The sequence below is a fragment of the Pseudolysinimonas kribbensis genome (assembly GCF_039531715.1).
Classification (GTDB): domain Bacteria; phylum Actinomycetota; class Actinomycetes; order Actinomycetales; family Microbacteriaceae; genus Pseudolysinimonas; species Pseudolysinimonas kribbensis.
The window spans coordinates 344222-457036 of sequence record NZ_BAAAQO010000003.1; the positions used below are offsets into that span (position 1 = coordinate 344222).

Genomic DNA, 112815 nt, shown 5'->3' on the forward strand with positions numbered 1-112815 from the left:
GTGGCGATGACGGTGTTCGGCGATCTCGACGTCTCCACGATCCGCGAGCTGCCCGCGGGCCGCGCACCCATCGAGTCGTTCGTGGTGCCGTTGGCCGACCACCCGGGCTGGGAGGGGCGGATCTGGCAGCGGCTCTCGGAGGAGCTCGGCCAGGGGCGGCAGGGTTTCGTCGTCGTGCCGGCGATCGACGCGAAGGCCGTCGAGGAGGGTGACGAGGTCGCACCCGAGCCGGAGGGCGAGGCGCCTCGCCCTCCGGCGAACGTGACGTCCACGCTCGCGATGCTGCGCCGGCATCCGGAGCTCGAGGGTCGCCGCATCGAGCCGCTGCACGGCCGCATGAGCTCCGACGAGAAGGACGCCACCATGCGCGCCTTCGCCGCCGGCGACATCGACGTGCTGGTCGCGACCACGGTCATCGAGGTGGGCGTCGACGTCCCGAACGCCTCGACGATGGTCGTGCTGGATGCCGATCGTTTCGGCGTCGCGCAGCTGCACCAGCTGCGCGGGCGGGTCGGCCGCGGCGGGGTTCCCGGCCTCGCCCTGTTCGTCACCGACGCCGAGCCCGGCACCCCGGCCCGCGAGCGGGTCGACGCGGTCGCCGCCACCCTCGACGGGTTCGAGCTCGCGCAGACCGACCTCGAGCTGCGCCGCGAGGGCGACGTGCTGGGTCGCGCTCAATCGGGCGGGCGCTCGTCCCTGCAGCTGCTGCGGGTGGCGCGCGACGGCGACCTCATCGCCGATGCCCGGGATGCCGTCCAGGCGGTGCTCGAACGGGACCCCGACCTCACCGGGCACGTCGCACTGCGTGCGGCCCTCGCCCGTCGCCTCGACGAGGCCGAGCGGGCGTTCCTCGCGAAGGGGTGAGGCGCGGGCGCGAGTCGTCGCGTGTGCTGTATACGTATCCATTGGATACGTATACAGTGACGGCATGACCGTCGAGTACACGACCCTGAAGGACGCGAGCGGCAAGCTCGCCCCGAGCGACGACGAGGGGGTGCGCGACACCGTCCGCGGGATCATCGCCGACGTGCGCGAGCGCGGCGACGCGGCCGTGCGCGAGTACTCCGAGCGCTTCGACGGGTGGACGCCGGAGTCGTTCCGCCTGAGCGATGCGCGGATCGCCGAGATCGTGGCGAGCGTCCCGCAGCAGGTCGTCGACGACATCCGGTTCGTGCAGGCGCAGGTGCGCCGCTTCGCCGAGGCCCAGCGCGCGTCGCTCACCGACTTCGAGCTCGAGACGCTTCCGGGGGTGCGACTCGGGCAGAAGAGCATCCCGGTGCAGGCCGCCGGCGCCTACATCCCCGGGGGCCGGTATCCGCTCACGGCCTCGGCGCACATGACGATCGTGACCGCGAAGGTCGCCGGCGTGCCGCGCGTCGTCGCCTGCACGCCGCCGATCCGGGGCGAGATCCCCGCCGCGACGATCGCCGCGATGTCGCTCGCGGGCGCCGACGAGATCCACCTGGTCGGCGGGGTGCAGGCGGTGGCGTCGATGGCGCTCGGCACCGAGAGCATGGCGGCCGTCGACCTCATCGCGGGGCCCGGCAACGCCTACGTCGCCGAGGCGAAGAAGCAGCTCTACGGCACGGTCGGGATCGACCTGTTCGCCGGCCCGACCGAGATCCTGGTGCTCGCGGACCAGACGACGGACCCCTTCATCGCCGCCGTGGACCTGCTCTCGCAGGCCGAGCACGGTCCCGAGTCGCCGGCCGTGCTCATCTCGACCGACGAGGAGGTCGCGCGGCGAACGCTCCAGCTCGTCGAGGAGCTGCTGCCCGGGATGCCGACGCGCGACATGGCCGAACCCGCCTGGCGCGACTTCGGCCGGGTCCTCGTGGTGACGAGCCGCGACGACGCCTGGGTGCTCGCCGACGACCTCGCGTTCGAGCACGTCGAGGTGCTGATGAGCGACCCGCGTGAGGCGCTGCAGCGCATGCACCAGTACGGCGCGCTGTTCCTGGGGGAGGGCACGACCGTCTCGTACGGTGACAAGGTGATCGGCACCAATCACGTGCTCCCGACGCGCGGAGCCGCGCGCTACACGGGCGGGCTCTGGGTGGGCAAGTACCTGAAGACCGTGACCTACCAGGAGGTCACCGACCCGGAGTCGAGCGCCCTGCTCGGCGAGATCTGCGGCCGGGCGGCCCGCGTCGAGCTCTTCGAGGGACACGCCCGAGCGGGCGATGTGCGCACCGCCCGCGTGCGCGGCACGTCGCTGCGCTGGACCGACCACCAACCCGCACCGGTGCGCGCGTGAGCCCGCACCCCGTCACGAGCGTCGACGTCGCGCGCGCCACGGGGCTGTCGCAGGCCACCGTCTCGCGGGCGCTCAACGGGGGCGTCGTCTCGGCGGCCGCACGCGAGCGGGTGCTCGCGGCCTCCCGTGACCTCGGCTACCGGCCAAACGACGTCGCGCGAGGTCTCGTGACGCGCCGCACCGGGACGGTCGGAGTGGTGGTCTCCGACATCCTGAACCCCTTCTATCCCGAGTTCCTCGAGGCGCTCGGCGCCGCGCTCGGCGCGCGGGGCGGGCGGATGCTGCTGCAGAACGCGGCGAGCGGGGGCGCCGAGGGCGAGGCGACGGCGATCGAGTCGCTGCTGCGGCAGCGCGTCGACGGCATCATCGTCACCGCTGCGACGGACGACTCGTCGGCCGTGCGCGAGCTCGTGGCATCCGGGTTCCCGGTCGTGCTCGCCCATCGCACCCTGCCGATCGCGGTCGATACCGTGGAGAGCGACAACGCGGGGGGAGCCGCCCTCATGGCCGAGCTGCTGCATCGCCGCGGCCATCGCACCGTGGGTGTGCTCGAGGGGGATCCCGGCACGTCGACGGCGCGGCAGCGGGGCGAGGGGTTCGCGGCGCGGGCCCGGGAGCTCGGGCTCACCGTGCAGACCACCCCGGCCGGCTTCGCCGCGTCGACCGCGCGCGTCGCCGCGGACGCGATGCTGTCGCGCGGCGAGCGACCGACGGCGATCGTCGGGCACAACGACACGATCGCGCTCGCCGCGCTCAACGCCGCACGCGAGCTCGGCCTGCGGGTGCCCCGGGATGTCGCGGTCGCGGGATTCGACGACATCGCCGCCGCCGGGTGGGCCATCGTCGGGCTGACCACCGTGCGACAGCCCACCGCGCGGATGGCCCAGCGCGCGGTGGACCTGCTGGCGGGGCGCATCGAGGACCCGTCGCTGCCGCCGCGCCGCGAGGTCCTGCCGGTCGAACTGATCGAACGGACGAGCACCGGAGGCGCGGCATGAGCGGGGAACTCGACGGACGTCATGTGCTCGTGACCGGCGGGGGTCGCGGCATCGGGGCCGGCGTCGCCGAGGAGGCGGCCGCGCGGGGCGCGCTCGTCACACTGGTCGCACGCACCCGCGGCGAGCTCGACGGCGTCGCGGCGCGCATCGTCGACGCCGGAGGTCGTGCCCGGACCCATGCCGCGGATGCGACCGACGACGCGGCCATGGAGGAGGCGATCGCCCAGGCCGACGCGGCCGAGCCGCTGTGGGGGGCGGTGCTGTCGGCCGGGATGAACCGCCCGGCGCCGGCCGCCGGGTACCCGATGGACGACTTCGACGCCATCTTCGCGGTGAACGTGCGCGCCGCGTTCGTGGCATGCCGCGCACTGCATCCGGTGCTGACCGCGCACGGCGGCGGTCGCATCGTCGCGATGTCCTCGCAGCTCGGCTCGGTCGGCTTCCCGGATCGGGTGCCGTACGCCGCGAGCAAGCACGCGGTCAACGGGATGGTCCGCGGGCTCGCCGTCGAATGGGCGCCGGCGGGCATCACGGTCAACGCGGTCGCGCCCACCTTCGTCGAGACCGAATTCACCCGCGCGAACCTCGCGCGGCCGGAGTTCCGCGCCGAGGTGCTCTCGCGCATCCCCGGCGGGCGTCTGGCCACCGTCGAGGAGGTCGCGGCGGCCACCTGCTTCCTGCTCGCCCCGCGGAGCGGCTCGATCACCGGCCACGTGCTCGCGGTCGACGGAGGCTGGACGGCCTGGTGATCGCGCCGGATAGGCTCGGACCATGACGCGCATCGCGGTCGTGCCCGGCTCGTTCGACCCGGTCACGCTCGGCCACCTCGACGTCATCGCGCGTGCCGCACGGCTGTGGGACGAGATCCACGTGCTCGTCGTGCACAACCCGGGCAAGACGGCGCTGCTGCCGATCGCCAAGCGCGTGTCGCTCATCCAGGACGCGCTCGCGGAGGCGGAGGTGGCGGGTCAGATCATCGTCACCAGCTGGAGCGTCGGCCTGCTCGTGGACTACGCGACGGATGTCGGCGCGACCGCGCTCGTGAAGGGCATCCGGTCGCAGGTCGACGTCGCCTACGAGACGCCCATGGCGATCGTCAACCGCAACCTCGCGGGGGTCGAGACCGTCTTCATGCTGCCGGATCCCGCCCACGCCCACGTCTCGAGCTCGCTCGTGCGGCAGGTGGCCTCGCTCGGCGGCGACGTGGCGCCCTACGTGCCGCGTGCCGTCGCCGACTACCTCGCCTCGGCGCGCGACTGAGCCAGCAGCCCCCGCACCCCCGTGGCGAGAGCGGCGGCATCCGTGCCGACGATGACGTACCCGTAGCCCTGCGCGAGCAGGCGCGCACCGCGCTCGGGGGTGCCGCCGAACGCGGCGGCGACGATCCCGGCGCGCGTCGCGGCCGCGAGGATGCGCTGCACGGGAGCCTCCGGACGCGTGTCGGCGAGCATGGCATCCTGATCGAGGCCGAGCGACAGCGCGAGGTCGTTGGGGCCCACGAGCACCCCGCTCACGCCCGGCACCGCGAACAGCTCGTCGAGAGCGTCGAGGCCCTCGGCGGTCTCGATCATGATCCACAGCCGGCCCGCCGCGTTCGCGGCCGCCGGGTCGGGCGCCGGTCGGTCCCACACCGGTGTGAGCGGACCCCAGCTGCGCCGGCCGAGCGGCGGGTAGTAGGCGGCGGCCACGGCTCGGCGCACCTGCTCCACCGTCTCGACGAGGGGCACGATCACCCAGTCCGCGCCGGCGTCGAGCGCATACCCGATCTCCGCCGCATCGACGGCGGTCGTGCGGATCGCGACGGGCGCCCAGTCGTCGTCGCGCGCCGCGAGCGTCGCGGCGATCGCGGCGCGATCGAACAGCCCGTGCTGGGCGTCGAGGCAGACCCACGCGGCGCCCGAACGGGCGGCGATGCGCGTCGCGACGGCATCCCCGAGCTGGCACCAGATCCCGGGGCGGACATCGCGGGAGGGCAGGGGCGCGGCGGTGGTCATCGCCCCACGGTAGCGAGCGCAGAATGGGTGCGGAGGTGCGGATGGCCGCGAACCACGACGATGATCCGGATGCGCTCATCGAGCAGTCGACCCGGCGGGCGCCCGACGTCGAGCCGCCCCCCATGGCGCGACCCATCGTGTCGCCGCCCTACGGCGTGCCGATCCCCTTCGGCGCACCGCCGGCCGAGCCGATCCAGCTCGCGCCGGACGAGATCCCGTGGGAGCTGCGCGAGGACGAGGCGTGACCCCACGGGGCGGATGGCGCCTCGTGCGCGGCAGGATGGCGGGATGACCGCCTCCCGCGCCGCGTCGATCGGGTACGCCGCGATGCTGGAGCAGTTCCATCCGACCGAGGCGATCGAGCTCGCCCAGCACGCCGAGGCGCACGGATTCTCCGGCGTCATGGCGGCCGACCACTTCCAGCCCTGGACACCGCAGCAGGGGCAGGCGTCGTTCGTGTGGAACGTGCTCTCGGCGCTAGGGCAGGTGACCGCGGGAGACCTCGGGACCGGGGTCACCGCGCCCACGTTCCGATGGCATCCGGCCGTCGTCGCGCAGGCGTCGGCGACGCTCGCGGCCATGTACCCGGGCCGGCACTGGCTGGGCATCGGCAGCGGTGAGGCGCTCAACGAGCACGTGGTCGGGCAGTACTGGCCCGAGGCGCCCGAGCGGATCAACCGCATGTTCGAAGCCGTCGACGTCATCAAGAAGCTGTTCGCCGGCTCGCTCGCGGGCAAGGACGTCAAGCACGAGGGCGCGTTCTTCCGGCTCGAGGCGACCCGGCTCTGGACGATGCCCGAGCGTGCACCGGAGATCCTGATCGGCACGGCGGGGCCGGTTACCGCACGCCGGGCCGGGCGCACCGTCGACGGGATCGTGACGGAGGAGGCGCCGCGCGAACGGCTCGCGACCCTCCTGCAGCGCTTCGACGACGGGCGCCGGGATGCCGGCCGCAGCGGCGGCACGAAGGTGCTGCGGCTGCACCTGAGCTGGGCGGCGACTGACGAGGAGGCCGCCCGCAACGCGATGACGGAGTGGCCGCTCGCCGCGATGCCGTTCGGCAAGTCCGACGTGCGGTCGCCGTTCGAGTTCGAGCAGCTCGCGCGCATGGTGCGCCCGGAGGACTTCGCGGGCAAGCTCCTGATCTCGGCGGATCCCGACGCGCACCGCGCCCACATCCAGTCCTTCCTCGATCTCGGCTTCGATCGCGTCTACCTCCACAACGTCGGCCGGAATCAGCGCGAGTTCCTCGAGACCTTCGGCCGCGAGGTCGTCCCCGCGCTCACGGCCTAGCCCCGTAGCCAAAAACGCCCAGTGCGTGACCGCGCGCACTGGGCTTTTTTGGCTAATCGACGAGGGTGAGGCGGCCGGCGGCGTCGAGCGCGAGGGTCGCGTCGAGTCCGAGCCGGGACAGGAACGCGTCGTCGTGCGAGACGACGAGCACGGCGCCGCGGTAGCCGCGCAGGGCCGACACGAGCTGGTCGACGCTCGGCAGGTCGAGGTTGTTCGTCGGCTCGTCGAGCACGAGCAGCTGCGGCGGCGGATCGGCCAGCAGCAGCCGCGCGAGCGCGACCCGGAACCGCTCGCCGCCGGACAGTGTCGCGATCCGGCGCCCGACGGCATCCCCGCGCAGCAGGAAGCGCGCGAGCCGGTTGCGGATCTCGCCCGGCGGCACGCTCGGCGCGGCCGCCCGCACCGACTCGAGCACGGTCGCGCTCTCGTCGAGGCCGTCCAGCCGCTGCGCGAGGTAGGCGACGCGATCCGTGTGCAGGATGCCGCGGGCGCCCCCGACCGTGCGCTCGGCCCCGGCGATGCCCAGCATCCCCTCGAGCAGCGTGGTCTTGCCGATCCCGTTCGGCCCGATCAGCGCGACCCGCTCGGGACCCTGGATCACGTACGAGCGATCCGTGCCGACGAGCTCCGCGATCCGCCGTCCGCGCGCCACGCCGGGGTCGCGCAGGTCGACCCGGATGCCGTCGTCGTCGCGCACCCGCTCCTCGGCCGCGTCGAGCGCGAGCCGGGCGGCGTGCTCGATCGACTCCATCTCCCCGCGCAGGCGGCCGGCCGAGACCTGCGCCTGCATCCGCCGGCCGTGCGCGACGATCTTCGGCACCCGCTTCTCGCGCTCCGCCTTGTTCGCGGTCCGCTCGCGCTGGGCGAGCTTGAGCTGCGACTCGATCCGCTGGCGGCGCTCCACGCGGAAGGTCTGCTCCGCCGCGCGCACGGCCTGCGCCGCGGCCGCCTGCTCCTGGTCGAGCGCCGCGCGCCAGGCGCTGTACGGGCCGCCGAACGTCGTCAGCGCGTTGCGGTACAGCTCGGCGGTGTCGTCCATGAGCTCGAGCAGCGCGACGTCGTGACTCACGACGACGAGCGCACCCGACCAGCCGCGCACGAGGTCCGCGACCCGCGAGCGGGCGTCGCGGTCGAGGTTGTTGGTCGGCTCGTCGAGCAGGGTGATCGGCGCGCGACGCAGGCGCAGCCCTGCGATCGCCACGAGCATCGCCTCGCCGCCGGAGATCTCGGCGACGCGGCGCTCGAGTGCGGACGCGGGGAGGCCGACCTCGGTCAGCACGGCGCTCGCCCGTGCCTCGGCATCCCAGTCGTCGCCGATCGCCTCGAAGTGCCGCACGTCGACGTCGCCGGACTCGATGGCGCGCACGGCCGCGAGCTGCCGCGCGATGCCGAGCAGCTCGGCGACAGTCGTGCCGGTGCGCAGGGTGAGGGTCTGCGGCAGCGCCGCGACATCGCCGACGGTCGTGACGGCGCCGGAGGTCGGGGTCAGCTCGCCCGCGATGAGGCGCAGCAGGGTCGACTTGCCGGCCCCGTTCGCGCCGACCAGTCCGGTGCGGCCGGCGCCGAACGCCCCGGAGACGTCGTCGAGGGCGACCGTGCCGTCGGGCCAGGTGAGGCCGACGTGCGACAGGGTGATGACGGGCTGGATGGACGGCATGCGGTTCTCCCGGGTCTCGAAGCGGAACGCTGAGACGGGATGCCGCCTCCCGGAGGAGTGGCCAGGGTGAATCGGCTCAGCGCGAGGGCGAACCGGAGAACTTCACCTGTGCAGGCTACGCCAGACTGGACCCGTGCTCAACGTCATCGGCGTCGAAGGCCTGCCCGAGGTCGTGCCGGGCGACGATCTCGCGGCCCTCATCGCGGATGCCGTGGACGGCGCGCTCGAGGACGGCGACATCCTCGCCGTCACCAGCAAGGTCGTCAGCAAGGCCGAGGGCCGGCTCGTCGCGGCGCGGGATCGTGAGGACGCGATCACGAGCCAGACGGTGCGGGTCGTCGCCTCGCGCACGACGCCGGACGGCCGCATCACCCGCATCGTGGAGAACCCGCTCGGTCTCGTCATGGCGGCCGCCGGGGTCGACGGCAGCAACGTGCCCGACGGATACGTGCTGCTGCTGCCCGAGGACCCCGACGCCTCCGCGCAGGCGATCGCCGTGAGGGTCCGTGAGCGGACCGGGCTGCGGATCGGGGTGGTGATCAGCGACACGTTCGGCAGGCCCTGGCGCGACGGGCAGACCGACCTCGCGATCGGGGCGGCGGGCATCCACGTGCTCGACGACCTGCGCGGCGGTGTCGACGACAACGGCCGGGCTCTGCAGGTGACCGCGGCCGCGATCGCCGACGAGATCGCCTCGGCCGCCGACCTGGTCAAGGGCAAGACGAGCCGGATGCCGCTGGCGATCGTCCGCGGCCTCGCCCACCTGGTCGGCGGTCTCGACCTGCCCGGCGCCCGCGCGATCGTCCGGCTCGGCGCCGCGGACATGTTCCGCGTCGGCTCGGAGGAGGCGTGGCGCGAGGGCTACGAGGCCGGCGTCCGCGCCGCTCGTGACGAGCGCGGCGACTAGCGCCGGAGCGCCTTCGCGAGACCCCGGGCACGACGGACGCGAGGTCTGGAACACCCCCGTGGTGCCGTCATCCACCTGAACCGTCCGGTCCGCCGTTCCGTGTTCCTCTCATGATCCCAGCCGACCGGCGCGCGCCCGTGGCAGACTCCATGGGGATGGACGCTACGGAAGCCCCGGACCGCTCGGCGACGAAGCCGGAGGTCGAATCCCTGCCCGCCGCGGAGTTCCTCATGGACGCCCGCGCCGTCATGGCCGCGATCGAGACGGTGATCGACGGCAAGCGCGAGGCGATCGAGATCGCGACGACCGTGCTGCTCGCCGAGGGGCACCTGCTCGTCGAGGACGTGCCCGGCGTCGGCAAGACGATGCTGGCCAGGGCTCTGGCCCGCAGCGTCGACTGCACGGTCTCCCGCATCCAGTTCACCCCGGATCTGCTCCCGGCCGACATCACGGGCGTCAGCGTGTACAACCAGGCCGAGCGCGCCTTCGAGTTCAAGCCGGGCCCGGTGTTCGCCAACATCGTCATCGGCGACGAGATCAACCGCGCCTCGCCCAAGACCCAGTCCGCCCTCCTCGAGTCGATGGAGGAGCGCCAGGTCTCGGTCGACGGACGCAGTTACGACCTGCCCGACCCCTTCACGGTCATCGCGACGCAGAACCCGGTCGAGATGGAGGGCACGTACGCGCTCCCGGAGGCGCAGCGCGACCGCTTCATGGCCCGGATCTCGATGGGCTACCCGGATCCGGCGAACGAGGTCGCGATGCTGCGCACCCGCGAGAGCGGAAGCCCGATCGACCGCCTGCGCCCGGTCGTGACCAATGAGCGGCTGCGGCAGATGATGCAGACCGTGCGGCAGGTCTTCGTGAGCCCGGCGGTCGAGCAGTACGCCGTCGCCATCGCCGCGGCGACCCGGGCCGACCGCGAGCTGCGGCTCGGCGCCAGTCCGCGCGCGACCCTGCAGCTCGTGCGCGCCGCCAAGGCGCGCGCAGCCCTCGACGGCCGAGACTTCGTGCTGCCGGACGACATCGACGCCCTCGCGGTGGCGGTGCTCGCCCACCGGCTCATGCCGGCTCGCGCCACGGTCGGCGGGGGCGGATCCTTCGGTGCCGGAGCCACGCCCGACATCACCGCGCGCATCGTGGCCGCGACCCCGGTGCCGCTCGGAGCCGCCGGAACGGCCTAGTGCGGTGACCGACCTCGAGGACCGCGCTGCGGCCACCGTCTCGACCGAGGAGTGGCTGGCCCGTCGCCGTGCGGCGGAGAGCAGTGGCCCGGAGACCGAGCGGACGGCGCGCAACCTGCGTCGGAAGGCGCAGCTGCGCCCGACCGTACGCGGGGCGGTCACGCTCCTGATCGGGGTCGTCGCGCTCCTGCTGGCCTACTGGGGCGGCCGGCGGGAGCTGCTGGTCCTCGCCGGAGCGGCGTTCCTGCTGCCCGCGATCGGGCTCGTCGTCGTGCGCCTGCGCCGGCCCCGGCTCGACGTGCTCCGCACCTTCGCACCCCCCGTGGTCGCCGCCGGCGATCCGGTCGACGTGCGGATGCGGATCCGCAACACCGGGAGCGCACCGAGCCCGTCGGTGGTGTGGAACGACGCGATCCCGTGGCAGGAGGACGATCCGGCGCCCCGGCAGCTCGCCCCGATCCCGGCCGGAACCACGGAGCAGCGGGTGCGCATCGCGGACTACCGGCTGCACCCGGCGCGACGCGGGGTCTACGCGATCGGGCCGCTGGTCGTCGAGCAGCGCGACGCCTTCGGGATGGTGGCACGGGTCGCCGCGGTCGGCGAGCAGGACCGGCTGGTCGTGATCCCGACCGTGGACCGGCTGCCGGACGGCGGGCCGGCCCCCGCCGACGGGGAGGGCACCGCACGCCTGATCCAGCGCCGGGTGGCGGGCAACGACGACGACCTCACGACGCGCGAGTACCGTGCGGGCGACGCGCTGCGCCGGGTGCACTGGCGCGCGTCCGCCCGGCACGGCGAGCTCATGGTGCGTCAGGAGGAGCACCGCAGCCGCCCGGACGCGCACATCGTCGTCGACACCCGCATCGGCGGCTATCCGGACGGGCATCCGGATGCCGGTCGCGCCTGGACCGAGACCCTCGAGTCCGACGCCTTCGAGTGGGTCGTGCGCATGACGGCGTCGCTCGGCATCCACCTCGAGGAGGCCGGATTCCGCGTCGAGATCGAGGAGACGGCCAGGGCACAGCTCGAGCAGATCGGCGAGCGCTGGGAGGGCGGCCGGCGGATCGACGGCTTCCTGACGAGCCTCGCGGGCGTCCGGCTGCTCGCCCCGCCCCCGGGCGAGCTCTCCGCCCCGGGCGGACCGTCCGGCCCGTTGTTCGCGGTCATCGCGGACGCCGAGGACGTCACCGCCGACTGGCTCGTGCGACGTCGGCGCGGCGCCGACGTCGCGATCGCCTTCGCGGTCGGTCCCCGGCCGGAGCTCGCCGAGCGCCTGACGGAGGCCGGCTGGACCTGCGTGCCGGTCGCCGCGCACGACCGGCCGGCCGACATCTGGCGCGACCTCGCGGTGCAGGGGTTGTTCGCCTCAGCCGCCTTCCGGGGAGCGGTCGATGGCGCTCACTGACCTGCGCCGCCCGGCACCACCGGGGGCCGCCGCCTCGCCGGGCCGCCGACGGCCATCCGGCGGGCCGCGGCGTCCACGCGGCGAGGGTGTGTCGGCCGGGCTGACCGGTCTCGCGCTGCTGCTCGCGTACGCGGGGCTCCGCCCGACGTTGCAGGGACTCTCGTGGTACCTCGTCGGAGCACTGTTCATCGTGCTCGTGCTCGTCGCGGCGAACGTCACGCGGCGGCTCTCGCGCCGGCCGTGGCTGCCCACCGTCGTCGCGGCGCTCGCGAGTCTGCTCGCCCTCACCCTCGGGTACGCGGCCGACAAGGCGCTGCTCGGCGTCATCCCGACCCCCGATGTCCTCACGCGATTCAGCCGTCTCGGCGAGCAGGCCTGGCTCTCGATCGCGGAGCAGGCGCTGCCCGCCACCCCCGAGCTCGGGATCGTCTTCCTCCTCGCGCTGCTGACCTCCGGCTGCGCCCTGTTCGCCGACATCGTCGTGCGCCGGGCGCCCGCGCTGACGGCGGCGCCCCTGCTCGCGCTGCTCGGCGTGCCCGTCGCGATCCGCTCCGGCGTCGCGGAGCCGGTCTGGTTCGTGCTGACGGCGATCGTGTTCCTCGTGCTGCTGCGCCGCGGCCAGCGTCGTGCGACCCCCGCCGCGGTGCTCGTGACGGGCGCGATCGTCGTCGCGGGCTCGCTCCTGCTGCCCTTCGTGCTGCCGCCCGTCGCCGACGATCCGGGCACCGGCGGTCCCGGCATCGATGGAGCGGTCAATCCGCTCATCAACCTGGGCGACGACCTGCGCCAGGGCGGTGACGTGCCGGCCCTGACGTATACGACGAGCAGCACGCAGGGGGTCTACCTGCGCCTGGCGACGCTCGACAAGTTCGACGGCCGGCAGTGGGAGCCCGCCGACATCGATCCCGCACGCACGCACGACGTCGCCAAGTTCCCCGCGCCGACCGGGCTGACCTCCGCGGTCAAGCGCCGCACGCTGAAGGCGTCGGTGCAGGTGGACGACATCAGCGGACGCTGGCTGCCGGTGCCGTATCCGGCCTCCAGGATCACCGGGGTCGACGACGACTGGAAGTGGGTCGCGGGCGGGCTCACCGTGCGCAGCAGGTCGACGAGCGCGAGCGGGCAGCACTACACCGCCAGCTTCCTCGACCTGAAGCCGGACCTCGCGCAGCTGCGCGCCGCGACGCCCAGCCCCGTCGGCATGCCGCTCGACGTCTCGGTGCCGACCGGGATGCCGGCGATCATCGCGCAGACCGCGCTACGAGTGACCGCGAACGCGACCACCGAGTACGACAAGGCGGTGGCGCTGCAGGACTACTTCCAGAGCGACGGCGGGTTCACCTACTCGGAGACCGCGCCGGTCGACCAGCACTACGACGGCTCCGGTGCCGACATCATCGCCCAGTTCCTGCAGAAGAAGGCGGGGTACTGCGTGCACTTCTCGTCGGCGATGGCGATCATGGCGCGCACGCTCGGCATCCCCGCCAGGGTCGTCGTGGGATTCCAGCCCGGCACGCCGGCGTCGGTGAACGACAAGCGGGTGTTCCAGGTGAGCTCGCACGACCTGCACGCCTGGCCGGAGCTGTACTTCGCCGGCATCGGCTGGCTGCGGTTCGAGCCGACGCCGGGCCGGGGCGTGCTGCCCACCTACTCCGACCCGCAGGCCGTCGACGACGCCATCAATCAGGGCGGCGGCACCGCGTCACCGGGAGCGACGGCGAGCGCCGGCCCGTCGAGCTCGGCGTCGGACCCCGGCGGGGCGTCCGCGGCCCCGTCGGCCTCGGCCGGCGCCGCGACCGCGACCGACCGGGCCGACGCCACCCCGTGGATCGTGCTGATCGTGCTCCTCGTGGCCATCGCGCTGCTGTTCACCCCGGCCGCGATCCGGGCGGCGCAACGGGCGCGGCGGATGCGGGCGGTGGCGCGCGGACGGGATCCCGCCGGCAACGCGTGGGCCGAACTGCGCGACACGGCGCGCGACAACGGGTGGGCGGCGCCGGACACCCAGACGCCCCGGGAGTTCGCGGAGCGGCTCACGGTCACGCTCGCCTCGAGCGCCGCCCGGATCGACGGTCTCCGGCGCGGTGTGGAGACGACGGCGTACGCGCGCGCCCCGGGGCCCATCCGAGTCGAGGATCTGCGCAGCGTCGTCAAGGCCATCGGCGCGAGCACGAGCGGGCGCGACCGCGTCCGCGCGGTGCTGCTGCCGCCGTCGCTCGTCGCGCGCGTCCGCGGCGACGAGGAGTGACCCGAGGCGCGTCTCAGGCCGCGGGATGCCCCAGGGCGAGCATCGGTCGTCCCGTGACCGGGTTCTCGGTCCAGCTCGCGGTCACGCCGTAGACGTCGCGGATGAGCTCCGGGGTGAGGGTCGTGCGAGCCGGGCCGCTCGCGACGACGCGTCCATCGGCGATGACGACCACGGCATCCGCCTGATCGGCCGCGAGCGACAGGTCGTGCAGCGCCGTCACGATGGTCATGCCGCGCGAGGTATGTTCGCGCAGCAGCACGAGCAGCTCGAGCTGCGCCGCGACGTCGAGGTGGTTCGTCGGCTCGTCCAGCAGCAGCAGACGCGGCTCCTGCGCCAGCGCCCGCGCGAGCATCACGCGCTGCCGCTCGCCGCCGGAGAGCGAGGCGAACCGGCGCTCGGCGAACCCTTCCGCGCGGGCGGCGACCAGGGCGGCGTCGATCGCGGTGGGCGCGCCGAGGTCGCGCCCACCCCAACGCGGCTCGTACGGGGTGCGGCCGAGCGCGACGACGTCGCGCACATCGATGGGCAGGTCGGTCGCGACGTCCTGCTCGACGAACGCCACGCGCCGAGCGCGCTCCCGTCTCCGCAGGCCGAGCAGGTCCTCGCCGCCGAAGGCGAGCGCGCCGGCGGCGGGACTCTCGACCCCCGCGATGGCGCGCAGGATCGTCGACTTGCCGGCTCCGTTGGGTCCGAGAAGCGCCGTGATGGCGCCCGGGGGCGCGGTGAACGCGGCGCCGTGGACGAGCTCCTTGCGTCCGACGCGCACGATCAGGCCGCGGACGTCGAGTCCGGCGCCCCCGGACGCGTCGGCATCGCGCATCCAGCTCATGCGCCACCCCGGCGCCGGGCCAGCAGGAGGGCGAACACCGGAGCCCCGACGAGCGCCGTGACGATGCCGACCGGCAGTTCGCGCGGCGCGAGCAGCGTGCGCGCGGCGGTGTCGGCCCAGACGAGATAGATCGCGCCGACGAGCGCCACGAGCGGCAGCAGCCGGCCGTGCCGCGGCCCGGCGATGAGGCGCACCGCGTGCGGGAGCACGAGGCCGACGAAGCCGATCGACCCGCTCACGCTCACCAGAATCCCGGTGAGCACCGCCGATGCGCCGAGCAGCGTCCAGCGCACGGCCGTGACGTTCACCCCCAGGGAGGCCGCCATCCGGTCGCCGAACGCGAACGCGTCGAGCACCCGGCCGTTCGCGATGAGCGGGATGCCGAGCACGACGAAGCCGCCGACGGCGACCGCGACCTGCGGCCAGCGCGCCCCCGCGACCGAGCCGAGCAGCCAGTTGAGCACGTCCTGGTACGCGTCGCCGCGCGCGGTCCAGAAGATGACGAAACTCGTGAGCGCCGTGCCGAGCGCCGACACCGCGACGCCGGCGAGCACCGTGCGGCTCGGCGTGATGCGTCCGAGCGCGCCCGCGAGCGCGAGCGTGATGGCCAGCGCCGCGATCGCGCCGAGGAACGCGGCGAGCGGCAGCAGCAGCGAGACCCCGAGCAGCAGCACGCTCACCGCCCCGAGCGAGGCTCCGGAGGACAGGCCGAGCAGGTACGGATCGGCGAGCTGGTTGGCTGTGAGGGCCTGCATGATGGCGCCGACCAGGGCCAGGCCCGCTCCCACGGCCGCCGCGGTCAGCACGCGCGGCAGGCGCAGCTCCCACACGATGCCGTCGTCGATCGGGCCGAGCGGGTTCGTGCCGATGCCGAGGTGGGCGAGCACCGCGCGCGCGACGTCGCCGACCGCGAGCCCCGACGATCCGATCGCGGTGGCCGCGGCCAGCGACGCGAGCAGCAGGGCGCTCAGCACCACCGCCGCGACGACCGCCCGCGCGCTCACCCGACGTGCAGGTGCGCCAGCTGCGCCGCGACCGAGCGCGCCGCGTCGATGCTGCGCACGCCGGCCTCGCTCTCGGCGAAGGGGATGGTGATGAAGCGGTGGTTCTGCACCGCGCTCAGCCGTGCGGTCGCGGGGTCGCTCTCGAGCCGGTGGATCTTCGCGGCGGCGGTGTTCCAGTCGGCATCGATCAGGATGATCACGTCGGGGTCGTCCGCGACGATCGACTCCCAGCCGAGCGTCGTCCACGTCTGCGGCACGTCTCCCGCGATGTTCCTCAGCCCCGCGGTCTTCATCACGAGCTCGGGGGCGCCGGTGCCGGCGCCGACGTACGGCGAGGCGTCGCCGGAGGAGTACCAGAGCGCGGTGAGACCGCGGGGGTCGCGGTGGATGCCGGCGAGCTGCTCCTGCTGCGTCGCCACCACCTGCTTCGCGCGGGCTTCGACCCCGAAGATGCGCCCGGCCTGATCGATCTCGCGGAACACCTCGGCGAAGGTCAGCTTCGCGACCGGCGTCGAGCGGCATGCGGCCGGCTGCACGTAGCTCGCGACGCCGAGCGACGCGAGCTCGCCCCGGGTGCCGGCCTGGTCGGCCGAGAACGCCGACTCCCAGCCCGAATAGACCAGGTCGGGCTTCTTCGCGAGCACGGCCTCCTCGCTGGGCATGAAGTCCGACAGCGACGGCACGCCGCGCATGGTGGCCGCCCATCTCGCGGGCACCGGGCCGTCCTGGTAGGCGGTGCCGACGATCCGGTCGCCGACGCCGAGGGCGAGCATCATCTCGGTCGACGTCGACTTGATCGAGATCACCCGCTTCGGCGGGTGATCGAAGGTGACGCTCGTGTCGCAGTTCTGCACCGTGACGGCGGCGGCGGCCGACGAGGCGGTCGGCACCGGTGCGGCGGCGGCGCCCTGGGCGCAGCCGGAGAGGAGGGCGCCGCCGGCGAGGACGGCGACGAGGGCGAGGGGGCGCACGTGCATGGGGTCTCCGAAGGGATGCGGGCGAACGCGCAGAGGACCTGCGAGGAGCCGGGCCGGCCGAGATGCGGCCGGCGCATCCGGCGAGACCCGCCGGAGGACCATCGCCAGCTTAGCGAGTAGCGTCCCCCTTCATGTGGACCGTCATCGTGCCGGTGAAGCCCGCGTCCGTCGGCAAGTCGCGGCTCGGCGCCGATCCCGGCCTGGTGCGCGCGATCGCGCTCGACACGATCGACGCGGCGCTTGCCGCCCGCCGCGTGGACCGGGTGCTCGTCGTCACCTCCGATCTCTCGCTCGAGACGGCGGCGGATCTCGTGGCCGAGCCGGCGCCCGCGGGTCTCGCCGCCGCGATCGCGACCGGCCTGCGGGCCGCCGATCCGGACGCACCGCGCGCGGTGCTGCTCGGCGACCTGCCGTCGCTGCGCTCCGGGGACCTCGACGACGCCCTGCACCGCGCGGAGGCCGTGCCGACCGGCTTCGTCGCGGATCGCGAGCGCACCGGCACGACCCTCGTCACGGCGCGCGCCGGGGTCGAGCTGCGGCACGCCTTCGGGGCCGACTCCGCGCGACGCCATCGCGAGCTCGGGGTCGCCGAGATCGTCCCGGCCGCCGGCAGCACCCTGCCGCTCGACATCGACACCGCCGAGCACCTGGCCGCGACTCCCGGTCTGGGCCGCCGCACGTCCGCCGCCCTGGCGGGCCCGGGCGACCTCGTCGACGATGACGCCGGGATCGGTCGCTCACGCCGCTCCGGGCGCTGAGACACCGATCGCGAGGTCGTTCTCGACGCTTAGCGGCCGCCGAGCGCCAGCTCCATCGCGGCGTGGGCGATCGCCGCGGACGTCGCCTCGTCGCGCATCCGCAGCGGCAGCGCCCGGGTCGGGATGCCGTCGGCCGTGAGCGGTCCGACCGAGGCGGCGTCGGCGTCGTCCACGAGCCAGCCGTCCAGCAGCCCGCCCGCCCCCGCACCGTCCACGCGTCGCGCGCCGTAGTGCCGGGCGACGGCCGCGGCATCCGTCTCGACCCCGATCGCGGTCAGGCACGCGTCGGCCATGCCGCGCACGACGGCACCGCCGATGATCGGCGAGACGCCCACGACGGGCGCCCGGGTCGCGGCCACCGCGTCGCGGATGCCCGGGATGCCGAGGATCGTGCCGATCGACACGACCGGGTTCGAGGGCGCGAGCAGCACCACGTCCGCGGTGCCGATCGCCTCGAGCACGCCGGGCGCCGGGGACGCCGCCCCGACCCCCGTCTGCACGAACGCGCGCGCCGGCACGGCGGCCCGCAGCCGCGTCCACCACTCCTCGAAGTGCAGCTCGCCGTCGTCGGTGATGACGTGCGTCTCGACCTCCTCGTCGGTGGCCGGCAGCAGCTCGACCTCGACCGGGCCGGCGCCGAGCCCCCAGCGCGCCGTGATCCGCCGCGTCGCCTCGCTCAGCGGCAGGCCCTCGCGCAGGAACGCGGTGCGCGCGATGTGGGTGCCGAGGTCGAGGTCGCCGAGCGTGAACCACGGCCAGCCGACGCCGAACGCCGCCAGCTCGTCGGCGACCCGCGAGCTCTCGCCGACCCGGCCCCAGCCGCGCTCCTCGTCGTTCACGCCGGCCAGGGCGTAGGTGATCGTGTCGAGGTCCGGGGCGATGCGCAGGCCGGCCAGCCACATGTCGTCGCCGGTGTTCACGACGGCGGTGATGCGGGCATCCGGCACCCCGCGCAGCGCCCCGCGCACGCCGCGCAGGAAGCGCGATCCGCCGACTCCGCCCGCGAGCACCGTGATATTGGTCACTCGGGGCACCCTACTGGTCGTTCGATTCCGGCAATCGAGCGCGTGGGAAGGGACGCGGGTACCCTCGTCTGGTGCCCGCCCCGACCCCCTTCGACCTCGCCGTCCACGACCTCGTGCACCGGCCGGGGGAGATGCGCGAGCGCACTCTCGCCTTCCCCGCGCCCGAGCAGCTGGGCGAGGGCATCGCCCACGTGAGCGCCGGCACATCGGTCGAGATCGACGTGCGGCTCGAGGGTCTGCACGAGGGGATCCTCGTCACGGGCGAGGTCACCACGACCGCGAGCGGCGAGTGCGTGCGGTGCCTCGACGCCCTCACCCTGCCCGTCCAGGTCGAATTCCAGGAGCTTTTCGCGTATTCTCCAGACGAAGCCTTCGACTTCGCGGTTCGAGACGACCACGTGGATCTCGAACCCGTCGTGCGGGATGCGGTGGTGCTGTCGCTGCCGTTCCAGCCGGTCTGCCGGCCGGACTGCCCGGGTCTCGACCCCGTCACAGGGGAGAAGCGCTCGGGCCTGCCGGACGAGCAGCAGGGTGCGACGGACCCGCGCTGGGCCGCGCTCGAGGGCTTCCGCACGGACCGGTCCGGCGAGTAAACCGGACTTCAGAAGCAGAGAAGAGAGATCCATGGCCGTTCCCAAGCGCAAGCAGTCGCGCTCCAACACGCGCTCGCGCCGGTCGCAGTGGAAGGCCGAGGCGCCGAAGCTGGTCAAGACCGTCGAGAACGGCAAGACCGTCTACAGCCTCCCGCACCGCGCGAAGGTCGTGGAGGACTCGGCAGGCACCCCGCTGTACCTCGAGTACAAGGGCCGCAAGGTCGCCGACGTCTGAGCCGGGGTTCCCGGAGGCCAGCATCGACGACCTCCGACGAGAGCTGCAGATCGAGATCTCTCCCGACCTGCTCGAGCTGGCGCTCACGCACCGCTCGTTCGCGTACGAGCACGGGCGGGTCGCCCACAACGAGCGCCTCGAGTTCCTGGGCGACGCGATCCTCGGCCAGGCGGTGACGGTCAAGCTCTACCTCGACAATCCGGAGCTCGACGAGGGCGACCTCGCCAAGCGTCGCGCCTCGCTCGTCTCGAGCGTCGCGCTCGCCGACATCGCACGGCGGATCGGCCTCGGCGCCCACATCCGCCTCGGCCGCGGCGAGGAGATGACGGGCGGACGGCAGAAGGCGTCGATCCTCGCCGACGCGCTCGAAGCCGTCATCGGCGCCGCCTACCTCTCCGTCGGGGACGCCGCTGCGACCGACTTCGTGCTCCGGCTGGTCGAACCCCTGCTCCACGAGCCGGAGCGCTTCGGCGCCGCCATGGACCCCAAGACGAGCCTGCAGGAACTCGCCGCCCGGCTCGGCCGCGGACTCCCCGTGTACACCGTGACCGACTCCGGCCCGGACCACTCCAAGCGCTTCCGCGCCGAGGTCGCCCTCGGCACCGGCCCGGCCATCGCGTCCGGCGAGGGGACGAGCAAGAAGACCGCCGAGGTGCAGGCGGCGTTCGCGGCGTTCGAGTCGCTGCAGGCGCCCGCGCCCGAGCAGTCCTAGGGGCGACGCCGAGTGCCGGAGCTCCCCGAGGTCGAGGTCGTGCGCGCGGGCCTCGAGCCGGCGGTCACGGGCGCGACGGTGCGCCGTGTCGAGGTTCTCGACGAGCGGTCGCTGCGCCGGCATCCGGGGCCCGTCGAGGACTTCGTCGAACGCGCGACGGGCGCGCGACTGCGGGCGCCGCAGCGTCGCGGAAAGTTCCTCTGGGTCCCGCTGGAGGGCGCCCCGGAGGCTCTGACCATCCATCTCGGGATGTCGGGCCAGGTCCTCCTGCGCTCGCCCGACCACGAACGCGACCGTCTCACCCGCGTCGTGCTCGACCTGGACTCCCCGCTCGGGGAGGGCGCCGGGCATCCCGGAGCGCTCCGCGTGGACTTCGTCGACCAGCGGATCTTCGGGTCGATGGCGCTCGACGAGCTCGTGCCGGCCCGCGATCATCCGGAGCAGCTGGTGCCGTCGCACGTGCGGCACATCGCGCGCGACCCCCTCGACCCGCTGTTCGACGACCGGGCGTTCCTCGCGGCGCTCCGGCGCAAGCAGACGACGATCAAGCGCGCGCTGCTCGACCAGACGCTGATCAGCGGCATCGGCAATATCTACGCCGACGAGGCGCTCTGGGCGGCGCGTGTGCACTACGAGCAGCCGACGGCGACCCTCTCCCGGCCGCGCGCGACGACGCTGCTCGCCGAGGTGCGTCTCGTGCTCGGAAAGGCGCTCGCCGAGGGGGGCACGAGCTTCGACGCGCAATACGTCAACGTCAACGGCGCCTCGGGCTACTTCTCGCACTCGCTCAACGCGTACGGACGGCAGGGGCTGCCGTGCCCGCGCTGCGGCACGCCGATCGTGCGGGAGAGCTTCATGAACCGCGGATCGCACTTCTGCCCGCGGTGCCAGCGCGTTCGCGGACGTTAGCGCTTGCGAGCGGCGATCGTGAACGTGAGCGGCAACCGCTCCGGATGCTCGCGCAGCCGCCACTCGCCGCTCACCTCGTCCGGCTCCATGAGCTCGGACAGAGCGGGCCACGGCACGGTGCGGTGCTCCACGAGTGCCGTGAGCTCCATGCCGTGCTGGAGCAGCGCCGTGACCAGCTCGCCGATCCCGTGGTTCCACTGGTACGACACCGTCGCCTCCAGCGGGCGCTCGGTCGGAACGTAGCTGAGTTGCTCGTCCCACACGTCGGGTTGGGGGGTCTCGAAGTACGGCAGGCCGATCTCGAGGCGCTCGGGGTGCTCCTCGCCGATCGACAGGAGCACCGGATGCGCGTCCCGGAGCAGCAGCCGGCCTCCGGCGCGCAGCAGGCCCGCCACGGTCGCCGCCCAGCGATCGATCGACGGCAGCCAGCAGAGCGCGCCGATGCCGGTGTAGACGAGGTCGAACGAGCCGGTGCCGAGCACGTCGAGCGCGTCGTACACGTTCGACTCCAGGTACCGGATGTCGGCTCCCGCGTCCGCTGCGAGCCGCCGCGCGATCCCGAGAGAGGCCGGAGAGAGGTCGAGCCCCGTCATCCGGGCGCCGAGCCGTGCCAGCGAGAGCGTGTCGGTGCCGATGTGGCACTGCAGGTGCACGGCCTCGATCCCGGCGATCTCGCCGAGGAGGGGCCGGTCGAATTCCACGACCCCGGAGAGCAGCGTCGGGTCGTCGACGAAGCGCTGGAGGTCGTACCCGCCCGCCCAGTCATGCGCGCGGGCGCGGTCGTCCCAGTTGGCGCGGTTGACCTCGACGTAGTCGGCGCCGTCACGGCCGTCGTCGATCCTCACGGCAGGTCCTTCCGCCAGGCGCCGTCGTAGCCCATCGGCACGAAGCCGATGGCCTCGTTGACGCGCAGCATGTGGTGGTTCTCCTCCGCGTTCCACGTCACGACCGACGGGCGACCCGGAAACCGCTCGTCGAGCGCCTCCAGGTTGGCGACCTTCAGCAGCAACCCGAGGCGATGACCCCGGTCCTCTCCGCGGACGACGGTGGTGCCCTGCTGGCCGGCGCCCGCGCCGTGCGGCAGCCAGATCCGGGTCACGCCCGCCAGCCGTCCGGTCGCGATGTGCTCCGCCGCACTGACGAGGAGGGCGTGCTCCGCCGTCTGCCGCGTCTCGTACTCGAGCACGCGCTCCGCATCCCAGGTCTCCGGCGGCTCCTCGAGCCCCGCCGTCGGGATGTCGGTCGACATCCGCTCGTTGAGCTCGGCCATCGCCGCGCGAAGCGCCGCGGGGGTGACGCCCACCCAGGTCAGCACGCGGTAGCCGACGGCGTGCCGCTCGGCGTCCGCACGCAGCGCGCTCAGGCGATCACCGTCCGCGGGCAGCGGGAGCCGGCTGCCGCGCTCGACCTGCTCGAGCCGCCAGCCCCGCGCGAGCAGGAAGCGCGTGCCGCGGTCCTGCCGCGACACCGAACCCGCGCCCGTGGGCGCGACGAGTCGCCCGGCGTCCGGGCCCGGGGCGCTCGGGACATACGTGATGAGCTTGGCGAGCCCGAGCTCGGCGGCGAGCCCGTCGAGCCGGTCCGCGAGGGCGGTGCCGACGCCCCGGTGCTGTTTCCCGGGACGCACCTGGAGCTCCACGAAGCCGGCCTCGGGCGCCTCGTGGGTGCGGGTCACGGCGATCCGGCCGACGACCTCGTCGCCGTCCCGTGCCGCGATGAACAGCACCTCCTGCTCCGGGTCGCGGAACTGCGGCAGCCAGCGTTCGGCCGTGATCGCGACGTCGGCCGTGCCGTAGACCGCGACCTGGGTCGCGTTCTCGATCTCGGTGAACGCGACGAACTCGTCCCATCCCGGGGCGCCGGGGCCCTCGGGCACCGGCACGTCGACCAGTTCGACCATGGCGCGCATCCTCACGCCGCCCGGCGGGCAGCCCGCCAGACTACACAGGCGTCAGCCCAGCAGCCAGCCGTTCTCGGCCGCGATCCGCACGGCTTCCCCCGCGTTGCGCGCACCGGTCTTGCCGATCGCCGATGAGAGGTGGTTGCGCACGGTCCCCTCCGACAGGTGCAGGCGCCGGGCCACCGCTCCCGCGGTGCCGTCGTCGCGCAGCGCCAGCAGCACGTCGGTCTCGCGGCGGCTGAGCGGCGACGGCCCGGAGGCCAGCGACTCGGCGGCGAGCGCCGGGTCGACCACGCGGAACCCGGCCGCGACCCGGCGCACCGCGGCGGCGAGTGCGTCGGACGGGGTGTCCTTCACGACGAATCCGTACGCCCCCGCCTCGAGCGCGAGCCGCAGGTACCCGGGCCGGCCGAAGGTCGTCACGATGAGCGCGCGGCACGCCGGATAGGCCGCGACGAGAGCGCGCGCGGCGGCGATGCCGTCGAGGCCGGGCATCTCCACGTCGAGGAGGGCGACCTCGGCGCGATGGGCCCGCGCGGCATCCACCACCTCGTCGCCACGGCCCACTTCGGCGACCACCTCGATGTCGTCCTCGAGTGCGAGCAGCGAGGCGAGGGCCCCGCGCACCAGCGCCTGGTCGTCGGCGACCAGCACCCGGATGCTCACGCCGCCACCTCGAGCGCGTAACCCCCGTCGGGCGCCGGCCCGCTCATGAGCCTCGCCCCGGCAGCCTCGGCGCGTTCGCGCAGATTGCGCAGGCCGTTGCCCGGACCGGATGGCGGGACCGCGATGTCGCGGGGGGCGCCCGCGCCGTCGTCGCGCACCACGACCCTCCGTGCCGCGAGCTCGATCCAGCACGCCGTCGCCGCCGAGTGCCGGATGACGTTGGTCACCCCCTCGCGCACGACCCACCCGAAGAGCGCGCGCAGTTCGGGGCGCACGACGGCGGCGTCGTCGGGGAGGTGGGCCGTGATCCCCGCGGCGGCCAGCGCCGTGCGTGCCGAGGCCAGCTCGGCCTCGAGGTCGACGTCGCGGTAGCCGGCGACCGCGGCGCGCAGATCGGCGAGCCCCTCCCGGGCGAGCCGCTCGATGTCGGCGATCTCGGCCTCGGCACGGACCGGGTCGCGGCTCACCAGCTTGCGCGCGAGCTCCGACTTGACGGCGACAACGGTCAGCGAATGCCCCAGCGAGTCGTGCAGATCGCGCGCGAGCCGGGCCCGTTCCTCGCTCACGGCGAGGCGGGCGACCTCGTGCTGCGCCTGGCGCAGGAGGGCGTTGCGCTGGATCAGCTGCCCGAAGAAGATCATCACCACGCCCACCGAGAGCGTGATGTAGGGGGTGTAGAGCAGGCCGTTGATCCAGTCGACCGACCACCCCACGAGCAGCTGCGCGCCGACCACGGCCAGCAGCATCAGGAGTGAGCCGATCCGCGGGATCCACGTGAATCCGACCACGACGACGATGAGGGTCCAGGTCCAGATCGTGTACGGGCCGATGACCGGGAACAGCACGCACGTGAGCGCCCAGTACCCGACGACCGCCGCGATGCGCACCCTCGTCCGCTCCGGCCAGAGCAGCGGCGGCAGCACGAGATAGAGCGCGTAGACCACGAAGAGCAGGACGGTGGCGAGCGCGCGCATGCCGACGGAGCCGGACCCCGCGGTCCACACGGTCGTGACCTCGATGGCCTGGTAGAGCAGGCCGAAGCTCGCCCCGAAGTACCAGCGCCGGGCGCCAGGGGCCCGCAGACGCGCGACCGCCCCTGGCCGCGCGGCGGGCGCGGCGGGGGTGGTCGTCATGGTGCCCAAGGGTAGAGCGCTCCTACGCGCGGGCGGCGTCGCGGCGGTAGCGCCACACGATGAGGGCGCCGAGCGCGATCGTCCAGACCATCAGCACGACGGCCGGGGCGAGGGCGTCGCCGGAGCCGAGGGCGCCCATCTGGCCCAGGCGGTTGAGCCAGTAGGAGGGCACGATCTGGGCGACGTTCGACACCCAGTCCGGCATGATCGACAGCGGCACCCACAGGCCGCCGAAGATCGCGAGCCCGAAGAACGTGACCATGAACAGCGGCTGCGCGAACTCCGGCTTGGCGAACTGCCCGATCAGGATCGCGATGAGCGCGAACGGCACCACGCCCAGCCAGAGGCCGAGGCCCGCCATCAGCCAGCCGCCCACCCCCAGCGGCGTGTGGAACACGATGAGCGAGACGCCGAAGGTCAGCACGATCGACATCGCGGCGACCGCGAGCGAGGCGGCGACCTTGGTGGTGAGGTAGCCGGCGCCGCTCAGCGGCGTGATGCGCAGCTGACGGTTCCAGCCGAGCGAGCGCTCGTTCACGATGGTGAACGCCTGCGCGAGCGCCGACATCATGGCGCCGTAGCCGCCCATCTGGATCGTCGTGACGGCGAGCCACGGCAGGTGCGTGCTGTCGTCGACCTGACCGCCCGAGCCGTACACGCTGCCGAAGATCAGCAGCATCACGACGGGCAGGGCGAACGTGAAGACGAGGTTGCGGGTGTTCTTGAGCTGGCGCAGCACCTCGAGCGCCAGGTAGCGGATTCTCATCGGAGGGCCTCCTGCAGCGCCGGCTCGGCGGCATCGTGGGTCAGGGCGAGGAACGCGTCGTCCATCGTGCGCGAGATGACCTCGACGTCGTGGGCGGCGGGATAGTCGGCGAGCACGGCGCGCAGCGTCGCGTCGGAGTCGGCGGTCTGGATGCTGATCCGTTCGCCGCGGCGCTCGACGTCGCGCACGCCGGGGAGCGTCGCGAGCCGATCGTGCAGGCCGGCGGGGGCGGCATCCAGCGCGAAGCTGACGACGCGGCCGCTCACGACCGCCTTGACTTCGGCGGGGGTGCCGTCGGCGACCAGGCGACCGCGGTTCAGGATGACGATGCGGTCGGCGAAGGAGTCCGCCTCGTCGAGGTAATGGGTCGCGAACACGACCGTGCGACCCTCCTCGGTGAACGCGCGCATCGACTCCCAGAACACGTGCCGGGCCTCGACGTCCATCGCGGCGGTCGGCTCGTCGAGGATCAGCAGGTCGGGGTTCGACACGACGGCGACCGCGAACCGCGCCCGCTGCATCTGCCCACCCGAGAGCTTGGCGACCCGCTGCCGGGCGATGTCGGTGACCTTCGCCCGCTCCATCGCCTCGTCGACCGGCAGCGGGTGCCGGTGCGCGGCGGCGACGAGCTCGATGCTCTGCCGCACGGTGAGGGTCGGCAGCAGCGCCCCGCCCTGCAGCATGGCGCCCACGCGGCCGGCGACGATCGCCTGCCGCGGGGTGCCGCCGAAGAGCCGGGCGTCGCCCTCGTCGGGGTTCGACAGGCCGAGGGCGAGGTCGATCGTGGTGGACTTGCCGGCGCCGTTCGGCCCGAGAAGCGCCACGACCTCGCCGCGGCCGATCTCGAGCGTCACGCCGTCGACGGCGGTGAGCTGGCCGAAGCGCTTGCGCAACCCGTGCAGCGCGATGGCGGGGGAGTCGTTCATGACCTCAACGATCCCCGTCGCGGGCCTCCGGCCGGTAGGGCCGCCGTCACGATCCGGGCATGACGAATGTCACGGCGTCACTCGTTCCCGCGCACCACCTCGATGAGCAGCAGCCAGGCGTTGAGCATCGACACGGCGACCAGCAGGATGACGCCCCCGGCGACCGCGAACAGCCCGGTCGGGAGGTCGGCGAACAGCATCCCGCAGGCGATGAGGAACGGCGCGTACTGCACGACGCTGAGCGCGATGACCATCGCGAGGATCGGGCCCGTCATGCCGTCGCGACGGCGGTAGGCGCCCACGTCGATGGCGATGGCGCGCACGTAGAACGCGGCGGCGATCAGCGTCGAGACGAGCAGCTCGGTCGCGAGCGCGGCACGGCTCTGCTCCGGGATCAGCACGAGCAGCGACGCGACGACACCCTGCACGAGCGAGGCGATCGTGCCCGCGGCGCCGGCGACGAGCGGCTTGGAGGCCGCGATCCGCGTCACGTTGACCGAGATCGCGACGATCACGAGCCCCGCGAGCGCACCGGTCGCGCCGGCCGCGGCGACGGCGAACTCTCCCCACCCCTCCATGGCATCCACCGTATCCGGCTCGCCTCCACCGCCCGCGATTCGCGATGCCGGGCGGTTTACGCGGCCCGAACACGGGCCCGACGCGGTCGATACGCCGGTCGCGCAGCATGGCGGCATGAGAAAAGCACTCGTCCTCGCCGCCGCCTCGATCTCCACGGCCGCCGCGCTCGTGCTCGGCGGAGCCGCCGCTGCGAACGCCGCGACGCCCCCGCCCGCGCCGACGCCGACCTCGTCCGGGTCGTGCTCGTTCGCTCAGCACCTCGTGCACGACTGGTTGACGCTGCCGAAGGCGCTGCGCACCGACCTGAAGGCGGCCAAGGCGGCCGATTCGAAGGCCGAGAGGCTCAAGGACCTGAAGGCCATCCGCAGCCGCGCGCTCGCCGGCGACTACGGCAAGGCCGTCGAGTCCCGCGCCGAGCACCTGCGGGGCCTGCGCCCGCTCCCGGATGCCCTGAAGGCCGATCTGACGACGCTCCGGGGCGAATCGACCCGCGCCCAGAAGGTGCAGGAGGCGGGTGAGATCGCGTCGAAGGCGCTCGCCGGCGACTACGGCGACGCGATCCAGAGCCTCGCGAAGCACGTGCAGTCCTCTCCGCGCTGGCAGTCCTGCACTCCGAAGGGCTCCTAGAGCGGGTCCGGAGCCGCGGGGCGCGCCTGCTCGACCCGTGCGCGCGGGTACCCTGAGTCACCGACGACGGGAGCCGCGTGTACCTGAAGAGCCTGACCCTGAAGGGGTTCAAGTCCTTCGCGCAGCCCACCACGTTCGCGTTCGAGCCGGGCGTGACCTGCGTCGTCGGGCCGAACGGCTCCGGCAAGTCGAACGTCGTCGACGCCCTCGCCTGGGTCATGGGCGAGCAGGGGGCCAAGACCCTGCGCGGCGGCAAGATGGAGGACGTCATCTTCGCCGGCACCGCGACGCGCGGTCCGCTCGGCCGTGCCGAGGTGATCCTCACGATCGACAACGCCGACGGGGCGCTGCCGATCGAGTACAGCGAGGTCACGATCTCGCGCACGCTGTTCCGCAACGGAGGCAGCGAATACGCCATCAACGGCGAGCAGGTGCGCCTGCTCGACGTGCAGGAGCTCCTCTCCGACTCCGGCCTCGGGCGCGAGATGCACGTGATCGTCGGCCAGGGCCAGCTCGATCAGGTGCTGCACGCGACCCCCGAGGAGCGCCGGGGGTTCATCGAGGAGGCCGCCGGCATCCTGAAGCACCGCCGCCGCAAGGAGCGCACCCTGCGCAAGCTCGAGGCGATGCAGGCCAACCTCACGCGGCTCAGCGATCTCGCGGGGGAGATCCGGCGCCAGCTGAAGCCGCTCGGGCACCAGGCGGAGATCGCCCGCGAGGCGCAGACCATCGCGGCGATCGTGCGCGACGCCCGCGCGCGTCTGCTGGCCGATGAGGTCGTCGAGCTGCGGGCCGCGATCACCGATGTGAGCCGCAGCGAGTCGGAGCGCAAGACCGAGCGGCTCGTGCTGCAGGAGCAGCTCGACCAGTCGCGGCTGCGGCAGGAGCGCCTCGAGGCCTCCATGACGGGCGATGCCGTCGACGGCGCCCGGCGCGTCGCGTTCGGGCTCGAGCAGGTGCAGGATCACCTCCGATCGCTCTACACGCTCGCCCAGCAGCGACTCTCGCTGCTCGCGCAGCAGGCGGAGCTGCCCGGCATGTCGGCGACCGTCTCGCCCCGGATGATCGAGGACGCCCGGGAGGAGGCCGCGCGCCTGCAGGCCGGGGTCGCCGAGTCGGAGACCGCGCTCGGCACCGCGAGCGCCGCGACCGCGACCGTGCGGGCCGCGCTCGACGCCCTCGACGAGGAGATCAGCGCGCAGAGCGCGCTCGTCTCGCAGCACGACCTCGAGCAGGGGCGCCTGAAGGGCGCGGTCGACGCGGCGGAGTCGCGCGCCGCCGCCACCCGCGGCGAGCTCGACCGCCAGCGCGCGGCGCTCGAGGCGTCGGAGGCGCGACGCGAGCAGGCGCGGATCGAGCTCATGGAGGTCGAGGACGACGGCAGCGCGGTCGACCGCGACATCGACCTGAACGAGGCGGTGACGGCGGCGGAGTCCGCGGTGACCGCGCTGCAGGCGGACGTCGAGTCGCTGCGCGACGAGCTGCACACCGCCGAGCGCGAGCGGGACGCGCTCGCCGCCCGCACCGGCGCGCTCTCGCTCGCCCTCGACCAGAAGGACGGGTCGGCGTCGATCGCGGGCGCCACCGGCATCCGGGGTCTCGTGGCGGAGCACCTCACGATCCGGCCGGGGTACGAGGCGGCGATCGCTGCGGCGCTCGGCTCGCTCGCCGACGCCGTGCTCGCCGACTCGCTCGACGCGGGCGTCGCCGCGCTGCGGCAGGCGCGCTCCAGCGACGCCGGGCGGGTCGAGATCGTCATCGCGGATGCCCCGGATGCCGCGGCATCCGGCTCCCTCCCCGCGGGCGTCGAGGCCGCGGCCGACCTCGTGCAGGCGCCGAGCGGGATCCGCGGGCTGCTGGCCGGGATCGTCGTCGCGGACGATCTCGACGCGGCGCGCGCGGCGTGGCCGGCCCTGGCATCCGGATCGACGGTCATCACGCGCGAGGGCGACGTGCTCACCGAGCACGTGCTGCGCGGCGGCTCGGGCGCCGGGCGCAGCAAGGTCGAACTCGTCGCCGAACGGGATGCCGCCCAGGCCCGCCTCGTCGAGGTCACGACCTCGATCGAGCGGCAGCGATTCGCCCTGACCGGGAAGCGCGAGGCGCTCGACCTCGCGCAGATCGATCAGGCGCAGGCGGCGGCCGCGCTCAAGGAGTTCGACGTCCGGCTCGCGCAGCGCAGCGAGGCGCTCGGCCGTTCGCGCGTCGCGTTCGAGGCCGCGACGGCCGAGGGCGAGCGTCTGGCGCAGGCCGTGCGCGTGCTGGAGGAGGCGGTCGCCGAGGCCGATCAGGGCGTCGCGCACGCCGTGTCGGAGCGCGACGGGCACGCCGCGACGCCCCGCCCGATGCTCGACGTGAGCGCCCGCGACGGCATGCTCGCCGAGCTCGAGGCCGCCCGGTCGTCCGAGGTACAGGCTCGGGTCCAGCTCGAGACCGCGCGCGAGCGCGTGCGGGCACAGCTGGCGCAGGTCGAGGCGCTGCGTCGCCAGCTGGAGGCGGAGCGCGCCGCCGCCGAGGAGGCGGCCCGGCTCGCCGTGCTGCGCCAGCACCAGGTGGCGGCCGCCGAGGAGGTCGTCGCCGCGCTGCCGGCCGTGCTCGACGTCGCCGATCGCTCGCTCGCCCAGGCGCGGGTCGAGCTCGCCGTCGCCGAGGCCGATCGCGCGAAGCAGAACGAGGAGCTCGTGGAGCTGCGCCGTACCGAGGCCGGGTTGCGCGACCGGCTCGCCGCGCTCAACGACAACGTGCACGGGCTCGAGATGCAGGCCTACGAGAAGAAGCTGCACCTCTCGACCCTGCTGGAGCGCGCCGCCGAGGAGCTCGGCCTCGTCGAGGACGTCCTCGTCGCCGAGTACGGCCCCGAGGTCCCGGTCCCCGTCGACGCCCCCCGTGCCCCCGCGCCCTCCGCCCTCGCGCCTAGTGCCGCCGCCGCGTCCGCCGCCGACGCTGGCGCCAACGCCGCCGCCGCCGACGCCGCCGCCGACGCTTTTCCGTCAAAAGTCGAGGAGACCGTCGGCGATTCCGTCGCAGATGGCCCGGATGCCGGCGCGTCTCCTGAAGTTTCGTCCGCGGGGGAGGTCGAGCCCGACGCGGCCGACGTGCGCACGGAGCCGTTCGACCGGGCGCGGCAGCAGGCGCGGCTCGCGCGGGCCGAGCGCACGTACGCGCAGCTCGGCCGGGTCAACCCGCTCGCTCTGGAGGAGTTCGCGGCGCTCGAGCAGCGCCACAAGTTCCTCACGGAGCAGCTGGAGGACCTCTCGAAGACCCGCGCCGACCTGCTGACGATCATCGAGGAGATCGACGGCAAGATGCAGGACATCTTCGCGAGCGCCTTCGCCGACACGCGCGACGCGTTCGACCGGGTGTTCCCGATCCTGTTCCCCGGCGGCTCGGGCTCGCTCACGCTGACCGACTCCGAGAATCTGCTTGCGACGGGCATCGAGGTGAGCGTCAAGCCCGCCGGCAAGAAGATCGAACGGCTGTCGCTGCTGTCCGGCGGCGAGCGCTCGCTCGCGGCGGTGGCGCTGCTCATCGCGATCTTCGAGGCGCGGCCGAGCCCGTTCTATATCATGGACGAGGTCGAGGCGGCGCTCGACGACGCCAACCTCGGCCGGCTCCTGACCGTCATGGAGGAGCTCCGCGAGAGCTCGCAGCTCATTGTCATCACGCACCAGAAACGCACGATGGAGATCGCCGACGCGCTCTACGGCGTCTCGATGCGTCAGGACGGCGTGAGCGCCGTCGTCGGGCAGCGGGTCGCGAGCCGCGACGCCGAGCCCGCGAGCGCCTGACTCAGCCCGCCATCCCGGGCCAGTGCCGGCCCTCGTCGTCGGCCGCCTCGCACGGGTTGCCGTTGACGGTCAGCACCACCCAGCCGCCGTGGTCGTCGCGCTCGATGGTCGAGATGGTGCCGTTGCGGATCCCCTCGATCGGATGCCCCGCGAGCGACGCGAGCGTGTACCGGATCAGCGTGCCGTGCGCCACGATGACGACCTCGGCATCCCCGTAGTCGGCGTCGATCGCGTCGACCGCGCGCCGCCCGCGCCGGGCGACATCGTCGAGCGTCTCGGCGCCGGGGTAGTCGCGGTGCGGATGCTGCGCGACCGCGGCGCTCGAGGACGTGCCCTCGAGGGCGCCGTAATCGCGCTCGATGAGATCCGGATAGCTCGGGCCCAGCTCCACCCCGAGATCCGCGGCGATGATCCGGGCGGTCTCGCGCGCCCGCGACAGGGGTGAGCTGACGACCGCCGTCCACGGTCCCGACCCCGACGCACTCGATTCCGCGAGCACGCGTGCCGCCTCGTGCGCCTGGCCGCGCCCGGCCTCGTTCAAGGGGATGTCGCTCGAGCCCTGCAGCTTGTCGTCGCGATTCCAGTCGGTCTGGCCGTGGCGGATGAACGCATAGGTCACCCCCTCAGTCTGCCGGAGCGCGTCTGACGGAACGCGCCCGCGGGAGCTCCCGCGTCAGCCGAGCCGCAGCGACCCGGGCTCCAGCACGCGCAGCCAGCGGTGGCCGTACCCGTCGAGGGCGATCTCGACCCCGCCGTCGGCGCCGGCATCGATGACCCGGCCGTCGACGAGCAGGTCGACGAGCCGGCATCCGTCGCCGATGTCGTCGATCGTGAAGCGCACGGTCGCGGGCTCGTCGCTGAAGTTGTGGATGGCGATCATCCGTCCCTCCTCGTCGCGCAGCGAGTGCACCATGACGCTGCGGGTCCGATGCCGAATCAGCTCGAACCGGCCCCAGCCCATCTCGGGCGAGGAGCGGTAACGCGCGATGAGCAGCCGCACGAACTGCAGTAGCGACTCGGGGTCGTGCCGTTGCGCGGAGGCGTTGACGTGCTCCGGCGCGAAGCCCCCGCGCACGACGCGGGCGACGAGGTCGCCGGCGGGGGCGGACGAGAACCCGCCGTTCTCCCCCTCGGTCCACTGCATCGGCGTGCGCACCGCGGCCCGCCCGCCGGCGGCCAGGTCCTCGCCCATCCCGATCTCCTCGCCGTAGAACAGCACCGGGGTGCCGGGCAGCGAGAACAGCAGGCTGTACACCATCCGGATGCGACGCGGATCGCCCAGCAGCATCGACGGCAGCCGGCGGATGATGCCGCGGCCGTAGACCCGCATGCGCTCCTCGGGCGCGAACGCGTCGAAGACCTCCTCGCGCTCCTCGTCGCTCAGCTTGTCGAGGGTGAGCTCGTCGTGGTTGCGCACGAAGTTCGCCCACTGCGACTGCGTCGCGGTCGCCGGCCGGGAGGTCAGGGCCTTCTGCAGCGGGCGCGGATCCTTGCGGGCGAGCGAGAGGTACATGCTCTGCATCGAGATGAAGTCGAACTGCATCGTCAGCCCGTCCCCGTCCGGACCGCCGAAGTACTGCTTCTGCGCCGGGCGCGGCAGATTGGCCTCGCCGAGCATGACCGCCTCGCCCTCGCGGCGCTCCAGGAACGCGCGCAGCGACTTGAGGAAGTCCATCGGCGTCTCGAGCTCGCGCGGGTCGCCGTCGCCGCGATCCATCTCGACCAGGAACGGCACCGCGTCGACCCGGAACCCCGAGACCCCGAGCTGCAGCCAGAACCCCATGATCTTGACCACCTCGTCGCGCACCGCCGGGTTCGTGACGTTCAAGTCGGGCTGGAACCGGTAGAAGTTGTGCAGGTAGTACTGGCCCGTCTGCTCGTCGAGCTGCCACACGCTCGTCTCCACGTCCGGGAAGACGGGCTCCGGGGAGTTCCGCGGCGGGCGGTCCCGCCACACGTAATAGTCGCGGTGCGGAGAGGTGCGGTCGGCCCGCGCCGACCGGAACCACGGGTGCTCGTCGGAGGTGTGGTTCACGACGAGGTCGACGATGACCCGGATGCCGCGATCCTTGGCGAGGCGCATCACCTCGACCAGGTCGCCGAGGTCGCCCAGGCGCGGGTCGACGCCGAAGAAGTCGGAGATGTCGTACCCGTCGTCGCGGTTCGGGGTCGGGTAGAAAGGCATGAGCCACAGGCAGGTCACCCCGAGCTCGTGCAGGTAGTCCATGCGATGCGCGAGGCCGGCGAAGTCGCCGACGCCGTCGCCGTCCCAGTCCATGAACTTCTCGACGTCGAGGCAGTAGATCACGGCGCTCTTCCACCACAGGTCGCTCGTGTCGGTGATCCGCATCGCCCCATCCTGCCGAGCGCCGGATCGCCCGGAGCCGCACTCTAGGCTGAATCCATGGCTTCGTTCTCGCTCGGCGGCGCCCTGCGCGGGATGTTCGCGCGGCGCACGATCGACGACGAGACGTGGACCGACCTCGAGGACGCGCTCATCGGCGCCGACTTCGGCCCCGACGTCACCGACCAGATCGTCGAGGAGCTGCGCGGCAAGGTCGCCCGGTTCCGCACGACCGACCCGAAGGATCTGCAGCGGATGCTGCGCGAGACGATCGAGGAGCGTCTGGCCCGCCTCGACCCGACCCTCACGCTGAGTGCCCGCCCCGCGGTCGTGCTGGTCGTCGGGGTCAACGGCGTGGGCAAGACGACGACGATCGGCAAATTCGCGAAGTTCCTCACCAACTACGGCCGCACCGTCGTCGTCGGCGCCGCCGACACGTTCCGGGCGGCGGCGGTCGAGCAGCTCGCGACGTGGGCAGAGCGGGCCGGGGCGCAAGTGGTGCGACCGCAGCAGGCGGGGCAGGATCCGGCATCCGTCGCGTTCCAGACGGTCGAGAAGGCGCAGCGCGACGGCATCGAGATCGTGCTCATCGACACCGCGGGCCGGTTGCAGACCAAGAGCGGGCTCATGGACGAGCTCGGCAAGGTGCGCCGGGTCGTCGAGAAGCTCGAGCCGGTCGCCGAGGTGCTGCTCGTGCTCGACGCGACGACCGGTCAGAACGGCCTGAACCAGGCCGAGGCGTTCGTGCAGCACGCCGGCGTGACGGGCCTCGTACTGACCAAGCTCGACGGGTCGGCGAAGGGCGGGTTCGTGCTCGCCGTGCAGGAGAAGACGGGCATCCCGATCAAGCTCATCGGCCAGGGCGAGGGCATCGGCGACCTCACCGGCTTCAGCCCGTCGGCCTTCGCGCAGCAGCTGGTGGGGTGATGCCGACGCTGCCGGAGTGGGATGAAGCGGACGGCGAGCCGCCGCCCGCACGCCGTTGCTCCGTCCCGCGCCGCCCAGCGGGACGCCCCGACGTCTCCGAGAGATCCTCGCCGGCGCGTAGTATGCGGATGAACTGAGTCCGGCGGCCGTACAGCGAGGGAATCCCATGAAGCGTTGCATTGCTATTTTCGCCTCCGCCCTCGCTGCCGCCGGCATCACCATCGTGGCGCCATGGACGGCAGCAGCCGCGCCGGCTCATGACGCTCCGAAGATCGACCATCTGGGCAGCTATCGTGCTTCCGATTTCGTCGCGCAGGCTGCACTCCTCCCGGAGGGAGTCGTGACCGCGGTACGTCACGACCTGTCCATGAGTCCTGCTGCGTATCTCGCAGCAGCGGCGGCCGGCGCTGATGCGGCGAAGATCGTTTCCGAGTTGAAGGCGTCCGGCGTCGATGTCCGCAATGCCCGAATGGTCGGCACCTCTCTCGTGGTCAGCCTCGGATCAGGGGCCGACGTCGCGACGGTCCGTGCGACCGGGGCCGTGGTTGATGACGGGCCTGCGCCCGACCGGCACGCCGATACCCGCCTGTTCCGCACCACGGCGGACGTGAACGACGGGTCGGGCTGGGCGTGGACGCAGGACGGCAGCCTTTACAACCTGTGCTCTGTCGGCTTCGTGGGATATCAGGTCTCGACCGGGGGACGCCAGATCCTGTCCGCAGGCCACTGTTTTGCCGACATCTCGGGCGCCACCGGTCCCATCTCCACGCTGAGCATGCCCCGGGCGGGTGACTTCGCCGACAGCCGACTCGGCGCGGCGGTCGGGACCCCGGTCGCCAACGGAAACCAGTTCGGCGGCGGCTTCGACGCCGGGCTTCTCAGCACGGATCCCGGCATCACGCAGAAGCCGGCGGCGCTCACGTGGGGAAACGGGAGCGGGGCACCGCTCGCGTCGACGCCGATCCCCGTCTTCGACGAAGCGACTCCCATCGTTGGAGCGGTCGTATGCAAGTCCGGAATCCGCACGGGCTGGACGTGCGGGCACATCGCCGCGGTTGACGAGTACGTCAACGTCTCGGGCAACCTCGTCAGCGAGATGATCTCGAACGACCTCTGCAGCAAGGAGGGCGACAGCGGCGGCGCGGTGCTCGAAGGGTTCAGCGCCATCGCGATCATGTCGGGTTCGATCGGCGAGGATTGCAGCGCGTCGGGCTACGCTTCCGCGGCGTTCGAGCTGCGAAGTCCTGGGGGTTACGAATCGGTCGCCCAACGGTTCCCGGATTGGGAGCCCGCGGTCACGGTGCCGACGCCGACCGTCACCACCCCGGCGCCGAACGGGATCGCCACCGTACTGATGACCGAATCGAACGATGGGCACGCGACGACCCCGCTGGCGGCATCGGTCTCGTTCGATGGGGGCGCTCCGACGATGGTGACGGCACCGCACAACGGTTTCCAGTTCCCGCTGTCCGGGTTGACCGCGGGGACGCACACCTACTCGATAACGACCCGATGGGGAACCTGGTCGACGTCGGCGACCGTGACCGGGTCCTTCAGGAACGTCACCGAGACCCGAGTGAGCGGAGCGGACCGTTTCGTGAATGCGGACCTCATCGCCAAATCGGCCTACCCGACCGGTGCGTCGACCGTCTACCTCACCAATGGCCTCAACTACCCGGATGCCCTCGGAGCCGGGCCATCAGCGATGCGCGACAACGCTCCGATTCTCCTGACGACGCCCACCTCGCTGCCTTCCGACGTTGCACAGACCCTGGTGAGCCTGGATCCGACGAAGGTCGTCGTGCTCGGCGGCGTCAACTCCGTCTCGCCGGCGGTCCTCAGCCGGGTGGCGTCCCTGCTGCCGTCGGCACAGATCGTTCGCCGGGACGGCGTCGATCGGTTTGCTGCGTCTCGGTCCGTCGTGACGTCGTCCTGGCCCTCCGGGGCGCCGACCGTCTTCATCACGAACGGCCTGAACTTCCCGGATGCGCTGAGTGCTGGTCCGGCGGCGCACACGGTCGACGCGCCGCTCCTCCTCGTCGACGGGCCCTCCTCCGCCCTCCCGGAGGAGACGTTGCAGATGTTCCAGAACCTCGGAACCACGAAGGTCGTGATCACAGGAGGCCCTGCGAGCGTGTCGACCGGCATCGAGGCTCAACTCGTCCGGATTCTCGGTGCAAGCAACGTCGTCCGACTGGGAGGCGCGGATCGGTACGCGGCCTCGGTGAATATCAACGCCGCCTATTTCACGTCGGCAAGTGCCGCGTTCATCGCGACCGGAGAGAACTTTCCCGATGCGCTCGCCGGTGGAGCGTGGGCGGGTTCGGTGGATGAGCCGATGTATACGGTTCACCACGATTGCATACCCGCTGGAACCTCTCAGGCGATCGCCCAGCTCGGTGTGTCCGCAGTGCATCTGCTCGGAGGCACATCGACGTTGACCGCGGGCGTCGTCGCAATGGCCCCCTGCTGAGGAGCGCGAGCGTCGCGGCCTCTCTTCGCCGGCGGCATCCGTGGTCTCGTTGCTGCCCGTCGCCGTCGCTCGCCCCGGCGTCGGCGCGGAGGTCGAGGAGCGATCTACCGGCTCGGTTAGGCTCGCGCAGGTGACGGCCCCGTTCCTGCTCGACGCCGGGGGAGATCCCGGAACCGATCCCCGCACCTTCGCTGCGGGCGCCGCCGACCTCGAGGCGGTCGGCTATGACGGCATCTTCGCCGCCGAGACCCGGCACGATCCGTTCGTCTCGCTCACGGCCGCCGCGATGCGCACCGAGCGGGTCACGCTCATGACGGGCATCGCGGTCGCGTTCGCCCGCAGCCCGATGGTCGTGGCCGAGACCGCGAACGACCTGCAGCTCGTGTCGCAGGGCCGGTTCGTGCTCGGCCTCGGATCGCAGATCAAGACGCACATCGAGCGCCGCTTCTCGATGCCGTGGTCGGCCCCCGCGGCCCGGATGCGCGAGTACGTCGCGGCGCTGCGGGCGATCTGGGGTGCCTGGGCGACGGGTGAGCGCCTGCGCTTCGAGGGCGAGCACTACCGCCACACTCTCATGACCCCGTTCTTCTCGCCCGGACCCAACCCGTTCGGGCCGCCCCCGGTGTGGGTCGCCGCGGTCGGTGCCGGGATGACCGAGACGGCGGGCGCGATCGCCGACGGGCTGCTCGCCCACACCTTCACGACCGAGCGCTACCTGCGCGAGGTGACGCTGCCCGCGCTCGCGGCGGGGGCGACGTCGGCGGGCCGGGCGCTCGACGGGGCGTTGCCGGCGGGATTCGGCCTCAGCATCCCGGCCTTCATCGCCGTCGGCGAGACGACCGCCGAGCTCGACGCCGCGATCGAGGCGACGCGCCGCCAGATCGCGTTCTACGGCTCGACCCCGGAGTACCTCGCGGTCATGCGCCTGCACGGCTGGGAGGCCGTGCACGAGCGCCTGCACGCGGCGTCGCGGCGCGGGGAGTGGGCGGAGATGGCCGGCGCGGTCGACGACGACATGCTCGCCGCGTTCGCCGCGGTCGGCTCGCCGGCGGAGGTCGCGAGCACCCTGCGTGAGCGCTTCGGCGGCGTCGCGACCCGGCTCTCGTTCAGCGCCGGCTACCCGATCCGCCCGGAGGTCGCGGGCGCTCTGCTCGCCGCGCTGCGCGCCTGATCCGCGCCGATCGTTCCCACTCGCGTCGGGGGTCCGGCCTAGCGTCGACACATGGCCGAGGGAACCCCCGACAACCCGCACACCTACCCGCAGGGCGTCCCGAGCTGGATCGAATACCAGGCGACCGACGTCGATGCGGCCGTCCGCTTCTACGGCGGTCTGCTCGGCTGGGCGTTCGAGGACCGGCTGCCCCCGGGCGCTCCCGCACGCTTCCTGCTCGCCTCCCTCGGCGGCAAGGACACCGGCTCGATCGCGACGGCCGACGGCGCGCCGCGCTGGCTCACCTACATCGCGGTCGACGACGCGGACGTCGTGGCGGGCGCGGCGTCGGACGCGGGCGGCACGGTTCTCCACCCGCCCCAGGATGCCGGGCCCGCCGGACGCTGGGCATCGGTACGCGATCCCCAGGGTGCCGAGTTCGGGCTGTGGCAGGCCGGCATGCGACGCGGGTCGCAGGTCAACAACGCGGCGAACTCGTGGAACTTCAGTGACCTCCAAACGACCGATCTCGATGCTGGGCTCGCCTACTACGGCTGTGTGTTCGGGTGGGAGGTCGCGGACATGGGTCCCGATGCGCACCACGTGCTGCGGCTCCCCGGCTACGGCGACCACCTCGAGGCGACCGTCGACCCCGGCATCCGGGAGCGTCAGGCGGACGCGCCCGAGGGCTTCGCCGACGCGGTCGCCGGCGCCGTCGAGGCCGAGGCGGACGAGGGCCCGCACTGGCACGTGAGCTTCTCCGTCGACGACCGGGACGCCGCCGCCGAGACGGCGGAGGGGCTCGGCGACGAGGTGCTGGGCCGCTACGACGGCATGTGGGTGCGCTCGGCGCGGATCCGCGACCCGTGGGGAGCCGAGTTCACGCTGAGCGAGTTCACGAGCTGAGGGCGGCGCCCGGATCGTTCAGCCGGCAGAGCCCGGAAAGAATCCGGGCGACCCCGGTCCGATGGCGAAGTAGCCGATCACGAAGATGAGCACGACGAACAACAGCGCGATCGGCAGCGAGTACGCCATCGGGTGCAGCTCGGCCCACCGCAGCGAGCGGGGATGCCGCTTCTCGAGCGCGGCGTCGTCGAGTCGCTGGGCGATGTCATCCACCTCGGCTGCGGGAAGCGCCGCGGCGATCTGCTCGAGCTGCGCCATCGACCATCCGCTCCCCATCAGGCGAAAGAGTCGGCGGCCGTCCGCGCCGAAGACGAAGAGGTTGCGGCCGTATCCGCGGTCGATCGCATCGGGGCGCGCGGCCCGGCTGCCCCAATCCGCGACAAGGTCGGCGACGAGGGCGGCGGACGTGGCGTTCTTCAGCGGCCACGACCGGGTCACGCCGACGATCGACCGGTATCTCAACGTCTCGTCGGCGATGGTCACCCGTGGGATGAGCAGGTACATCGCCAGGTAGACGACCGCGGCGAGCACGATGAGGATCTCGAACGCGGCGAGCACCGGGCTGGCCCAGATCCAGGTCGCCACGACGGTGACGGTCAGGCTCAGGATGGCGCCCACCCCGAACGGGTGGAAGAGCAGTCGGTCGTACTCCGACCAGAGGGGCTTCCAGCTCATGCCTGCAGCGCCCCGTGTCGCGCCGCGAGTTCGCGATACGCGCCGGCGTTGCGGTCGACCCGCTCCCGGACCCCGGGGTCGCTGATCTCCCCGCGCACCTTCGCGGGCACGCCGGCCGCGATCGCGTTGGGCGGGATCTCCTGCCCCTCCAGCACCACGGCGCCCGCGGCGATGAGCGCCCCCGCACCCGTGACCGAGCCGTTCAGCAGCCGGGCGCCCATGCCGACGAGCGCGCCGTCGTGCACGGTGGCGCCGTGGATGATCGCGGCGTGCCCGATGCCCACGTCGCGGCCGATGCGGGTCGGCACGCCGGCATCCACGTGGATCACCGAGTTGTCCTGCAGGTTGCTGCCCTCGCCGAGCTCGACCTCGTCGAGGTCGGCGCGGATCACCGCGCCGTACCAGACGCTCGCACGGGCCGCGATGCGAACCCGTCCGATGATCGTGGCGTTCGGGGCGATGAACGCGGACTCGTGGATGTCGGGCCAGACGCCCTCGAACGGCAGGATCAGCGGCACGCGCCCACAGTACCCATCGAGCCCTCCGCGGTTAGGCTGGAATCCTCATGGCCACCTTCGGATCGCTCTCGGATCGCCTCACCGCGACCTTCCGCAACCTCCGCACCAAGGGCAAGCTCAGCCCCGCCGACGTCGACGGCACGGTGCGCGAGATCCGCCGCGCGCTGCTCGACGCGGACGTCGCCCTCGAGGTCGTCAAGGACTTCACCGGGCGGGTGCGCGAGCGCGCGCTGAGCGACGAGGTCAGCAAGGCGCTGAACCCGGCCCAGCAGGTCGTTCAGATCGTCAATGAGGAGCTCATCGGCATCCTGGGCGGTCAGCAGCGCCGGCTCGAGTTCGCCAAGAAGCCGCCGACCGTCATCATGCTCGCGGGCCTGCAGGGCGCGGGAAAGACGACGCTCGCCGGCAAGCTCGCGAAGTGGCTCAAGAAGGAGGGCCACACCCCGATGCTCATCGCGGCGGACCTCCAGCGCCCGAACGCGGTGACGCAGCTCCAGGTCGTCGGCGAGCAGGCGGGCGTGCCGGTGTGGGCTCCGGAGCCCGGCAACGGCGTGGGCAACCCGGTGAAGGTCGCCAAGGACGGCGTCAAGGAGGCCGAGCGCAGCCAGCACGACACCGTCATCGTCGACACGGCCGGCCGGCTCGGCATCGACGCCGAACTCATGAAGCAGGCGTCCGACATCCGCAAGGCCGTCGATCCCGACGAGGTTCTCTTCGTCATCGACGCGATGATCGGTCAGGACGCGGTGCAGACCGCCCGGGCGTTCCAGGAGGGCGTGGAATTCACCGGCGTCGTGCTCTCCAAGCTCGACGGCGACGCGCGCGGCGGTGCCGCCCTCTCGGTCGCCTCGGTCACCGGCCGGCCGATCATGTTCGCGTCCACCGGCGAGGGGCTCGACGACTTCGAACCGTTCTATCCGGATCGCATGGCGAGCCGAATTCTCGATCTCGGCGACATCCTGACCCTGATCGAGCAGGCGCAGTCCGCGTTCGACGAGGACGAGGCGCGGCGGACCGCCGAGAAGTTCGCGACCGACTCGTTCACGCTCGACGACTTCCTGCAGCAGATGCAGCAGCTCAAGAACATGGGCTCCATCAAGGGGATGCTGGGCATGCTGCCCGGGGCGCGCGGCATGCGGGAGCAGCTCGAGAACTTTGACGAGCGCGAGATCACCCGCACCGAGGCGATCATCCGCTCGATGACGAAGGCCGAGCGGACGAACACGAAGCTGCTCAACGGATCGCGCCGGCTGCGGATCGCGAAGGGCTCCGGCATGACGGTGACCGACGTGAACGCCCTCGTCACCCGCTTCGAGCAGGCGGCCAAGATGATGAAGACGGTCGCGAAGGGCGGCGTGCCGCAGGTGCCCGGCATGGGCCCGATCCCGGGGGCGTCATACGCGGGCAAGCGCAAGCAGCAGGCGGCGAAGAAGTCGAAGTCGGGCAATCCGGCCAAGCGCGCGGCGGAGAACGCGGCGCTCGCGGCCGGGGGCAAGGCGCCGGGCGCATCGGCATCCGGCGGGTCGGGCTTCGGTCTCGGCGGCACGAAGACGCCCGCGGGCGGCGCGCCCTCCGAGGAGGAGCTGGCCGCACTGCAGAAGATGCTCGGCCGGCGCTGAGTTCAGCGCGAGCCGACCCTCAGGAACCCGCTCTCGTACGCGAGAACGACCGCCTGGACCCGGTCGCGCACGCCGAGCTTGGCGAGGATCCGCGCGACGTGGGTCTTGACGGTCGCGTCGCTGACGATCAGACGCCGGGCGATCTCGTGATTGGTCAGGCCGTCCGCGATCGCGCGCAGCACGTCCCTCTCCCGAGCGGTCAGCGCGGCGATCGGGCCGGTGGCCTCCCGGTCGGCTCGCGCCACGAATCGCTCGATCAGCCGGGTCGTCACGCTCGGTGACAGCAAGGCCTCGCCGCGGGCCACGGTGTGCACGGCGTCGATCAGCTGCCCGCGCGGGGTGTCCTTCAACAGGAAGCCGCTCGCGCCGGCCCGCAGCGCGGCGAACACGTACTCGTCGAGGTCGAACGTGGTCATGATGAGCACCCGCGTCGACGATCCGGCCGCCGCGATGCGGCGCGTCGCCTCGATGCCGTCGAGACCGGGCATCCGGATGTCCATGAGCACGACGTCCGGATGCGTCGCCGCGACGCGGCGGAGGACCTCCTCGCCGTCGGCGGCCTCCCCGACCACCTCGACGTCGGGCTCGAGATCGAGGATGAGGCGGAAGCCGGTGCGGATGAGCTCCTGGTCGTCGGCGATGACCACGCGCGTCATGCGGGCTCCTCGTTCGTGAGCGGGAACCGCACACGGACCCGGAACCCGCCCTGGTAGGGCGCCGCCTCGAGGGTGCCGCGCAGCGCGTCGGCGCGCTCGCGGATGCCCGCCAGCCCGGCGCCGTCCCGCGACGCGGGCGCGGGCCGGCCGAGCCCGTTGACGACCTCGACGACCAGTTCGTCGGGTCCGCGTTCGAGGCGCACCCGCACGGCGGAGCCGGGAGCGTGCTTGACGGCGTTGGCCATGGCCTCCTGCACGATGCGATAGGCGGCACGCTGCACCACCGACGGCACGCCCTCGGCGTCCACGGTGTCGAGCGCGACGTCGACGCCGGCCCGCTCGGCGTCCGCGACGAGCGTCCGGATGCCGTCGATCCCCGAGGTGACCGTGTCGAGACCGTCGTCGCGGACCAGGTGGAGCACATCCCGGATCTCGTGCAGCGACCGGCGGGCGTTCTCGGCGATCGCGCGCACGGGCTCCCGTGCCCGGGAGGGATCGCGATCGAGCGCGGCGTCGGCGGCCTCCGCCTGCACCGTGATCATGCCGAGGGTGTGGCCGAGGATGTCGTGCAGCTCGCGCGCGATCCGCACCCGCTCCTCCGCCGCCGCGAGCGCCGCCAGGTGCTCCCGCTCCCGCTCGGCCCGGGTCACGCGCCCCCGCCAGAGCCGGCTGGCGCGCCCGAGCAGCCAGGTGCCCCCGAACACGACGGCGATGAACAGGTAGTCCGGGCCGTTGTCGATCCGCTCCTCGATGAGCAGGACGCCGATGAAGCCGAGCCCGATCAGCGCGGCGGTCCCCTCGCGGTAGCCGGCGGCGATGGAGTACATCGCGAGGATCAGCGCGATGAGCGACCAGATCGATCCGGACGGGTGTGCGAGCAGACCCTGCACGAGGTCCGCGCCGAGCAGGAGCCCCGCGGTGAGCACCGGCAGGCGCGTGCGCCACAGCAGCCCGACCGTCGTCGCCACGGCCACCGGGAGCGTCAGCGCCAGGGGTCCCTCGTCGACCTCGCCGGTCAGGATCCCGACGACGGCCGTGATCGTGAGCACGGCGGAGACGACCACGTCGACGAGCGGCAGACCGGCGATCCGCACTCGTGCCCATCGGCCCAGCCGCGAGCGCATGGCGTCACTCTAGTGACGGCCATGGCCGTCCGGCGTCGCCCGATCGGGCGACCTCCGCGCCCGGGATTCGCCCGGTCGGACGACGCGGCCGCATCCCGCCGCTCGCCACCCTGAGGAGCCGGCGGTCGTCGGCTCGTATCGAAAGGGAACCCCATGACCTCGCAGCTCACCTGGCGGCGGCTCGCCGCCGTCGGCATCCTCCTCGGCCTGGCCAGCCTCATCGCGACGACGCTCCTGCAGTGGATGCTGCAGGCGGGCGCCTCCTCGCCCACCTCGGCCGCGCACGACGAGCCATCGCTCTGGCTGCTGTGCGGCCTGCTGGCGGTGTTCGGGCCGCTGGCGTGGGCGGCGGGTGTCGCGGTCCTCACGATGCAGGTGCGGGAGCGCGGCTGGGTGCTCACGACGATCGGCGGCGCCGTGACCGCGCTCGGGTTCGGCATCGGTGCGGCACACCTCTCGCTCTTCTTCGGCCTCTTCGCGGACCTCGCGGGGCCGGGCGTTGGGGATGGCGCCGCCACGGCGGTCATGCGCGCCGACGACGGCGACCCGCTCACCGCGATCCTGCTCATCGGATTCCTCGTCGGCTTCTCACTCGGGCCGATCATCCTGATGATCGGATTGCGCCGGGCGCACCGGGTCGCGATCTGGGTGCCCGTGGCCGCCCTGATCGCCGCGGTCGCCAACTTCGTGGGCGGCCCGATCGCGGGGGCGGTGCAGCTCGCCGCGCTGCTGGCCACGTTCCTGCCCGCCGTGCTGATGCTGCTCCGGCGGGAGGACCGGGCCGTGCCGACCGCCAGCGTGTGAGGCCGCCGCCTCCGTAGGCTCGACAGGTGCCATCCGACAACATCCGCATCGCCGTCCAGGTCACCAATCAGCACTCCACCTACGCGGGCATCCGCGAGACGGTGCAGCGTCTCGAGGACCTCGGCGTCGACATCGTCCTCAACTGGGACCACTTCTTTCCGCTGAGCGGCGACCCCGACGGGCTGCACTTCGAGGCATGGACGATGCTGGCCGCGATCGCGGAGCAGACCTCCCGCGTCGAACTCGGGCCGCTCGTGAACTGCAACCTGTACCGCAACCCCGACCTGCAGGCCGACATGGCCCGCACGATCGACCACATCAGCGACGGCCGGTTCATCTTCGGCACCGGGTCGGGCTGGTTCGAGCGCGACTTCGCCGAGTACGGCTACGAATTCGGCACGGTGGGGTCGCGTCTGGACGCGCTCGCCGCCGACCTTCCGCGCATCCGGGCGCGCTGGCAGAAGCTCAACCCGGCGCCGGTGCGCCGTATCCCGATCCTCATCGGCGGGGGAGGCGAGAAGAAGACGCTCCGGATCGTCGCGGAGCATGCCGACATCTGGCACAGCTTCTCGAACCCGGAGACCCTCGAGCGCAAGCTCGGCATCCTGCGCGAGCACTGCGCCGCGGTCGGACGCGACATGGACGAGATCGAGCTCTCGACCGGCGTCATGACCCGGACCGGCGGACACGTGGATACCGCGGTGCTCGAGCGTCAGTACGAGCTGGGCGTGCGGCTGTTCCAGACCGACGCCGACGGCCCGGACCACGACCTCGAGGCGGCACGGCAGCTGCTCGCCTGGCGCAGGAGCTTCCGGGGGGAGTGACCCGCGCGTTCGTGTCGCACGCGAGCCCTAGGGTCGAACGCGTGTCCCGCGAACGCGTGTTGACCCTCGTCGCCGTCGGCGTGACGCTGCTCGCCTGGGCGAGCGCGTTCGTCGTCATCCGCGGAGTCGCGCCGCATCTCGGCGGGGGAGCGCTCGCCCTCGGCCGCCTCGCGGTCGGCACGCTCGCGCTCGGCATCGTCGCGCTCGTGCAGCGGCGCTGGACGCGCCCCACCGCCCGCGAATGGGTGCAGATCGTCGTGTACGGGGTCGCGTGGTTCGGGGCGTACAACGTCGCGCTCAACATCTCCGAGCACACCCTCGACGCCGGCACGTCGGCGATGCTCGTGGGCATCGGCCCCATCCTCATCGCGCTCGGCGGCGGCGCGTTCCTCGGCGAGGGCGTGCCCCGATGGTTGCTGATCGGCACGGGCGTCGCGTTCTGCGGCGTCGTGCTCATCGGGCTGGGCACCTCGCTCTCGGCACGGGCCGGCCATCCCGTCGACGTCGTGGGAGTGCTGTGGGCGCTCGTGGCGGCCGTCACGTACGCGATCGGGGTGCTGGTGCAGAAGCCCGCGATCCGACGGCTCCCCGCCGGGCAGGTCACGTTCCTCGGATGCGCGATCGGCCTGGTCGCGTGCCTGCCCTTCGCGGGTCAGCTCGCGCATGAGCTGTCCCGCGCTTCCGTGGCGGCCGACCTCGGCATCCTGTACCTGGGCATCGTGCCGACCGGGATCGGCTTCTCGACCTGGGCGTACGCCCTGCAGCGGATGCCCGCGGGGCGCCTCGGCATCTCGACGTACGTCGTGCCGGTCATCACGATCGTGCTCGCGCTCGTCGTGTTCGGCGAGCTGCCGACCTGGCTGGCGATCGCCGGGGGCGTTCTCGCGCTCGCGGGCGTCGCGCTCTCACGGCGTCGCAGCGCCGACGGACGAGTGCCGGTTCCCGCCTCCGTCGAAAATCTGCCAGAATAGCTCCTCGGTCCTACCGCTCGACCCTCTATCCGGCGCGGGAACCCATTCAGAGCTTTCTGCCGCGTGTGCCCCACGCGCACGGCTGCAGTTCGAACTCATCCAACGCCTACACATCAGGAGAACCGTGGCTGTCAAGATCCGCCTCAAGCGGCTCGGCAAGATCCGTGCGCCGTACTACCGCATCGTCGTCGCCGACTCGCGCACCAAGCGCGACGGACGCGTCATCGAGGAGATCGGCAAGTACCACCCGACCGAGGACCCGTCGTTCATCGAGGTGAACTCGGAGCGCGCCCAGTACTGGCTCAGCGTCGGCGCGCAGCCGACCGAGCAGGTCACCGCGCTGCTCAAGCTCACCGGCGACTGGGGCACCTTCAAGGGCGAGAAGGACGCGAAGTCCACCGTCCAGGGCCGCTCGGCCAAGGTCGAGTTCCAGGCCGACGAGAAGAAGAAGCCGGTGCTCAAGCCCAAGGCCGACAAGCCGGCGCCGAAGGCCGAGGAGGCGCCCGCCGCCGCCCCCGTCGCCGAGGAGGCGCCCGCGGCCGACGCGGATGCCGCCGGGGCGACCGGCGACGACGTCGCCGCCGACGAGTCGACCGCAGCCGTCGAGACCCCGGCCGAGCGGGCCGAAGCCGCGGCCGACGCGGCCGAGCCCGAGGTGACCCCCGAGTCCGAGGCAGTCACCGACGCCGAAGCGGCCGTCGACGACGCCGAGGGCTCCGGCGACAAGGAGTAGCAGCGTCGTGCTGGCATCCGCCCTCGAGCACCTCGTCAAGGGGATCGTCGACCACCCGGACGACGTCCGGGTCGACTCGTCCGAGACCTCGCGCGGCGAGCTGCTCGAGGTGCGGGTGCACCCCGACGACCTCGGCCGTGTGATCGGCCGCGCGGGGCGCACCGCCAAGGCTCTGCGCACCCTCGTGACCGCGCTGGCCGATGGCCGCCGCGTGCGTGTCGACGTCGTCGACACCGACGAGGCGTGAGCGCCCGCGCCAAGGCCCCGCGGCCCGGAACGACCCAGCTGCGCGTCGCGCGCCTGGTGAAGGCCCACGGGCTGAAGGGTGCGCTCAAACTCGAGCTCTACACCGACGATCCCGAGCGCCGGTTCCAGCCGGGCGCCACGTTCGCCCTGCAGGTTCCGACGTCGTCGGAGTGGCACGGCAAGACGCTGGAGCTGCGGGAGCTGCGCGTGTACAACGGGCATCCGGTCGCGTTCTTCGCAGGGGTCGACGACCGCACGGCCGCCGAGACGCTCGTGAAGGCGATCCTCTGGGTCGACCACGACGAGACGGAGCTGCCGGAGGAGCAGGACGCCTGGTACGACCACCAGCTCGTCGGGCTGCGGGCGCTGCGCGACGGCGTCGAAGTGGGCCTCGTCGCCCGTGTCGACCACCTCCCGGCCCAGGACCTGCTCGCGATCGCCGTCGGCGAGGGTGAGGTGCTCGTGCCGTTCGTCGCGGCGATCGTACCGGCCGTCGACATCGAGGCGGGCACCGTGACCCTCACGCCGCCGGCCGGACTCTTCGAGGACCTGCCTGACGACGACCCGGAGCCCGCCGCCACGACGCAGGGCACCGCAGCTCCGAGCCCGGAGCCCGCTCCCGTCGAGCCCACCCCTCCGGCCGCGGATTAGTCGCTCGCGACGCCGCCTGGCCGCGCGCCGTCGCCTGGCCGCGCGCCGTCGCCGATCCGCGCTCGGCGTCGAAGAATACGCCGCGAGCGGCAACTCACGCCGGTGAGGCGGTCGAGCTGCCCGTTCCGACGTCACCTTCAGCGCGCGACCCTCGCCATCGGTGTTCGCCGCGCCGGATGAGCGTCAGCAGATCCGCCTCCACCGCATCCCAGTCCTCGATGACACGCCGGTAGCTGAGCCGGACGACGACGAATCCGAGCACCACGAGGGCGAGGTCCCGACGGCGATCCTGCTCGTACGCCTCCGGATTGTCGTGCCATGTCCGGCTGTCCAGCTCGATCACCAGACGGTCGCCCACCACGATGTCGACCCGGCCGACACCGGGCACCGTCACCTGTGGTCGCAGTCGCACCCGCCGACGGCGGAGGGCCAATCGGACGATGGTCTCGGTGCCGGATTGGCTGCGCCCGTCCGCATGCTCGCGGACCCATCGACCGCGGCGACTCCGGCCGAAAACCGGCTCCAGTTGGCTGGGCACGATGAGACCCTTTTCGAGCGCTGAGTCCACGGCGATCACGGTCTCGAGCGGGCTCGCGCAATGGGAGAGCTGCTCGAGCGCCTCGATCGGGGACTCGACCAGACTCGGCGTCCCGCTGCCTCGCAGAACGCGGTGGTGGATGCGGCACCCCGGGCGTGACCGTCGGTGCGAGCCGTCGGGAACGGAGACGTGGAGTCCGTTCTCGTCGAGGATCCACACGCCGCGCAGTGCGAGTGCCGATGCGCAGGAAACCCGTCCGCCGGCGGCGACGGCAGCGCGGAGTCGGGCGGGAACGCCCGGAAGCGCGAACCATCCGGGCCGCACGCGGTGGATGCGTGCGGCCCGCACGGCGGCGGCGATCCTCCGATCCGTGAAACCGCTGGCGAGCAGGCGGCGACGCGATGCGACGCCTTCGGTGTGGCGCAGGTATTCGGTGATGTCCATGCCCGAGAGTGCGATCCGTCGCATCGCGAGGTCGGGCGGGCTGCGCGTTCCGGGTACTCGCCCACGTCGTGGGCCGTGTGGAGGAGCGCCGTTTTCGGCCCCTCACGCGCATAGTCGAGCTGTGGTGCCGATCGCGGCGCATTCTTCGACATCAGGTCGGCGCCGCCGCCCCGTCGCTACGCTCGACGGGTGCGGATCGACATCGTCACGATCTTCCCGGAGTTCTTCTCCGTGCTCGACGTGTCGCTGCTCGGGCGGGCGCGCAGCGACGGGTTGCTCGAGGTCGTCGTGCACGACCTGCGCGACTTCACCCACGACCGGCACCGCACCGTGGACGACACGCCGTCCGGCGGTGGCGCCGGCATGGTCATGAAGCCGGAGCCGTGGGGCGAGGCGCTCGACGCCATCCTGACCCCGGTGTCCACGGTCGTGGTGCCGACGCCGGCCGGCCGACTGTTCCGGCAGCCGCTCGCGCGGGAACTCGCCGATCGCGAGCACCTCGTCTTCTGCTGCGGACGCTACGAGGGCATCGATCAACGCGTCGTCGAGTGGGCGGCGCTCGAGCACGAGGTGCTCGAGCTGAGCCTCGGTGACTACGTGCTGAACGGGGGCGAGGTCGCGGCCATGGCGATGATCGAGGCCGTCGGACGGCTCGTGCCGGGCGTCGTCGGCAACCCCGAGAGCCTCGTCGAGGAGAGCCACGAGGACGGCCTGCTCGAGTACCCGAGCTACACCAAGCCCGCCATCTGGCGCGGCCTCGAGACGCCTGCCGTGCTGCTCGGCGGCAACCACGGCGCGGTCGACGCCTGGCGCCGGGAGCAGCAGCTCGAGCGCACGCGGCGGATGCGGCCGGAGCTGCTCGACGATCCGGAGCTCTAGCCGGCCCGACCCGCCCGCGCCGACAGCACGATCGGGCCGTCGTCCGTCACGGCGACCGTGTGCTCCGCGTGCGCGCCGCGGGACCCGTCGCGAGAGCGGAGGGTCCAGCCGTCGTCGTCGGTGTAGATCTTGTCGGTGCCGAGCATGAACCACGGCTCGATCGCGAACACGAGCCCGGCACGCAGCGGCAGGCCGCGATGCGCGCGCCCGTCGTTCGGGATGTGCGGGTCGCCGTGCATGATCCGACCCACCCCGTGCCCGCCGAAGTCCGTGTTCACCTTGAGCCGGGCGCCGTGGGCGACGTCGCCGATCGCCGCGGAGATGTCGCCGACCTTGTTGCCGACGGTCGCGGCGGCGATGCCGGCCTTCAGCGCCTTCTCCGTGGTCGCGATGAGGTCCAGGTCCTGCTGCCGCGGGGTTCCGACGACGATCGACAGGGCCGAGTCGGAGACCCAGCCGTCGACCGACGCGGCGAAGTCGAGGGAGAGGATGTCGCCATCCCGCAGCACGTAGTCGTGCGGCAGTCCGTGCAGGACCGCGTCGTTGACAGAGAGGCAGATCACCTTGCCGAACGGCGACGCGCCGAACGACGGGTGGTAGTCGATGTAGCAGCTCTCGGCGCCCTCGCGGCGGATCATGTCGTGCGCGAGCGCGTCGAGCTCGAGCAGGTTGACGCCGACGTCCGCGGCATCGCGGGTGGCCTCGAGCACCCTGCCGACGAACTCACCGGCGACCCTCATCCGCTCGATCTCGGCCGGGGTGCGCAGTTCGATCACGAGGCACGAGTTTACGGTCGGGGGCAGAGTCTGGCATGATGGACCCTTGTGCCCGGCGGGCTCTGCCCTGGGGGAGCCGCATCTGACGCTCGGGCCGCCATTTCCGATTCTTCACACCGAACAGCGTGCGACCCGCGGCGCGCGCAGAGAGCGATAGCGCCATGCACATCCTCGACTCCGTCGATGCGGCCCATCTCAAGTCCGACATCCCCGACTTCCGCCCCGGCGACACCGTCAAGGTGCACGTGAACATCGTCGAGGGCAGCCGCTCCCGTATCCAGGTCTTCCAGGGCGTCGTCATCGGCCGCTCGGGCGAGGGCATCCGCGAGACCTTCACGGTCCGCAAGGTGAGCTTCCAGGTCGGCGTCGAGCGCACGTTCCCCGTGCACTCGCCGATCATCGATCACATCGAGATCGTCACCCGCGGCGACGTGCGCCGCGCGAAGCTGTACTACCTGCGCGAGCTGCGCGGCAAGAAGGCGAAGATCAAGGAGAAGCGGGACGCCTGAGGCGCCTCGCTGCCGGATTCCTACGTCCGAGACGGGCGTCGGCGCCGCCGCCGCTGCGACAGCCGGAAACGGCCGTCGCTGCCAGCTCCGGCGCGCCGCTTCGGGCTGCGCGCGCCGCGACGTTCTCCCGGGTTCGCGCTGCATAGGATTGCGACGACCCCGAGGGAGACATGACGCTCAACGACACCGCGGTCGCCGATCCCCGCGACCGGGATGACGCCCCCGCCCGTGCCCCGCGCAAGGGCGGCGTCTGGCGCTTCCTCCGCGACGTGCTCATCATCCTGCTCGCCGCGATCATCATCTCGTTCCTGATCAAGACGTTCCTGATCCGGTCGTTCTACATCCCGTCGCCGTCGATGGAGGACACCCTCGACGTCAACGACCGGATCATCGTCAACGAGCTCCAGCCCTCGGCATTCCCCCTGCAGCGCGGCGACGTCGTCGTCTTCAAGGACCCGGGTGGCTGGCTGCCCCCCACGCCGCCGGTCGACACCAATCCGGTCGCCGGGTTCTTCGACTGGCTGCTCTCGATCGTCGGCCTGACCGCCCCCGACTCGAACGACCACCTCATCAAGCGCGTCATCGGCCTGCCCGGCGATCACGTGACGTGCTGCAACGCGTTCGGTCAGATCAGCGTCAACGGCAGTCCGCTCGACGAGCCGTACGTCAAGCTCCCGACCGGCATCACCGCCGTCTCCAAGGACTCCTTCGACGTCACGGTGCCGAAGAACTCGCTCTGGGTCATGGGCGACAACCGGTACGACTCCGCCGACTCCCGCTACAACCGTGACAAGCCGGGCAAGGGCTTCGTGCCGATGGATGACGTGGTCGGCCGCGCGATCCTGATCACCTGGCCGATCGACCGCTGGACCTGGCTCGACGACTACCCCCTGACCTTCGCGGACGTCGGCAAGCCGGGCGCCAAGGGCACCGAGCCCGCCCCGACCCCCTCGCCCACGCCCACGACGACCACCACGAGCGGCGGATGACGGTCGCCGATCCGACCCTTCGACTCGAGCGGCGACTGCTGCGCGAGGGCGCGTCGATGGTCATCGGCGTCGACGAGGTCGGCCGCGGCGCGATCGCCGGGCCCGTCGGCGTGGGCCTGAGCGTCTTCGACGGGCACGGGCGGCGCATCCCGGAGGGGCTGCGCGACTCGAAGATGCTGCCCGAACCGACCCGTGAGCGCCTGCATCCGATCGTCCAGACCTGGAGCACGGCGCACGCCGTCGGCCTCGCCTCCAACGACGAGATCGAGGAGGTGGGCATCATCGTCGCGCTCGGCATCGCCGCGATGCGCGCGTTCGCCGGCCTGCTCGCGGGCGGACTCGTGATGCAGGATGCCGTGATCCTCCTCGACGGATCGCACGACTGGCTCTCCCCGGTGCTCGATCGCGCCGAGCCGATCGCCCGGGGTGCGGCGGTGTTCGGGGGCGCGCGTCCGCCCGTGACGATGCGGGTCAAGGCGGACCGTGACTGCGCGGTGGTCGCGGCGGCGTCGGTGCTCGCGAAAGTGCATCGCGACCGCGTCATGATCGCCGCCGACGGCACCCACCCCGGCTACGGCTGGACCGGCAACAAGGGGTACGCGAGCGCCGAGCACTACGCGGCGATCGACCGGCTCGGGCCGACGCCGCTGCACCGCGTCTCGTGGCTGCGGACACCGTCGCTGCTGGACGGCCTGCTCGCCTGATCCGCCCGGTCGCGCCGGCATCCCGAGCACGCGACCGCCGACCCGGACGCCCTCGGCGTCAGCGCCTAGACTCCCCTCGATGGACGACGACGAGATCGAGGACTACGACCGCGAGGTCGAACTGGCCCTGTACCGCGAGTACCGCGATGTCGTGAGCCAGTTCCGCTATGTGGTGGAGACCGAGCGCCGCTTCTACCTCGCGAACGACGTGACGGTGGAGCGCAAGGACACCGAGCACGACTTCTACTTCGAGCTCACGATGAGCGACGTGTGGGTGTGGGACGTGTACCGCTCCGACCGGTTCGTGAAGAGCGTGCGCGTCATCACCTACAAGGACTTCAACCTCGAGGTGCGCGGCGACAAGGACCTCGAGCTGCCGAAGGAGCTCGCGCTCGACGAGTAGTCCCTCCACACGCCGTCCGCGCGCGGACCCGTCCCCGCCCGCTGCGGTTTCGATCCGCCGCTGCGCGCCGGCCCGCGACCATCGTCGACATGGCCGCGAAGGATGTTCTGGGAGCGCGGGGCGAGAGCATCGCCGCCGATCACCTCACGCGCCGTGGGCTGCGGGTGCTCGACCGCAACTGGCGCGGCCCGTCGGGCGAGCTCGACCTCGTGCTGCAGGACCCCGCGTCGCGCGAGGTCGTCGTCGCGGAGGTCAAGACCCGCGCCGGGGTCGCGTTCGGGCATCCGTTCGAGGCGATCACCGCGGCCAAGCTGGCGCGGCTGCGGCGACTGGCAGGGGAGTGGTGCGACGCTCATCCGGAGCTCGCGGGTGCGCACCCCCGTGTGCGCATCGACGCAGTCGCGGTCATCGCCCCGCGTGATCGCCCCGCCGTGATCGAGCACCTCCGGGGCATCTTCTGATGGGCGCGGACTGATGCCGCTCGCACGCTCCCATGCCGTGGCCCTGCTCGGGATCGACGGCGCCATCGTGCAGATCGAGGCCGACATCTCGAGCAACCTGCCCGCCTTCATCCTGATCGGGCTCCCGGATGCCGCCCTCGGCGAGGCCCGCGACCGCGTGCGGGCGGCGGCGCACAACTCCGGGCTCGCCATCACGGCGCGCAAGCTGACCGTGAACCTCTCGCCCGCGGCGCTGCCCAAGCACGGTGCCGCCTTCGATTTGGCCATCGCGATGGCCGCCCTCGCCGCCGACGGCAAGGTGCCGGCCGTTTCCGTCGATCGCGTCGTGCACCTGGGCGAGCTCGCGCTCGACGGTCGCCTGCGCCCAATACCCGGAGCCCTGCCGGCGGTGCTCGCGGCCTCGCGCGCCGGCTACGACACCGTCGTCGTGCCGGCGGGCAACGCGGACGAGGCGCGGCTGGTCGAGGGCGTGCGCGTCGTCGGCGTCGCGTCGCTGCGCGACGCCGCGATCTGGCACGGCGCCGAGCTCGAGCCGGTGGAGTGCGACCCCATCCCCGGCCCGGTCGCCGTCGACCCCGACGACGACGCCGGCGACCTCGGCGACATCGTCGGCAACGAGGATGCGGTGGAGGCCGCGCAGATCGCCGCAGCCGGCGGGCATCACCTGTTCCTGCTCGGACCGCCGGGCGCGGGCAAGACGATGCTGGCCTCCCGCCTGCCGGGGCTCCTGCCCGACCTGCCGGCGGCGGAGGCGCTCGAGGTGGCGTCGATCCGTTCGCTCGGCGGCGCCCCGGTCGGATCGCGGCTGCGCGTACGACCGCCGTTCGAGGCGCCGCACCACACCGCGAGCGCCGTCTCGATGATCGGCGGCGGCAGCGGCTGGATCCGCCCCGGCGCGGTGGTGCGCGCGGCGCACGGCGTGCTCTTCCTCGACGAGGCACCCGAGTTCCCCGCGGCTGCGCTCGACGCTCTGCGCCAGCCGCTCGAGTCGGGCGTCGTCGCGATCTCGCTGGTGAACGCGACGGCCCGCTATCCCGCGCGCTTCCAGCTCGTGCTCGCCGCCAATCCGTGCCCGTGCGGCCTGTCGGGCGTCGACGATCGGGCCTGCACCTGCTCGCCATTCGCGCGGCGGCGCTACCTCGGCCGGCTGAGCGGGCCGCTCCTCGACCGCATCGACATCCAGCTCGTCGTGCGCCGGATCACCGCGGCCCAGCTGCGCGCCGCGCCGACGCGCCCGCGCACGAGTGTCGCCGCACGGGAGCGCGTGGTCGCGGCCCGTGCCGTGGCCGCGGAACGGCTCGCAGGCACTCCGTGGCGTCTCAACGCGCACGTCTCCGGCCCGTGGCTGCGCTCGCCCGCGGGCGCACCGGTGCGCGGCGCCACGGCCGCGCTCGACCGCGCACTCGTGCGCGGCGCCCTCACGATGCGCGGTTACGACCGCGTGCTCAAGCTCGCCTGGACGATCTGCGATCTCGACGGGGTGGATCGCCCCGCCGCCGACCAGATCGGCCGGGCCCTCTACCTGCGGAAGGCGATGGCCGAATGACGATCCTCGAACTGCCGGAGGCGTCGGTCGCCCCGCTCGTGCGTGCGGTGGCGGACGCGCCGGATCGCGCCGCGGTGGGGGAGCGGTTCGCGCGCGCGGCCTGGAGCCTCGTGGCCGAGCCGGGTGACGGTGATGCCGGTCGGCTCGTCGCCGAGCTCGGGGCCGAGCGGGCGATGGCCGCCCTCGTGGCCCGGGTGCGTGAAGAACCCGCGCCGGGTGAGCCGCGGATCCCGGATGCCGCGCTCCAGCGCTGGCGCGGACGGGTCGGCGCCGGCGCGGTGCAGCTTGCACTGCGGCAGGCGGCGCGGTTCGCCGCCGCCCTCGTGGTCCCGGGAGACGACGACTGGCCGCGCGGACTCGACGACCTCGGAGAGCACGCTCCGTTCGCCCTCTGGGTGCGCGGCGACCGGGCACACCTGCGTGCGCTCGACCGATCGATCGCCCTCGTCGGCGCCCGGGCCGCGACGGCCTACGGCGAGCACGTGACCATGGAGGCCGCCGCCGGCCTCGTCGACCGCCGCGTCGCGATCGTCTCGGGCGCCGCCTACGGCATCGACGGGGCGGCGCACCGCGCGGCCCTCGCCTCCCGGGGCACGACGGTCGCGTTCCTCGCGGGCGGCGTCGACCGGTTCTACCCGGCGGGCCACGACCAGCTGCTGCAGAAGATCGTCGAGCGCGGCGCCGTCGCCGCCGAGGTGCCGTGCGGCGTCGCGCCATCCAAATGGCGCTTTCTCCAGCGCAACCGGCTGATCGCGGCGGCGACGCAGGCGACGGTCGTCGTGGAGGCGGGCTGGCGCTCGGGCTCCATCAACACCGCCAACCACGCGGCGCAGCTCGGCCGGCCGGTCGGCGTCGTGCCGGGGCCGGTCACCAGCTCGGCGTCCGCCGGATGCCATCGCCTGCTGCGCGAGAGCGAGGCGCTGTGCGTGACGACGCCGTCCGAGATGGCGCAGCTGCTCGGCGAGGAGGAGCCGATCGGCTCGGGCGTCGATGCCGACGGAGGTGCGGCGGACGCGCCCTCGCCCCTCGATGCGACGCGGCTGCGCCTGCTCGACGCCATGAGCACGCGAAGCGGTCGGGAGTCGGAGCGGATCGCCATCATCTCGGGGCTCGCACCGGATCGCGTGCGTGCCGAGCTCGGACTGCTCGAGCTGGAGGGACTGGTGCGCCGCCGTCCGTCGGGGTGGATCCGCACCGTACCGGAGCCCGCCTGATACCTCGGCAACGTCGGCGACTGCTGCGAGAGTGGGGGCATGGCAGCCGGCACCCGCATCCAGCTCGGACAGTACGCGCCGCCGATCCACACGATCGCGCACGTCAGCGACCCGCACTACCTGGGCGGCCCGCGGCCGCTCTACGGAGCCGTCGACACCGACGCGCACCTCGCCCGGGCGCTCGAGCAGCTCGAGCGGTCGGGGCGACGACCGGAGGCGATCGTCATCACCGGCGACCTCGCCGACCTGGGCGAGCCGGAGGCGTACCACCGGCTGAAGGGTCAGCTCGAGCCCGTCGCCGCGCGTCTCGGGGCACAGCTCGTGTGGGTCATGGGCAACCACGACGAGCGCGAGCCGTACGCGTCCATCCTGTTCGGCGAGGAACCGACGACCGCGCCGCAGGACCGCGTGCACGACATCGGCGGGCTCCGCATCGTCTCGCTCGACACGACCGTGCCCGGCTACCACCACGGCGAGCTCACCGATGAGCAGCTCGACTGGCTGACGACGGTGCTGGCGGTGCCGGCCGCCCACGGCACGCTGCTCGCCCTGCATCACCCGCCGCTGCCGAGCCCGGTCGAGATCATGGCGATCCTCGAGCTCGAGGAGCAGCAGCGGCTCGCGGAGGTGATCAGCGGCACCGACGTGCGGGCGATCCTCGGAGGTCACCTGCACCATGCGATGAGCGGCACGTTCGCGGGCATCCCCGTCTCGGTCGCCGCCGCCACCTGCTACACGATCGACGCCAGCGGCCCGTTCGACACTCTGCTCGGGGTCGACGGCGGCCAGTCGATCAACCTCGTCGACGTGTACCCGCACGCCGTCGTGCACTCGATCGTGCCGGTCGGCGATCCGCCGCAGGTTGCCGGGTTCTCGGGTGTCGTGCTCGAACGGCTCGCCGCCATGACGCCCCACGAGCGGCGCGAGGCCTTCTCCAATAAGCGCTCGACCTTCAACCTCGGCGACGTCGAGAGAAGCGGCGGGACCGCCGAGGCGTGACCCGCAGGCCGTGTCGCGCCTCGGCGGGAGCCGCCCGCGCGCGACCATGGACCCGTGAGGATCGACGCCGCGATCGACGCCTTCGTGCGTCAGCTCACGCTCGAGCGCGGGCTCAGCCCCCAGACCGCCCGGGCCTACCGCGGCGACCTGCTCGATCTCGCCGCGTTCGCCGAGGAGGCGGGCGTCGCCGACACCGGTGCTATCGACCTCGAGCTGCTGCGGGATTGGCAGTGGAAGGCGAGCGAACGGCTCGCGAAGTCGAGCCTGGCGCGGCGCACGGCGGCGGTCCGCGGCTTCACCGCGTGGCTCGCGCGCACAGGCGTCGCGAACGCCGACGCCGGGCTGCGGCTGCGCTCCCCGAAGAGCGACAAGCACCTGCCGCGCGTGCTGACCCGCCCGCAGCTCGACGGGCTGTTCGCCGAGCTCGAGGGGCGGGCATCCGGCAGCGACCCCGTCGCCGTGCGCGACCTGGCGATCATCGAGCTGCTGTACGCGAGCGCGATCCGGGTGAGCGAGCTGACCGGCCTGCGCCTCGGCGACGTGGATCGCACCCGGCTGACCGTGCGGGTGCTCGGCAAGGGCGGCAAGGAGCGTGTCGTGCCGTTCGGCGTGCCGGCGGCGCACGCCCTCGACCGCTACCTCGAGCACGGCCGTGCGGCCCTCCTGGCGGACGGCATCGACACCCTGTTCCAGGACGCCCTGTTCCTCGGCGCCCGCGGGCGCCCTCTCACGCCGCGCACCGTGTACCAGCTCGTCGCGTCGCTCCTCGCGGACCTGCCCGGATCCGGCCCCGCCGGGCCGCACACGTTCCGGCACACGGCCGCGACCCACCTGCTCGACGGCGGCGCCGACCTGCGCGCCGTGCAGGAGCTGCTCGGCCATGCGAGCCTGGCCACCACGCAGATCTACACGCACGTCTCCGCCGAGCGCCTCCGGAGCGCGTACGCGACGGCGCACCCGCGCGCGTGAGCTGAGCTGAACTCGACGAGCCGGACTCCCGCTCTCATCCACCGCGCGTCGGGTACAGCACCGCCGGCGGCACCCCGCCGAGGAACAGCAGTGGATTCACGTACTGCCCGTCGACCCTCGCCCCCAGATGCAGGCACGTTCCCGATGTGCAGTGCCCCGCCAGCACCGTGCCGATCACCCGGCCGCGGTGCACGACGTCGCCCGCGTGGAGCGTCGTCGACACCGGCTCGAAGCTCGACAGGACCCCGCCGGCGTGCTGGATCGACAGCACCGGTCGGTCGACGACGAACCCTGCGAAGTGCACGATGCCGTCGTCGGGTGCGAGCAGGGGTGCGCCGTCGGGCGCCCGGATGTCGATCCCGCGATGCCCCGCCCCGTACGGCGTCGGGGGTGCGAGATACCCGCGCACGACGGGATGCGGCGGTGCGACCGGCCAGGCCCAGCGCGCGGCGGCGTTCTCCTGAAGCACGTCGGCCACGGGCGCCGCGTCCGCCGCGAACGCTGCCGACGAGGCGCACGCGCCACCCCCGGCCACCAGCGCCACTGCCATGAGCGCGACCGCCACGAACCGCGGGACGCGGGGTGCGGCACGGGATCGCATGTCGCCACCCTCGCGGTGTGCACCGGCGTGCGGGGGCCGGCCACGGCATCTGGTGCACAGCCGACATGCGCGACGCCGGGGAAGGAGGCTACACTTGCCCTGCACTCCGCCCCGGCGGGGTGACTTCGCGTGCCATTCGGCCACCGCATCCATTCGGTCCTTCCCGCAGTACAGCGAGCAGGCGGATGCGCGCCCGGCACCAGGGATCGCGACCACCGTCGCCGATCGACACAACCGAGAAGACGCCGGCCGCTGCGCGAGCGGAGCCGGCAGAAGAAGGAGAACGGCCATGGCCGTCGTCACCATCCGCCAGCTGCTCGACAGCGGCGTGCACTTCGGACACCAGACCCGCCGCTGGAATCCGAAGGTCAAGCGCTTCATCCTGACCGAGCGCTCCGGCATCCACATCATCGACCTGCAGCAGTCGCTGGCCTACATCGACAAGGCGTACGACTTCGTCAAGGAGACGGTCGCCCACGGCGGCTCGGTGCTGTTCGTCGGCACCAAGAAGCAGGCGCAGGAGACGGTCGCCGAGCAGGCGCAGCGCGTCGGCCAGCCCTACGTCAACCAGCGCTGGCTCGGCGGTCTGCTCACCAACTTCCAGACGGTCTCCAAGCGCCTCGCGCGCATGAAGGAGCTCGAGGAGATCGACTTCGACGACACGACGAAGGGCTTCACCAAGAAGGAGCTCCTCATCAAGAAGCGCGAGCTCGACAAGCTGCACAAGACGCTCGGCGGCATCCGCAACCTCACCAAGACGCCGTCGGCGATCTGGGTGATCGACTCGAAGCGCGAGCACCTCGCGGTCGACGAGGCGACCAAGCTCGGGATCCCGATCATCGGCATCCTCGACACCAACGCCGACCCCGACGAGCTGCAGTACCCGATCCCGGGCAACGACGACGCGATCCGCTCGGTCGCGCTGCTGACGCGGATCATCGCCGACGCCGCCGCCGAGGGGCTCGTGCAGCGCCACCAGGCGCCCGCGGCCGAGGGCAACGTCTCGGCCGTCGAGCCGCTGGCCGAGTGGGAGGCCGAGCTGCTGCACGCCTCGGAGAACCCGCAGTCGGAGGCCGAGCGCATCGAAGCCGTGGACCAGGGCCCGGATGCCGAGGCCAAGATCGCCGAGATCGTCGCCGCCGAGGTGCCGGTGGAGGAGAACGACGCGGATGCCGACCTCGCGCTGACCGCGCCGGTCGAGGACGCGTCGCTGGTCGTCGAGCACGCGCCGGAGTCGGAGGAGGCCGCCGAGGCCCGCCTCGAGGCCGAGGCCACCGAGGCCGAGAAGCAGACGCCGGCCCAGAAGAAGGCCGCCGCGAAGGCGAGCGCCGAGGCCGACGCCGAGAGCGCCGAGTCCGCCGACGCCGAGCCCACCGCGGCCGCCGAGAAGTAACCCGCCCGCGCGAACGGAGATGCGGGCCGAGCGCCCGGCATCCTGAGTTCATCTGACATCAGTAAGGAAGCATCCATGGCCAACTTCAGTCTGGAAGACGTCAAGGCCCTGCGCGAGCGACTCGGCACGGGCATGGTCGACACGAAGAACGCCCTCGTCGAGGCGGAAGGCGACGTCGAGAAGGCCGTCGAGATCCTGCGGCTCAAGGGCGCGAAGGGCAACGCGAAGCGCGCCGACCGCTCGACGAGCGAGGGTCTCGTGTCGGTCGTCGAGTCGGCGACCGCCGCGACCCTGTTCGAGCTCGCCTGCGAGACCGACTTCGTCGCGAAGAACGAGAAGTTCATCGCGCTCGCCGAGCAGGTCGGGCAGGCGCTCGCGGACTCCGGCGCCGAGACCGTCGACGGGGCGCTCGCCGCCCCGGCCGGCACCGGCACCGTCGCGACCCTGATCGACGACGAGGCCGCGATCATCGGCGAGAAGATCGAGCTGCGTCGGGTCGCCCGCCTCACGGGTGACCACTACGCGATCTACCTGCACAAGACGAGCCAGGACCTGCCGCCGCAGGTCGGCGTCGTCGTCGCCTACCAGGGCGACGACGCGGCGACCGCGCGCAGCATCGCCCAGCACATCTCGTTCGCCGACCCGCAGTACCTCGCCAAGGCCGACGTGCCGCCGGCCGAAGTCGAGAACGAGCGCCGCATCGTCGAGGAGATCAGCCGCAACGAGGGCAAGCCCGACGCGGCCCTGCCGAAGATCGTCGAGGGTCGCCTCGGCGCCTTCTACAAGCAGGTCGCCCTGCTCGAGCAGGAGTACGCCCGCGACAACAAGCAGAGCGTCGGCAAGGTCGTCGCGGATGCCGGACTGACGATCCAGGGCTTCGCCCGGTTCAAGGTCGGCGCCTAACGCATCGCACAGCGCATTGCACGAAAGGCCCGGGAGCGATCCCGGGCCTTTCGTCGTCCGACGGTCGCGCAACTCGGGTAGCGGCGGCCCGTCGTCCACCGGTGCTGCGCGAACGGCTTCCGCGGCCCGAGTTCGGCGGAGGTGGCGGCGAAGCGAGCTCCGCCGGCATCTACGTACCCCGCCCCACCGGTTACCCTGGACCGAGCCGACCCCGCGAGGAGCCCCCATGACCGACCGCCGCCGCCGCGTCCTTCTCAAGCTCTCCGGAGAGGCGTTCGGCGGGGGATCGCTCGGCGTCAATCCCGATGTCGTCTCCGGCATCGCGCAGGAGATCGCCGCCGTCGTTCCGAAGGACGAGCACGACCCGGAGGGCGTCGAGGTCGCGGTCGTCGTGGGCGGCGGCAACTTCTTCCGCGGCGCGGAGCTCAGCCAGCGCGGCATGGACCGCGGGCGCGCCGACTACATGGGCATGCTCGGCACGGTCATGAACGCCCTCGCCCTGCAGGACTTCCTCGAGAAGGCCGGCGCCCCGGTGCGCGTCCAGTCCGCGATCACGATGTCGCAGGTGGCCGAGCCCTACATCCCGCTGCGTGCCGAGCGCCACCTCGAGAAGGGCCGCGTCGTCATCTTCGGCGCCGGTGCCGGCCTCCCGTACTTCTCCACCGACACCGTGAGCGCCCAGCGCGCGCTCGAGATCGAGGCGGACGCCGTGCTCGTCGCGAAGAACGGTGTCGACGGCGTCTACTCCGCCGACCCGCGCACCGACCCGAACGCGCGGAAGCTCGATCGCGTCACCTACCAGGACGCGCTCATCCAGGGTCTCAAGGTCGTGGACTCGACCGCGTTCAGCCTGTGCATGGACAACCGGATGCCGATGTACGTCTTCGGCATGGAGCCGGCCGGCAACGTCACCACGGCGCTCCGCGGCGGCGACGCCGGCGGCACGCTGGTGACGGCGTGAGCTCGACCGCGCACATTCTGAGTGCCGGAGCCGTGCGGCGCCGGGCGCCGTGGGACGTCGCGCTGTCGGTCGTCCTGCTCGTCGTCGCCTACCTCGCGTACTGGATCGGCACCGTCTTCGCGTTCGTGAGCCTGTCGATCCTGGCGCCCTGCCCGGACGGGGTCTGCGGTACCGCGCAGGCGGGGGGCGTGCAGTTCGTCGCGGCCCTCGTGATCTTCCTCCTCGGCGTGGCCGGCACGGCGGCGACGATCGTGCTGTTCCTGTTCCGCCGGCGCTCGTGGTGGGCCGCCGCGACGACGCTCGTGCTCACGGTCGCCGGCTGGTTCACGGCGTTCGGCCTGTACTCCGCAGCGCTCACATCGTGAGCGACGACCGCTACGGCGGCGACGTGCTCGCGGGCGACTGGCGCCGCGCCGGCCGCCCGGTCGTCCCCGAGGTGGATGCCGATCCGGGCCTGGTCGTGGAGCTGCCCGAGCCCGGCGGCCGGGAGGGGTTCGTCGGCGCCGTCCTCGGGGTCGTGAAGGGCGTCGTGGAGCTCGAGGACCGGCGCGGGGCACGGCGCTCCTTCCCGCTCGGCGCCGGGTTCCTCGTCGAGGGGCGCCCGGTGCGGCTGCGGGCTCCCCGCATCGCGACGCCGACCGCCGGGGCCCGCACGGCATCCGGTTCGCGGGCCGCGCCGGAGCAGCGCGCCCGGGTGGCACGCGCCCATCGCATCTGGGTCGAGGGCCGGCATGATGCCGAGCTCGTCGAGAAGGTGTGGGGCGACGATCTGCGCGCCGAGGGCGTCGTGGTCGAGTACCTCGAGGGCGTCGACCATCTCGCCGACCGGCTCGCCGAGGTGCGCCCCGGGCCCGAGCGCCGCATCGGCGTTCTCGTCGACCATCTCGTGCCGGGGTCGAAGGAGAGCCGGATCGCCGAGGCCGCGAGCGGCGCGCACGTGCTCGTCGTCGGACATCCCTACGTCGACGTCTGGCAGTCGGTGCGGCCCGAGCGCCTCGGCCTGCAGCGCTGGCCGGAGATCCCACGGAGCACGGAATGGAAGCACGGCATCTGCGAGGCGCTCGGCTGGCCGCACGCCGACCAGGCCGACATCGCCCGTGCCTGGCAGCGGATCCTCGGCCGGGTGCGCAGCTACACCGACCTGGAGCCCGCGCTGCTCGGGCGGGTGGAGCAGCTCATCGACTTCACGACGGCTCCCGAATGACCATTTTGTGCAGGTTGCTCGTGCAGCGCCCCGCACAAAGTGGTCATTCGCGGGTGGTGACGCCGGCGGTCAGCGCGGCGAAGAGGCGGGCGAGGCGCCGGCCGTGGTCGGTCGCGAGCTCCTCCTCCGGGTCGCCCGCGAGCACGCGTCGCGCGGTCTCGACGAGCACGGTGCGGTAGCCGGCGATGAATAGCGCGGCGAGCAGGGTCGCGTCGCCGTCGAAGCCCGGATCGCGCTCCAGCTCCTTGGCGAGGGTGCGCTCGAGGTCGAAGCCCAGCTCACGCGCCCGCGAGATGAGGGCGGGGGATGCCGCGACGGTCCGGAAGAACGGCGCCGCGAGCGGCGCGAGGCCCGAGAGCGCATGCCGGCGCGCGACGAGGTCGTCGGCTGCGGCGTGGAGGGCGGCGAGGACATCGGTGCCCGGGTCTCGGTCGCGCACGGCGCCGAGCAGCACGTCGGAGGCGTCCACGGCGCGGTCGAGGAAGAGGTCCTCCTTGCGCGGGAAGTGATTGAACACCGTGACGCTCGAGACGCCGGCCTCGCGGGCGACCTCGGCGACGGTGACGGCGTCGAAGCCGCGTTCCAGGAACAGCCGCGACGCGATCCGGGCGATGCGCTCGCGCGTGCGCGGGCCGCCGCGCTCTGCTGTCCGGGGCATTCCCGACCTCATTTCCTTGTGCGACTAACTTTAGTGTGTAAAGTAATCGCATGACCACACCGACCGCCGCCACCCGGCGCTCCCCCCGATCCTTGCGCGATGCGTGGATCGCGCTGGCAGGGCTCTCCGCCGTCTTCCTCTTCGAGATGCTCGACAACTCGATCCTCAACGTGGCGCTGCCGACCATCGGGCGCGACCTGCACGCCAACACGACCTCCCTGCAATGGGTGACGGGCTCCTACGCCGTCGTCTTCGGCGGCCTCATGCTGCTGTTCGGCGCCATCGCCGACCGGTTCGGCCGCCGGCGCGTGATGCTCGTCGGCCTCCTGCTGCTCGCGGTCGTGAGCCTCGGCACGCTGTTCGTGAGCTCCATCGGTGAGCTCATCGCCATCCGGGTGGCCATGGGGGTCGCGGCGGCGATGACGACCCCGGGATCGATGGCTCTGGCCTTCCGGCTGTTCGGCGACGACGGCACCCGGGTGCGCGCCATCAACCTCATCTCCACCGTCGGTCTCATCGGTCTCGCTGTCGGGCCGACCGCCGGCGGCCTCCTGCTCGCCGTCGCGCCGTGGCAGGTGCTGCTGCTGGTCAACGTGCCGATCGCGTTGCTCGCGTTCGCCGGCATCCTGACCGGGATCGCGCCCGACGTCGCGACGGACCTGCACCGCGTGCCGCTTGACCTCGCGGGCGCGGCGCTCGGCACCGGCACCGTCGTCCTCGCGCTGGTCGCCCCGACGCTGTTCGTCGACGAGGGCGCCGGATCGTGGATGCCGTGGGCCGTCGCCGCGGCCGCGGTCGTCGCCGGCGCATCGTTCGCCGTCCGCCAGCGGACCGCGCGCCACCCGCTGCTCGACCTGCGCCTCATCGCCCGTCCGCTGGTCTCCAGCGGGCTCGCCTTCAAGGCGGCCGCCGGTCTCGCGATCGCGGCGCTCGGCTTCCTCGTCACGCTGCAGCTGCAGCTCGCGTGGGGGTGGTCGCCCGCCGCCGCCTCGCTCGGGATGCTGCCGCAGGTGATCGTGCTGATCGCGGGCGGCGCGATCGTGAGCCCGTTCGTGCGGCGGGTGGGGCTCGGGCGCGCCGCCTGGATCAGCGCCGGCGCGGTCGTGGTCGGACTCGCCGTCTGGACGGTGCTTGGCTCCCTCGGCTACGTCTGGGTCGCCCTCGCGCTCGCCCTGGTCGCGGCCGGTCTCCGGGTGGTCGGCGTGGTCGCGGGCACCAACGTGCTGCGCGGGCTGCCCGCGAACCGCACGACGATCGGGGCGGCGCTCGTCGACACGGCCTCCGAGGTCACCACCGGCGTCGGCATCGCGGTCGCGGGCACCGTGCTCGCGGCCCTGGTCGGCGGCGACATCACGTCGTCGTGGACCGCCGCCCAGTCCGCCGGGTTCCAGGAGGGCGCCCTGATCGCCGGCGCCGTGGTCACGGCGATCGCCGCGGTGCTCGTGACCGTCGGATTCCTCCGCGCACGAGCCGGCGACGCGGCCGTGGCCGCCCCGGATGCCGCGCCGGCGACCGGTCCGGTGCCGGATGCCGCGGCCGATCCCGCCTGACCCGCGCCGCTCGGCCACCCGGCTAAGCTGGATCGACGTATGTTCCCGTGAGGAGATCGACGTGATCAGTGACGTGCTCGCCGAGGCCCGCGAGAAGATGGACCGTGCCGTGGAGGTCGCCAAGGACGACTTCGCGACCGTGCGCACGGGGCGCGCCAATCCCGCCCTCTTCCAGAAGATCCCCGTCGACTACTACGGCACGCCCACGCCGCTGAACCAGCTGGCGGGCCTGCAGAACCCCGAGGCGCGCACCCTCATCATCACGCCGTACGACAAGACCGCGCTCAAGGAGATCGAGAAGGCGATCGTGGCCTTCCCGAACCTCGGCGCCACGCCGACCAATGACGGCACGATCATCCGGGTGACGATGCCCGAGCTGACCGAGGACCGGCGCAGGGAGTTCGTCAAGCTCGTGCGCTCCAAGGGCGAGGACGCGAAGGTCGTGCTGCGCAACCTGCGCCGGAAGGCCAAGGACGACCTCGACGGCCAGAAGGAGGTCGGCGAGGACGAGATCGCCCGCGCGGAGAAGGAGCTCGACGCGATCACGAAGACGCACGTCGACGCGATCGACGAGGCGCTCAAGCACAAGGAAGCCGAGCTGCTCGAGGTCTGATGGCGATCCCGCCCGACGAGCCGACCCCGGCGCCGCGAGCCGATCGGCGTCACGCCCCCCGAGCCGACATCGAGGCCGGGCTGCGGGAGGCCCGCGCCCAGCTGGATGCCGCCAACGAGGCGATCAACCGCCGCAGCGGACGCAACCTGCCGGCGGCGATCGGCATCGGCATCCTGCTCGGCGGGGCGCTGATCGTCTCGCTCATCATCCTCAACTGGCTGTTCGTCATCTTCGGCGCCGTGCTGGCCGGCTTCACCGCGTGGGAGCTGTCGACCGCGATCCGGGTGGGGGGCCGGATGACGCCCCGCGTCGTGTCGGTCGTGGTCGGCATCCTCGTCATGCCGGTCGCCTTCTACGCGGCGGCGCCGCCGGACCCCGACGGCTTCGCCTTCTGGCGCGACGTGACGCACCCCTACGGACTCGGCGTCTCGGTGCAGGGCCTCTGGCTGGGCGTGCTCGCCGCGATCGTCATCGTGACGCTGTGGCGGCTGGTCGAACTGCTCCTGCCGACGCACCGCACGGGCGGGCGCAACGTGCTGCTCGACATCGGCGCGGGCGTCTTCGTGCAGGTGTACGTGACCTTCATGGCGGGCTTCTACATCGTGCTGACCGCGTCATCCGGGCCGCACGCGAGCTCCGTGGGCGGCCAGTACTGGACGCTCGCGTGCATGATCATCGTGGTCGCGACCGACACGGGCGCCTGGGGAACCGGGATCTGGCTCGGCAGGCACAAGCTCGCCCCGAACATCAGTCCCGGCAAGACCTGGGAGGGGTTCGCGGGATCCATCGTGGTGGCGATCATCGCCGGCGCGATCCTCGCGCCGCTCATGCTGCACGTGGCGATCTGGGTCGGAGTCGTCATGGGCGTGCTGCTCGCGCTCGTCGGCACCGCGGGCGACCTCACGGAGTCGCTCATCAAGCGCGATCTGGGAGTCAAGGACATCTCCAGCTGGCTGCCGGGGCACGGCGGCTTCCTCGACCGGCTCGACTCGATCCTGCCGAGCGCGGCCGTTGCGTACGCGATCTACTACGTGCTGGGCGTCGCCGGACTGCGCTGATCCGACCGGGTCGGCGGCACGTCGTCGAGTCGCTCCGGCCGGAACCCCCGCCCGACGATCCTCGCGGCCGCGCGCCGGGCGATCGGGAGCGCCAGGGCGAGCATCGCGCGCTCGTACCAGCGCGGCGGTGTGTGCAGGATCGCGGCCGAGCGTCCCGCGATGAGCCGGTGCGCCCGCAGCTGCAGGGCCTGCATGTGGGTGACCGGGGGAAGTCGTCGCCGCTGCAGCGCGGCGAGGTGCGGGGCGAGGTCGGAGCCGTCGCGCAGGGGAGCGGCGAGCGCGTTCGCCGCGGCCACGGCATCCTGGATCGCGTAGTTGATCCCGACCCCGAACGCGGGCGACATCGCGTGCGCGGCGTCGCCGATCGCGAGCAGGCCGGGGGTCCACCAGCACTCGAGCCGATCGATCTGCACGGCGAGCAGCTTGACCTGGCTCCACTCGGTGATCGCCTCGGCGGAGCCGCGCAGGAAGGGCGCCGCCCCGGTGATCCGGTCGCGCAACGCGCCCAGGCCGGCCGCACGCACGTCGTCGAAGGCGCCCTTCGGGATCAGCAGGCCGCACTGGTAGTAGCCGGTGCGCGGGATGGTCACAAGCATCGTGCGCGGCGTCACGTAGGCGAGCGTGTCGGGCGGCACCTCGCCCGCGGGTAGATCGAGCCGGAACCAGAGCACGTCGATCGGCACGCCGAACTCTCGCGGCGTCAGGCCCGCCTCCGCCCGCAGCCGATCGTCGCGCCCGTCGGCGAGCACGGTGAGATCGGCGTCGATCCGCAGCTCGCCCCGGTCGTCGCGGGCGACGAGCCCCGTCGTGCGGCCGGTGTCGTCGCGCTGCAGCGCCACCGCCTCCGTCGACATGAGCAGCCGGAAGCCCGGCAGCGTGCGCCCGTGCTCGGCGAGGAGGTTGAGCAGATCCCACTGCGGCATGAGCGCGATCTCGCGGTTCGGGCCCCGCAGACTCGCGAAGTCGATCGGGTGCAGGCGGGTGCCGTCGAGCACGATGTCGAGTCCCGAGACGCTGTGGTGCCGGATCGCCTCGAACCCGTCGCGGATGCCGAGCTGGTCGATGATGTCGAGCGTCGAGGGGTGCACGGTGTCGCCGCGGAAGTCGCGCAGGAAGTCGGCGTGCTTCTCGAGCACCACCACGTCGACGCCGGCGCGCGCCAGCCCGATCCCGAGCATCATGCCGCCGGGGCCGCCGCCCGCGATCACGCACCGCGCACGAAGCCTGCGCTGCTCCATGGTTCGCACACTACCTGTCGGTAGGATCGCCCGGTGAGCTCGACCTTCCCCCGTGTGTCCAAGGGCCGCGGCTACGACACGGCCGAGGTGGAGGAGTTCCTGGAGCTGGCGCGGCGCGCGTATTCCGCCCCGGCGGGCCAGGCCGGCCTCGACTCCGAGCGGATCCGCACGACCGCCTTCTCGATGCGGCGTCGCGGGTACCAGCCCGACGTCGTGGATGCCGCCCTCGAGCGCCTGGAGGACGCGTTCGCGACACGCGAGCGGCAATCCGCCGTCGAGAGCGCGGGCGACCAGGCCTGGTATCTGCGGGCCCGCGGGAGTGCCGAGGTCATCCTGTCCCGCATCTCGCGCCCGCGCGGTCATCGGTTCCGCCGGCTCAACTGGCTCACGGCCGGCTACTCCGTGCGGGAGGTCGACATCACGATGGACCGCATCCGGCGGTTCTTCCAGACGGGGTCGACCCTCGGTGTCGACGACCTGCGGCAGGTCGCGTTCCACTCCCAGCGCGGGGGATACGCCGAGGCCCAGGTGGACGCGCTGCTGGATGCCACCATCGCCGTGATCCTGGCGGTGCGCACACCCTGAGCGGCCCGCGGAGGGTCGTCGATTACAATCGGACGACTGTGGGCGGTTCATCGAGCGAAGCGGTGCACTATTCGCCGCGCCGCCACGCGGTGCGGGCGCAGAAGCAGGGCCGTGCGCGCTACGCGCTGTCGCTGCTGGCCGTGACGGTCTCGTTCGGGCTGATCGCGCTCACGCTCGCCCAGCCCCGGATGCCGGCGGTCGCCGCGACCGCCGACCCGCCGCGGCCGCACCACGGTCAGACGTTCGCGCTGTCCGCCGTCACGGTGGCGGCCGTCACCCGCGACGGGTTCTCGGTGACCAAGCCCGAGCCGCCCCGCGTCGCCGCCGCGCCGCGGCTGGGCGTCCCGCGCGCCGCCGCCCCCGATCCGGGCACGGCGCAGGCGATCGCGTACGGGATGCTGAAGGCCCGTGGCATGGGCGACGACCAGTACTCGTGTCTCGTCACGCTCTGGAACCACGAGTCGCACTGGAACGTCTACGCCGGCAACCCCGTCTCGGGGGCGTACGGCATTCCGCAGGCGCTGCCGGGCTCGAAGATGGCGAGCGCCGGCCCGAACTGGCAGAGCGAGGCGGCGACGCAGATCACCTGGGGCCTCGGCTACATCTCCGGCCGGTACGGCACCCCGTGCGCCGCGCTCGCGCACTGGCAGTCCTCCAACTGGTATTGACGCGGCCGGAGCTGACGCTTACGTAGGCTGGGATGGTGCCCCGCCGCCGCTTCCACGCGCCTGAGCCGGAGCCGCTCGATCTCGAGCGTGCCCTGGCCGGCCGGCTGCGCGTCGAGACGCGCCGCGACGGTGCGTGGAACGTGCAACCGCAGTCGGCATCGTCCGCGGTGAAGGTGTACGTCTGCCCCGGGTGCGGGGGCGACATCGAGGTCGGGACCGCGCACGTCGTAACCTGGCGCGCCGACGGCATCATGGGCGCCGATGACGACCTGGCCGGCCGCCGGCATTGGCACGCGCACTGCTGGAGGATCCGCACGTGAGCGACGCCGCCGAGGCCGCCATCGCGATCCGGTCGGGCGTCGAGCTGCCGGCCTGCCGCGAGAACGTCGAGCTGCACACGAGCGACGGCCTCACCCTGGTCGGCGAGCTCGCGCTGCCCCTCGATGCGGACCCGGTCGCGACGCTCGTGTGCCTGCATCCGCTGCCGACGCACGGCGGGTTCATGGACTCGCACATCATCCGCAAGGCGGCGGCCCGGCTGCCCGAGCTCGCCCGGATCGCGGTGCTGCGCTTCAACTTCCGCGGCGTCGCGTCGCCGCGCGGTCGCAGCGACGGCGAGTTCGGGCACGGGATCGCGGAGCGCGCCGACCTCGCCGCCGCGATGGACCTGGTGGCGGCCCGCGCGCTCCCGCAGCCGTGGCTGCTCGGCTGGTCGTTCGGAACGGAGGTCGCTCTCAAGTGGGGCCTCGAGCAGCCGATCGTCGGCGCGATCCTGCTCTCGCCGCCGCTGCATCGCACGACCGGGACCGAGCTCGCCGCCTGGCAGGGCAGCGGCAAGCGGCTGGTGGCCGTCATCCCGGAGTTCGACGACTACCTGCGGCCGGCGGAGGCCGCCGCCCGGTTCGCCGTCGTGCCCGACGCCGACGTGGTCGCCGTCGATGGCGGCAAGCACCTCTGGGTCGGCGAGAAGCAGACCGCCCGGGTGCTCGCCGAGATCGTCGCCCGCGTCAACCCCGCCGCCCTGCCCCTGCCCACGGAATGGAGACCACGGCGATGAAGAGCATCACACCGGCCGAGTTCGCCCGGCTCGACCACGCTGCGCTGATCGACGTGCGGGAGCCGTACGAGGTCGCCCAGGTGAGCGTGGCCGGCGCGGTGATGCTGCCGATGAGCTCGCTGCAGGAGCACCTCGCCGAGCTGCCGGAAGGCCCCCTGTATGTCCTGTGCCACTCGGGCGCGCGCAGCGCGCGCGTGACGCTGTTCCTCGAGCAGCAGGGCTACGACGCCGCCAACATCGAGGGCGGCATCGTCGAGTGGGAGGCCTCCGGCCTGGCCGTGCAACGGGGCTGAGCCGACCCGAGCGCTCAGCGGATTCAGAGGGCGTTCTGCCGGGGCACGATGACCTGCTTCACGATGAGGAGGATCGCCGCCGCCACCGGAATAGCGATGAGGGCACCCAGGATCCCGAGGAGCGTGCCGCCGGCCAGAGCTGCGATCACGACGACGACACCCGGCACCTTGACCGCGCGGTTCATGATGTTCGGGCTCAGCACGTATGCCTCCACCTGCATGTAGATCAGGTAGTAGATCCCGCAGATGATGAGCGCCCAGATGTTGAAGTCGCTGAACAGCCACGCCGAGAACGTGATGATGATCGATCCGACGAGCGTTCCGACGAGCGGGATGAGCGAGAAGAGGAACGCGATGAAGGCGAGCAGTGCGTAGTACTTCACCCCGGTGGTCAGCGACATGATGAGCAGGAAGATGAAGCTCAGCACGCCGTTGCAGAGGCCCAGCCCGACCTGCCCGATCACGTAGCGCCCCACGGCCTTGCTGATCTGCTCCGAGATGTCGATGAACGTCTCGCGCTTGGTGGCCGGCACGAACTGGTAAAGGCCGCGCTTGATGCTCGACAGCGAAGCCACGAAGTACAGGGTCAGGATCGCGACGATGATCACCCCGAACACGCCGGAGCCGATCGTCGTGACGGTCTGCAGCACGCCGCCCGTGATCGACGACACGTTCTTGTTGAAGAAGTCCTGCACGTTCTGCAGGACCGCCGAGTACTCCAGCCAGGGGATCGTGCCGTTCCACCACGTCTCGATCTGCCCGTTGTTGAAAGCCTTGGTGATCGTCGGGATCTGCCCGATCAGATTGCTGATCTGGTCGCTCAGCACCGGGATGAGTGCGAAGACCAGGCCGGTGAAGACACCCAGGATGACGACCAGCACCGTGACGATCGCGGCGGTGCGCGGGAACTTGTGCCGCTGCAGGAACGACACCGCCGGATCGATGCCGAGCGCGAGGAAGAGGGCCGCGCCGACATAGGTGAGGATCGTCGCCAGCGACGTCAGGGCCCCGCCGATGACGATCGCCACGAGGACGCCGAGCCCGCCGAACAGGCCGAGGCGGAAGGCGTTCTGGATCTTCACGCTCGAAGGCTACCGGAGCGCTCCGTCGTCACCGCGCGGCGCGGCGCGGCTCAGGACGCGTGCTCGCGCTCGAGGGTCTCCTCGTCGACGTCGCCGGCATCGGCGGCCTCGTCGTCGGCCGATCCGGCCGGCTCGCCGGCGTTCGCGGCGGCGGGCTCGTCGGCCTGCTCCATCGGGAAGCCGTGATCGGCGGCGGCGCGCTCGGCCTGGGCGAGCATCCCGCGCAGGCTCTGCAGGTAGCCGGCCACCGACTCGCGCTCGACCCGGATCTGCCCGAGCCGCTCCTCGGCATCGCCGAGCAGCTGTGCGGAGCGCTCCTGAGCCTCGGCCAGCTGCGCCTTGGCCCTGGCGTCCGCGTCGGCGAGCGTCTGCTTCGCGCTCTGGCGCGCCTTCTCGATCGACTCGGCGTTCTTCTTCTTCGAGTCGGCCGCGATCCGATCGGCCTCGGCGCGCTTGTCCGCAGCGTCCTTCTGCGCGGCCTCGAGCTGCGCCTTGGCCTGACGCAGATACTCCTCCGTCGCCTTCGCCGCCTCCGCGTGCGTGGCGGCGTACTCCTTCTCGGCGGTGTCGCGCCGGGCGCTCAGCTCGACCTCGAGGTCCGAGCGGGCCTGCTCGGCCGCGGCCGCGAGGGTCGCCGCCTGGGCGTCCGTCTCGTGCTGGATGCGCGCGCGGTGGTTCTCGAGCTCGTGCTCGATCTCGGCGCGCTGCCGTGCCAGCTCGCGATCGTGGTCGGCGCGCTCCTTCTCCAGCTGCGCCGCGTGGACGCTGCGCGCCTGGGCGAGCTCCGCCTCCAGCGCCGATCGCGCACCGGAGACCTCGGCGGCCAGCGTGTCCTTCGCGCCCTTGCGCTCGGCCTTCCACGCCGCCTTCTCGCCCGCCAGCTCGGCGTCGTGCGCCGCGCGGGCGCCGGTCAGGTCCGACTCGAGCGAGCTGCGCTGCGCCGCGACCTCGGCATCGATCGCCGTGCGCTTGGCGGTGACCTCCTCGTCGATGCCCGCCAGCTTGGCGGCGAGCTCGTTCTCGACCTCGGTGCGTCGCGCGGTGAGCTCGGCCTCGAGCTCGGCACGGCGGCCGGTGATCTCCGCCTCGAGCTCGGCGCGCGAGCGGCTCACCGTCGCCTCGTGCTCGGCCTTGGCCTGCTTGACGGCGGCGTCATGCTCGACCTTCGCCTGAGCCGTGCGGGCGGTGAGGTCGGCGCGCGCCTTCTCGGTCTCGGCATCGAGCGCCGCGTTGGCGGCCGCAGTGTCCTGTTCGAGTGCGAGCCGTGCCTCGCGGGTCTCGCGCTCCAGGTTGGTGCGACCCTCCTCGAGCTCGCGCTCGAGGTCGGCGCGACGGCGCTGCTCCTCGGCGACGAACTCCGCGCGGGCGCGCTCGGTGTCACGGGAGAGGGCGGCGGCCTCCTCCCGGGCGGCCGCGACCTCGCGCTGGGCGGCGACGCGCAGCTCCGCCGCCTCGCGCTCGGCCTCCGCGCGGATGGCGGCGCCCTCGCGCGCGCCGGTCGCCTTCGCGTCCGCGACCTCGGTCGCCGCGGCCCCGCGGATCGACGCGGCCTCGCGCTGAGCGTCCTGCAGCAGCGTCGCGGCCTCGTCGCGCGCGCGGGTCAGCAGCTGCTCGGCGTCGGCCGCGGCGTCCGCGCGCACCCGCTCGACGTGCTCGTTCGCCTCGCCGACGACGCTCTCGGCGTGCTCGGCGGCCTCCTGCCGGAGCTGGGCGACCTCCGCCTGCACGGCGGCGCGCATCTTCTCGGCGTCGATGTCGGCCTGGCTGATGAGGCGGGTCGACTGCTCCTCGGCGATACGGAGCGTGTTCTCGAGCTTGGTCCCGAGGCCCGAATAGGTGGGGGAGCCGACCTCGTCGAGCTCCGCCTGCAGGTCTTCGGCGACGGCCTGGAGGCGCTTGAGCTCCTTGGTCTGCTCCGCCTTGTCGGCGTTCGCCTTGATGAGGTCCCGCCGGAGCCGGCTGACCGTCTCGTCGACCTCGTCCTTTTTGTACCCTCGGAGCTCGGTCCCGAATGCGTCGTCTGCCACCGCTTCGCTCCTTGATCGCTTGGGGGGAACCATCCGAGTGTAACGACGCCCGGTCACCTGACGACCCCCGTTCGGGGACGCCCGCGGAGGGCCCGCCCCCGCACCTGCCCAGAGTCCTCCCAGACGTTGGCCGGGCGCTCCGGTATCCTGGAACGTCTTCGTCCCCTGCCCCGCGTGCCCTTGGGCGGGTTACCGGCCGGCCCGAACGGCCCCGGACGGGTCGCGTCAATGCGTGAACCCGGCAGCACGAGAGGAGCTCCTACGTGCGATTCGTGATCGCGATCGTTCTCTTCGTGGTCGCCGCCGCCACGGTCGGCTACGGCCTCGCCCAGCGCACCTTCCTGGCCGGGCCCTCGTCGGTCACCCATGAGGTGACCGTCCGTGGCGACGCGCCGCTGACCCTCGTCGAGCCGGCGAGCCTGCACGCCCATCCGGGAACCCAGACGGTCACGATCGCGGGCAGCAAGACCGTCTTTCTCGCGGCGGGCCGCCGGAACGACGTGCGGGCATGGATCGGCACGACGTCGTTCGCCGACGTCGGCTGGAGCGCGAAGCGGCTCGCGTTCACCCAGCAGAGCGTGACCGGTCAGCATCGGACGGCTCCGTCGCCCGCGGGGTCGGACCTCTGGGTCCAGGAGTCGACCGGGTCGACCGAGATCACCCGCAAGATCGATGCCCCGAGCGATGTCGCGCTGCTCGTCGCCTCCAACGGCAAGAGCGCGGCGCCCGCCAGGATCAGCATCACCTGGCCGCTCGACAACTCGGCCCCGTGGTCGACGCCCCTGGTGATCGGCGGGATCGGCGTGCTGCTGCTCGGCCTGCTCGCGTTCATCTGGGCACTCGTCCACGCTCGCCGCCGCCGCGGACCCCGCCGCAAGACCCCGCGGACGCCGCGCAACCCGCGCCCGCCCCAGCTGCGCCGCGGGGCCGATCGGAAGGCGATCGAAGCGCCCCAGCGCGGCCGTCGCCGCAGCGCGGCCCTGGGGCTCGTCGCGGCCGGCGCCGCGTCGCTGCTGCTCGCCGGCTGCACGAGCGCCGTCACGCCGGCGGTCACGGCCAGCCCGACCCCGGTGGGACCCAAGCTGCAGCCCACCGCCGTCACCGGACCGCAGCTGGACCACATCCTGGATCGCGCCGAGCACACCGTGGCGGACGCCGACAGCGCGCGCGACGCCACCCTGCTCGCGACCCGGATGGACGGGCCCGCGCTCGCCCTGCGCTCCGCGAACTACACGATCCGCGGCGCCAGTGCCGACACCCCGGCGCTCCCGGCGCTGCCGACCGGCAAGGTCTCGATCGCGCTGCCGCAGCAGACGAAGACCTGGCCGCGCGCCGTGTTCGCGGTCGTGGAGAGCGCGACCGATGCGAAAGCGGCCCCGGTCGGCATGATGCTTGTGCAGAACTCGCCGCGCGAGAACTACAAGATCACCTACGCGACCACGCTGGAGCTCGACGTGCCCGCCGTGGCGCCCGCGACGGTCGGGGCCCAGCGTCAGGCGGCCGACAACAAGATCGGCATCCTGCGACCCGATCAGCTCGCCGAGGCGTACGGCGACACACTGATCAACGGCGACAAGAGCAAGTACGCCGACGACTTCCAGGCCACCGGCGACAAGCTCGCGGCGGCGATCGGCGCCGCCTACAAGGCCAGCAAGAAGTCGAGCCTGCCGGCGACCGCGACCATCGTCTACACCAACACGGCGGGCTCCGGTGACACGGTTGCGTTCGGCACGAACGACTCCGGCCAGATCGTCGCGGTGGAGGATCACGACATCGAGACGGTCAAGCCGACGGAGACGGGCGCGGCCGTGAACCCGTCGGGCCAGGTGAAGACGCTCTCCGGCAAGTCGCAGTCCCTCAAGGGCATCACCGCGACCTACGGGCTGCAACTGCTGTTCTACGTGCCGCCGGTGAGCGCCAAGGGCAAGAAGATCCAGCTGCTCGGATTCGCCCAGGGGCTCATCGCCGCGAGCGAGGTGCCCTGATCGTGTCAGGATCGATCGCGTGAGCAACGTCCCTCCCGGTCCGAACCTGCGCGGGGCTGTCGACCTGTCCGCGCTCGTGCGTCGTGCGAACGCCCCCGCCCCGGAGCCCGGAGCAGCACCGGCGGACGGTGCGGCATCCGATGAGCTCGTCTTCGAAGCGGGCGACGCCTCGTTCCAGCGCGTCGTCGACCTCTCGGCCCGCGTGCCGGTCGTCGTCGAGTTCTATGCGGCGGGACTCCAGCCCGCCCTGAGCGGGCTCGTGCGGTCCTACGGCGGCCGCCTCGCGCTCGCGACGGTCGACGGCTCCGTGAACCCGCAACTCGCCCAGGCGTTCCAGGTCCGCGAGGTGCCGGCGGTCGCCGCCGTGGTCGCCGGTCGACCCGTGAATCTGTTCCTCGGCATGCCCGCGGAACCCGAGGTGCGGCAGGTCCTCGACGAGCTGCTTCAGCTCGCGGCGCAGAACGGCGTGACCGGCGTGCTGAGCCCGGCCGCCGACGCCGATCCCGACGCCCCGGCGCCGGAACCGGTCGAGGAGCCGTTGCCGCCCCACCATCAGGAGGCGTTCGACGCCATCTCGCGCGGCGACTACGCGACCGCCCTCGCGGAGTACGAGGCGGCCATCGCGCAGAATCCGCGTGACGAGCTCGCCGTCGCGGGGCTGGCTCAGGCCTCCCTGCTGCAGCGCCTGGACGGGGTGGATGCCGCCCTCGTGCGGTCGGCGGCCGCCGACCGCGGCGGCGACGTCGATGCCCAGCTCGCCGTCGCCGACCTCGACGTGAGCGGCGGTCACCTCGACGACGCGTTCGACCGGCTCCTGGACCTGTTCCCGGCGCTGCCGCAGGATGGCAAGGATGTCGTGCGCCGTCGGCTCCTGCAGTACTTCGAGATCGCGGGCGCCGAGGATCCGCGCGTGGTGGCGGCGCGCCGTCGGCTGACGACGCTGCTGTACTGACGCCCGCGTCAGGCCCGCTTCAGCCAGAGGGCCGCGAGCGGCGGCAGCGTGAGCTCCACCGACGCCGGGCGTCCGCCCCAGGGAACGTCTTCGACGTCGACGCCGCCGAGGTTGCCGACCCCGGAGCCGCCGAACTCAGCCGCGTCGGTGTTGAGGATCTCGTCCCACCGGCCGGCCGACGGCATCCCGACCCGGTACGGGCCCACCGGCGCGCCGCTGAAGTTGATGAGGCACGCGACCTCGTCGCCGGATGCCGAGCGCCGCAGGAAGGCGAGCACGTCGTTCTGCGGGTCGCTCGCGACGAACTCGAACCCGGCGTCGGAGAAATCGCGCTCCCAGAGCGCCGGCTGCTCGCGGTAGATCCGGTTGAGCTGCCCGACGAGCCGCAGCAGCCCCTGGTGCGCCGGCTGGTCGAGGATCCACCAGTCGAGCCCGCGCTGCTCGCTCCACTCGGAGGGCTGGCCGAACTCCGACCCCATGAACAGCAGCTGCTTGCCCGGATGCGCCCACATGTAGGCGAGGTACGCGCGCACGTTGGCGAGCTTCTGCCACTGGTCGCCCGGCATCTTGCCGAGCAGCGAGCCCTTGCCGTGCACGACCTCGTCGTGGCTGATCGGCAGCAGGAAGCTCTCACTGAACGCGTACACGAACGAGAAGGTCAGCTCGCTCTGGTGGTGGGAGCGCCACATCGGGTCCTCGTGCATGTACTGCAGCGAGTCGTGCATCCAGCCCATGTTCCACTTGAGCCCGAAGCCGAGGCCGCCCTGGTCGGTGGGCTTGGTCACGCCCGGCCACGAGGTCGACTCCTCGGCGATCATCATGATGCCGGGATTGCGCTTGTACGCCGTCGCGTTCGCCTCCTGCAGGAAGCTGATCGCCTCCAGGTTCTCGCGCCCGCCGTACCGGTTGGGCACCCACTGCCCCTCGGCGCGGGAGTAGTCGAGGTAGAGCATCGAGGCGACCGCGTCGACCCGGAGTCCGTCGATGTGGAACTCCTCGAGCCAGAACAGCGCGTTGGCGACGAGGAAGTTGCGCACCTGCGAGTCGCCGAAGTTGAAGACGTGCGTGCCCCAGTCGGGCTGGTCGCCGAGCCGCGGGTCGGAGTGCTCGTACAGCGGCTCGCCGTCGAACCGGGCGAGCGCCCACTCGTCCTTGGGGAAGTGCCCCGGCACCCAGTCCATGATCACGCCGTAGCCGGCGACGTGCAGCCGGTCGATGAGGTACCTGAGGTCGTCCGGATGCCCGAACCGGCTGGTCGGCGCGTAGTACCCCGTCACCTGGTAGCCCCACGATCCGCCGAACGGGTGCTCGGCCAGCGGCAGGAACTCGACGTGGGTGAACCCGGTCTGCGCGAGGTACTCGATGAGCTCGTCGGCGGCCTCCCGGTAGCCGAGCCCGGGGCGCCAGGAGCCCAGGTGGATCTCGTAGACGCTGATCGGCCCGGCGTGCGGGTCGCTCGCGGCCCGCTTCGCCATCCACGCCGCGTCCGACCAGGTGAAACCCGACACCTCGATCTTGGAGCCGGTCTGCGGCGGCGTCTCGGTGAAGCGCGCCATGGGGTCGGCGCGGGTCACCCACCGGCCGTCGGCCGTGAGCAGCTCGAACTTGTAGATGCCGCCCGGCTCGAGCCCCGGCACGAAGAGCTCCCACACGCCGTTCTCGTCGAGCCGGCGCATGGCGTGCCGGGTGCCGTCCCAGCCGTTGACGTCGCCGACGACGCGTACCGCCTGGGCGTGCGGCGCCCACACCGAGAACGCCGTGCCGTCGATCCCCTCGTGCGGGCGGTGGTGGGCGCCGAGCGCCTGCCACAGCTGCTCGTGCCGTCCCTGCGCGAAGAGGAAGAGGTCCATCTCGCCGAACGTCGGCACGAAGCGGTAGGGGTCGTCGGCGGTCCATTCCGGGCCGTCGGCGTACGTCGCCTCGACCCGGTAGGCCTGGCCGGAACCGGGGAGGAGGCCGTGCCAGAGGCCGTCCTGCACGTGCTCGAGCGCCACTCGCGTGCCGTCGGCCCGCACGATCGTGACCGATGCGGCGAGCGGCCGGACGACGCGCACGACGAAGCCGCCCGTCGGGTCGGCGGAGTCGAGCGGGTGCTGTCCGAGCGCGTCGTGCGGGCGCGGGTGCCGGCCCTGCACGAGCGCCGCGATGTGGTCCGGATGCAGGGCGGGCAGCGCGGGCGCGGCGGCATTCCCGTCCTGCGGGGCGGCATCCCCGCGCTGCGCGGTCATCGGCGCACCTCCAGGATGTGCACGGGCTCGGCGAACGCGTCGAGCCGCACGTAGTCGGTGTCGCTCCAGATCCAGTCGGCGCCGCTGACCTCGTCGTGCACGCCGAAGCGCTCGCCGGGAGCCAGGCCGAGCGCCGCGAGGTCGAGGTGCACGATCGTCTCGCGCACCGAGTGCGGGTCGGTGTTGGCCACCACGATCACGGTGTCGGGCGCCCCGGACCCGGTGAAGCGCCCGTCGAGGTGCTTGGAGTACACGAGCACGGCGTCGTCGTCGCTGCGGTGCACGGTCAGCCCTCGCAGCTGCGCGAGCGCCGGATGCCGGCGCCGCACGTCGTTGAGCATGCTCAGGTAGGGCGCGAGCGTGCGTCCGCTCGCGGCCGCCCCGGCCCAGTCGCGGGGCCGGTACTCGTACTTCTCGTTGTCGATGTTCTCCTCGCTGCCGGGGCGGGCGACGTCCTCGAACAGCTCGAAGCCCGAGTAGACGCCCCACAGCGGGGCGGCGGTCGCGGCGATCGCCGCGCGGATCTTGTAGGCCGGCACGCCCCCGAACTGCAGGTACTCGGTGAGGATGTCGGGGGTGTTCACGAACAGGTTGGGCCGCAGGTAGTCGGCGTCCTCGCCCGAGATCTCCTGCAGGAACTCCTCGAGCTCCGTCCGGGTGTTGCGCCAGGCGAAGTACGAGTACGACTGCTGGAACCCGGCGCCCGCGAGCGCGTGCAGCATCGGCGGACGGGTGAACGCCTCGGCGAGGAAGACGGCATCCGGATGCGCGTCGCCGATGTCGCCGAGAAGCCACTCCCAGAAGTCGAGCGGCTTGGTGTGCGGGTTGTCGACGCGGAAGATCCGCACGCCGCGCTCGATCCACAGCTCGACGATCCGCCGCACCTCGGCCCGGATGCCCTCGGGGTCGCGGTCGAAGTTGAGCGGGTAGATGTCCTGGTACTTCTTGGGCGGGTTCTCGGCGTACGCGATCGTGCCGTCGGGGCGCTGCGTGAACCACTCCGGATGCTCGGTCACCCAGGGGTGGTCGGGCGAGCACTGCAGCGCCAGGTCGATGGCGACCTCCAGCCCGGTGCGCTCGGCCTCCTTGAGGAACGCCTGGAAGTCGGCGAGCGTGCCGAGGTCGGGATGGATCGCGTCGTGACCGCCCTCGGCCGCCCCGATGGCCCACGGGCTGCCCGGATCGTCGGGTCCGGCCTCGGGGGAGTTGTTCGGCCCCTTGCGGAACGTTCGCCCGATCGGGTGGATCGGCGGCAGGTAGACGACGTCGAACCCCATCGCCGCGATCGCCGGCAGGCGCTTCGCCGCCGTGCGGAACGTGCCGCTGACCCATCGCCCGGCGCGCGGGCCGGACTTCGGGCGCTTCGCGCCCTCCGAGCGCGGGAAGAACTCGTACCAGGCGCCGACCCCGGCCGCGCGTCGCTCGACACGCAGCTCGAGCGGCGGCGTCACGGTGTCGAGGCTGACGATCGGGTCGGCCGCGATCGCCGCCTCGAGGCGGGGGTCGTGCGCGACCGAGAGACGGGCGGCGGGGGTGAGCTTGGCATCCGAGAGAGCGTCGCGCGCCTGCACCTGCAGCCGGCCGCCGGGCCGGCCGAGCAGCTGCGCGCCCATCGCGAGCACGAGCTCCACGTCCTGCCCCGCCGGGATCTTGATGTCGGCGTCGTGCAGCCAGCTCGCCCAGTCGTCGCTCGCCGCGTGCACCTGGTAGCGCCAGGATCCGGCGGTGTCGATCCGCACCTCGACGCCCCAGCGGTCCAGCCCCGGCTCGAGCTCGGTCATGCGGTGCCGCGTCTCCGCGCCCGACGGGTCGGTCAGCACGAGCTCGACGAACAACAGCCCGTGCCCCTCGCGGAAGACGGTCGCCGCGAACGGCACGACCTCGCCGACGACCGCCTTCGCGGGCCAGCGCGCCTCGGGCTGGAGCGGGCGGAAGTCGCGGATCGGGATCCGACCGATCCGCGGGGGACGTGCAACGCGGGTCGCCACGTTCCGACGCTAGCGGGTCGGCGTGTCGCGGCGAGGCGGCACGGAGGATGCGTCCAGGTGCTGCTCGGGTAGGCGGGCGTGTCATCCGGCCGCCTCGGGAGTGACCTAACGTGGACCCGGTGAAAGCCATCCGACGATTCACCGTCCGCACCGTGCTGCCGGAGGCTCTCGGCGCTCTGGACGAGCTCGCGACCAATCTGCGCTGGTCATGGCACGGGCCGACGCAGGACCTCTTCCGCGACGTGGCGCCGCAGGTCTGGGACGCGCAGGGTCAGGACCCGATCGGCATGCTCGGCGCCGTTCCACCGGATCGGCTCGAGGAGCTCGCGGCCGACGAGGGCTTCGTCGGACGCGCCAACGCCCTGCGCGACGACCTGCACGCCTACATCCGCGAGCCGCGCTGGTACCAGTCGCTCGGCGATGACACCCCGAAGACCATCGCCTACTTCTCGCCCGAGTTCGGGATCGCCGCGGCGCTCCCGCAGTATTCGGGCGGTCTCGGCATCCTGGCCGGCGATCACCTGAAGGCGGCCTCGGATCTCGGCGTGCCGATCATCGGCGTCGGGCTGTTCTACCGCGCCGGCTACTTCCGCCAGGCCATCTCGCGCGACGGCTGGCAGGAGGAGAGCTACCCCGTGCTCGACCCGGACGGCCTGCCGATGCGCGTGCTGCGGCATCCGGACGGCACCGCCGCCCAGGTGGAGCTGGCTCTGCCGGACGACCGCACGCTCACCGCGCGCATCTGGCAGCTCGAGGTGGGCCGGGTCTGCCTGCTGCTGCTCGATACCGACGTGCAGGAGAACGACGACGAGCTGCGCGGGGTCACCGACCGGCTGTACGGCGGCGGCGGGGAGCACCGGCTGCTGCAGGAGCTGCTGCTCGGGATCGGCGGCGCCCGCGCGGTCAAGACCTTCACCCGGCTGCAGGGCATCCCCGCGGCCGAGGTGTTCCACACCAACGAGGGGCACGCCGGGTTCCTCGGCCTCGAGCGCATCAGCGACCTGGTCGGCGACGGCCTGAGCTTCGCCGAGGCGCTTCAGGCAGTGCGCGCCGGCACGATCTTCACGACCCACACTCCCGTGCCGGCGGGCATCGACCGCTTCGACGCGGCGCTCGTCGAGCGCTACTTCGACACCGGCCTGCTGCCCGGGCTCGAGGTGGCCGATGTGCTGGCGCTCGGCGCCGAGCCGGAGTCCATGAGCCCAGGCGCTGAGGGCGGCACGCCCGGCACCTTCAACATGGCGGTCATGGGCCTGCGACTGGCGCAGCGCGCGAACGGCGTGTCGAAGCTGCACGGCGCGGTGAGCCGGCACATGTTCGGCGCGCTCTGGCCGGGGTTCGATGCGGACGACGTGCCGATCACCTCCATCACCAACGGCGTGCACGCACCGACCTGGACCGATCCGCGGATGTGGCGCCTGCGCGGCGACTACAGCGAGGGCGCGGTCAGCGACGCCGATCTGTGGGCGCTGCGCTCGCGGCTGCGGGCGCAACTCGTGGAGGACGCCCGCCGGCGCGAGGCCGCCGCATGGTCGGAGGAGAACCCCGGCCTCTCGACGCCGACCTGGATCCAGCGGCTGCTCGACCCGGATGTGCTCACGATCGGCTTCGCGCGGCGGGTGCCGACCTACAAGCGGCTCACGCTCATGCTCACCGACCCGGAGCGGCTGCGGAGGCTGCTCACCGATCCCGACCGCCCCGTGCAGCTCGTGATCGCCGGCAAGTCGCATCCGGCCGACGACGAGGGCAAGCGCCTCATCCAGCGCCTCGTCGAGTTCTCGATGGAGAGCGACGTGCGCGGGCGCATGGTCTTCCTGCCGAACTACGACATCGGGATGGCGCAACTGCTCTACCCCGGAACGGACGTCTGGCTGAACAATCCACTGCGCCCCCTCGAGGCATGCGGCACCTCCGGCATGAAGGCGGCGCTCAACGGGTCGCTGAACCTCTCGATCCTCGACGGCTGGTGGGCCGAGTACTTCGATGATGAGAACGGCTGGGCGATTCCGTCGGCCGACAGCGCGGGGGATGCCGCGGAGCGCGACGCGCTCGAGGCTGCGTCGCTGTACGACCTCATCGAGCACCAGATCGCGCCGCGCTTCTACGACCGCGGCCCGGACGGCGTGCCGACGCGCTGGGTCGCCGGCATCCGGCACACCCTGCAGACGCTCACGCCCGCGCTCTCGGCGGATCGCATGGTCACCGAGTACGTGGAGCGGCTGTATCTGCCGGCGTCACGGGCCCAGGCGGCGATCTCGGCATCCGGCTACACGCCAGCCAGGGAGCTCGCGGCCTGGAAGCAGCGGGTCACCGCGGCGTGGCCGCAGGTGCACGTGACGCACGTCGAGTCCGGAGGGGTCGACGCGACCCCGCAGGTGGGGGAGCAGCTGCACGTGCGCGCCTATGTGGCGCTGGGCGAGCTCACGCCCGGCGACGTGTCGGTCGAGCTGGTCTCGGGGCATGCGCGGGAGGACGACGATCTCGCCGGGGTGCGGCACCTGCCGCTCGCGTTCGAGACGATGTCCGACGGCGCGAGCGTCTACGCCGGGTCGATCACGCTCGAGCGCCCGGGCGCCTTCGGCTACACCGTGCGCGTGGTGCCGACCCACCCGCTTCTCGCGTCTCCCGCGGAGCTCGGCCTCATCGCGACCCCGGCGGCCTGACTCGCGAATGACTACTTTTTGCCGCGACGGAGGGTGAGACGCCGCCCCTTTTGGTCATTCGCGGACGGAATGCCGGGGGCGTCGCCCTTGTTGTATGCGAAGACATGAAGATCGGGATTCTGGGCGCCGGGAAGGCCGGCACGTCGATCGCCCGCGCGGCGATCGCGGCGGGGGACGAGGTCGCCATCGCGGCGTCGGGGGACGCCGAGCGCATCCGGCTCATCGTCGAGGTGCTCGTGCCGGGTGCGGTGCCCACCACGGCCGCCGAGGCCGTGCGCGACGCGGATCTCGTCGTGCTCGCGGTGCCGATGCACAAGTTCCGTGCTGTGGACCCCGCGCTGCTCGCCGGCAAGATCGTCATCGACGTCATGAACTACTGGGAGCCGATCGACGGCCGCATCGACGAGCTCGCCGACGCCCCGTACGGCACGAGCGTGCTCGTGCAGCGCGCATTCCCGGGTGCCCGGGTCGTCAAGAGCCTCAATCACCTCGGCTACCACGAGCTCGAGGAGGACGCCCGCCCGGCCGGTGCTGCGGACCGCCGCGCCGTCGCGGCCGCGTCGGACGACGATGCCGCCCTGGCGACCGTGCTCGCGTTCGTGGATCGCATCGGCTTCGATCCGGTGGATGCCGGCCCGCTCGCCCGCGGCATCCTGCTCGAACCCGGCTCCCCGCTCTTCGGTGCTCCGCACGACCGAGCGGCCTTCGAGGCCGTGCTCGACGCGCACGCGGAGGCGCTGGTCGCCTAGCTCCGGCGCATCGAGATGTCGGCGAGGACCGCGGAGGTGACGCCCGCGAGGTCGCCCGGCGCCAGCTCCACATCGAACCCGCGCCGACCGCCGCTCACGAAGACGGTCTCCCACAGTTCGGCCGTCTCGTCGAGCACCGTGGGCGCGGCGGTCTTCTGGCCGATCGGGCTGATGCCGCCGACGACGTAGCCCGTGCGCCGCTGGGCGAGCGCCGGGTCGGCCATCGCGGCGCGCTTGCCGCCCACGGCGACGGCGAGCGCCTTGAGGTCGAGCATGGTGGTGACCGGCACGATCCCGACCACGAGCGAGCCATCGACCTCGGCGAGGAGCGTCTTGAAGACGCGCTCGGGCTCGACCCCGAGCGCCGCCGCGGCCTCGAGCCCGAAGCTCGCGGCGGCGGGATCGTGCGCGTACTCGTGCTCCGAGAACCGGATGCCCGCGGCGCGGAGTGCGACCGTCGCGGGCGTGCCGCTCACGAGAGGGTGCTGTCGTAGCTGCCGAACTCCGGGTTGTTCACCAGGAACGAGATGCCCACGATGAAGAGGGCCACGATCACGACGAAGAGCGCGTACCCGCAGATGGTGCCGGCGAGCGCCATGCCCCACCGGTGACCGGGAAGTCCCTGCCGACGCATCTTCGACGCGCGTGCGAGCGCCACGGTCGAGATGATGCCGCCGGCGAGGCTCGTCAGTCCTCCGAAGCTGAACAGGAGCCCGCCGAGCGCGACGACGAGACCGACTACGGCGAGGGTGTTGGCGGGCTGCGCGGGCGTGTAGGCCGGGGCTGCATAGCCCGGGGCGGCGTAACCCGAGGCGCCGTCGCCCTGCGCGCCGTACCCGGCGGCGGCCGGCGACGCGTACGGGGAGACCGTGGCGCTCTGCGTGGGAACGGGTGCCGTTCCTGCGAGCGACGCGCCCGGTGCGGCGAACGCGTTCGGGTCGGCGGCCGGCGCCGGTGGCGCGACCGGCGGGACGGTCGACGGTCGACGGTGATCGGTCCATCCGGTGCCGTCCCACCACCGCTCGGCGGCCGCGTTCTCCGGGTCGGGATACCAGCCGGCGACGGGCTGCGAGCTGTCGGTCATCGGCTCGATGGTATCCGGCGCGTGGGGCGGTGGGGATAACTCGGGACGTCCGCCGGCCGCGATGCTTGTATCGGCACGTGACGCGCCCGTCGGATTGGTATCTCGTCGACCTCGAGGTCGACCCGACGCCGGGGGATGCGTTCGGCATCCGTCAGGTCGCGCAGCGATACACCGACATCGCGTATGTGGCGGCGAATGCTGCGTCGGTGATGCGGGGGATGCGCAGTTCGCACTCGGCGGAGGCGTGGGTCGGCGAGGCCGGGGACGTGTTCCGGTCCGAGACGGATCGGATGCCGGGGGAGCTCCAGAAGGCGGACGACTCGTATTCGGTGGTCGTGGCGGCGTTGAGTGGGTGGGCGTCGGCGCTGGAGGATGCGCAGGCGCAGGCGGATCGTGGGTTGGCGCTGGCGCGGGAGGCGCACGCGGATCTGCAGTCGGCGAAGTCGGCGTATGACGAGGCGCAGCGGTCGTGGTCGACAGCGCATGCGCAGCAGCTGAGCCAGGAGAAGCTGCAGAAGAAGTACCAGGATGTGCCACCCCCGACCGGCGTGACGATGCCCACTGACGCTCAGCTACGGGCCATGTCGCGCAACGTCACGCAGACCCAGTCGTCGATGGACGCCGCGAGCGCCTCTATCGCGTCGGCGAATGCGCGCATCGAGGCGGCGAAGCGTTTGGTGTTGGAGGCTCAGGCCGCCCGTGATGAGGCGGAGAACATCGCGGTGAAGGCGATCGGCGACGCGAAGGGTCGGGCGGTCAAGCCGTCGTCGGTGTGGGAGGCGATCCAGGATTCCGCGGCATGGCAGGCGATCGTCGTGATTGCCACGGTCGTGCTGACCATCGTCAGTATCGTGGCCATCTTCGTCGGCGGACCGATCGTGTGGGCGATCATCGCCGCGGCAACGGCATTGCTCGTGCTCGATGCGCTCATGTCGATCGCGCAGGGCAAGAACGCCTGGGGTGAGCTCGCGATGCTCGCCATCGGCCTCATCCCGGGCGGCAAGGTCCTCGCACTCATCGGTCTCGCCGCGCATGTGGGCGGTGGGCTGACCGCAGCGGTGGCGCTGGCCGGCGCGGCCGACCGCATCGCTCCCTCCCTCGTGGGTGCAACGCGATCTATCAGGGAGATCACATCAGCTCTTCGCGTCGTCGCTCGCGCCGATGAGGGCAGCGTCGGCCTGCGTCGTGTCGTCGTCTCCTTGGCGCCCCGAGACGTGCGATTCACCCAGAAGACGGTTTTCTTCGAGAAGATTCGAGGTGGAAGGGTCTATACGTTCGAGGACATCGTGAAGAGTATGAAGACCGATGGCTGGGTTGGGAAACCTGTCGACGCGGTACGGATGCCCGATGGAGCCATCAGTTCTGTCGACAACACAAGGGTGCTGGCAGCACATCACTCGGGGGTTCCGATACAGGCGCGTGTTCACGAGTTCGCTGATCCGCTCCCGCCGCAGCAGCTCGTTCGGCTCGGCCGTCTGGACGGATCTGCACCGACGTGGGGAGATTTCGCGACCTCCCGGATCGAGCGACAGGGACCGACGTGGGCAGGGCAGAATCCGTTCGGAAGCTTCGATCTCCCGCGATTGACAGGACAGCCATGACCAGCGACTCGGCCGGCGCCGTACGCTGGCGGTCGGTCTTGGCAGCCGCTCCCTCCGGGTTCGCCCCGCCCGACTCCTTTCGCGAGGTCGTGCTCGGCGGGCTGCCTCAGATTTCTCCCCTGATATGGCTCGTCGAGGTCGACGGACTCCTCGAGGGGTGGAGCTCCGTCCTATCCGAACAGTACCCAGGACGTCGCCTGGTCCCGTTCGCGAAGAACAGCCTGACGGATGACGTCTTCTGCTGGGATATCGGGGAGCGCCACGATGACCCGACGGTCCACATGATCCACGCCTTCACGGACGCCGGATGGGAGGAGCGCGGGCACTGGCAGGACTTCGACGAATGGCTCTCTGATGCGCTCAGCGTGCACCGGAGATGGGATGGTCGAGATGACGCGTTCGATGCCTGACTCGCGCGACATCGTCGAGAGCATGCGCCGCGAAGGATGGGTGGGGCCGCCTGCTCTGGTGGTGAGAATGCCGGACGGTGGGATGACGACTCTGGACAACGCGCGCCTGGCCGCCGCCGTCGATGCCGGCATCGAGATCGTGGCCGAGGTCCACGAGTATCACGAAGCACTTCCCCCGGCGCAACATCTGCGCTTCGCCGATCGATGGCACGGAACCCCTCAGACCTGGGGCGAGGCTGTGACCAATCGCGTCGCGTCGCAGGGCGCGAGCTGGGCCGCGCAGCATCCGCAGGGCGACCCGCGCGACGGTCGCCGATGATCCCGCCGAGGCTGGTGCAGACCCGGCGCGGACAGTGGGCGCAGCTCAGGCATCGGAAGGTCCTCGCAGGGCGATCGCCGACCTTCGGCGCGCTCATGCGACGTCCACTCGAGGATCTGCAGCCCATCTTCTGGCTGGCGGAGATCCGCGGTGCCGCGATGGCTTGGCAGGAGACGCTCGCGGCCCTCTATCCGGAACGACGGCTCGTTCCCTTCGCGAAGAACGCCGCCAGCGACGATCTCTTCTGCTTCGACCTCGATCGTTCGGACGAGCAGGTGCTCCGCATCCATGCCTATGCAAGCTCCGGTTGGGAGGATCGCGGGTCATGGCCGACGTTCGCGTACTGGCTCTCCTCGGCTCGCGGGTATCACGAGGGGTGGTTGCACGACCGGGTCGGTCTGCTGGATGCGCCGAAGTGGACCTCGACATGAGCGTCGACCTCGTCCGTCTGAGCAAGACGGTCTCGCACGCCCTCCGGCATGAACCGGAGGCGTACGGGATCGCTCTCGATGCGAATGGCTGGGCCGGCGTCGACGAGTTGCTCGCCGCGATCGGTCGCGCCGTGCCGAAGCTGGCTGGTGCCACCGAGGCCGACCTGCGCCAGATCCTCGCGACCAGCGACAAGCAGCGCTTCGAGATCGCCGACGGCCGGGTGCGCGCACGGTACGGCCACTCCCTCGTGCAGCAGATCGAGCATCCGGAGACGGAATCGGTGCCGGCGGTGCTCTATCACGGGACCCCGGTGCAGTCGGCGGAGGTCGTCGCCCGGGACGGGCTGCGCCCCATGGCGCGGCAGCGGGTGCACCTGTCGGGAACCGTCGAGCTCGCCGCCCGCGTCGGTGCTCGTCGAGGGCGCCCCGTGGTGTTCGCGATCGACACCGCTCGCGCCCGAGCGGAGGGCGTCCGGTTCTCGCGCGTCGACGATGATGTCTTCCTCGCCGACCGCATTCCCGGCGCGCTGCGCCGCATCGAGGGCTGAGTCGCCTAGCGCGCGCGAAACAGCAGCATCGACGTCGGCCCGAGCTCCAGCTCGTCGCCCGGCCCGTGCTCGAGCTCGGCGTCGGCGAGGTCGTCGCGTGACGAATCCCACAGCAGCGTGTACCCCGCCACGCCCTCGTGCTCGGGGAGGGTGACGGTCACGGTGGTCTCGAGGCCGTGCACGACGAGCAGGATGCGGTTGAAGTCCTCGAACTCGGGCGTCGAGGCGGCGAGGAACTGCAGCGTCCGCTCGGCCGGCGAGTCCCAGTCCTCCAGCGACATCGACAGGCCCTGCTTGTTGTACCAGTCCATCTGGCTGGCGCTCGGCGTCGTCTCGCCCCAGCGTCCGAAGCGCACCGGCCGCAGCGCCGGGTTCTCGCGCCGCAGCCGCGTCAGCTGCCGCACCACGTCGTGCAGGTCCCGCTGCCAGTCTGCCCGGCCGGACCAGTCGAGCCACGTGAGCTCCGAGTCCTGGCAGTACGCGTTGTTGTTGCCGTTCTGGCTGCGGCCGTACTCGTCGCCGGCCGTGAGCATCGGCACCCCGGCCGAGAGCAGCAGGGTGCCGAGCAGATTCCGGATCGCCTTCCGCCGCGCCGCCAGGATCTCCGGGTCGCCGGTGGGTCCCTCCACGCCGTGGTTGTACGACTTGTTGTCGTTGGTGCCGTCACGATCGTCCTCGCCGTTGCCGAGGTTGTGCTTCTCGTCGTACGCGACGAGGTCGGCAGCGGTGAAGCCGTCGTGCGCGGTGATGAAGTTGACGCTCGCGAGCGGGCCGCGCTCCAGCGCGAAGACGTGGTTGGAGCCGGCGAGGCGGCGCGCGAGCGGGCCGATGCCCTGCGAGGGCAGGCCGTTGTCGCGGGCGGCCGCGACGTCCCGCAGCCAGAAGTTGCGCATCCGGTCGCGGTAGCCGTCGTTCCACTCCGACCACCGCCGCGGGAACGCGCCGACCTGCCAGCCGCCGGGGCCGACGTCCCAGGGCTCGGCGATGAGCTTGACGTCCTGCAGCTCGGGGTCGGCGACGATGGCCTCGAGCAGCGGATGCCGCGGGTCGAAGTCGCCGGCGGCGTCGCGCCCGAGGGTCGCCGCGAGGTCGAACCGGAAGCCGTCGACCTGCACCTCGCGCGCCCAGTAGCGCAGCGAGTCGAGCACGAGGCGCTGGGCGGCGGGGCGCGAGACGTCGAGCGTGTTGCCGCATCCGGTCGTGTCGACGTAGCCGCCGTCGGCGTCGTGCCGGTAGTAGCTCGCGTCGTCGAGGCCGCGCAGGCTCGTGGTCGGGCCGTCGCGGCCCTCCTCGGAGGTGTGGTTGTAGACGACGTCGAGCAGCACCTCGAGGCCGGCCTCGTGCAGCAGCCGCACCATGCCCTTGAACTCGCGCAGCACGCCGCCGGCGCCCTCGGCCTGCGCCGCGCGGCTCGCGTACTGCGCGTGCGGGGTGAAGAAGTTGAGCGTGTTGTAGCCCCAGTAGTTCGTCAGGCCCATCGCGCGCAGCCGCTGCTCGCTCACGTGCTGATGCACGGGCAGCAGTTCGACGGCCGTGACGCCGAGGTCGCACAGGTAGCCGATCGTCGAGGGATGCGCGAGCCCCGCATACGTGCCGCGCAAATGCTCGGGCACGTCGGGGTTGCGCATCGTGAGGCCCCTCACGTGCGCCTCGTAGATCACGGTGTGATCCAGCGCGATGCCGGGCTTGCCCACCCCGCCCCAGTCGAACCCGCCGTCCATCACCTCGCCGCGCCAGCCCGCGGTCGTGCGGCGGAGGCCGCGCGCGTACGGGTCGATCAGGTGGCGGGCGGGGTCGAAGGCGTTCGCCGGGGCGGCGGGACCGTCCGCCCGCACCGAGTACGACGCGCCGGGCACGAGCTCCGCGCTCGTGATGCTCCAGACGTCGTCGGCATCCCGGATCATCGGCGACGACCACACGACCCGGTCGCCGTCTCCCGGGTCGATCACGCACAGTTCGAGGGCGCCGGCGTTCGCACTCCACACCCGCAGCTCGCCGCCGCCGTCGACGGGGCGCACGCCGAGATCCCGGAGCGGATCGGCCGACGGCATGCGCACCAGACTACGGACTCTAGGTTGGGGGGCATGGCGGTCTATCTCGACCACGCGGCCACCTCGCCCATGCCGCCCCAGGTGCTCGCCGCCTACACCGACGCGCTGCGCGTGGTCGGCAACCCGTCGTCGATCCACGGACCCGGCCAGGCGGCGCGCGAACTGCTCGAGTCGGGGCGGGATGCCGTGGCCGCGTCGATCGGCGCGGACCCCGCGGAGATCGTGCTCACCGGCGGCGGCACCGAGGCCGTCAACCTCGCGATCAAGGGGCTCTACTGGGCGCGCGCGCGGGAGCAGCGGATCCTCGTGCCCGAGGCCGAGCACCACGCGACGATCGACTCCGTCGAGTGGCTCGCCGCGCACGAGGGCGCGATGCTCGACTGGATCCCCGTCGACGACCTCGGCCGCATCCGTCTCGACGCGCTCAAGCGGGCGCTCGCCGCGAACCCGGGCGACGTCGCGCTCGTGACGTCGCTGTGGGCCAACAACGAGGTCGGCACGATCCAACCGGTGCGCGAGCTCGCGGCGCTCGCAGCGCGCTACGACGTGCCCGTGCATCTCGACGCGATCGCGGCATACGGGCAGCTGCCGATCGACGTGCACGAGCTCGGGGTGGCGGCGTTGAGCCTCGCCGCGCACAAGATCGGCGGGCCCGTGGGGGTGGGCGCGCTCTATCTCGCGCGCACGGCGACGGTCGAGCCGTTGCTGCACGGCGGCGCCCAGCAGCGCGCGCGTTCCGGCACGCAGGACGCGGCGGGTGCGGCGGCGTTCGGGGTTGCGGCGACGCGGGCGGTGGGTGGCGTCGGCTCGCCGAACCTGGGGGAGCGCGCGGCGCGGATGGCGCGAGTGCGCGACCGGCTGCTCGACGGCATCCGGAGCGCGGTGCCCGACGCGGTGCTGCGCGGGGATCCGGATCCGGCCGGCCGGCTGCCGTCCAATGCGCACCTCACCTTCCCCGGCTGCGACGGCGACAGCCTGCTCTTCCTGCTCGACGTCGCGGGGTTCGCGGTCTCCACCGGTTCGGCCTGCGCCGCGGGGGTGAGCGAGCCGTCGCACGTGCTGCACGCGATGGGGGTGCCCGAGGAGGTCGCTCGCGGAGCACTGCGCTTCACGGTCGGCGACGAGACGACAGAGGCCGACGTCGATGAACTCGTGGCGGCGCTGCCGGATGCCGTGGCCCGGGCGCGGCAGGCGGGGTCGGCATCCCGGGCCCCGACGCGGTTCTGAACGACGCGCGGCTCACTCCAGGTCGTACTGGATGATGCGCGGCGACGCGTGGATGCACACCATCCGCAGGATGCCCGTGCCCGTGTTGCGGAATCCGTGATGCTGCCGCGCCGGCGCGACGACGACGGTGCCCGGGGTCGCGCGCTGCTCGGCGATGTCGGTGTCGGCCTCCTCGCCGAAGCCGTCGCCGAGGCGGAAGGTCACCTCACCCTCGAGCACGATCCAGGTCTCGGAGTAGGGATGCCAGTGCAGCCCCACGCCCTGCCCCGGATCGTCGTCGACGGCGAAGAACGAGGTCCCGGCGTCGAAGTCCGCCCCCTCGAACCGAGCGGTCCGGCTCCGCCGCCCGGCCCCCACGAGATCCGACAGCTGCAGCACATGCGCCATCGCCCCATCCACTCGCGAATGACCGAATTGTGCAAGGGTGCGCGGCCGGGCGCTGCACAAAGTGGTCATTCGCGAGCAGCGCCTACCCTGGTGGGGTGCGGGTTCTTGCGGCGATGAGCGGCGGCGTCGACAGCGCCGTCGCGGCGGCGCGTGCCGTCGAGGCCGGCCACGACGTCGTCGGCGTGCACCTCGCGCTCAGCCGGCAGCCCGGCACGCTCCGGATGGGCGCCCGCGGCTGCTGCACGATCGAGGACTCGATGGACGCGCGCCGTGCCGCGACGCACCTCGGCATCCCGTTCTACGTGTGGGACTTCAGCGAGCGCTTCCAGCTCGACGTCGTCGACGACTTCGTCGCCGAATACGCCGCCGGCCGCACGCCGAACCCCTGCCTGCGCTGCAACGAGCGCATCAAGTTCGCGGCGCTGCTCGAGAAGGCCCTCGCACTCGGCTTCGACGCCGTCGCCACCGGGCACTACGCGTCGATCCTCACCGACGCCGACGGCAACCGCGAGCTGCACCGCGCCGCCGCCTGGGCCAAGGACCAGTCCTACGTGCTCGGCGTGCTCACCGCCGAGCAGCTCGCGCACGCGATGTTCCCGCTCGGCGCCACGCCCTCGAAGGCCGAGGTGCGCGCCGAGGCCGCCGCCCGCGGGCTCACCGTGGCGCAGAAGCCCGACTCGCACGACATCTGCTTCATCCCCGACGGCGACACCCGCGGTTGGCTCGCGGACCGCGTCGGCGCATCGGAGGGCCCGATCCTGGACCAGGCGGGGGAGCGGATCGGAACGCACGCCGGCGCCGCCGCCTTCACCGTGGGGCAGCGCAAGGGCCTCGATCTGCGGATCCCCTCCCCGGACGGCCGCCCGCGCTTCGTGCTCGAGGTGCGCCCGTCGAGCAACGAGGTCGTCGTCGGCCCGCGCGAGGCGCTCGCCGTCGCGGAGCTCGCGGGCCGCCGGGTGAGCTGGGCGGGCATCCCGCCGGTGGATGCCGAGGCCGGCTTCGCGTGCGGCGTGCAGGTGCGCGCGCACGGCGATCCGGTCCCGGCGACCGCCGTGCTGCGCGGCGGGGAGCTGGTCGTGCGCCCGGACGTTCCGCTCGACGGCGTCGCGCCGGGTCAGAGTGCGGTGCTCTACCGCGGCACGCGCGTGCTCGGGCAGTGCACGATCGACCGCACCGTCAGCGCGACCCTCGCGGCCGTCGACTAGCTGTAGTTCCTCGTGAGGTTGTGAACGCGGGCTGCGGGGGTTTGGCCGCCGATTCCGGTGTGGGGTCGGTGGTGATTGTAGAAGTGCAGCCAGCGGTCGTAGTCGGCGGCTCGTGCTTCGTCTGAGGTGTAGGGCTTGGCGTAGGCCCATTCGGTGGCGAGGGTGCGGTTGAACCGCTCGACCTTGCCGTTGGTTTGCGGTCGATAAGGGCGCGTCCGGCGATGCTTGATGTCGCCGAGCGCGGCAGCGAAGGCTCTGGACCGGTAGCAAGAGCCGTTGTCGGTCATCACTGCCTGGACGCGGATGCCGGCGGCGGCGAAGAAAGCGGCGGCTCGGATCCAGAAGCCGGCCGCTGTTTCTTTGCGTTCGTCGGTGTGGATCTCGGAGTAGGCCAGCCGGGAGTGGTCATCGACCGCGTGATGCAAGAACGAATAGCCGCGACCCCCTCGACCGTGCCCGTCGTTGTGTCGCTTGCCCTGCTGTCGACCGACGACTCGATGGCCGCCGCCGTCGGGGATGCGGCCGAGCTTCTTGATATCGACATGGACCAGCTCGCCGGGTGCGACCTTCTCATAACGAGTGAGACGCTCCCGACGAACGGGCAGGCCGGTGCTCTGATCCACGTGATGCAGCAGCGGCATCCGATAGCGCTCGAGCACCCGCCCGACCGTCGATCGGGGAACACCGAGGTGATAGCCGATCCGATGCGGACCCCACCGTCTCGTGAACCTCAAAGCGACGATCCGCCGCTCCAACCGAACCGAACAACGACCCGGCGACCGTCTCGGGCGCGAGCTGCGGTCGGTCATCGGCTGACCCCGCCGATAGCGGACAGCCCATTTCGACGCGGTCGCCGGCGAGCACTGAAACCGTTCCGCAGCACGCCGAGCAGGCCATCCCTGCTCGACGATCAACCGAGCAAGCCGAAGCCTGCCCTCCGGCGTGAAGGGCGCGTTAGCGTGAGTCACGAAGGCCTCCGTTGTGGGACGTGAGTGTGGTAACCCACATCCTCCGCGGAGGCCTTCGCTCACGTCACGCGATCACAACGTCCCGAGGAACTACAACTAGCCGCGCCCCGCTCACGCCGGCGCGCGCACCCCGCGGCCCACGATCGCCGACACGAGCGCCTCGATCGGCTCCCGCGCCGCGCGCGGGTTGTCCAGCAGCGTGAAGTCGACCTCGCCCAGCATCGGCAGGTCGGCCAGCGCCACCAGATCGTCCGGCACCATGTTCTGCGGCAGCACGGCCACTCCGATGCCGGCTCGCGCCGCGGCGAGCGTGCCGGTCGTCTCGCGGACGTTGCACGTGATCCGCCAGCTGCGGCCCGCCGCCTCGAGTGCGGCGATGGCGGCGGTGCGGGAGATCGACGGCGCGGGGTAGGCGATGAGCGGGACCGGCGATCCGGCATCCAGCTGCAGCGCCTTGTGCGCCGCCCAGACCAGTCGTTCGCGGCGTACGAGGCGGCCGTCGGGCAGGTCGGGCTCCTCCTTGATGAAGACGAGGTCGAGCTGTCCGGCCCGCAGGCGCCGGGCGAGGAACGCCGATTGCCCGACGGTCAGCTCGAGGTTGATCTGCGGGTAGAGCTGCCGGAAGTCGCGCAGGATCGGCGGCAGCGTCATCGCGAGGTCGTCCGCGGAGCCGAACCGCAGCCGTCCCCGCATCGCAGAGCCGGTGAAGTAGGCCGCCGCCTCGTCGTGCGCCGCGAGGATGCTGCGGGCGAATCCCAGCATCGCCTCGCCGTTGTCGGTGAGCGCGACCGCGCGCGTGTCGCGCGAGACGAGCTGACGTCCGGCCGCCACCTCGAGCTTGCGCACCTGCTGGCTCACGGTGGGCTGGCTGAGCTCGAGCAGCTCGCCGGCACGGGTGAAGCTCAGCGTCTCCGCGACGGCCACGAAGGTGCGCAGCAGGCCCGGATCGAACACGGCATCCACCTCTTATTCGAGAATCCAATGCGACTTATAGCCATGATTCCGCATTCCAATGGATGCCGCGAGCCTAGCCTGGAGCGATGAGCACGGTGCCCGGCGTCGATCCCGCCACCGTCACCGCACCGATCCCCGTGCAGTCGGGGCCGCGCTCGTTCCGCGACACGTTCAGCGCGCTTCGCGAGCGCAACTACCGGCTGTATCTCATCGGCCAGTTCTTCGCGAACACCGGCGGCTGGATGAATCGCATCGCCATGGACTGGCTGGTGCTGCAGCTGACCCACAACGTCGGCCTCGTCGGCCTCACCGTGACGATCCAGTTCGCGCCCGCGCTGCTGCTGGGTCCCTGGGCGGGCGTGCTGGCCGACCGGCTGCCGCGCCGGCATGTGCTCAAGGTCACGATGGGCGTCTCGGTGGTGGTCAACGGCACCCTCGCGGCCCTCGTGCTCACGGACGCCGTGCAGGTCTGGGAGGTCTACCTCGGCGCCCTCATCGTGGGCATCGCGATGACGATCGACGGCCCGTCCCGCTCGGCGTTCGTGAGCGAGCTGGTCGGCACCCACCGGCTGCCGCAGGCGATCAGCATGAACGCCTCGATCTTCCACCTCGGCGGATTCCTCGGCCCCGCGATCAGCGGCGTGCTCATCGCGGCGGTCGGCTCCGGATGGTCGATCGCGATCTGCGCCGTCACCGCCACCGTGCCGATCGCGGCGCTGTTCCGGATGCGCACCCGTGACCTCACGATCGCGACCCCGCGACCGCGCGAGCGCGGGCAGATCCGGGAGGCCGTGCGCTACATCCGCAGCAAGCCCACGATCGTCTGGCCGATGGTGCTCGTCGTGTTCGTCGCGACGTTCGGCATGAACCTCCCGGTGCTGTTCACGGCATCCGCGGACCACGTCTGGCACACCGGGTCCGCGGGCTACGGCCTGTACACCTCGCTCGCCGCGGTCGGCGCGCTCAGCGGCGCCCTGCTCTCGGCCCGCCGCAAGTCGCTGCGGCTGCGCACCATCATCCCGCTCATCGTGCTCTACGGCGTCGTCACAGCGAGCGCCGGCAGCGCGCCCTGGTACGTGCTGTTCCTGCCGCTGCTGGTCGGCATCGGCATCTGCCGCATCCTGTTCATGACCGCCGGCGAGTCGCTGACCCAGCTCTCGACGAACCTGTCGATCCGCGGCCGCGTGATGTCGTTCTGGATCATGATCGGAACGGGCGGTCAGGCGATCGGCGGGACGCTCATGGGATGGATCGCGGAGCTCCTCGGCGCGCAGGTCGCGTTCGCGGTGGCCGGGCTCGTCCCCGCCGCCGCGGGGATCGTCGTCGCGATCATCCTCGCCCGGCGGCACCAGCTGTCGATCCGGGTCAATGTGCGCAATCCGCGGCGCCTCGTGCGGATCGTCTCGCGCGGTCAGGTCATCGTCGAGCACTGACCCCCGGAGCATCCCGCGGGAGTATGCGGCGTGCTCCCGTGCGGGATAGCGTCGGGGCATGGCTGACACTCAGACGGCTCCGGCCGGCATCCGGGTCTTCAACATGCTCGCGGGGCTGACGACGCTCGCGATCTTCCTGCAGGCGATCAGCGCGGGGCTGTTCATGTCGCTGCGCGAGGCGGGCAAGCCGTGGGTCACGGTGCACGCGATCGTCGCCTACATCGCGATCCTGCTCGCCGTCGTCACGGCGATCGTCGCGATCGTCGCGCTGCGCGCCTCGGCGAAGAGCCTCATGTGGGGAGCCATCGTGCTCGCGGTGCTGCTGGTCGTGCAGGTCGGGATGGGCCAGGCGATCGAGCAGGCGCGCGGTCTCGTCGCCGTGCACGTCCCGCTCGCGTTCATCGTGTTCGCGCTGACGATCTGGCTCTCGGTGCGCGGCGGCATCGTGCGCCGTCGCCTGACGGGCACCCCGACGCCGGCGTAGGCCGCGGACGACGCGCGCGGGATCAGCCGACGCGGCGGTTCTCGGTGCGGTCGAGAAGCTCGCGCACCTCGTCGAGGCCCAGGATCGGCGCGGTGTCCGGGCTGATCGGGTGGGAGGCGTCGGCGTGCACGTCGTCGACGAGGCGCGACATCATCTCGACCGCGTCGTCGACGATGTCGGTCGCCCGCACCTCGGTGCCGTGCAGCAGCCAGCGCGCGACCTCGAGCTCCGCGACCAGCGCCGCGCGCTGCCGGAGCCGGAGGTCCAGCGGACCGCGCGCGGCCGCGTAGGCGTCGAACGCCGCATCCACCGTGTCCTCGGCGGCCCCGACGAGCCATTGCAGGTCGAGGGCCGGATCTCCCACGCGCAGGCCGTGCCAGTCGATCACGCCGGTCACGGCGCCCTCGGCCGAGAGGAACGCGTCCGAGGCGAGCGATCCGTTGATCACGACGGGCGTGTACTGCCAGAGGCCGGCGTCGGTGCCCGCCTCGCGCCAGCGCTGCAGGAGAGCCGCCGGCACGAGGCCGGTCGCCCCGGCACGATCGATGAGAGCGAGGGCCGCGCGATGACCGTCGGCCGCGGAGTGCACGGGGAGGCCGGCATCCGTCACGACGCTCGTCGGCAGAGCGTGGATCGCGCCGATCGCGCGACCGATCGACGCCCCCAGTTCCGCGTCGAGCGACGCGAGCGGCACCTTCGTGCCGTAGACGAACTCCGACACCACGGCCCGGGTACCCGCGACGGGTGCCTGGCCGGCGAAGCTCGACACCGAGAACGGCAGCCGCGCACGCACGCCGGTGCTCAGAGCGCGCAGCGCCACCAGGTCCGCCGACTGCTCCGCCTCGGCACGCTCGCTGCGCGGCACGCGCACGATCCAGTGCCGCCCGTCGCGCCCGGTGAGCAGGGCGGCGTCGAAGTCGCCGCCTCCGCTCGAGCCGAATCCCTGCACGCCGACGACGTCGAGACCGGCCACGGCCGAGGTCGCCAGCGCGGCTAGAGTGAGAGCGGATCTGGCCATGGGGTCAGGGTAGGTCCGGTCCTCGCCCGACCGGCGGACGCCACGCCCCAGCTCGAGAGTCCGGAGTGTCGTGCCCCCTGCATCCGAGCCGTCGTCGTTCGCAGCGCACCTGCCGCTGTCCCGCGCCACGATCGACCGTGACCACCTCTCGCGCACGTTCGGGGTGGAGGCGCTGCTGGCCGAACCGGAAGCGCGCGCCATCGTGCTCCGCTCGGGGGAGGCCCTGCTCGCCGGACCGGCCGAGATCGCGCTCCTGCCGGGCACCGAGGTGCCGCCGCATGCCCTCGCGCTCTACCTCGGGCGCGCGGTCGACGACTCGCCCGGCCTTCCGGCCGGGGCGCCGGTGCTGGCGGTGGTGCTCGACGAGGACGCGGTCGAGGACCCCGGCGACCAGCGCCACTGGGGCAACCTGCGCGAGCTCGGAGCCCGTCTCTCCGATCGCGATGCCGGGCTGTTCACCGAGGCGCTCGGCCTGGCGAACTGGCACCGCTCCTACGGCTTCTCACCGCGCACCGGCAACGCCAGCATCCCGGATGCGGGCGGCTGGACCCGGCGCGATGTCGAGACGGGCACCGAGATCTTCCCGCGCACGGACGCCGCCGTCATCATGGGCATCACCGATCACGACGACCGGATCCTGCTCGGCTCGAATGCGATGTGGAAGTCGAACCGCTTCTCGGTGCTCGCGGGGTTCGTCGAACCGGGGGAGTCACTGGAGGCCGCGGTGATCCGCGAGGTGCACGAGGAGTCGGGCCTGCGCGTCGTCGACCCGGTGTATCTCGGCAGCCAGCCGTGGCCGTTCCCGGCGTCGCTCATGGTCGGCTTCCGCGCCCGGCTCGCGCCCGGGGAGAGCCCGGAGCCACAGGCCGACGGCGAGGAGATCCTCGAGTTGCGCTGGTTCACCCGCGACGAGCTCACCGCCTCGCTCGGTGAGATCGGCCTGCCCGGACGCACCTCGATCGCACGCGCGATCCTCGAGGACTGGTACGGCGGCCCGATCGACGACGGCGTCGAGTGGTAGCTGCTTTCGGCTCCAGCGCGCTCGCCGGCCTCGACGACGAGCAGCGAGCGGCCGCGGAGACGCTGCTGGGGCCGGTCTGCATCCTCGCGGGCGCCGGCACGGGCAAGACCAGGGCGCTCACGCACCGCATCGCACACGGCGTCGAGTCCGGCGCCTACGACCCCGCGCGCGTCATGGCGCTGACCTTCACCACGCGCGCCGCGGGGGAGCTGCGCACCCGGCTGCGCCAGCTCGGAGCGGGAGCGGTGAACGCGCGGACCTTCCATTCGGCCGCGCTCGCGCAGCTCTCGCACTTCTGGCCGCAGGCGGTGGGCGGGCAGCTGCCGCGCATCCTGGAGTCGAAGGGCCGGGTGCTCGGGCAGGCCGCGGAGCAGTTGCGACTGCGGGTCGACACCGCCGCCCTGCGCGACGCGGCCGCGGAGATCGAGTGGCGCAAGGTCTCCCGGATGCCGTTGGAGGCCTACGCGCGCGCCGCCGAGTCGCGCTCGCTGCCGGCCACCCTTCCCGCGGACCGGATGACGGCCCTGCACGAGCGCTACGAGCGCCTCAAGGACGAGGGACGCCGGATCGACTTCGAGGACGTGCTGCTCGCCACCGCCGGGATGCTCGAGTCGGAGCCGTGGATCGCCGAGCAGGTGCGCGAGCAGTACCGCGTGTTCGTCGTCGACGAGTATCAAGACGTGTCGCCGCTGCAGCAGCAGCTGCTCGAGCAGTGGCTCGGCACCCGGCGGGAGCTGTGCGTGGTCGGCGACGCGAACCAGACGATCTACTCGTTCACGGGCGCGACGAGCGAGTACCTGCTGCAATTCGCCTCGCGGTGGGACGGCGCCCGCATCGTGCGGCTCGAGCGCAACTACCGCTCGGCGCCGCCGATCCTCTCGCTCGCGAACCGCTTGATGCGCGGCCGTCCGGGCGCGCTGGAGCTCATCCCCGCGACCCAGTTGCCAAAACCGGCCAGTGCGCGCCCGGGCGCACTGGCCGATTTCGGCAACTCGACCGCGTACGACACCGACGGGGAGGAGGCGCGCGCGGTCGCGGCCGCGATCGCCGCCGAGATCGCGGGCGGCACGCGCCCCGAGCGCATCGCGGTGCTGTACCGGGTCAACGCGCAGGCGGCGCTGTTCCAGGCCGCGCTCGCCGACGCCGGCGTCGGCGCCCGCCAGCAGGGCGCCGTCAAGTTCTTCGACCTGCCCGACGTCAAGCTCGCCATCGTGGCGCTCGCGCAGCTGGCCCGCGACACGAAGGCCCCCGCCGTGCCGCTGTTCCAGTCGGTGAGCGACGTCGTGCGCGACCTCGGCTGGACCTCCCAGCGGCCCGAGGGCGGGGGTGCGACCCAGGAGAAATGGGAGGCCCTCAACGCGATCGTGGAGCTCGCCGACCAGGCCGCCGACGGCGCCACGCTCGCGCAGTTCGCGCAGGAGCTGCAGCATCGGCAGGCGGCGCAGCACGAGCCGACGATCGCCGCCGTCACCCTCTCGACCCTGCACGGCTCGAAGGGCCTCGAGTGGGACTCCGTACACCTGGTCGGACTGAGCGAGGGGCTGCTGCCGATCAGCCACGCGAACGGCCTCGCCGCGATCGACGAGGAGCGACGGCTGCTCTACGTCGGCATCACGCGGGCACGTCGACGTCTCGCGCTGAGCTGGTCGCGGGAGGGACTGCGCGGTCGTCCGCGCGAGCCCAGTCGGTTCCTGGCGGAGCTGCGCACGAGCACTCGGGATGCCGCTCCCACCGCGCGAGGCTGACCGCACCGTCGCGGGGGTCGAGCTCCCAACTGGTGCCGGGCTCGCCCTTCCCGGCGTCGAGGTGCCGGGCGACGAAGGCCGCGGCCTCCGCGATCGCGGTGCGGGTCAGCGCCGGGGCGGGCCGGCCGTGCAGTTGGGTCGCGATCGCCGGCCAGGCCGGGTCGGCATCCCGCCGGGCGAGCCCGACGCAGTGCACGCAGGCGGTCCGGCCGGGCACGACGAGCGGGCCCACCGTGATGCGGTCGCCGACGACTACCGGCAGGTGGGGCACGTCGCGTCGAAGCCACGGGCCGTGCTCCGACGGGGCGAGCACCCACGCCGCGACGAGCAGCACGAGGTCGGGTTGGTCGGACCAGCCGAGCTGGCGCACGAGCTCCTGGGCGAGGTCGCCCTCGCCGTAGACCGCCACCCGGGGCGCCGGTGCGCGCGGCATCTCGAGTGCGGGCGCGATGCGGTCGAGCAGCCGGTCGGCGTCGGCGCCGGCCGCCCGGGCCATCATCGCGAACCCGGTCTCGGAGATGCCGGCCTCGAGCGCGGCGAGCAGCCTCTCGTGCGCGGGCGTCACGTCGTCGAGCACCGCCAGCGGCCGGGTCGCCCCGAGCTGGATGCCGGTCGGCGACCGCCAGACGAGCGGCACGCCCGCCGCGAGCTTGAGCACCATGCGGCGAGGATGCCGCAGCACGGCCGGACGCCGCCGAGACGATCCACACCCGCCGGCCGGACCGGGCTACTCCTCGTGCGGCCGGTCGCCGGTCGTGTCGTCGAGCAGATCCTCGATCGCCTTGTCGATCGCGTCCGGCTCGGGCGCGCCGCCGGTGAGCCGGGCGACGAGCGCCGCGGGGTCGTCGATGTCGGCGTCGGTCGGGATGACGTCGGGGTGCGCCCAGAGCGCGTCGCGTCCCTCGGCGCCCACGGCATCCGACACCGCCTGCCACATCGCGGCCGCCTCACGCAGCCGGCGGGGCCGCAGCTCGAGACCGACGAGCGTCGCGAACGCCGACTCGGCAGGGCCCCCGGCCGCCCGGCGTCGGCGCACCATCTCGGCGATCGCGCCGTTGCGCGGCAGCCGCGCCGTCGCCGCCTGCGTGACCACGTCGACCCAGCCCTCGATGAGCGCGAGCATCGTCTCGAGCCGGCCGAGCGCGATCCTCTGCTCCTCGGTCTTCTCGGGGATGAACGCGCCGCTCGACACCGCGGCACGCAGCTCCTCCGGGTTCTGCGGGTCGAAGTTCTCGGCGAGCTCCGCGATCCGGTCGGTGTCGATGTGGATGCCGCGGGCGAAGTCGGTGATCTGGGTCAGCAGCGCGAGCCGCAGCCACCGCGCGTGCCGGAACAGCCGCGCATGCGCGAGCTCGCGCACCGCGAGGTAGAGCCGCACCTCGGAGATGTCGACGTCGAGCCCCGCACCGAACGCGTCGACGTTCTGCGGCACGAGCGCGGCCTGACGCTGTTCGCCGTCCAGCAGCGGGATGCCGACGTCGCCGCCCGAGACGACCTCGCCCGACAGCTGTCCCACCACCTGTCCGAGCTGCATCGCGAAGAGCGTGCCGCCGATGTTGCGCATGACCTGCCCGGCGTCGCCGAGCATGCCGGCCATCTCCTCGGGCGCCTGATCGCGCAGCACACCGGTCAGGGCGTCCGCGATCGAGTGCGCGACCGGCTCGGCGAGCTGGGTCCACACCGGCATGGTCGCCTCGGCCCAGCCGGCGCGGGTGAGCAGCGCCGGTTCGGTCGTCAGCTGCGCGATCGCCGTGATCTCGTCGAGCCAGAGCGCGGCGACGTGCAGCGCCTGCTCGAAACCCGATACCTCGGCGGGCGTCGAGGTCACGGCGGAGCGCTGGGCGAGACCGCGCGCCTGCTCGAGAGCGAGGCCCCAGTTGATGCCCTCGCCGCTGTTCTGCAGTGCCGACTGCAGCTGGCCGATGAGCCGCTGCACCATCTCGGGATCGTTCGGCAGGCCGGCGGCACTCGCGAGCTTGGCCGGGTCGAGCTCTCCGTTGCCGGACAGGAACTCGCGCAGCATGTCGCGGAAGTCGTCCTCCGACGGCCCCTCGTCGTCAGCAGCCATGGGGCGCCTCCTCAGCCATGCGATCCACGCTAGCCCGCACGCAGCGGGCGGCACCGGTGGTTCGCCTATGCTGATGCCTCGCCGCCCTGCGCCCACAGCGAACACATCGAGAACGACATGACCGACCCCGCCGAACACGACGCCGCTGTGCGCACGCGCCGTCGGCCGTCGCCCGGGACGGTCGGCTGGATCCTGCTCGTCCTCGGGGTCGTCGGCACGGTGGCGCTCGGGCTCACGCCGTCGTCGTACGTCGTCGAGCGGCCCGGGCCGGTGTACGACGTGCTGGGTGCGGTCGGTACGGGGGCGGCCGCCAGACCGCTCATCGGCATCCCGTCGGGGCAGAGGACGTATCCCACGTCGGGCTCGCTCGACATGCTCACGGTGTACGTCGACGGCAGCCCGCAGACTCCGGTCAACTGGGTCTCGATCGCGGCGTCGTGGTTCGATCCCACCCGCTCGGTCGTCCCGATGAACGAGGTCTACGCGCCGGGGGTGACCGACAAGCAGGCCGACCAGCAGGACAAGGTCGAGATGTCGAGCTCGCAGCAGGACGCGACCGCGGCGGCCTTCACGGCTCTGGGCGTGCGGTACACCACCACGATCGTGGTCGGCCAGGTCGTTCCCGGCACCCCCTCCGAGGGCGTGCTGAAGGCGGGCGACGACGTCGTCTCGGTCGCCGGCCAGCCCGTGACGGGTCTGACCCAGCTGCAGAAGGCCATCCGGGCGCACGGCACGACGACGCCGCTCGCGGTCGGCATCCGGCGCGACGGCGCGACGCGCGAGGTGCAGATCACTCCCGAGGTCAACTCCCAGAGCGGGAAGCCGGCCATCGGCATCCTGACCGGGGTCCGGTACGTGTTCCCGTACACCGTGCGCTTCCAGCTCTCCGACGTCGGCGGTCCCAGCGCCGGCATGATGCTGGCGCTCGGGATCTACGACAAGCTCACGCCGGGCAAGCTGACCGGCGGCGCGCACATCGCCGGCACGGGGGAGATCACGGCCGACGGCACGGTGGGCATCATCGGCGGCATCCGGCAGAAGATGTACGGCGCGCGGGATGCCGGCGCCGACTGGTTCCTGGCCCCCGCCGGCAACTGCGACGAGGTCGTCGGCCACGTGCCGTCGGGCCTGCGGGTCCTGAAGGTCTCGACCCTGCACCAGGCGCTCGACGACGTGAAGGCGATCGCGGCCCACGACGCCGGCTCCCTGCCCACCTGCACCGCGAAGTAGGCGGGTCTCCAGGGTCGCCCCCCTAAACTCGACCGGGTGACCTCCACGACGGCGTCGGCCGCCCGCCCCCCGCGCAACCGGACCCGCGCGGTCGTCGCCATCTCGGCCGTCGTCATCGCCGTGGTCGTGATCGCGTTCTTCGCGTTCTCGAGCCTGTACGCCGACGTGCTGTGGTACCAGCAGCTCGGGTACCTCAACGTGCTCACGACCCAGTGGACCGCCACGATCCTGATGTTCATCGTGGGCTTCCTCGCGATGGGGATCGGCGTCGGCGTCAGCATCGTCGTCGCGTTCCGCATGCGGCCGATGTACACCAAGCTCAGCTCGCAGCTCGACCGCTACCAGCAGGTGATCGCACCGCTGCGACGGGTGGCGATGATCGGCATCCCGGCCGTGCTCGGCATCTTCATGGGCGTGTCGACCGCGACGCGGTGGCCGGCGGTGCTCGAGTACTTCAACCGCACCCCGTTCGGCACCAAGGACCCGCAGTTCGGGCTGGATTCGTCGTTCTACGTGTTCGAGCTCCCCTTCTGGCACGGCGTGCTCGGCTACGCGTCGACCGTGATCCTCGTCGCCGGGCTCGCGGCGCTCGCGACCACGTATCTGTACGGCGGCATCCGAGTCAGCGGGCGCGAGGTGCGGGTCGCACGGGCCGCACGGGTGCAGCTCGCCATCACCGCGTTCGTCTACCTCGCCGTGCAGGCGATCAGCATCTGGCTCGACCAGTACTCGACGGTCACCGACACGATCACGTTCGGACCGGACGCGCCCACGATCAACGGTGCCGACTACACCGACGTGAACGCCACCATCCCGGGGCGGGTGATCCTCGCCGGGATCGCGGCCGTGGTCGCCGTGCTGTGCCTCATCACGGCGTTCATCGGCCGCTGGCGGCTGCCGCTGGTCGGGACCGCCCTGCTCATCGTCTCGGCGATCGTCATCGGGGCGATCTACCCGGCGATCATCCAGAACCTGCAGGTCAACCCGAGCCCGATCAAGTATGAGTCCCAATACATCCGCGACAACATCTCCGCCACCCGGCTCGCGTACGGCGTCGACGACGTCAAGACCAAGACCTACGACGCGACGACGGATGTCAAGGCCGGCCAGCTGCGCTCCGACGCCGAGACGACCGCCAGCATCCGGATCCTCGACCCGTCGCTCATCACCAAGACGTTCGCCCAGCTGCAGCAGATCCGGCAGTACTACCAGTTCGAGAAGGACCTCGACGTCGACCGCTACACGATCGATGGCAAGAAGCAGGACACCGTGATCGCGGTGCGCGAGCTCGACCAGAAGAACCAGAGCTCGTCGACCTGGTACAACGACACCCTCGTCTACACGCACGGGTACGGTGTCGTCGCCGCGGCCGGTAACAAGCGGACGGCGAACGGGCAGCCGGTGTTCCTGCAGAAGGGCATCCCGTCCAAGGGCGACCTCGACCTCATGCAGCCACGTGTCTACTTCGGCGAGCAGTCGCCCCAGTACTCGATCGTCGGGTCGAAGGACGACGGCAAGTCGATCGAGTTCGACTACCCGTCGGGCAGCGGCGGTGCCGACTCCAGCGACGGCACGAACACGACGTACTCGGCCAACGGCGGGCCCAAGCTCGACAACTTCGTGAAGCGGCTCGCGTACGCGGTCAAGTTCGGCTCGACCGACATCCTGTTCTCCAGCTCGGTGCAGAACCAGTCGCAGATCCTGTACGACCGCTCGCCCAAGAAGCGCGTCAGCAAGGTCGCGCCCTACCTCACGCTCGACAGCGACCCGTACCCGGCGGTCGTCAACGGCCGGATCGTCTGGATCGTCGACGGCTACACGACGAGCAACGACTACCCGTACTCGACGTCGCACTCGCTGTCGGACATGATCGCCGACTCCAAGACGTCGACGAACTCGCTCGCCGTCGACGACGTGAACTACATCCGCAACTCCGTCAAGGCGACCGTCGACGCGTACACCGGCAAGGTGACGCTGTATGCGTGGGACCCGAACGATCCGGTGCTGAAGACGTGGCAGAAGGTCTTCCCGTCGACGGTGAAGTCGAAGAAGGACATGTCGACCGCCCTGCTCGCGCACGTGCGCTACCCCGAGGACCTGTTCAAGGCGCAGCGCCAGATCCTCGAGACGTACCACGTCACCAACTCGACGACGTTCTACGCGAGCAACGACGCGTGGGCGACGCCGGATGATCCGGTGAACCCGTCCGGCTCCACGTCGCTGCAGCCGCCCTACTACCTGACGATGCAGATCCCGGGTCAGAAGTCGTCGGCGTTCAGTCTGTACTCGACCTACATCCCGAAGACCCAGTCGGCCGAGAGCCGCAGCGTGCTGACCGGTTATCTCGTCGCCGACTCCGATCCGGGGCCGAATTACGGCAAGCTGACCCTCCTCACCCTGCCCAAGGGGAGCAGTGTGCCCGGCCCGAGCCGGGTGCAGAACACCTTCGACTCCGATACGGACGTCTCGCAGGCCCTCAACCTGCTGCGACAGGGGCAGTCGAAGGTCGTGAGCGGCAACCTGCTGACCGTGCCGGTCGGCGGCGGCCTGCTCTACGTGGAGCCCGTGTACGTGCAGTCCAGTCTCGGCTCGAGCTATCCGGTGCTGCGCAAGATCCTCGTGGCGTTCGGCGACAAGATCGCGTTCGAGGACACGCTGGACAAGGCGCTCGACACGCTGTTCGGAGGCGACTCCGGCGCGGCTGCGGGCGACTCGAGCGCGGGTGGCTCGAGCGGATCGGGTGGGACCGGCGGTTCGACGACTCCGCCCGGCACCGGGGGGACGGTGGTCGACAACCCCGCCCTGCAGAAGGCGCTCGACGCGTACCAGACCGACCTCAAGGCGCGCACCGACGCCTACGCCAAGGGCGACCTCGTGGCCGCGGCGGAGGCGGACCAGCGGATGCAGCAGGACGTGAAGGACGCGATCGCCGCCACCCAGGGCAAGTGAGCGTGCCCCCTGAGCACCTGCTAGGCTTGACCCTCGTAGCGCGGGGTGGAGCAGTTCGGTAGCTCGCTGGGCTCATAACCCAGAGGTCGCAGGTTCAAATCCTGTCCCCGCAACTGAAGAAGAAGGCCCCGGTCGAACGACCGGGGCCTTCTTCCTGTGCGGGAGAAGTCAGGCGGGCCCACGCTGGCGGGGCCCGAGGAGCAGGTCCGCAACCGCCGCCGCTAACACGGCGCCGTCCGACGGCGCAGCCCCTGTTGTGGGTATTGGCCACGACACCGTCTCCGCGTAGCGTCGGAGCAGGTTCGCGGGGGACCGAACCGCGTCGCTGTGCAGGACGGGTCGCGGACAGCCGGACACGACAGCTGCTGGAGATTTTCGTGACAGGGGGCGGGGCGACGAGGTCGGCGACGACCGCGGGGAGCATGCGGACGCTCGCACCGATCGAGACGTTCCTCTCGTTCCGCCGACGATTCGCGCCGGTCACGAGACTGGATCGTGCCATCCGCATCGCGATCCTGCTGACCATCGCGGCGAACCTCGTCTATCTCGCCGCGCTCGCCCTGCCCGGCGATCCCGCCCCCGATGTCATCGACACCTGGATGTCGGACATCGCCGAGGGCATCCCGGTCGCCGCCTTCTGGCTGGTCGCGGTGCGGACGAGGTTCGTGCGCGCGGAGGTCGTGCTCGCGACGGCGGCCGTCACCTTCAACTTCGGGGCCGACGTCTACTACGGTCTGGCAGCCGATGCCGACGGTTATCTGGCATCCCCCTCGCCGGCCGATGTCGGCTACCTGCTCTATTACCCGCTGATGGGAGCCGCGTTCGTCGTCACGGTGCTGCGCCAGTCGCGCAAGGCGGGCCGTGCCGTCGTGCTCGACGTGGCGCTCGCCGTGCTGGGCGTGGCATCCGTGCTGACGGTGATCCTCGGACCCGTTCTGGGCGACGCGATCGGCGGCAAGAACGCGCTCGGCGACGTCATCGGCGCCCTGTATCCGCTGTTCGACCTCGTGCTCGTGGCGATGATCGTCGGCGTGGCCGCCTCACCGGTCCTCCGCGTCGGGCCACGGGCGCCGTTCCTGGTCATCGGGCTGCTGCTCTTCGCGGGAGCCGACATCTGGTACGCGCTCATGGACCGGACAGGGGCGTACACCGCGGGAACGCCGCTGGACATCGCCTGGACCGCAGGGGTGGCCTTCAGCGCCGTGTGGGTCGTCGACATCGGTCGCGCCCCGACGGTCGTGCCACCGCTCACCCGGCGCGGCGGCTTCCTGCCCCTCCCCGCGTTCGCGGTCGTCGCCGGCCTGGCGGTGCTCCTGCACGCGACGCAGGCCGAGGTGCCGCTGCTGGCCCTGATCCTGGCCGGGCTCACGGTCGGTCTGGCGGCGATCCCGGTCATGTTCCGACAGGCCAACCTGGCTCGCACGTTGCGCCTGCGGGAGGAGGTCGTCGACCGCCTGGTGGAGCTGGACAAGGCGAAGAGCGACATGATCGCGACGGTGAACCACGAGATGCGCACGCCGCTGACATCGATCTCGGGATACCTCGAGCTCGTGCTCGACGGCGACGGGGGCGAGCTTCCTCCCGCCGCGACCGAGATGCTCCGTGTCGCGGAGGGCAGCGCGAACCGTCTGCACGTGCTTCTGGAGGACATGCTGCTGCTCACCCGTCTGGAGGCGGCGAGTGCGCACCGCGAGGCGCCCGCGGTCCGGATGGACGAGATCGTCCGCCGGGCCGTCGAGTCGGTGCGCCCCCTCGCGGCGTCGCGCCAGGTGCGGATCGACATCGAGAGCGACCGGCCGGTCACCGTCCCCGGCGACGCGAGCCAGCTCGAGCGCGCGATCGGCAACCTTCTCGACAACGCGATCAAGTTCACCCCGGCATCCGGATCGGTCAGGGTCGTCGTCGACCCCGCGGCACGGGTGAACGGTGGCCCCGCTGTCGCCGTCTCGGTGGTCGACACCGGCATGGGAATCCCCGCGGACGACCTGCCGTCGCTGTTCGACCGCTTCTTCCGTGCATCCAACGCCCGGGAGGCCGCCGTCCAGGGCAGCGGGCTCGGACTGCCCATCGTGCGCGGCATCGTCCAGGCGCACGGCGGCGTGGTGTCGGCCGAGTCCGCGCTCGGCGAGGGGACCACCCTGCGGATCACCCTGCCGGCGTCCCCGCACCCGGTCGCACCCGCCGACTGACCGACGGTCGGGCGAGCTGGCGTCAGCCGACGGCCGCGTCGTCCTCTCGCATGCCGTAGATGTCGTAGCTGAGCTCACCGGCTTGCAGACGCCGACGCAGGGCGCTCTCGCGCTCCATCCGTGCGCGCGAGGCCTCCGCGACCTCGTCGGCACGCTCGATCGGCACGACGACGGCGCCGTCTCGATCGAGGATCACCAGGTCGCCCGGGCGCACGACCGCGCCGCCGACCTCGATCTGCACGTCGATCGCGCCACGCGCGGTCTTCGTCGCTCCGGTGGATCGCACCCATCGCGACCACACCGGCAGCCCGAGCTCGCGGAGCTCGTCGATGTCGCGCGCCGCGGCATCGACGAGCACGGCGGCAGCGCCGTGCACCTTCGCCTGGGTCGCGAGCAGCTCCCCGATGACGCCGACGGGCTGCGGCTCCGGCATGGAGATGACGAGGACGTCGCCCGGCTGGAGGGATGCCATGGCCTCGTGCACCGCGCGGTTGTCGCCTTGACCGCACCGCGCGATGCGCGCCGGGCCGGCGGCACGGGTTCCGGGGATCACCTGGACCAGCTCGACGTCGACGAGGCCGGTGCGACCTGCCGCCTCGTACACGGTCGAGACCCCGTACTGCGCCAGTTCGTCGGTCAGGGCGGTCATAGCGCGCTCACCACGTTCGGGATGATGCGCTGGAACGCCTCCGCCTGCCTGATCTCCGGGCGTCCGGTGACCTTGCGCGCGTGATTCGCGCGATGACCCGCCCGTTCCGTGTAGTACGAGCGGAGGTACTGCTGGGCCCCCATGGCCTCCATCGCCTCGAGCTTGCGGTCCATGACCGGTGTGATGTCGACGAACACCGTCGGGACGAAGCCGCAGAGATCGGGTTGGTGGGGCTCGAACACGAGGAACTCGGAGGGCGGTGCGGTGCGGAACCCGGCCGAGACGACGGCGCCGGAGGTGAGCAGGCGCGCCTGCTGGGTCGCGGTGTAGGCGACGGGATGATCCGGGTTGAACGGATCCTTGTCGGGATGGGTCAGCACGACGTCGGGCGCGAAGTCGCGCATCAGCTCGGCGAGGCGATCGACGGCGGCATCATCGACGTGGAGCGGATAGTCGCCGAGGTCCATCGCCTCGAAGGACGCGCCGAGCGCCGTGGCCGCGGTCTCGGCCTCGGCGTGCCGCACGCGCTTGACGTTCTCCTCCGTCTGGCCCGGCTGCTTCCACAGTTCGCCGGACTCGCCCCGCTCGCCGTAGGAGAGCGACACGATCCGGGCCTCCCCTCCGTCTCGCGTGTGCAGGGCGATGGCGCCCGCCGCCCGCCAGACGAAGTCGGCACTGTGCGCGCTGACGACGAGCATCCTCCGCCCGCTCATCGGACCGCTCCGACCGGCGCGGTGGAGGGTGTCATCAACCTGACGCTGTTGGTCACGGCCATGGTGTGCACGTCGTCCTCCGAGATGCCCCGTGCGATGAGGTCATCCGCCATCAAGGCGAGGCCGTCTTCGACGGGGGGATTCGTCGGCTGCCCCAGGTCGCTCGAGAGGATCGAGTGCTCGGCGCCGACGGCGACGATGTGCTCGATCATCTCGTCCCACGGGATCTTGCCGGTCGCGGGTGTCGTGTAGCAGCGCTCCATGAGAGCGCCATGAGCCGCCAGCTCGAGCTGCTGCTCGACGGCGAGCCGCTGCGACGGGAACTCCGGATGCGTGACGATGATCCGCCGGACGCCCGCGGCGGCGGCCGCCGGCACGAGCGTCATGATCTCGGATGCCGAGAGATGCCCGGTGGCGAGGGTCAGGTCGTGCTTGGCGATGAGGGTGAGCACGTCGTGTGCCGCCGGCAGGAGGTCGCCCCGATCGTCGACCACCAGCACCGGGTCGGGGTCGATGCCCTCTGCCTTGAGCTCCTCCATCAGGGCCAGCCACATCGGCGGCTTGGCGCCGGCGGGGATCTCCCCGACCGTCGCGCGCTGGTTGACGCTGTCCATGGTCGGGAACCACACGATCCGGGCGCCGCTTCGCGCGGCGATCTCGACCGCGACCGGATTGAGGCCGCCGACCGGAACGTTGAGGCAGAGCGCGCCGAGGGCGTCGACGCCGGGGACCGCGCGACGCACGACGGCGGCGCGCTCGCCCGTCTGCACGTAGTGCGATTTGAGGACGAAGCCCTTCATGCCCACCGCAAGGAAGCGGTAGGCCAGGGTGAGGTCGTCGATGACGCGGGGAACGACGTCCGGAGCGACGTGGACGTGCGTGTCGTAGGCGCCGGCCACGATCTCGCGGGCCCGAGCCGACGGCGTGGGGTGGGTTTCCATATGTCCTCCATCGCCACGTCGGTTCACCCAACGTGGATCACTTCGGTCGCATGATTATGAACATTTTTGCGCGCAATCTGCAAGCATGAGCCGGAATCACCGACGATCAACGCCGGTACGCCGATTGACACGAGCAAGATGGCCGCTAGATTGGTCACAATCCTATCGCCAGAATGGGTGAGGATGAGTCGAAGGAGACCCCGGGTGTTCGAGTTGGACGGCGCGATCGATCTGCATGTCCATTGCGGTCCTGACGTCATCGACCGTGTCGGTGACGACCTCGACGTGGCGCGCGCGGCGCGTGCGGCGGGG

The 112815-nt window shown here is 72.1% G+C and carries 109 protein-coding genes, 1 tRNA gene and 1 pseudogene (2 of these 111 only partly in view); 72 read left to right on the top strand and 39 right to left on the bottom strand.

Annotated features, from left to right (window positions below):
- The 5 genes from ABD285_RS08195 to coaD all read left to right on the top strand — a co-directional run.
- Positions 1-864, top strand: the 3' end of a protein-coding gene (locus ABD285_RS08195; protein WP_425564980.1) for an ATP-dependent DNA helicase RecG. The gene continues 1329 nt to the left of window position 1, outside the view; 864 of the gene's 2193 nt are visible here — the last part of the coding sequence; its start codon lies off the left edge, out of view; it ends in the stop codon at positions 862-864.
- Between the two features lie 64 nt (positions 865-928).
- Positions 929-2257 (top strand): histidinol dehydrogenase, encoded by a 1329-nt coding sequence (gene hisD, locus ABD285_RS08200; RefSeq protein ID WP_284253041.1) that lies wholly within the window; start codon positions 929-931, stop codon positions 2255-2257.
- Positions 2254-3255 (top strand): LacI family DNA-binding transcriptional regulator, encoded by a 1002-nt coding sequence (locus ABD285_RS08205; protein ID WP_344201845.1) that lies wholly within the window; start codon positions 2254-2256, stop codon positions 3253-3255. The genes hisD and ABD285_RS08205 overlap by 4 nt, the downstream gene beginning before the upstream one ends.
- Positions 3252-4004: an SDR family NAD(P)-dependent oxidoreductase gene (locus ABD285_RS08210; RefSeq protein WP_344201848.1), complete on the top strand. Its 753-nt coding sequence runs from the start codon at positions 3252-3254 to the stop codon at positions 4002-4004. The genes ABD285_RS08205 and ABD285_RS08210 overlap by 4 nt, the downstream gene beginning before the upstream one ends.
- A gap of 22 nt (positions 4005-4026) precedes the next feature.
- Positions 4027-4515 (top strand): pantetheine-phosphate adenylyltransferase, encoded by a 489-nt coding sequence (coaD, locus tag ABD285_RS08215; RefSeq protein WP_284253036.1) that lies wholly within the window; start codon positions 4027-4029, stop codon positions 4513-4515.
- Here the strand turns inward: coaD and ABD285_RS08220 are convergent.
- A complete protein-coding gene (locus tag ABD285_RS08220; RefSeq protein WP_284253035.1) occupies positions 4491-5249 on the bottom strand; it encodes an HpcH/HpaI aldolase family protein in 759 nt (252 codons plus the stop codon). The two genes, coaD and ABD285_RS08220, sit on opposite strands and share 25 nt — an antisense overlap.
- 41 nt (positions 5250-5290) lie before the next feature.
- On the opposite strand from ABD285_RS08220, the gene ABD285_RS08225 reads away from it, so the two are divergent.
- A complete protein-coding gene (locus ABD285_RS08225; protein WP_284253034.1) occupies positions 5291-5494 on the top strand; it encodes a hypothetical protein in 204 nt (67 codons plus the stop codon).
- A 43-nt stretch (positions 5495-5537) separates the two neighbouring features.
- Positions 5538-6542, top strand: coding sequence for a TIGR03557 family F420-dependent LLM class oxidoreductase (locus tag ABD285_RS08230; protein ID WP_284253032.1), 1005 nt, complete (start codon positions 5538-5540; stop codon positions 6540-6542).
- A gap of 52 nt (positions 6543-6594) precedes the next feature.
- Here the strand turns inward: ABD285_RS08230 and ABD285_RS08235 are convergent, their stop codons facing one another.
- The gene (locus ABD285_RS08235) at positions 6595-8199 is read right to left on the bottom strand and encodes an ABC-F family ATP-binding cassette domain-containing protein (RefSeq protein WP_284253031.1); all 1605 of its coding nucleotides are present in this window, start codon (positions 8197-8199) and stop codon (positions 6595-6597) included.
- A gap of 133 nt (positions 8200-8332) precedes the next feature.
- Here ABD285_RS08235 and cofE point away from each other — a divergent pair, with 133 nt between their 5' ends.
- From cofE to ABD285_RS08255, 4 genes are all read left to right on the top strand, one after another.
- Positions 8333-9106: a coenzyme F420-0:L-glutamate ligase gene (cofE, locus tag ABD285_RS08240; protein WP_284253030.1), complete on the top strand. Its 774-nt coding sequence runs from the start codon at positions 8333-8335 to the stop codon at positions 9104-9106.
- 149 nt (positions 9107-9255) lie between these two features.
- Entirely contained in the window at positions 9256-10290 is a 1035-nt protein-coding gene (locus ABD285_RS08245; RefSeq protein ID WP_425564983.1) for an AAA family ATPase, read from the top strand.
- A gap of 4 nt (positions 10291-10294) precedes the next feature.
- Entirely contained in the window at positions 10295-11695 is a 1401-nt protein-coding gene (locus ABD285_RS08250) for a DUF58 domain-containing protein (protein ID WP_344201854.1), read from the top strand.
- Positions 11682-13943 (top strand): transglutaminase TgpA family protein, encoded by a 2262-nt coding sequence (locus ABD285_RS08255; RefSeq protein ID WP_344201857.1) that lies wholly within the window; start codon positions 11682-11684, stop codon positions 13941-13943. Before ABD285_RS08250 ends, ABD285_RS08255 begins: the two co-directional genes overlap by 14 nt.
- Positions 13944-13956: 13 nt before the next feature.
- Here the strand turns inward: ABD285_RS08255 and ABD285_RS08260 are convergent, their stop codons facing one another.
- From ABD285_RS08260 to ABD285_RS08270, 3 genes are read right to left on the bottom strand one after another with little or no spacing between them, the layout of a single operon-like run.
- On the bottom strand, positions 13957-14772 hold the full coding sequence (locus ABD285_RS08260) for an ABC transporter ATP-binding protein (RefSeq protein ID WP_284253026.1): 816 nt from the start codon (positions 14770-14772) through the stop codon (positions 13957-13959).
- Positions 14769-15776, bottom strand: a complete 1008-nt coding sequence (locus ABD285_RS08265; protein ID WP_284253025.1) for a putative F420-0 ABC transporter permease subunit — start codon at positions 15774-15776, stop codon at positions 14769-14771. The genes ABD285_RS08260 and ABD285_RS08265 overlap by 4 nt, the downstream gene beginning before the upstream one ends.
- A complete protein-coding gene (locus ABD285_RS08270; RefSeq protein ID WP_284253024.1) occupies positions 15773-16753 on the bottom strand; it encodes a putative F420-0 ABC transporter substrate-binding protein in 981 nt (326 codons plus the stop codon). Before ABD285_RS08270 ends, ABD285_RS08265 begins: the two co-directional genes overlap by 4 nt.
- Positions 16754-16884: 131 nt before the next feature.
- On the opposite strand from ABD285_RS08270, the gene ABD285_RS08275 reads away from it, so the two are divergent.
- Positions 16885-17511, top strand: a complete 627-nt coding sequence (locus ABD285_RS08275; RefSeq protein ID WP_284253023.1) for an NTP transferase domain-containing protein — start codon at positions 16885-16887, stop codon at positions 17509-17511.
- 29 nt (positions 17512-17540) lie between these two features.
- On the opposite strand, the gene cofD is transcribed toward ABD285_RS08275, so the two are convergent.
- Positions 17541-18536 carry a 2-phospho-L-lactate transferase gene (gene cofD / locus ABD285_RS08280; RefSeq protein WP_344201862.1) on the bottom strand — a complete coding sequence of 332 codons (996 nt, stop codon included), beginning with the start codon at positions 18534-18536 and terminating at the stop codon, positions 17541-17543.
- Positions 18537-18607: 71 nt separating this feature from the next.
- Here cofD and ABD285_RS08285 point away from each other — a divergent pair, with 71 nt between their 5' ends.
- From ABD285_RS08285 to mutM, 4 genes are read left to right on the top strand one after another with little or no spacing between them, the layout of a single operon-like run.
- A complete protein-coding gene (locus ABD285_RS08285; RefSeq protein ID WP_425564984.1) occupies positions 18608-19129 on the top strand; it encodes a YceD family protein in 522 nt (173 codons plus the stop codon).
- A gap of 31 nt (positions 19130-19160) precedes the next feature.
- Complete coding sequence (gene rpmF / locus ABD285_RS08290; protein ID WP_284253021.1) at positions 19161-19364, top strand: 50S ribosomal protein L32; 204 nt, start codon at positions 19161-19163, stop codon at positions 19362-19364.
- A gap of 22 nt (positions 19365-19386) precedes the next feature.
- Positions 19387-20076: a ribonuclease III gene (rnc, locus tag ABD285_RS08295; protein WP_284255591.1), complete on the top strand. Its 690-nt coding sequence runs from the start codon at positions 19387-19389 to the stop codon at positions 20074-20076.
- A 12-nt stretch (positions 20077-20088) separates the two neighbouring features.
- Entirely contained in the window at positions 20089-20985 is an 897-nt protein-coding gene (gene mutM, locus ABD285_RS08300) for a bifunctional DNA-formamidopyrimidine glycosylase/DNA-(apurinic or apyrimidinic site) lyase (RefSeq protein ID WP_344201865.1), read from the top strand.
- Here mutM and ABD285_RS08305 read toward each other — a convergent pair.
- The 7 genes from ABD285_RS08305 to ABD285_RS08335 all read right to left on the bottom strand — a co-directional run bounded on the left by ABD285_RS08305 (position 20982) and on the right by ABD285_RS08335 (position 26954).
- The gene (locus ABD285_RS08305) at positions 20982-21830 is read right to left on the bottom strand and encodes a class I SAM-dependent methyltransferase (protein ID WP_344201868.1); all 849 of its coding nucleotides are present in this window, start codon (positions 21828-21830) and stop codon (positions 20982-20984) included. The two genes, mutM and ABD285_RS08305, sit on opposite strands and share 4 nt — an antisense overlap.
- On the bottom strand, positions 21827-22885 hold the full coding sequence (locus ABD285_RS08310) for a GNAT family N-acetyltransferase (RefSeq protein WP_284253019.1): 1059 nt from the start codon (positions 22883-22885) through the stop codon (positions 21827-21829). The genes ABD285_RS08305 and ABD285_RS08310 overlap by 4 nt, the downstream gene beginning before the upstream one ends.
- A 51-nt stretch (positions 22886-22936) precedes the next feature.
- A complete protein-coding gene (locus ABD285_RS08315) occupies positions 22937-23551 on the bottom strand; it encodes a response regulator (RefSeq protein ID WP_344201871.1) in 615 nt (204 codons plus the stop codon).
- Positions 23548-24684 (bottom strand): sensor histidine kinase, encoded by a 1137-nt coding sequence (locus ABD285_RS08320; RefSeq protein ID WP_344201874.1) that lies wholly within the window; start codon positions 24682-24684, stop codon positions 23548-23550. Before ABD285_RS08320 ends, ABD285_RS08315 begins: the two co-directional genes overlap by 4 nt.
- 22 nt (positions 24685-24706) lie before the next feature.
- Positions 24707-25450 (bottom strand): ABC transporter permease, encoded by a 744-nt coding sequence (locus ABD285_RS08325; RefSeq protein ID WP_284253013.1) that lies wholly within the window; start codon positions 25448-25450, stop codon positions 24707-24709.
- Positions 25447-26376 carry an ABC transporter ATP-binding protein gene (locus ABD285_RS08330; RefSeq protein WP_284253011.1) on the bottom strand — a complete coding sequence of 310 codons (930 nt, stop codon included), beginning with the start codon at positions 26374-26376 and terminating at the stop codon, positions 25447-25449. The genes ABD285_RS08325 and ABD285_RS08330 overlap by 4 nt, the downstream gene beginning before the upstream one ends.
- Before the next feature lie 77 nt (positions 26377-26453).
- Positions 26454-26954: a hypothetical protein gene (locus ABD285_RS08335; protein ID WP_284253009.1), complete on the bottom strand. Its 501-nt coding sequence runs from the start codon at positions 26952-26954 to the stop codon at positions 26454-26456.
- Positions 26955-27069: 115 nt separating this feature from the next.
- Between ABD285_RS08335 and ABD285_RS08340 the strand changes: the two genes are divergently transcribed.
- Together ABD285_RS08340 and ABD285_RS08345 are read left to right on the top strand one after the other, a co-directional pair.
- Entirely contained in the window at positions 27070-27582 is a 513-nt protein-coding gene (locus ABD285_RS08340) for a hypothetical protein (protein WP_284253007.1), read from the top strand.
- Between the two features lie 77 nt (positions 27583-27659).
- The gene (locus tag ABD285_RS08345; protein WP_344201880.1) at positions 27660-31370 is read left to right on the top strand and encodes a chromosome segregation SMC family protein; all 3711 of its coding nucleotides are present in this window, start codon (positions 27660-27662) and stop codon (positions 31368-31370) included.
- 1 nt (position 31371) lies between these two features.
- Here the strand turns inward: ABD285_RS08345 and ABD285_RS08350 are convergent, their stop codons facing one another.
- Positions 31372-31989, bottom strand: a complete 618-nt coding sequence (locus tag ABD285_RS08350) for a histidine phosphatase family protein (protein ID WP_284253005.1) — start codon at positions 31987-31989, stop codon at positions 31372-31374.
- A gap of 54 nt (positions 31990-32043) precedes the next feature.
- A complete protein-coding gene (locus ABD285_RS08355) occupies positions 32044-33720 on the bottom strand; it encodes an alpha-amylase family protein (RefSeq protein WP_344201883.1) in 1677 nt (558 codons plus the stop codon).
- A 54-nt stretch (positions 33721-33774) separates the two neighbouring features.
- Between ABD285_RS08355 and ftsY the strand changes: the two genes are divergently transcribed.
- The 4 genes from ftsY to ABD285_RS08375 all read left to right on the top strand — a co-directional run bounded on the left by ftsY (position 33775) and on the right by ABD285_RS08375 (position 39170).
- Positions 33775-34641: a signal recognition particle-docking protein FtsY gene (ftsY, locus tag ABD285_RS08360; RefSeq protein ID WP_284253004.1), complete on the top strand. Its 867-nt coding sequence runs from the start codon at positions 33775-33777 to the stop codon at positions 34639-34641.
- A 166-nt stretch (positions 34642-34807) separates the two neighbouring features.
- Positions 34808-37114 (top strand): cell wall-binding repeat-containing protein, encoded by a 2307-nt coding sequence (locus ABD285_RS08365; RefSeq protein ID WP_344201886.1) that lies wholly within the window; start codon positions 34808-34810, stop codon positions 37112-37114.
- Positions 37115-37244: 130 nt separating this feature from the next.
- Complete coding sequence (locus ABD285_RS08370; protein WP_344201889.1) at positions 37245-38285, top strand: TIGR03617 family F420-dependent LLM class oxidoreductase; 1041 nt, start codon at positions 37245-37247, stop codon at positions 38283-38285.
- A gap of 51 nt (positions 38286-38336) precedes the next feature.
- Positions 38337-39170, top strand: coding sequence for a VOC family protein (locus ABD285_RS08375; protein ID WP_344201892.1), 834 nt, complete (start codon positions 38337-38339; stop codon positions 39168-39170).
- 18 nt (positions 39171-39188) lie between these two features.
- Here ABD285_RS08375 and ABD285_RS08380 read toward each other — a convergent pair whose 3' ends face one another.
- Both ABD285_RS08380 and ABD285_RS08385 read right to left on the bottom strand, forming a co-directional pair.
- On the bottom strand, positions 39189-39845 hold the full coding sequence (locus ABD285_RS08380) for a hypothetical protein (protein ID WP_284252998.1): 657 nt from the start codon (positions 39843-39845) through the stop codon (positions 39189-39191).
- On the bottom strand, positions 39842-40363 hold the full coding sequence (locus tag ABD285_RS08385) for a gamma carbonic anhydrase family protein (protein ID WP_284252997.1): 522 nt from the start codon (positions 40361-40363) through the stop codon (positions 39842-39844). The genes ABD285_RS08380 and ABD285_RS08385 overlap by 4 nt, the downstream gene beginning before the upstream one ends.
- A gap of 47 nt (positions 40364-40410) precedes the next feature.
- Between ABD285_RS08385 and ffh the strand changes: the two genes are divergently transcribed.
- The gene (gene ffh / locus ABD285_RS08390; RefSeq protein ID WP_284252995.1) at positions 40411-41982 is read left to right on the top strand and encodes a signal recognition particle protein; all 1572 of its coding nucleotides are present in this window, start codon (positions 40411-40413) and stop codon (positions 41980-41982) included.
- A 2-nt stretch (positions 41983-41984) separates the two neighbouring features.
- Here ffh and ABD285_RS08395 read toward each other — a convergent pair whose 3' ends face one another.
- A complete protein-coding gene (locus tag ABD285_RS08395) occupies positions 41985-42638 on the bottom strand; it encodes a response regulator (RefSeq protein WP_284252993.1) in 654 nt (217 codons plus the stop codon).
- Positions 42635-43762, bottom strand: coding sequence for a sensor histidine kinase (locus ABD285_RS08400; RefSeq protein WP_344201897.1), 1128 nt, complete (start codon positions 43760-43762; stop codon positions 42635-42637). The genes ABD285_RS08395 and ABD285_RS08400 overlap by 4 nt, the downstream gene beginning before the upstream one ends.
- A gap of 153 nt (positions 43763-43915) precedes the next feature.
- Between ABD285_RS08400 and ABD285_RS08405 the strand changes: the two genes are divergently transcribed.
- From ABD285_RS08405 to rimM, 6 genes and pseudogenes are all read left to right on the top strand, one after another.
- Positions 43916-44566, top strand: coding sequence for a hypothetical protein (locus ABD285_RS08405; RefSeq protein WP_284252988.1), 651 nt, complete (start codon positions 43916-43918; stop codon positions 44564-44566).
- Between the two features lie 26 nt (positions 44567-44592).
- Positions 44593-45390 (top strand): LLM class F420-dependent oxidoreductase, encoded by a 798-nt coding sequence (locus ABD285_RS08410; RefSeq protein WP_344201902.1) that lies wholly within the window; start codon positions 44593-44595, stop codon positions 45388-45390.
- 41 nt (positions 45391-45431) lie between these two features.
- Positions 45432-46361 (top strand): DMT family transporter, encoded by a 930-nt coding sequence (locus ABD285_RS08415; RefSeq protein ID WP_344201905.1) that lies wholly within the window; start codon positions 45432-45434, stop codon positions 46359-46361.
- A 124-nt stretch (positions 46362-46485) separates the two neighbouring features.
- Positions 46486-46887: pseudogene (rpsP, locus tag ABD285_RS08420) on the top strand (30S ribosomal protein S16); the annotation flags it as partial.
- Positions 46888-47101: 214 nt separating this feature from the next.
- Complete coding sequence (locus ABD285_RS08425; protein WP_344201908.1) at positions 47102-47341, top strand: RNA-binding protein; 240 nt, start codon at positions 47102-47104, stop codon at positions 47339-47341.
- Positions 47338-47991 carry a ribosome maturation factor RimM gene (gene rimM / locus ABD285_RS08430; protein WP_284252986.1) on the top strand — a complete coding sequence of 218 codons (654 nt, stop codon included), beginning with the start codon at positions 47338-47340 and terminating at the stop codon, positions 47989-47991. Before ABD285_RS08425 ends, rimM begins: the two co-directional genes overlap by 4 nt.
- A 94-nt stretch (positions 47992-48085) precedes the next feature.
- On the opposite strand, the gene ABD285_RS16990 is transcribed toward rimM, so the two are convergent.
- Positions 48086-48424 carry an endonuclease domain-containing protein gene (locus tag ABD285_RS16990; protein WP_425565013.1) on the bottom strand — a complete coding sequence of 113 codons (339 nt, stop codon included), beginning with the start codon at positions 48422-48424 and terminating at the stop codon, positions 48086-48088.
- 738 nt (positions 48425-49162) lie between these two features.
- Here ABD285_RS16990 and trmD point away from each other — a divergent pair.
- Positions 49163-49852, top strand: coding sequence for a tRNA (guanosine(37)-N1)-methyltransferase TrmD (gene trmD / locus ABD285_RS08440; RefSeq protein ID WP_284252981.1), 690 nt, complete (start codon positions 49163-49165; stop codon positions 49850-49852).
- Here trmD and map read toward each other — a convergent pair.
- Entirely contained in the window at positions 49849-50628 is a 780-nt protein-coding gene (map, locus tag ABD285_RS08445) for a type I methionyl aminopeptidase (RefSeq protein ID WP_344201913.1), read from the bottom strand. The two genes, trmD and map, sit on opposite strands and share 4 nt — an antisense overlap.
- Positions 50629-50789: 161 nt before the next feature.
- On the opposite strand from map, the gene rplS reads away from it, so the two are divergent.
- From rplS to ABD285_RS08490, 9 genes are all read left to right on the top strand, one after another.
- Positions 50790-51137 (top strand): 50S ribosomal protein L19, encoded by a 348-nt coding sequence (gene rplS / locus ABD285_RS08450; RefSeq protein WP_284252979.1) that lies wholly within the window; start codon positions 50790-50792, stop codon positions 51135-51137.
- Positions 51138-51307: 170 nt separating this feature from the next.
- Positions 51308-52126 carry a signal peptidase I gene (gene lepB, locus ABD285_RS08455; protein ID WP_344201916.1) on the top strand — a complete coding sequence of 273 codons (819 nt, stop codon included), beginning with the start codon at positions 51308-51310 and terminating at the stop codon, positions 52124-52126.
- The gene (locus ABD285_RS08460) at positions 52123-52830 is read left to right on the top strand and encodes a ribonuclease HII (protein WP_284252977.1); all 708 of its coding nucleotides are present in this window, start codon (positions 52123-52125) and stop codon (positions 52828-52830) included. The genes lepB and ABD285_RS08460 overlap by 4 nt, the downstream gene beginning before the upstream one ends.
- A gap of 79 nt (positions 52831-52909) precedes the next feature.
- On the top strand, positions 52910-53233 hold the full coding sequence (locus tag ABD285_RS08465) for a DUF2469 family protein (RefSeq protein ID WP_284252975.1): 324 nt from the start codon (positions 52910-52912) through the stop codon (positions 53231-53233).
- 80 nt (positions 53234-53313) lie between these two features.
- A complete protein-coding gene (locus ABD285_RS08470; RefSeq protein ID WP_284255587.1) occupies positions 53314-53694 on the top strand; it encodes a YraN family protein in 381 nt (126 codons plus the stop codon).
- 13 nt (positions 53695-53707) lie between these two features.
- Positions 53708-55240 (top strand): YifB family Mg chelatase-like AAA ATPase, encoded by a 1533-nt coding sequence (locus ABD285_RS08475; protein ID WP_284252973.1) that lies wholly within the window; start codon positions 53708-53710, stop codon positions 55238-55240.
- The gene (gene dprA, locus ABD285_RS08480; protein WP_284252971.1) at positions 55237-56454 is read left to right on the top strand and encodes a DNA-processing protein DprA; all 1218 of its coding nucleotides are present in this window, start codon (positions 55237-55239) and stop codon (positions 56452-56454) included. Before ABD285_RS08475 ends, dprA begins: the two co-directional genes overlap by 4 nt.
- A gap of 39 nt (positions 56455-56493) precedes the next feature.
- Positions 56494-57453 carry a phosphodiesterase gene (locus tag ABD285_RS08485; protein WP_284252969.1) on the top strand — a complete coding sequence of 320 codons (960 nt, stop codon included), beginning with the start codon at positions 56494-56496 and terminating at the stop codon, positions 57451-57453.
- A gap of 54 nt (positions 57454-57507) precedes the next feature.
- The gene (locus ABD285_RS08490; RefSeq protein ID WP_284252968.1) at positions 57508-58422 is read left to right on the top strand and encodes a tyrosine recombinase XerC; all 915 of its coding nucleotides are present in this window, start codon (positions 57508-57510) and stop codon (positions 58420-58422) included.
- Between the two features lie 34 nt (positions 58423-58456).
- Here ABD285_RS08490 and ABD285_RS08495 read toward each other — a convergent pair whose 3' ends face one another.
- Positions 58457-59023 carry a M23 family metallopeptidase gene (locus ABD285_RS08495; protein WP_284252966.1) on the bottom strand — a complete coding sequence of 189 codons (567 nt, stop codon included), beginning with the start codon at positions 59021-59023 and terminating at the stop codon, positions 58457-58459.
- 289 nt (positions 59024-59312) lie between these two features.
- Here ABD285_RS08495 and rpsB point away from each other — a divergent pair, with 289 nt between their 5' ends.
- The 5 genes from rpsB (at position 59313) to ABD285_RS08520 (ending at position 63484) form a co-directional block, all read left to right on the top strand.
- Positions 59313-60416 carry a 30S ribosomal protein S2 gene (rpsB, locus tag ABD285_RS08500; RefSeq protein WP_284252964.1) on the top strand — a complete coding sequence of 368 codons (1104 nt, stop codon included), beginning with the start codon at positions 59313-59315 and terminating at the stop codon, positions 60414-60416.
- A 75-nt stretch (positions 60417-60491) separates the two neighbouring features.
- Complete coding sequence (tsf, locus tag ABD285_RS08505) at positions 60492-61319, top strand: translation elongation factor Ts (RefSeq protein ID WP_284252963.1); 828 nt, start codon at positions 60492-60494, stop codon at positions 61317-61319.
- Positions 61320-61545: 226 nt separating this feature from the next.
- Positions 61546-62280 carry a UMP kinase gene (gene pyrH / locus ABD285_RS08510; RefSeq protein ID WP_284252961.1) on the top strand — a complete coding sequence of 245 codons (735 nt, stop codon included), beginning with the start codon at positions 61546-61548 and terminating at the stop codon, positions 62278-62280.
- Positions 62277-62645, top strand: a complete 369-nt coding sequence (locus ABD285_RS08515) for a hypothetical protein (RefSeq protein ID WP_344201926.1) — start codon at positions 62277-62279, stop codon at positions 62643-62645. Before pyrH ends, ABD285_RS08515 begins: the two co-directional genes overlap by 4 nt.
- On the top strand, positions 62642-63484 hold the full coding sequence (locus ABD285_RS08520) for a DUF3097 domain-containing protein (RefSeq protein WP_284252955.1): 843 nt from the start codon (positions 62642-62644) through the stop codon (positions 63482-63484). The genes ABD285_RS08515 and ABD285_RS08520 overlap by 4 nt, the downstream gene beginning before the upstream one ends.
- Before the next feature lie 43 nt (positions 63485-63527).
- Here ABD285_RS08520 and ABD285_RS08525 read toward each other — a convergent pair whose 3' ends face one another.
- The gene (locus ABD285_RS08525) at positions 63528-64142 is read right to left on the bottom strand and encodes a TetR/AcrR family transcriptional regulator (RefSeq protein ID WP_284252953.1); all 615 of its coding nucleotides are present in this window, start codon (positions 64140-64142) and stop codon (positions 63528-63530) included.
- A 50-nt stretch (positions 64143-64192) separates the two neighbouring features.
- Between ABD285_RS08525 and ABD285_RS08530 the strand changes: the two genes are divergently transcribed.
- From ABD285_RS08530 to ABD285_RS08540, 3 genes are all read left to right on the top strand, one after another.
- Positions 64193-65692 carry an MFS transporter gene (locus ABD285_RS08530; RefSeq protein ID WP_344201931.1) on the top strand — a complete coding sequence of 500 codons (1500 nt, stop codon included), beginning with the start codon at positions 64193-64195 and terminating at the stop codon, positions 65690-65692.
- A gap of 61 nt (positions 65693-65753) precedes the next feature.
- Positions 65754-66305: a ribosome recycling factor gene (frr, locus tag ABD285_RS08535; protein ID WP_284252949.1), complete on the top strand. Its 552-nt coding sequence runs from the start codon at positions 65754-65756 to the stop codon at positions 66303-66305.
- Positions 66305-67363: a phosphatidate cytidylyltransferase gene (locus ABD285_RS08540; protein ID WP_344201934.1), complete on the top strand. Its 1059-nt coding sequence runs from the start codon at positions 66305-66307 to the stop codon at positions 67361-67363. The genes frr and ABD285_RS08540 overlap by 1 nt, the downstream gene beginning before the upstream one ends.
- Here the strand turns inward: ABD285_RS08540 and ABD285_RS08545 are convergent.
- The gene (locus ABD285_RS08545; RefSeq protein WP_344201937.1) at positions 67333-68601 is read right to left on the bottom strand and encodes an FAD-dependent oxidoreductase; all 1269 of its coding nucleotides are present in this window, start codon (positions 68599-68601) and stop codon (positions 67333-67335) included. The genes ABD285_RS08540 and ABD285_RS08545 overlap by 31 nt on opposite strands.
- 33 nt (positions 68602-68634) lie before the next feature.
- On the opposite strand from ABD285_RS08545, the gene ABD285_RS08550 reads away from it, so the two are divergent.
- Genes ABD285_RS08550 through ABD285_RS08570 form a run of 5 tightly spaced genes read left to right on the top strand, consistent with a single transcriptional unit; the run spans position 68635 to position 71204 of the window.
- The gene (locus ABD285_RS08550) at positions 68635-69186 is read left to right on the top strand and encodes a DivIVA domain-containing protein (RefSeq protein WP_284252945.1); all 552 of its coding nucleotides are present in this window, start codon (positions 68635-68637) and stop codon (positions 69184-69186) included.
- Between the two features lie 38 nt (positions 69187-69224).
- Positions 69225-69854 (top strand): aggregation-promoting factor C-terminal-like domain-containing protein, encoded by a 630-nt coding sequence (locus ABD285_RS08555; protein ID WP_284252943.1) that lies wholly within the window; start codon positions 69225-69227, stop codon positions 69852-69854.
- A gap of 35 nt (positions 69855-69889) precedes the next feature.
- Complete coding sequence (locus ABD285_RS08560; RefSeq protein ID WP_284252941.1) at positions 69890-70174, top strand: hypothetical protein; 285 nt, start codon at positions 69890-69892, stop codon at positions 70172-70174.
- Complete coding sequence (locus ABD285_RS08565) at positions 70171-70911, top strand: alpha/beta hydrolase (RefSeq protein ID WP_284252939.1); 741 nt, start codon at positions 70171-70173, stop codon at positions 70909-70911. The genes ABD285_RS08560 and ABD285_RS08565 overlap by 4 nt, the downstream gene beginning before the upstream one ends.
- On the top strand, positions 70908-71204 hold the full coding sequence (locus ABD285_RS08570; RefSeq protein ID WP_344201944.1) for a rhodanese-like domain-containing protein: 297 nt from the start codon (positions 70908-70910) through the stop codon (positions 71202-71204). The genes ABD285_RS08565 and ABD285_RS08570 overlap by 4 nt, the downstream gene beginning before the upstream one ends.
- 23 nt (positions 71205-71227) lie before the next feature.
- Here the strand turns inward: ABD285_RS08570 and ABD285_RS08575 are convergent, their stop codons facing one another.
- Together ABD285_RS08575 and ABD285_RS08580 are read right to left on the bottom strand one after the other, a co-directional pair.
- The gene (locus ABD285_RS08575) at positions 71228-72286 is read right to left on the bottom strand and encodes an AI-2E family transporter (RefSeq protein ID WP_284252934.1); all 1059 of its coding nucleotides are present in this window, start codon (positions 72284-72286) and stop codon (positions 71228-71230) included.
- 50 nt (positions 72287-72336) lie between these two features.
- Positions 72337-74313 (bottom strand): hypothetical protein, encoded by a 1977-nt coding sequence (locus tag ABD285_RS08580; protein ID WP_284252933.1) that lies wholly within the window; start codon positions 74311-74313, stop codon positions 72337-72339.
- A 263-nt stretch (positions 74314-74576) separates the two neighbouring features.
- On the opposite strand from ABD285_RS08580, the gene ABD285_RS08585 reads away from it, so the two are divergent.
- Both ABD285_RS08585 and ABD285_RS08590 read left to right on the top strand, forming a co-directional pair.
- A complete protein-coding gene (locus ABD285_RS08585) occupies positions 74577-76298 on the top strand; it encodes a DUF8094 domain-containing protein (RefSeq protein WP_284252931.1) in 1722 nt (573 codons plus the stop codon).
- 19 nt (positions 76299-76317) lie between these two features.
- Complete coding sequence (locus ABD285_RS08590) at positions 76318-77250, top strand: co-chaperone YbbN (RefSeq protein WP_284252929.1); 933 nt, start codon at positions 76318-76320, stop codon at positions 77248-77250.
- 8 nt (positions 77251-77258) lie between these two features.
- Here ABD285_RS08590 and glgB read toward each other — a convergent pair whose 3' ends face one another.
- Positions 77259-79478 carry a 1,4-alpha-glucan branching protein GlgB gene (gene glgB, locus ABD285_RS08595; RefSeq protein WP_284252928.1) on the bottom strand — a complete coding sequence of 740 codons (2220 nt, stop codon included), beginning with the start codon at positions 79476-79478 and terminating at the stop codon, positions 77259-77261.
- The gene (locus tag ABD285_RS08600; RefSeq protein ID WP_425564987.1) at positions 79475-81466 is read right to left on the bottom strand and encodes an alpha-1,4-glucan--maltose-1-phosphate maltosyltransferase; all 1992 of its coding nucleotides are present in this window, start codon (positions 81464-81466) and stop codon (positions 79475-79477) included. The genes glgB and ABD285_RS08600 overlap by 4 nt, the downstream gene beginning before the upstream one ends.
- Positions 81467-81585: 119 nt before the next feature.
- On the opposite strand from ABD285_RS08600, the gene glgP reads away from it, so the two are divergent.
- Entirely contained in the window at positions 81586-84129 is a 2544-nt protein-coding gene (gene glgP, locus ABD285_RS08605; RefSeq protein WP_344201951.1) for an alpha-glucan family phosphorylase, read from the top strand.
- Positions 84130-84233: 104 nt separating this feature from the next.
- A complete protein-coding gene (locus ABD285_RS08610) occupies positions 84234-84878 on the top strand; it encodes an NADPH-dependent F420 reductase (RefSeq protein WP_284252926.1) in 645 nt (214 codons plus the stop codon).
- Here the strand turns inward: ABD285_RS08610 and ybaK are convergent.
- The gene (gene ybaK, locus ABD285_RS08615) at positions 84875-85354 is read right to left on the bottom strand and encodes a Cys-tRNA(Pro) deacylase (RefSeq protein WP_344201955.1); all 480 of its coding nucleotides are present in this window, start codon (positions 85352-85354) and stop codon (positions 84875-84877) included. The two genes, ABD285_RS08610 and ybaK, sit on opposite strands and share 4 nt — an antisense overlap.
- A complete protein-coding gene (locus tag ABD285_RS08620) occupies positions 85351-85962 on the bottom strand; it encodes a DUF2510 domain-containing protein (protein WP_284252925.1) in 612 nt (203 codons plus the stop codon). Before ABD285_RS08620 ends, ybaK begins: the two co-directional genes overlap by 4 nt.
- 77 nt (positions 85963-86039) lie before the next feature.
- Here ABD285_RS08620 and ABD285_RS08625 point away from each other — a divergent pair, with 77 nt between their 5' ends.
- The 5 genes from ABD285_RS08625 to ABD285_RS08645 all read left to right on the top strand — a co-directional run bounded on the left by ABD285_RS08625 (position 86040) and on the right by ABD285_RS08645 (position 89271).
- Positions 86040-87563, top strand: coding sequence for a putative T7SS-secreted protein (locus tag ABD285_RS08625; RefSeq protein ID WP_344201958.1), 1524 nt, complete (start codon positions 86040-86042; stop codon positions 87561-87563).
- Entirely contained in the window at positions 87560-87973 is a 414-nt protein-coding gene (locus ABD285_RS08630; RefSeq protein ID WP_344201961.1) for a hypothetical protein, read from the top strand. The genes ABD285_RS08625 and ABD285_RS08630 overlap by 4 nt, the downstream gene beginning before the upstream one ends.
- On the top strand, positions 87954-88292 hold the full coding sequence (locus tag ABD285_RS08635) for a hypothetical protein (protein WP_344201964.1): 339 nt from the start codon (positions 87954-87956) through the stop codon (positions 88290-88292). Before ABD285_RS08630 ends, ABD285_RS08635 begins: the two co-directional genes overlap by 20 nt.
- Positions 88293-88387: 95 nt before the next feature.
- A complete protein-coding gene (locus tag ABD285_RS08640; RefSeq protein WP_284252919.1) occupies positions 88388-88723 on the top strand; it encodes a hypothetical protein in 336 nt (111 codons plus the stop codon).
- Positions 88720-89271: an RNA 2'-phosphotransferase gene (locus tag ABD285_RS08645; protein WP_284252917.1), complete on the top strand. Its 552-nt coding sequence runs from the start codon at positions 88720-88722 to the stop codon at positions 89269-89271. Before ABD285_RS08640 ends, ABD285_RS08645 begins: the two co-directional genes overlap by 4 nt.
- 5 nt (positions 89272-89276) lie before the next feature.
- Here ABD285_RS08645 and glgX read toward each other — a convergent pair whose 3' ends face one another.
- On the bottom strand, positions 89277-91322 hold the full coding sequence (gene glgX / locus ABD285_RS08650; RefSeq protein WP_284252915.1) for a glycogen debranching protein GlgX: 2046 nt from the start codon (positions 91320-91322) through the stop codon (positions 89277-89279).
- A 33-nt stretch (positions 91323-91355) separates the two neighbouring features.
- On the opposite strand from glgX, the gene ABD285_RS08655 reads away from it, so the two are divergent.
- Positions 91356-92549, top strand: a complete 1194-nt coding sequence (locus ABD285_RS08655; RefSeq protein WP_344201969.1) for a cysteine desulfurase family protein — start codon at positions 91356-91358, stop codon at positions 92547-92549.
- Positions 92550-92561: 12 nt separating this feature from the next.
- Here the strand turns inward: ABD285_RS08655 and ABD285_RS08660 are convergent, their stop codons facing one another.
- Positions 92562-92936: a cupin domain-containing protein gene (locus ABD285_RS08660; RefSeq protein ID WP_284252913.1), complete on the bottom strand. Its 375-nt coding sequence runs from the start codon at positions 92934-92936 to the stop codon at positions 92562-92564.
- A gap of 95 nt (positions 92937-93031) precedes the next feature.
- On the opposite strand from ABD285_RS08660, the gene mnmA reads away from it, so the two are divergent.
- Positions 93032-94141: a tRNA 2-thiouridine(34) synthase MnmA gene (gene mnmA / locus ABD285_RS08665; RefSeq protein WP_344201972.1), complete on the top strand. Its 1110-nt coding sequence runs from the start codon at positions 93032-93034 to the stop codon at positions 94139-94141.
- On the opposite strand, the gene ABD285_RS08670 is transcribed toward mnmA, so the two are convergent.
- Both ABD285_RS08670 and ABD285_RS08675 read right to left on the bottom strand, forming a co-directional pair.
- Positions 94138-95109 (bottom strand): IS481 family transposase, encoded by a 972-nt coding sequence (locus ABD285_RS08670; protein WP_284252911.1) that lies wholly within the window; start codon positions 95107-95109, stop codon positions 94138-94140. The two genes, mnmA and ABD285_RS08670, sit on opposite strands and share 4 nt — an antisense overlap.
- 111 nt (positions 95110-95220) lie before the next feature.
- Complete coding sequence (locus ABD285_RS08675) at positions 95221-96063, bottom strand: LysR substrate-binding domain-containing protein (RefSeq protein ID WP_284255584.1); 843 nt, start codon at positions 96061-96063, stop codon at positions 95221-95223.
- An 86-nt stretch (positions 96064-96149) separates the two neighbouring features.
- On the opposite strand from ABD285_RS08675, the gene ABD285_RS08680 reads away from it, so the two are divergent.
- Positions 96150-97496, top strand: coding sequence for an MFS transporter (locus ABD285_RS08680; RefSeq protein ID WP_284252908.1), 1347 nt, complete (start codon positions 96150-96152; stop codon positions 97494-97496).
- A gap of 58 nt (positions 97497-97554) precedes the next feature.
- Complete coding sequence (locus ABD285_RS08685) at positions 97555-97980, top strand: hypothetical protein (protein ID WP_284252906.1); 426 nt, start codon at positions 97555-97557, stop codon at positions 97978-97980.
- Positions 97981-98002: 22 nt separating this feature from the next.
- On the opposite strand, the gene ABD285_RS08690 is transcribed toward ABD285_RS08685, so the two are convergent.
- The gene (locus ABD285_RS08690) at positions 98003-98998 is read right to left on the bottom strand and encodes a phosphotransferase (RefSeq protein ID WP_284252904.1); all 996 of its coding nucleotides are present in this window, start codon (positions 98996-98998) and stop codon (positions 98003-98005) included.
- Between the two features lie 70 nt (positions 98999-99068).
- On the opposite strand from ABD285_RS08690, the gene nudC reads away from it, so the two are divergent.
- Positions 99069-100019, top strand: a complete 951-nt coding sequence (gene nudC / locus ABD285_RS08695; protein WP_344201978.1) for an NAD(+) diphosphatase — start codon at positions 99069-99071, stop codon at positions 100017-100019.
- On the top strand, positions 100013-101764 hold the full coding sequence (locus tag ABD285_RS08700; RefSeq protein WP_344201981.1) for an ATP-dependent helicase: 1752 nt from the start codon (positions 100013-100015) through the stop codon (positions 101762-101764). Before nudC ends, ABD285_RS08700 begins: the two co-directional genes overlap by 7 nt.
- 727 nt (positions 101765-102491) lie before the next feature.
- On the opposite strand, the gene ABD285_RS08705 is transcribed toward ABD285_RS08700, so the two are convergent.
- The gene (locus ABD285_RS08705) at positions 102492-103832 is read right to left on the bottom strand and encodes a zinc-dependent metalloprotease (protein WP_284252899.1); all 1341 of its coding nucleotides are present in this window, start codon (positions 103830-103832) and stop codon (positions 102492-102494) included.
- 117 nt (positions 103833-103949) lie between these two features.
- On the opposite strand from ABD285_RS08705, the gene ABD285_RS08710 reads away from it, so the two are divergent.
- The 4 genes from ABD285_RS08710 (at position 103950) to ABD285_RS08725 (ending at position 110200) form a co-directional block, all read left to right on the top strand.
- Positions 103950-105062 carry a YlbL family protein gene (locus ABD285_RS08710; RefSeq protein ID WP_344201984.1) on the top strand — a complete coding sequence of 371 codons (1113 nt, stop codon included), beginning with the start codon at positions 103950-103952 and terminating at the stop codon, positions 105060-105062.
- 36 nt (positions 105063-105098) lie between these two features.
- Entirely contained in the window at positions 105099-108011 is a 2913-nt protein-coding gene (locus tag ABD285_RS08715) for a UPF0182 family membrane protein (RefSeq protein WP_344201987.1), read from the top strand.
- A 39-nt stretch (positions 108012-108050) separates the two neighbouring features.
- Positions 108051-108124: transfer RNA gene (locus ABD285_RS08720), tRNA-Met, on the top strand.
- 309 nt (positions 108125-108433) lie between these two features.
- On the top strand, positions 108434-110200 hold the full coding sequence (locus ABD285_RS08725) for a sensor histidine kinase (protein ID WP_284252891.1): 1767 nt from the start codon (positions 108434-108436) through the stop codon (positions 110198-110200).
- 22 nt (positions 110201-110222) lie between these two features.
- Here the strand turns inward: ABD285_RS08725 and ABD285_RS08730 are convergent, their stop codons facing one another.
- From ABD285_RS08730 to ABD285_RS08740, 3 genes are read right to left on the bottom strand one after another with little or no spacing between them, the layout of a single operon-like run.
- Positions 110223-110849 (bottom strand): 4-carboxy-4-hydroxy-2-oxoadipate aldolase/oxaloacetate decarboxylase, encoded by a 627-nt coding sequence (locus ABD285_RS08730; protein WP_284252889.1) that lies wholly within the window; start codon positions 110847-110849, stop codon positions 110223-110225.
- Complete coding sequence (locus ABD285_RS08735) at positions 110846-111562, bottom strand: PIG-L deacetylase family protein (protein ID WP_284252887.1); 717 nt, start codon at positions 111560-111562, stop codon at positions 110846-110848. Before ABD285_RS08735 ends, ABD285_RS08730 begins: the two co-directional genes overlap by 4 nt.
- On the bottom strand, positions 111559-112503 hold the full coding sequence (locus ABD285_RS08740) for a DUF6282 family protein (RefSeq protein WP_344201992.1): 945 nt from the start codon (positions 112501-112503) through the stop codon (positions 111559-111561). The genes ABD285_RS08735 and ABD285_RS08740 overlap by 4 nt, the downstream gene beginning before the upstream one ends.
- Positions 112504-112707: 204 nt before the next feature.
- On the opposite strand from ABD285_RS08740, the gene ABD285_RS08745 reads away from it, so the two are divergent.
- Positions 112708-112815 carry the 5' end (the start) of a DUF6282 family protein gene (locus ABD285_RS08745; protein WP_284252883.1) on the top strand. The gene runs 756 nt beyond the window's last position, so the window shows 108 of its 864 coding nt (coding positions 1-108); it begins with the start codon at positions 112708-112710; its stop codon lies beyond the right edge, outside the window.

What these genes read in the sequence shown, in the direction of transcription:
- ABD285_RS08365 (WP_344201886.1), top strand. Translation starts at nt 34,808, where the DNA reads ATGAAGCGTTGCATTGCTATTTTCGCCTCCGCCCTCGCTGCCGCCGGC.
- tsf (WP_284252963.1), top strand. Translation starts at nt 60,492, where the DNA reads ATGGCCAACTTCAGTCTGGAAGACGTCAAGGCCCTGCGCGAGCGACTC.
- ABD285_RS08620 (WP_284252925.1), bottom strand. Translation starts at nt 85,962, where the DNA reads ATGACCGACAGCTCGCAGCCCGTCGCCGGCTGGTATCCCGACCCGGAG.
- ABD285_RS08545 (WP_344201937.1), bottom strand. Translation starts at nt 68,601, where the DNA reads ATGGAGCAGCGCAGGCTTCGTGCGCGGTGCGTGATCGCGGGCGGCGGC.
- ABD285_RS08725 (WP_284252891.1), top strand. Translation starts at nt 108,434, where the DNA reads ATGCGGACGCTCGCACCGATCGAGACGTTCCTCTCGTTCCGCCGACGA.
- glgX (WP_284252915.1), bottom strand. Translation starts at nt 91,322, where the DNA reads ATGCCGTCGGCCGATCCGCTCCGGGATCTCGGCGTGCGCCCCGTCGAC.
- ABD285_RS08640 (WP_284252919.1), top strand. Translation starts at nt 88,388, where the DNA reads ATGCGACGTCCACTCGAGGATCTGCAGCCCATCTTCTGGCTGGCGGAG.
- ABD285_RS08570 (WP_344201944.1), top strand. Translation starts at nt 70,908, where the DNA reads ATGAAGAGCATCACACCGGCCGAGTTCGCCCGGCTCGACCACGCTGCG.
- ABD285_RS08680 (WP_284252908.1), top strand. Translation starts at nt 96,150, where the DNA reads ATGAGCACGGTGCCCGGCGTCGATCCCGCCACCGTCACCGCACCGATC.
- ABD285_RS08340 (WP_284253007.1), top strand. Translation starts at nt 27,070, where the DNA reads ATGAGAAAAGCACTCGTCCTCGCCGCCGCCTCGATCTCCACGGCCGCC.
- glgB (WP_284252928.1), bottom strand. Translation starts at nt 79,478, where the DNA reads ATGACCGCGCAGCGCGGGGATGCCGCCCCGCAGGACGGGAATGCCGCC.
- ABD285_RS08485 (WP_284252969.1), top strand. Translation starts at nt 56,494, where the DNA reads ATGGCAGCCGGCACCCGCATCCAGCTCGGACAGTACGCGCCGCCGATC.
- ABD285_RS08635 (WP_344201964.1), top strand. Translation starts at nt 87,954, where the DNA reads ATGACGCGTTCGATGCCTGACTCGCGCGACATCGTCGAGAGCATGCGC.
- ABD285_RS08630 (WP_344201961.1), top strand. Translation starts at nt 87,560, where the DNA reads ATGACCAGCGACTCGGCCGGCGCCGTACGCTGGCGGTCGGTCTTGGCA.
- ABD285_RS08460 (WP_284252977.1), top strand. Translation starts at nt 52,123, where the DNA reads ATGACGGTCGCCGATCCGACCCTTCGACTCGAGCGGCGACTGCTGCGC.
- ABD285_RS08740 (WP_344201992.1), bottom strand. Translation starts at nt 112,503, where the DNA reads ATGGAAACCCACCCCACGCCGTCGGCTCGGGCCCGCGAGATCGTGGCC.
- ABD285_RS08660 (WP_284252913.1), bottom strand. Translation starts at nt 92,936, where the DNA reads ATGGCGCATGTGCTGCAGCTGTCGGATCTCGTGGGGGCCGGGCGGCGG.
- ABD285_RS08310 (WP_284253019.1), bottom strand. Translation starts at nt 22,885, where the DNA reads ATGGTCGAACTGGTCGACGTGCCGGTGCCCGAGGGCCCCGGCGCCCCG.
- ABD285_RS08530 (WP_344201931.1), top strand. Translation starts at nt 64,193, where the DNA reads ATGACCACACCGACCGCCGCCACCCGGCGCTCCCCCCGATCCTTGCGC.
- rplS (WP_284252979.1), top strand. Translation starts at nt 50,790, where the DNA reads ATGCACATCCTCGACTCCGTCGATGCGGCCCATCTCAAGTCCGACATC.
- ABD285_RS08465 (WP_284252975.1), top strand. Translation starts at nt 52,910, where the DNA reads ATGGACGACGACGAGATCGAGGACTACGACCGCGAGGTCGAACTGGCC.
- ABD285_RS08260 (WP_284253026.1), bottom strand. Translation starts at nt 14,772, where the DNA reads ATGAGCTGGATGCGCGATGCCGACGCGTCCGGGGGCGCCGGACTCGAC.
- ftsY (WP_284253004.1), top strand. Translation starts at nt 33,775, where the DNA reads ATGGCTTCGTTCTCGCTCGGCGGCGCCCTGCGCGGGATGTTCGCGCGG.
- lepB (WP_344201916.1), top strand. Translation starts at nt 51,308, where the DNA reads ATGACGCTCAACGACACCGCGGTCGCCGATCCCCGCGACCGGGATGAC.
- ABD285_RS08275 (WP_284253023.1), top strand. Translation starts at nt 16,885, where the DNA reads ATGTGGACCGTCATCGTGCCGGTGAAGCCCGCGTCCGTCGGCAAGTCG.
- ABD285_RS08735 (WP_284252887.1), bottom strand. Translation starts at nt 111,562, where the DNA reads ATGAGCGGGCGGAGGATGCTCGTCGTCAGCGCGCACAGTGCCGACTTC.
- ABD285_RS08210 (WP_344201848.1), top strand. Translation starts at nt 3,252, where the DNA reads ATGAGCGGGGAACTCGACGGACGTCATGTGCTCGTGACCGGCGGGGGT.
- ABD285_RS08270 (WP_284253024.1), bottom strand. Translation starts at nt 16,753, where the DNA reads ATGCACGTGCGCCCCCTCGCCCTCGTCGCCGTCCTCGCCGGCGGCGCC.
- ABD285_RS08380 (WP_284252998.1), bottom strand. Translation starts at nt 39,845, where the DNA reads ATGAGCTGGAAGCCCCTCTGGTCGGAGTACGACCGACTGCTCTTCCAC.
- ABD285_RS08690 (WP_284252904.1), bottom strand. Translation starts at nt 98,998, where the DNA reads ATGGCCAGATCCGCTCTCACTCTAGCCGCGCTGGCGACCTCGGCCGTG.
- ABD285_RS08235 (WP_284253031.1), bottom strand. Translation starts at nt 8,199, where the DNA reads ATGCCGTCCATCCAGCCCGTCATCACCCTGTCGCACGTCGGCCTCACC.
- ABD285_RS08540 (WP_344201934.1), top strand. Translation starts at nt 66,305, where the DNA reads ATGGCGATCCCGCCCGACGAGCCGACCCCGGCGCCGCGAGCCGATCGG.
- ABD285_RS08730 (WP_284252889.1), bottom strand. Translation starts at nt 110,849, where the DNA reads ATGACCGCCCTGACCGACGAACTGGCGCAGTACGGGGTCTCGACCGTG.
- ABD285_RS08475 (WP_284252973.1), top strand. Translation starts at nt 53,708, where the DNA reads ATGCCGCTCGCACGCTCCCATGCCGTGGCCCTGCTCGGGATCGACGGC.
- ABD285_RS08685 (WP_284252906.1), top strand. Translation starts at nt 97,555, where the DNA reads ATGGCTGACACTCAGACGGCTCCGGCCGGCATCCGGGTCTTCAACATG.
- pyrH (WP_284252961.1), top strand. Translation starts at nt 61,546, where the DNA reads ATGACCGACCGCCGCCGCCGCGTCCTTCTCAAGCTCTCCGGAGAGGCG.
- rpmF (WP_284253021.1), top strand. Translation starts at nt 19,161, where the DNA reads ATGGCCGTTCCCAAGCGCAAGCAGTCGCGCTCCAACACGCGCTCGCGC.
- ABD285_RS08245 (WP_425564983.1), top strand. Translation starts at nt 9,256, where the DNA reads ATGGGGATGGACGCTACGGAAGCCCCGGACCGCTCGGCGACGAAGCCG.
- ABD285_RS08610 (WP_284252926.1), top strand. Translation starts at nt 84,234, where the DNA reads ATGAAGATCGGGATTCTGGGCGCCGGGAAGGCCGGCACGTCGATCGCC.
- ABD285_RS08255 (WP_344201857.1), top strand. Translation starts at nt 11,682, where the DNA reads ATGGCGCTCACTGACCTGCGCCGCCCGGCACCACCGGGGGCCGCCGCC.
- ABD285_RS08655 (WP_344201969.1), top strand. Translation starts at nt 91,356, where the DNA reads ATGGCGGTCTATCTCGACCACGCGGCCACCTCGCCCATGCCGCCCCAG.
- ABD285_RS08400 (WP_344201897.1), bottom strand. Translation starts at nt 43,762, where the DNA reads ATGCGCTCGCGGCTGGGCCGATGGGCACGAGTGCGGATCGCCGGTCTG.
- ABD285_RS08375 (WP_344201892.1), top strand. Translation starts at nt 38,337, where the DNA reads ATGGCCGAGGGAACCCCCGACAACCCGCACACCTACCCGCAGGGCGTC.
- ABD285_RS08645 (WP_284252917.1), top strand. Translation starts at nt 88,720, where the DNA reads ATGAGCGTCGACCTCGTCCGTCTGAGCAAGACGGTCTCGCACGCCCTC.
- ABD285_RS08395 (WP_284252993.1), bottom strand. Translation starts at nt 42,638, where the DNA reads ATGACGCGCGTGGTCATCGCCGACGACCAGGAGCTCATCCGCACCGGC.
- ABD285_RS08525 (WP_284252953.1), bottom strand. Translation starts at nt 64,142, where the DNA reads ATGCCCCGGACAGCAGAGCGCGGCGGCCCGCGCACGCGCGAGCGCATC.
- ABD285_RS08405 (WP_284252988.1), top strand. Translation starts at nt 43,916, where the DNA reads ATGACCTCGCAGCTCACCTGGCGGCGGCTCGCCGCCGTCGGCATCCTC.
- ABD285_RS08495 (WP_284252966.1), bottom strand. Translation starts at nt 59,023, where the DNA reads ATGCGATCCCGTGCCGCACCCCGCGTCCCGCGGTTCGTGGCGGTCGCG.
- dprA (WP_284252971.1), top strand. Translation starts at nt 55,237, where the DNA reads ATGACGATCCTCGAACTGCCGGAGGCGTCGGTCGCCCCGCTCGTGCGT.
- ABD285_RS08320 (WP_344201874.1), bottom strand. Translation starts at nt 24,684, where the DNA reads ATGACGACCACCCCCGCCGCGCCCGCCGCGCGGCCAGGGGCGGTCGCG.
- ABD285_RS08225 (WP_284253034.1), top strand. Translation starts at nt 5,291, where the DNA reads ATGGCCGCGAACCACGACGATGATCCGGATGCGCTCATCGAGCAGTCG.
- ABD285_RS08230 (WP_284253032.1), top strand. Translation starts at nt 5,538, where the DNA reads ATGACCGCCTCCCGCGCCGCGTCGATCGGGTACGCCGCGATGCTGGAG.
- rpsB (WP_284252964.1), top strand. Translation starts at nt 59,313, where the DNA reads ATGGCCGTCGTCACCATCCGCCAGCTGCTCGACAGCGGCGTGCACTTC.
- coaD (WP_284253036.1), top strand. Translation starts at nt 4,027, where the DNA reads ATGACGCGCATCGCGGTCGTGCCCGGCTCGTTCGACCCGGTCACGCTC.
- ABD285_RS08355 (WP_344201883.1), bottom strand. Translation starts at nt 33,720, where the DNA reads ATGCGGATCACCGACACGAGCGACCTGTGGTGGAAGAGCGCCGTGATC.
- ABD285_RS08220 (WP_284253035.1), bottom strand. Translation starts at nt 5,249, where the DNA reads ATGACCACCGCCGCGCCCCTGCCCTCCCGCGATGTCCGCCCCGGGATC.
- ABD285_RS08705 (WP_284252899.1), bottom strand. Translation starts at nt 103,832, where the DNA reads ATGGCTGCTGACGACGAGGGGCCGTCGGAGGACGACTTCCGCGACATG.
- hisD (WP_284253041.1), top strand. Translation starts at nt 929, where the DNA reads ATGACCGTCGAGTACACGACCCTGAAGGACGCGAGCGGCAAGCTCGCC.
- ABD285_RS08710 (WP_344201984.1), top strand. Translation starts at nt 103,950, where the DNA reads ATGACCGACCCCGCCGAACACGACGCCGCTGTGCGCACGCGCCGTCGG.
- ABD285_RS08325 (WP_284253013.1), bottom strand. Translation starts at nt 25,450, where the DNA reads ATGAGAATCCGCTACCTGGCGCTCGAGGTGCTGCGCCAGCTCAAGAAC.
- ABD285_RS08330 (WP_284253011.1), bottom strand. Translation starts at nt 26,376, where the DNA reads ATGAACGACTCCCCCGCCATCGCGCTGCACGGGTTGCGCAAGCGCTTC.
- ABD285_RS08335 (WP_284253009.1), bottom strand. Translation starts at nt 26,954, where the DNA reads ATGGAGGGGTGGGGAGAGTTCGCCGTCGCCGCGGCCGGCGCGACCGGT.
- ffh (WP_284252995.1), top strand. Translation starts at nt 40,411, where the DNA reads ATGGCCACCTTCGGATCGCTCTCGGATCGCCTCACCGCGACCTTCCGC.